Origin of the sequence: Desulfovibrio sp., from assembly GCA_016208105.1 — a bacterium.
Lineage (GTDB): Bacteria > Desulfobacterota > Desulfovibrionia > Desulfovibrionales > Desulfovibrionaceae > Fundidesulfovibrio.
Window position 1 is genome coordinate 55,084 of the sequence record JACQYS010000001.1, and the last position, 115,343, is coordinate 170,426.

At 60.3% G+C, this 115,343-nt stretch carries 95 protein-coding genes, 1 tRNA gene and 2 pseudogenes (1 of these 98 running past the window's edge); 57 read left to right on the forward strand and 41 right to left on the reverse strand.

Translation table 11 applies throughout. The features are described 5' to 3' along the window. The 19 genes from HY795_00285 to HY795_00375 all read right to left on the reverse strand — a co-directional run. Positions 1-541: the 5' portion of a phosphoribosylanthranilate isomerase gene (locus HY795_00285; GenBank protein ID MBI4803655.1), read on the reverse strand. The gene continues 107 nt to the left of window position 1, outside the view; the window shows 541 of its 648 coding nt (coding positions 1-541); the start codon lies at positions 539-541; the stop codon falls past the left edge of the window. 86 nt (positions 542-627) lie between these two features. Beyond that, positions 628-1,398 carry an indole-3-glycerol-phosphate synthase gene (locus tag HY795_00290; GenBank protein MBI4803656.1) on the reverse strand — a complete coding sequence of 257 codons (771 nt, stop codon included), beginning with the start codon at positions 1,396-1,398 and terminating at the stop codon, positions 628-630. Beyond that, positions 1,391-2,389 (reverse strand): anthranilate phosphoribosyltransferase, encoded by a 999-nt coding sequence (gene trpD, locus HY795_00295; GenBank protein MBI4803657.1) that lies wholly within the window; start codon positions 2,387-2,389, stop codon positions 1,391-1,393. The genes HY795_00290 and trpD overlap by 8 nt, the downstream gene beginning before the upstream one ends. 68 nt (positions 2,390-2,457) lie before the next feature. Next, positions 2,458-3,201, reverse strand: coding sequence for a hypothetical protein (locus HY795_00300; protein ID MBI4803658.1), 744 nt, complete (start codon positions 3,199-3,201; stop codon positions 2,458-2,460). A 12-nt stretch (positions 3,202-3,213) separates the two neighbouring features. After that, complete coding sequence (locus tag HY795_00305) at positions 3,214-3,786, reverse strand: aminodeoxychorismate/anthranilate synthase component II (GenBank protein MBI4803659.1); 573 nt, start codon at positions 3,784-3,786, stop codon at positions 3,214-3,216. Then, on the reverse strand, positions 3,767-5,179 hold the full coding sequence (locus HY795_00310; protein MBI4803660.1) for an anthranilate synthase component I family protein: 1,413 nt from the start codon (positions 5,177-5,179) through the stop codon (positions 3,767-3,769). Before HY795_00310 ends, HY795_00305 begins: the two co-directional genes overlap by 20 nt. Positions 5,180-5,397: 218 nt before the next feature. Continuing rightward, a complete protein-coding gene (locus HY795_00315; protein MBI4803661.1) occupies positions 5,398-6,147 on the reverse strand; it encodes a prephenate dehydrogenase in 750 nt (249 codons plus the stop codon). 50 nt (positions 6,148-6,197) lie between these two features. Further along, positions 6,198-7,517 (reverse strand): 3-phosphoshikimate 1-carboxyvinyltransferase, encoded by a 1,320-nt coding sequence (aroA, locus tag HY795_00320; GenBank protein MBI4803662.1) that lies wholly within the window; start codon positions 7,515-7,517, stop codon positions 6,198-6,200. Positions 7,518-7,519: 2 nt separating this feature from the next. Continuing rightward, positions 7,520-8,665, reverse strand: a complete 1,146-nt coding sequence (gene pheA / locus HY795_00325; protein ID MBI4803663.1) for a prephenate dehydratase — start codon at positions 8,663-8,665, stop codon at positions 7,520-7,522. Between the two features lie 4 nt (positions 8,666-8,669). Then, positions 8,670-9,641 (reverse strand): 3-dehydroquinate synthase II family protein, encoded by a 972-nt coding sequence (locus HY795_00330; protein MBI4803664.1) that lies wholly within the window; start codon positions 9,639-9,641, stop codon positions 8,670-8,672. A gap of 9 nt (positions 9,642-9,650) precedes the next feature. Further along, positions 9,651-10,448, reverse strand: a complete 798-nt coding sequence (locus HY795_00335; GenBank protein ID MBI4803665.1) for a class I fructose-bisphosphate aldolase family protein — start codon at positions 10,446-10,448, stop codon at positions 9,651-9,653. A 269-nt stretch (positions 10,449-10,717) separates the two neighbouring features. After that, on the reverse strand, positions 10,718-11,881 hold the full coding sequence (locus tag HY795_00340) for an MFS transporter (protein MBI4803666.1): 1,164 nt from the start codon (positions 11,879-11,881) through the stop codon (positions 10,718-10,720). A 55-nt stretch (positions 11,882-11,936) separates the two neighbouring features. Further along, positions 11,937-12,638, reverse strand: coding sequence for a CerR family C-terminal domain-containing protein (locus HY795_00345; GenBank protein MBI4803667.1), 702 nt, complete (start codon positions 12,636-12,638; stop codon positions 11,937-11,939). Between the two features lie 138 nt (positions 12,639-12,776). Then, positions 12,777-13,544 carry a M15 family metallopeptidase gene (locus HY795_00350; GenBank protein ID MBI4803668.1) on the reverse strand — a complete coding sequence of 256 codons (768 nt, stop codon included), beginning with the start codon at positions 13,542-13,544 and terminating at the stop codon, positions 12,777-12,779. A 130-nt stretch (positions 13,545-13,674) separates the two neighbouring features. After that, positions 13,675-14,073, reverse strand: a complete 399-nt coding sequence (locus tag HY795_00355; protein ID MBI4803669.1) for a response regulator — start codon at positions 14,071-14,073, stop codon at positions 13,675-13,677. Between the two features lie 134 nt (positions 14,074-14,207). Beyond that, on the reverse strand, positions 14,208-14,453 hold the full coding sequence (locus HY795_00360) for a hypothetical protein (protein MBI4803670.1): 246 nt from the start codon (positions 14,451-14,453) through the stop codon (positions 14,208-14,210). Further along, the gene (locus HY795_00365) at positions 14,453-16,444 is read right to left on the reverse strand and encodes a SpoIIE family protein phosphatase (GenBank protein ID MBI4803671.1); all 1,992 of its coding nucleotides are present in this window, start codon (positions 16,442-16,444) and stop codon (positions 14,453-14,455) included. Before HY795_00365 ends, HY795_00360 begins: the two co-directional genes overlap by 1 nt. Next, on the reverse strand, positions 16,441-18,642 hold the full coding sequence (locus HY795_00370) for an ATP-dependent helicase (protein MBI4803672.1): 2,202 nt from the start codon (positions 18,640-18,642) through the stop codon (positions 16,441-16,443). The genes HY795_00365 and HY795_00370 overlap by 4 nt, the downstream gene beginning before the upstream one ends. 8 nt (positions 18,643-18,650) lie before the next feature. After that, complete coding sequence (locus HY795_00375) at positions 18,651-19,949, reverse strand: alkaline phosphatase family protein (protein MBI4803673.1); 1,299 nt, start codon at positions 19,947-19,949, stop codon at positions 18,651-18,653. A gap of 154 nt (positions 19,950-20,103) precedes the next feature. On the opposite strand from HY795_00375, the gene HY795_00380 reads away from it, so the two are divergent. The 4 genes from HY795_00380 (at position 20,104) to HY795_00395 (ending at position 24,815) form a co-directional block, all read left to right on the forward strand. Further along, positions 20,104-20,192: transfer RNA gene (locus HY795_00380), tRNA-Leu, on the forward strand. A gap of 124 nt (positions 20,193-20,316) precedes the next feature. Further along, positions 20,317-21,312 (forward strand): site-specific integrase, encoded by a 996-nt coding sequence (locus tag HY795_00385; protein ID MBI4803674.1) that lies wholly within the window; start codon positions 20,317-20,319, stop codon positions 21,310-21,312. 267 nt (positions 21,313-21,579) lie between these two features. Next, positions 21,580-22,182, forward strand: coding sequence for a Crp/Fnr family transcriptional regulator (locus tag HY795_00390; protein MBI4803675.1), 603 nt, complete (start codon positions 21,580-21,582; stop codon positions 22,180-22,182). A gap of 347 nt (positions 22,183-22,529) precedes the next feature. Beyond that, positions 22,530-24,815, forward strand: coding sequence for a nitric-oxide reductase large subunit (locus HY795_00395; GenBank protein ID MBI4803676.1), 2,286 nt, complete (start codon positions 22,530-22,532; stop codon positions 24,813-24,815). A 70-nt stretch (positions 24,816-24,885) separates the two neighbouring features. Here the strand turns inward: HY795_00395 and HY795_00400 are convergent, their stop codons facing one another. The 6 genes and pseudogenes from HY795_00400 to HY795_00425 form a co-directional block, all read right to left on the reverse strand. Then, positions 24,886-26,079 (reverse strand): anaerobic nitric oxide reductase flavorubredoxin, encoded by a 1,194-nt coding sequence (locus tag HY795_00400; GenBank protein ID MBI4803677.1) that lies wholly within the window; start codon positions 26,077-26,079, stop codon positions 24,886-24,888. A 322-nt stretch (positions 26,080-26,401) separates the two neighbouring features. After that, positions 26,402-26,671, reverse strand: a complete 270-nt coding sequence (locus tag HY795_00405; protein MBI4803678.1) for a hypothetical protein — start codon at positions 26,669-26,671, stop codon at positions 26,402-26,404. A 361-nt stretch (positions 26,672-27,032) separates the two neighbouring features. Further along, positions 27,033-27,944, reverse strand: a pseudogene (locus tag HY795_00410) (relaxase/mobilization nuclease domain-containing protein). Further along, positions 27,935-28,317, reverse strand: a pseudogene (gene mobC / locus HY795_00415) (plasmid mobilization relaxosome protein MobC). Before mobC ends, HY795_00410 begins: the two co-directional pseudogenes overlap by 10 nt. A 195-nt stretch (positions 28,318-28,512) precedes the next feature. Continuing rightward, complete coding sequence (locus HY795_00420) at positions 28,513-29,904, reverse strand: DUF3987 domain-containing protein (protein ID MBI4803679.1); 1,392 nt, start codon at positions 29,902-29,904, stop codon at positions 28,513-28,515. Continuing rightward, positions 29,901-30,188, reverse strand: a complete 288-nt coding sequence (locus tag HY795_00425) for a transcriptional regulator (GenBank protein MBI4803680.1) — start codon at positions 30,186-30,188, stop codon at positions 29,901-29,903. The genes HY795_00420 and HY795_00425 overlap by 4 nt, the downstream gene beginning before the upstream one ends. Before the next feature lie 1,027 nt (positions 30,189-31,215). Between HY795_00425 and HY795_00430 the strand changes: the two genes are divergently transcribed. Genes HY795_00430 through HY795_00455 form a run of 6 tightly spaced genes read left to right on the forward strand, consistent with a single transcriptional unit; the run spans position 31,216 to position 38,877 of the window. After that, entirely contained in the window at positions 31,216-32,247 is a 1,032-nt protein-coding gene (locus tag HY795_00430; GenBank protein MBI4803681.1) for a substrate-binding domain-containing protein, read from the forward strand. Positions 32,248-32,258: 11 nt separating this feature from the next. Further along, a complete protein-coding gene (locus tag HY795_00435; GenBank protein MBI4803682.1) occupies positions 32,259-33,773 on the forward strand; it encodes an ATP-binding cassette domain-containing protein in 1,515 nt (504 codons plus the stop codon). 16 nt (positions 33,774-33,789) lie between these two features. Beyond that, positions 33,790-34,935 (forward strand): sugar ABC transporter permease, encoded by a 1,146-nt coding sequence (locus HY795_00440; protein MBI4803683.1) that lies wholly within the window; start codon positions 33,790-33,792, stop codon positions 34,933-34,935. A 15-nt stretch (positions 34,936-34,950) separates the two neighbouring features. Continuing rightward, the gene (locus HY795_00445) at positions 34,951-36,261 is read left to right on the forward strand and encodes a DegT/DnrJ/EryC1/StrS family aminotransferase (protein MBI4803684.1); all 1,311 of its coding nucleotides are present in this window, start codon (positions 34,951-34,953) and stop codon (positions 36,259-36,261) included. A 17-nt stretch (positions 36,262-36,278) separates the two neighbouring features. Then, complete coding sequence (locus HY795_00450) at positions 36,279-37,430, forward strand: Gfo/Idh/MocA family oxidoreductase (GenBank protein MBI4803685.1); 1,152 nt, start codon at positions 36,279-36,281, stop codon at positions 37,428-37,430. Then, entirely contained in the window at positions 37,423-38,877 is a 1,455-nt protein-coding gene (locus HY795_00455) for a sugar porter family MFS transporter (GenBank protein ID MBI4803686.1), read from the forward strand. Before HY795_00450 ends, HY795_00455 begins: the two co-directional genes overlap by 8 nt. A 77-nt stretch (positions 38,878-38,954) precedes the next feature. On the opposite strand, the gene HY795_00460 is transcribed toward HY795_00455, so the two are convergent. Beyond that, positions 38,955-40,106, reverse strand: a complete 1,152-nt coding sequence (locus HY795_00460; protein MBI4803687.1) for a hypothetical protein — start codon at positions 40,104-40,106, stop codon at positions 38,955-38,957. Between the two features lie 577 nt (positions 40,107-40,683). Between HY795_00460 and HY795_00465 the strand changes: the two genes are divergently transcribed. The 30 genes from HY795_00465 (at position 40,684) to HY795_00610 (ending at position 78,438) form a co-directional block, all read left to right on the forward strand. Beyond that, positions 40,684-41,799 carry a HAMP domain-containing histidine kinase gene (locus HY795_00465; protein ID MBI4803688.1) on the forward strand — a complete coding sequence of 372 codons (1,116 nt, stop codon included), beginning with the start codon at positions 40,684-40,686 and terminating at the stop codon, positions 41,797-41,799. A gap of 712 nt (positions 41,800-42,511) precedes the next feature. Then, entirely contained in the window at positions 42,512-44,395 is a 1,884-nt protein-coding gene (locus tag HY795_00470; GenBank protein ID MBI4803689.1) for a response regulator, read from the forward strand. Between the two features lie 286 nt (positions 44,396-44,681). Beyond that, positions 44,682-46,364, forward strand: a complete 1,683-nt coding sequence (locus HY795_00475; GenBank protein ID MBI4803690.1) for a protein kinase — start codon at positions 44,682-44,684, stop codon at positions 46,362-46,364. Next, positions 46,346-46,876 carry a hypothetical protein gene (locus tag HY795_00480; protein ID MBI4803691.1) on the forward strand — a complete coding sequence of 177 codons (531 nt, stop codon included), beginning with the start codon at positions 46,346-46,348 and terminating at the stop codon, positions 46,874-46,876. Before HY795_00475 ends, HY795_00480 begins: the two co-directional genes overlap by 19 nt. 566 nt (positions 46,877-47,442) lie before the next feature. After that, on the forward strand, positions 47,443-47,604 hold the full coding sequence (locus HY795_00485) for a Flp family type IVb pilin (GenBank protein ID MBI4803692.1): 162 nt from the start codon (positions 47,443-47,445) through the stop codon (positions 47,602-47,604). A 7-nt stretch (positions 47,605-47,611) separates the two neighbouring features. Continuing rightward, complete coding sequence (locus HY795_00490) at positions 47,612-48,064, forward strand: hypothetical protein (GenBank protein MBI4803693.1); 453 nt, start codon at positions 47,612-47,614, stop codon at positions 48,062-48,064. Then, entirely contained in the window at positions 48,061-49,392 is a 1,332-nt protein-coding gene (locus HY795_00495; protein MBI4803694.1) for a Tad domain-containing protein, read from the forward strand. The genes HY795_00490 and HY795_00495 overlap by 4 nt, the downstream gene beginning before the upstream one ends. A 65-nt stretch (positions 49,393-49,457) precedes the next feature. Further along, positions 49,458-49,793 carry a hypothetical protein gene (locus HY795_00500; GenBank protein ID MBI4803695.1) on the forward strand — a complete coding sequence of 112 codons (336 nt, stop codon included), beginning with the start codon at positions 49,458-49,460 and terminating at the stop codon, positions 49,791-49,793. Positions 49,794-49,796: 3 nt separating this feature from the next. Then, complete coding sequence (cpaB, locus tag HY795_00505) at positions 49,797-50,657, forward strand: Flp pilus assembly protein CpaB (GenBank protein ID MBI4803696.1); 861 nt, start codon at positions 49,797-49,799, stop codon at positions 50,655-50,657. A gap of 43 nt (positions 50,658-50,700) precedes the next feature. Further along, a complete protein-coding gene (locus tag HY795_00510) occupies positions 50,701-52,143 on the forward strand; it encodes a pilus assembly protein N-terminal domain-containing protein (GenBank protein ID MBI4803697.1) in 1,443 nt (480 codons plus the stop codon). Between the two features lie 7 nt (positions 52,144-52,150). Beyond that, the gene (gene tadA, locus HY795_00515; protein MBI4803698.1) at positions 52,151-54,241 is read left to right on the forward strand and encodes a Flp pilus assembly complex ATPase component TadA; all 2,091 of its coding nucleotides are present in this window, start codon (positions 52,151-52,153) and stop codon (positions 54,239-54,241) included. Beyond that, complete coding sequence (locus tag HY795_00520) at positions 54,238-55,467, forward strand: type II secretion system F family protein (protein ID MBI4803699.1); 1,230 nt, start codon at positions 54,238-54,240, stop codon at positions 55,465-55,467. Before tadA (HY795_00515) ends, HY795_00520 begins: the two co-directional genes overlap by 4 nt. A gap of 9 nt (positions 55,468-55,476) precedes the next feature. Continuing rightward, entirely contained in the window at positions 55,477-56,385 is a 909-nt protein-coding gene (locus HY795_00525) for a hypothetical protein (GenBank protein ID MBI4803700.1), read from the forward strand. A 42-nt stretch (positions 56,386-56,427) separates the two neighbouring features. Continuing rightward, the gene (locus HY795_00530; GenBank protein MBI4803701.1) at positions 56,428-56,940 is read left to right on the forward strand and encodes a hypothetical protein; all 513 of its coding nucleotides are present in this window, start codon (positions 56,428-56,430) and stop codon (positions 56,938-56,940) included. Positions 56,941-56,958: 18 nt separating this feature from the next. Next, positions 56,959-58,662, forward strand: coding sequence for a Flp pilus assembly complex ATPase component TadA (tadA, locus tag HY795_00535; GenBank protein MBI4803702.1), 1,704 nt, complete (start codon positions 56,959-56,961; stop codon positions 58,660-58,662). 12 nt (positions 58,663-58,674) lie between these two features. Beyond that, a complete protein-coding gene (locus tag HY795_00540; GenBank protein MBI4803703.1) occupies positions 58,675-59,559 on the forward strand; it encodes a type II secretion system F family protein in 885 nt (294 codons plus the stop codon). Positions 59,560-59,593: 34 nt separating this feature from the next. Further along, on the forward strand, positions 59,594-60,982 hold the full coding sequence (locus HY795_00545) for an FHA domain-containing protein (GenBank protein ID MBI4803704.1): 1,389 nt from the start codon (positions 59,594-59,596) through the stop codon (positions 60,980-60,982). Next, entirely contained in the window at positions 60,975-61,937 is a 963-nt protein-coding gene (locus HY795_00550) for an FHA domain-containing protein (GenBank protein MBI4803705.1), read from the forward strand. The genes HY795_00545 and HY795_00550 overlap by 8 nt, the downstream gene beginning before the upstream one ends. A 2-nt stretch (positions 61,938-61,939) precedes the next feature. Beyond that, positions 61,940-63,757, forward strand: coding sequence for an FHA domain-containing protein (locus HY795_00555; protein ID MBI4803706.1), 1,818 nt, complete (start codon positions 61,940-61,942; stop codon positions 63,755-63,757). Between the two features lie 17 nt (positions 63,758-63,774). Then, on the forward strand, positions 63,775-64,521 hold the full coding sequence (locus tag HY795_00560; GenBank protein MBI4803707.1) for a Stp1/IreP family PP2C-type Ser/Thr phosphatase: 747 nt from the start codon (positions 63,775-63,777) through the stop codon (positions 64,519-64,521). A 225-nt stretch (positions 64,522-64,746) separates the two neighbouring features. Beyond that, positions 64,747-66,066 (forward strand): alpha/beta hydrolase, encoded by a 1,320-nt coding sequence (locus tag HY795_00565; protein MBI4803708.1) that lies wholly within the window; start codon positions 64,747-64,749, stop codon positions 66,064-66,066. Positions 66,067-66,152: 86 nt separating this feature from the next. After that, a complete protein-coding gene (locus HY795_00570) occupies positions 66,153-67,280 on the forward strand; it encodes a hypothetical protein (protein ID MBI4803709.1) in 1,128 nt (375 codons plus the stop codon). A 68-nt stretch (positions 67,281-67,348) separates the two neighbouring features. Then, a complete protein-coding gene (locus HY795_00575; protein MBI4803710.1) occupies positions 67,349-68,926 on the forward strand; it encodes a carboxylesterase family protein in 1,578 nt (525 codons plus the stop codon). 71 nt (positions 68,927-68,997) lie between these two features. Continuing rightward, on the forward strand, positions 68,998-70,326 hold the full coding sequence (locus tag HY795_00580) for an alpha/beta hydrolase (GenBank protein ID MBI4803711.1): 1,329 nt from the start codon (positions 68,998-69,000) through the stop codon (positions 70,324-70,326). Positions 70,327-70,533: 207 nt separating this feature from the next. Further along, entirely contained in the window at positions 70,534-71,760 is a 1,227-nt protein-coding gene (locus tag HY795_00585) for an alpha/beta hydrolase (GenBank protein ID MBI4803712.1), read from the forward strand. Positions 71,761-72,020: 260 nt separating this feature from the next. After that, a complete protein-coding gene (locus HY795_00590; GenBank protein MBI4803713.1) occupies positions 72,021-73,508 on the forward strand; it encodes a benzoate-CoA ligase family protein in 1,488 nt (495 codons plus the stop codon). 23 nt (positions 73,509-73,531) lie between these two features. Then, complete coding sequence (locus tag HY795_00595; GenBank protein ID MBI4803714.1) at positions 73,532-74,830, forward strand: acyl carrier protein; 1,299 nt, start codon at positions 73,532-73,534, stop codon at positions 74,828-74,830. A 7-nt stretch (positions 74,831-74,837) separates the two neighbouring features. Continuing rightward, the gene (locus HY795_00600) at positions 74,838-77,135 is read left to right on the forward strand and encodes a molybdopterin-dependent oxidoreductase (GenBank protein MBI4803715.1); all 2,298 of its coding nucleotides are present in this window, start codon (positions 74,838-74,840) and stop codon (positions 77,133-77,135) included. After that, a complete protein-coding gene (locus tag HY795_00605; GenBank protein ID MBI4803716.1) occupies positions 77,132-77,617 on the forward strand; it encodes a (2Fe-2S)-binding protein in 486 nt (161 codons plus the stop codon). Before HY795_00600 ends, HY795_00605 begins: the two co-directional genes overlap by 4 nt. Next, positions 77,614-78,438 carry a xanthine dehydrogenase family protein subunit M gene (locus HY795_00610; GenBank protein MBI4803717.1) on the forward strand — a complete coding sequence of 275 codons (825 nt, stop codon included), beginning with the start codon at positions 77,614-77,616 and terminating at the stop codon, positions 78,436-78,438. Before HY795_00605 ends, HY795_00610 begins: the two co-directional genes overlap by 4 nt. A gap of 87 nt (positions 78,439-78,525) precedes the next feature. Here HY795_00610 and HY795_00615 read toward each other — a convergent pair whose 3' ends face one another. Genes HY795_00615 through HY795_00625 form a run of 3 tightly spaced genes read right to left on the reverse strand, consistent with a single transcriptional unit; the run spans position 78,526 to position 82,143 of the window. Next, a complete protein-coding gene (locus tag HY795_00615) occupies positions 78,526-79,740 on the reverse strand; it encodes an MFS transporter (protein MBI4803718.1) in 1,215 nt (404 codons plus the stop codon). Further along, positions 79,737-80,846 (reverse strand): histidinol-phosphate transaminase, encoded by a 1,110-nt coding sequence (gene hisC, locus HY795_00620; GenBank protein MBI4803719.1) that lies wholly within the window; start codon positions 80,844-80,846, stop codon positions 79,737-79,739. Before hisC ends, HY795_00615 begins: the two co-directional genes overlap by 4 nt. Continuing rightward, positions 80,830-82,143 (reverse strand): hypothetical protein, encoded by a 1,314-nt coding sequence (locus HY795_00625; protein MBI4803720.1) that lies wholly within the window; start codon positions 82,141-82,143, stop codon positions 80,830-80,832. Before HY795_00625 ends, hisC begins: the two co-directional genes overlap by 17 nt. Positions 82,144-82,597: 454 nt before the next feature. On the opposite strand from HY795_00625, the gene HY795_00630 reads away from it, so the two are divergent. From HY795_00630 to HY795_00640, 3 genes are all read left to right on the forward strand, one after another. After that, entirely contained in the window at positions 82,598-83,731 is a 1,134-nt protein-coding gene (locus HY795_00630; GenBank protein MBI4803721.1) for a hypothetical protein, read from the forward strand. A gap of 72 nt (positions 83,732-83,803) precedes the next feature. Then, a complete protein-coding gene (locus HY795_00635; protein MBI4803722.1) occupies positions 83,804-86,347 on the forward strand; it encodes an ATP-binding cassette domain-containing protein in 2,544 nt (847 codons plus the stop codon). After that, positions 86,344-87,702, forward strand: coding sequence for an HlyD family type I secretion periplasmic adaptor subunit (locus HY795_00640; GenBank protein ID MBI4803723.1), 1,359 nt, complete (start codon positions 86,344-86,346; stop codon positions 87,700-87,702). Before HY795_00635 ends, HY795_00640 begins: the two co-directional genes overlap by 4 nt. A 165-nt stretch (positions 87,703-87,867) precedes the next feature. Here HY795_00640 and HY795_00645 read toward each other — a convergent pair whose 3' ends face one another. Next, positions 87,868-90,123: a tetratricopeptide repeat protein gene (locus HY795_00645; protein ID MBI4803724.1), complete on the reverse strand. Its 2,256-nt coding sequence runs from the start codon at positions 90,121-90,123 to the stop codon at positions 87,868-87,870. 287 nt (positions 90,124-90,410) lie between these two features. On the opposite strand from HY795_00645, the gene HY795_00650 reads away from it, so the two are divergent. From HY795_00650 to HY795_00705, 12 genes are all read left to right on the forward strand, one after another. Next, a complete protein-coding gene (locus tag HY795_00650) occupies positions 90,411-91,553 on the forward strand; it encodes an ABC transporter permease (GenBank protein MBI4803725.1) in 1,143 nt (380 codons plus the stop codon). Positions 91,554-91,616: 63 nt separating this feature from the next. Then, complete coding sequence (locus tag HY795_00655; GenBank protein ID MBI4803726.1) at positions 91,617-92,330, forward strand: ATP-binding cassette domain-containing protein; 714 nt, start codon at positions 91,617-91,619, stop codon at positions 92,328-92,330. Between the two features lie 24 nt (positions 92,331-92,354). Then, positions 92,355-93,365, forward strand: coding sequence for an MCE family protein (locus HY795_00660; GenBank protein ID MBI4803727.1), 1,011 nt, complete (start codon positions 92,355-92,357; stop codon positions 93,363-93,365). 3 nt (positions 93,366-93,368) lie between these two features. Further along, positions 93,369-93,980, forward strand: coding sequence for a membrane integrity-associated transporter subunit PqiC (locus HY795_00665; protein MBI4803728.1), 612 nt, complete (start codon positions 93,369-93,371; stop codon positions 93,978-93,980). A gap of 78 nt (positions 93,981-94,058) precedes the next feature. After that, on the forward strand, positions 94,059-94,451 hold the full coding sequence (locus tag HY795_00670) for a hypothetical protein (GenBank protein MBI4803729.1): 393 nt from the start codon (positions 94,059-94,061) through the stop codon (positions 94,449-94,451). A gap of 124 nt (positions 94,452-94,575) precedes the next feature. After that, a complete protein-coding gene (locus HY795_00675) occupies positions 94,576-95,349 on the forward strand; it encodes a hypothetical protein (protein MBI4803730.1) in 774 nt (257 codons plus the stop codon). A 64-nt stretch (positions 95,350-95,413) separates the two neighbouring features. Next, entirely contained in the window at positions 95,414-97,021 is a 1,608-nt protein-coding gene (locus HY795_00680; protein ID MBI4803731.1) for a hypothetical protein, read from the forward strand. Between the two features lie 526 nt (positions 97,022-97,547). Further along, complete coding sequence (locus HY795_00685; protein MBI4803732.1) at positions 97,548-98,600, forward strand: ABC transporter ATP-binding protein; 1,053 nt, start codon at positions 97,548-97,550, stop codon at positions 98,598-98,600. 95 nt (positions 98,601-98,695) lie between these two features. Beyond that, positions 98,696-99,991, forward strand: coding sequence for an ABC transporter substrate-binding protein (locus HY795_00690; GenBank protein ID MBI4803733.1), 1,296 nt, complete (start codon positions 98,696-98,698; stop codon positions 99,989-99,991). A gap of 172 nt (positions 99,992-100,163) precedes the next feature. Next, positions 100,164-100,982: a sugar ABC transporter permease gene (locus HY795_00695; protein MBI4803734.1), complete on the forward strand. Its 819-nt coding sequence runs from the start codon at positions 100,164-100,166 to the stop codon at positions 100,980-100,982. Beyond that, the gene (locus HY795_00700) at positions 100,979-101,809 is read left to right on the forward strand and encodes a carbohydrate ABC transporter permease (GenBank protein MBI4803735.1); all 831 of its coding nucleotides are present in this window, start codon (positions 100,979-100,981) and stop codon (positions 101,807-101,809) included. Before HY795_00695 ends, HY795_00700 begins: the two co-directional genes overlap by 4 nt. After that, positions 101,806-102,660, forward strand: a complete 855-nt coding sequence (locus HY795_00705; GenBank protein ID MBI4803736.1) for a hypothetical protein — start codon at positions 101,806-101,808, stop codon at positions 102,658-102,660. The genes HY795_00700 and HY795_00705 overlap by 4 nt, the downstream gene beginning before the upstream one ends. Positions 102,661-102,712: 52 nt before the next feature. Here HY795_00705 and HY795_00710 read toward each other — a convergent pair whose 3' ends face one another. From HY795_00710 to HY795_00760, 11 genes are all read right to left on the reverse strand, one after another. Then, the gene (locus HY795_00710; protein MBI4803737.1) at positions 102,713-103,504 is read right to left on the reverse strand and encodes an HAD-IIB family hydrolase; all 792 of its coding nucleotides are present in this window, start codon (positions 103,502-103,504) and stop codon (positions 102,713-102,715) included. 5 nt (positions 103,505-103,509) lie between these two features. Then, on the reverse strand, positions 103,510-104,307 hold the full coding sequence (gene phnE, locus HY795_00715) for a phosphonate ABC transporter, permease protein PhnE (protein ID MBI4803738.1): 798 nt from the start codon (positions 104,305-104,307) through the stop codon (positions 103,510-103,512). Further along, entirely contained in the window at positions 104,300-105,085 is a 786-nt protein-coding gene (gene phnE, locus HY795_00720; GenBank protein MBI4803739.1) for a phosphonate ABC transporter, permease protein PhnE, read from the reverse strand. Before phnE (HY795_00720) ends, phnE (HY795_00715) begins: the two co-directional genes overlap by 8 nt. Continuing rightward, entirely contained in the window at positions 105,082-105,873 is a 792-nt protein-coding gene (gene phnC / locus HY795_00725) for a phosphonate ABC transporter ATP-binding protein (protein ID MBI4803740.1), read from the reverse strand. Before phnC ends, phnE (HY795_00720) begins: the two co-directional genes overlap by 4 nt. A gap of 3 nt (positions 105,874-105,876) precedes the next feature. Beyond that, positions 105,877-106,884, reverse strand: coding sequence for a phosphate/phosphite/phosphonate ABC transporter substrate-binding protein (gene phnD / locus HY795_00730; GenBank protein MBI4803741.1), 1,008 nt, complete (start codon positions 106,882-106,884; stop codon positions 105,877-105,879). Positions 106,885-107,299: 415 nt separating this feature from the next. After that, positions 107,300-108,019, reverse strand: a complete 720-nt coding sequence (locus tag HY795_00735) for a TerC family protein (protein MBI4803742.1) — start codon at positions 108,017-108,019, stop codon at positions 107,300-107,302. A 108-nt stretch (positions 108,020-108,127) separates the two neighbouring features. Beyond that, complete coding sequence (locus HY795_00740) at positions 108,128-109,633, reverse strand: tripartite tricarboxylate transporter permease (GenBank protein ID MBI4803743.1); 1,506 nt, start codon at positions 109,631-109,633, stop codon at positions 108,128-108,130. Positions 109,634-109,643: 10 nt separating this feature from the next. Beyond that, positions 109,644-110,108 carry a tripartite tricarboxylate transporter TctB family protein gene (locus tag HY795_00745; protein MBI4803744.1) on the reverse strand — a complete coding sequence of 155 codons (465 nt, stop codon included), beginning with the start codon at positions 110,106-110,108 and terminating at the stop codon, positions 109,644-109,646. A 59-nt stretch (positions 110,109-110,167) separates the two neighbouring features. Continuing rightward, positions 110,168-111,115, reverse strand: coding sequence for a tripartite tricarboxylate transporter substrate binding protein (locus HY795_00750; GenBank protein MBI4803745.1), 948 nt, complete (start codon positions 111,113-111,115; stop codon positions 110,168-110,170). A 221-nt stretch (positions 111,116-111,336) separates the two neighbouring features. Further along, complete coding sequence (locus HY795_00755) at positions 111,337-112,497, reverse strand: UxaA family hydrolase (GenBank protein MBI4803746.1); 1,161 nt, start codon at positions 112,495-112,497, stop codon at positions 111,337-111,339. Positions 112,498-112,501: 4 nt separating this feature from the next. Further along, entirely contained in the window at positions 112,502-112,786 is a 285-nt protein-coding gene (locus HY795_00760; protein MBI4803747.1) for a UxaA family hydrolase, read from the reverse strand. A gap of 172 nt (positions 112,787-112,958) precedes the next feature. Here HY795_00760 and larA point away from each other — a divergent pair, with 172 nt between their 5' ends. Together larA and HY795_00770 are read left to right on the forward strand one after the other, a co-directional pair. After that, positions 112,959-114,227, forward strand: a complete 1,269-nt coding sequence (larA, locus tag HY795_00765; GenBank protein MBI4803748.1) for a nickel-dependent lactate racemase — start codon at positions 112,959-112,961, stop codon at positions 114,225-114,227. Between the two features lie 69 nt (positions 114,228-114,296). Then, the gene (locus tag HY795_00770; protein MBI4803749.1) at positions 114,297-115,040 is read left to right on the forward strand and encodes a GntR family transcriptional regulator; all 744 of its coding nucleotides are present in this window, start codon (positions 114,297-114,299) and stop codon (positions 115,038-115,040) included. The last annotated feature ends 303 nt before the right edge of the window (positions 115,041-115,343 follow it).

The window sequence follows — 115,343 nt, forward strand, 5'->3', positions numbered from 1 at the left end:
CCAGCAGGGCCTGTGCCGCATTGTCCGGGGAGAGCCCTCCGGCCAAAAGCCACGGTTTGGGGGCCGAAAGGCCCGAAAGAGTGGAGAAGTCCAGGCTCTTGCCGTGCCCGCCGCCTGAGGTGCCTGAATCAAGGAGCATCAGGGCGCACACGTCCTTGAAGCTCTGCATGTCCTGCCGAAGGGCTTCCAGTGCGCCGTCAGGAGTGACAGCCCCCTCAGCTAGGTAGCGTTGCGGCCAGAAGACCTTGATCACCTTGTCTGTTCCAACGGTGCGGCAGAAGGCTTCGTCCTGCCCGGCATGGAGCTGGGCGTAATCAAGACCGGCAACATCTATGATGCGCCGTACCTCTTCGGCGTCTTGGCCGACGAACACCCCGACCCGTTTAGCCCGGCCGCGCGGGATGGCTGCGACATGCCCGGGCGTCACCTTGCGTGGGCTCTTGGCGGCGAAAATAAAGCCAAGGAAATCCACGCCCAGCTCATCCAGGGCGGCCACCTGTTCGGGCAGGGTCATCCCGCAGACTTTAACCAGAACACTCATTGCAACACCTAATAATGAGGGATTCCAAAGGGCGAGAGCCCTTTGGCCGCCGGAGGCCTCCCCCCGGCCAGCCTAAGCCATAGCCGTCACGCGTCTCTCTCCACCAGCTTCGCAAGCGCCTTACCAGGATCGCCTTCGCTCATGAGCGATGTCCCCACCAGCACTGCGTCGTACCCGGCCTGGACCATGCGCTCCACGTCCTCAGGCGTTGATATGCCGCTGGCCGCTATCCAGACCTGGCCTTCCGGCTTGTGTTTGGCCAGGCGTTCGGCCACGGCCAGATCGGTGGTGAGCTTGTCCAGGTCGCGGCTGTTCACCTGGATGATCTCCGGGTCCAGGGCCTGGGCCTTTTCCAGGTCGGCCTCGTCGAACACTTCCACCACAGCGGCCAGTTCGAAGGCATGGGCCAGGCCCAGCATCTCGCGCAGTTCCTCCTGCTCGCTCATGCGGGCGATCAGAAGAAACGCCGAGGCCGGGGTGGAGGCCGTCTCGATCACCTGCACCGGGTGCAGGATGAAATCCTTGCGAAGCATGGGCAGCCCTGCGCAGGCCATGCGCGTTAGGTAGTCGAGGCTGCCCTTGAAGTAGGTCTCCTCGGTGAGCACCGACAGTGCGGCCGCTCCGGCAGCCTTGTAGGCCTTGGCCACCTGTTCGGGGCTTAAGGCCATGTTGATCTCGCCACGCGAGGGCGAGGCCCGCTTGTATTCGGCGATGACCGCACCGGGGGAGTTCTCCCAGAGGGCGCGGATGAAGTCCGGGCGTTCGCCTTCGAAGGGGGGAGGCATCATGCCGGCGTCTTCCAGCTGGATGAGCCGGTTTATCTCCATGGCCTTGGCCTCGCGGAACTTGTTAAGCATTGATCTGACCGTTCCAGAATTTGGCGGCCACGCCGGAAGCCACGGCTTCGCGGGCCTTTTCCACGCCCTGCTTGAGGGTGAGGCCCTCTTCGAGCAGATGCAGGCAGGTGCCAAGGTTGAGCGCCAGCATGTCCTTCATGGCTTCTGGGCCGTGCCCCTCAAGCAGCTCCGCAAGCACGGCCACAGCCTCGTCCTTGCTGGCCACGGCCACCTCGGAGAGCTTGTGGCGCGGGATGCCAAGGGTTTGCGGGTCCAGGGTCTCGCGCCGCGTCCAGCCGTCGCGAATCCAGACCACCTCGGCCGGGCCGAAGGGCGAGAGCTCGTCGAAGCCGCCCGCTCCGTGCACCACGGCCGCATTGCGCACGCCGGTCAAGGCCAGGGCTTCGCCAATGAGCGGAACGAAACCGGCCGTGGGGACGCCCAGAAGCTGATGGGTGGGGCGGGCCGGGTTTAAGAGCGGCCCCATGAGGTTGAAGAGGGTGCGCGCCCCAAGTTCCTTGCGGATGGGCATGATGCGCTTGAAGGCCGGGTGGAAGTTGGGGGCGAAGAGAAACACGAAGTTGCGCTTTATAAGCTCCCCGGCCACGGCCTCGGGTTCCACGGTGAGGCCAAGGCCCAGGGACTCGATGATGTCCGCCGAGCCGCAGGTGGAGGACACGGAGCGGTTGCCGTGCTTGACCACCTTATGCCCCATCGCGGCCAGGTACAGGGCCACGGCGGTGGAGCAGTTGAACGAGCAGGTGTTGTCGCCGCCTGTGCCGCAGGTGTCGATGCGGTCGCCGGTGAGGCCGGGCACCAGGCGCGCCTCCTCCAGGGCCGCCTTGACCCCGCAGGCGATTTCCAGGCCGGTTTCGCCCTTGGTCTTGAGCCCCATGAGGAAGGCGCCCACGCAGGAGGGGGGCATCTCGCCCTTGTACATGGCCCTGAAGGACTTGAGGGCGTCGTCTTCAGACAGGTTCTTGCCTATGGCCAGACGTTCCAGGACTTCCATGGAATCTCCTTCTTCACTCCGGCCCGTGAGGCAGGCCGGACGCTTTATGCTCGTTCGTGCGTGTAATCTTATGTGTTCAACCGTTTGAAACTGGGGAAATTAAAGAGCGTCGACTTTATCACCCTGTCCGAGAGCCCCTGTGCGGCAATGATGGTCTGGGTCAGCTCCAGCTGCCAGGGCTCGGAGAGCGGGGATACATAGATGTTCTCGATCATGGATGCTGGTTCCACGGGGATGTGCAGTCCATACTCGTCCAACAATTTTGGGCTGTGTTCCCCGTCGTTGTTGATGAACACCAGCCTGAATTCGCGCTCGTGCTCGAAGGGCTTGCGCTTGAGCAGGGCGAAGTCGAAGATGTCTGCGATGACGCAGTCGTCCTTGATCACGTCCTTGTAGAGAACCTTGCCCGCGGTGATGTCGTGGGTGGCCAGCTGGCCCATGAGCCCGCTGAAGGTTGATGTGATGGCGATGGAGTGACCGCTGCCCCCGAACAGCTTCCACATGGCCTCGGACTCGTACTCGTTTATGTGCCAGCAGTTGACGAACACCTTTATCCGTTCCCGGGTGAGGTAGCGTTCGTGGTCGGCGATGAAGCGCTCCTGGGCCTCGGGGGTCTTTTCCGGCTGGGAGGCCAGATACAGCTCCGGGGGCATCAGGCACTCGTAGGGGTCGCCCAGCTTGTCCACGCGGCGAAAATACAGACGCTTCATGAGAAGAAAGTCGAGGAACTTCTCGAAGGTCAGGTATTTCCACAGCGTGGTCTCCTGTCCGAGAACGTCGCTGGGTGAGAGGTTTCTGATGCTAAGAGCCATGAGACCTTCCGCCTAGACGACCATTTCCGGGAAGTTTTTGAGAAGCTTCATCCCGTCCGGCGTAAGCACAGATTCAGGATGGAACTGCACGCCAACCCAGGGCCTATCCTTCCACCGAAGACCCATCACCTCGTTTTCGTCGGTCCAGGCCGTTATCTCAAGCTTCTCCGGGGCCTTGTGGGCCAGCACTAGGAGCGAATGGTACCGGCAGACCTCCATGGGGTTGGGCAGGCCGGAAAAGAGGCCGCTCTCCCTGTGGGTCACCAGGCTGGTCTTGCCGTGCATGATGCGGTCCGCCACCACCACGGGCGCTCCTGCGAAGTGGCCAAGTATCTGGTGCCCCAGGCACACGCCCAGAACCGGGGTCTTCTTTGGCAGCTTGCCAAGAAACTCCAGGCACAGCCCGGCGTTCTCCGGCCTGCTTGGCCCGGGCGAGATGACGCACCGCTCCACCTGGCCCGATTCGGCGAGCTTGAGCACATCCGGGTCCTCGTTGGTCATGACCACCGGGTCCATGCCAAGCTGCTGGAAGTACTGCACCAGGTTGAAGGTGAAGGAGTCGTAATTATCTATGAGCAAAAACATCGCCTTCCTCCTGTCCGGCCAGAACCTCGGCCAGCACCCGGGCCTTGTTGTGCACTTCCTGCCATTCCTTGTCCGGGTCGGAATCGAACACGATCCCGGCCCCTGTCTGCCACTGCACCATGCCGTCCTTGAACCACATGGAGCGGATGAGTATGCCGGTGTCCAGGTCGACCCGACCCTTGTCCAGGCCCAGCCAGCCGATGGCTCCGGCATAGGGGCCGCGGGCTATGGTCTCGGTTTCGGCGATGATCTCCATGGCCCGGACCTTGGGGGCGCCGGAAACGGTCCCGGCCGGGAAAACGGAGCCGATGACGTCCAGGGCGTCCAGGCCGTCTTTTAGCTTGGCTGTGACGTAGGAGGTCATGTGCAGCACGTGGGAGAACTTCTCCACCTGCATGAATTTTTCCACCTGCACGCTGCCGGGCTTGGCGATGCGGCCCAGGTCGTTTCGGCCAAGATCCACCAGCATCACGTGCTCGGCGCGTTCCTTGGGGTCGGCCAGAAGATCCTGCGCGAAATGTTCGTCCTGGAGCTCGTCCTTGCCGCGCGGGCGGGTGCCGGCGATGGGCGCCGTGGTCAGGGTGCCGTTCACGCAGCGCACCAGAAACTCCGGCGAGGACCCCACCAGGGTGATCCGTGGCAGCCGCACGAAGAACATGTAGGGGGAGGGATTCACCTGGCGCAGGCGCCGGTAGACCGCGAAGGGGTCGCCATTGAACGGGGCGTGGAAGCGGTTGGAAAGAACCACCTGGATGCATTCGCCCTGGTGGATCATTTCCTTGGCCTTGCGCACCCCGGCCAGGAAGGCCTGCTCCCCGGGATGGTGCAGCACGCCGCCCATCTCCGGAGTGTCCATGGTGCGCAGTACGGCCGAAGCGTCCAGCTTGGGGCGCATGCCTCCGCCAAGAGACAACAGGCAGCAGCGATGGCGCAGGTGGTCGAAGAGCACCACATGGCCCGGCAGAACCAGAGTGCAGTCCACGTCCTTGGGCGGGATGACCCTAGCCACCTTGGGCATGAACAGCGCGGCCGAGCCGTAGCCGAAGTAGCCGTAAAGCCCGCGTGTGATGCCGGGAAGATCTTCGAACCCGGCGGGTGGGGTCACGGTGATGGCGGCCATGAGCTCGCGCACGCCGTCCAGGAAGGGGCGGCCGCTCAACTCTTCCAGTGATTTTAGGCGATCGTCCCTGGTGGTGAGGGTGAGTTTTCCGTCCTGGCAGCTGGCTGTGAGCCTGAAATCCCATGCCAGGATCGAGTAGCGGCCCAGGCGTCCGTCCACCTCGGCGGACTCGAAGAGAATGCCCGGCCTGTCCCCCACCAGACCCAGGTACAGGCTGATGGGCGTCTGCACGTCGGCGGGCAGCCACTTGGCTTCCTGCAATAACTCGATCATGGCGTGTCCTTGTCGTAGCCGGGATGGTGTGCCGCCAAGGGAAGAAGCCTTCGGCGGGGTATGATCCCGAGTTGTTCACGTTGCCTTCGCGTGGTGCCGGGCTGCTAAGGGGAAAACCCTTGCGGCCCATGGCGCCCCACGAATCTCAATATCTTTGCGGGTGCCGGGAAGAAGCCTCCGGCGGCCAAAGGGCCAAGGCCCTTTGGAATCCCCTTTTATTATATACCGTCCTTTGGACGTCTTGCCGGGCATGTCCCGGCCGCGGCGTCTTTCCACCAGCCTTTGGCCCGCTCCACCAGGAGCTCCAGGTCGCCGCCCGCAGCCACGTTCAGATAGTTGCGGTAAGAGCGCACCGCCTCCAGGCTGTACGGATTGGCCTCGAAAATGAGCCTGAAGAGGTCCGCGTCCTCAAGGATGAGCTTCTTGGCCGCATCCAGGCGCCGCCGAAAGGACGGGGTGAGGTAGCGGTCGAATTCCTCATGGCTGGCCTGGGCCGCCAGATAGGCCACCGTGGAGATGAAGTTGAGCCCCTGCACGTAGGCCATGGCCTTGTCGTGCTCCTGGGCCGTGTCAGTGAACGTGGAGAATCCCAGACGTTTCAGGAGCTCCTCCACCTGGCGCAGGGCTTCTTCCCCCCGGCCGGGGCACACCGCCACCCTGAGCTCGTCGCCCTCCTGGGGCTTGGGGCCAAACAGCGGATGCGTGCCTACCACCGGGCCGGCGTGCAGAAGCATCATCTCTTCCAGAGGCTTCACCTTCACTGAACATATGTCCGCCACGATGCATCCCTTGGGCAGGTGGGGCGTGAGTTCGCTTATCACCTGGGCCATGGCCTGGGCCGGAACACACAGGAGCACCAGGTCCGAGCGGGGCAGGGCCCGCTCGGCGGCTTCGCTTGTAAGCGGCGCGTCCAGCTCGTGGCAGGCCAGACCCTCCCGGCGGCAGCGGCTGACGAAGAGCCGCCCCATCTTGCCGGAGGCGCCGACCACGGTGATGGTGCGAATGGCTTGGGCCGCGTTCAACGCACATGCCTCCACTGGTCCCAGAAGCCCGGGAAGCTCTTGGCCACACAGGCCGGTTTGTCCAGGCGAACGTCCACCCCGGCCAGTTCCAGAAGCGACAGGCTCATGGCCATGCGGTGGTCGCCGTAGGTACAGAAGTCCACGGCCTGACCGGACGAAATGGGCCGCGCGGTCACGGACAGGCCGTCTTCGAAGGTTTCCACAGCGGATCCGATCTTGCGCAGCTCGTCGGCGCAGGCCTGGAGTCGGTCCGACTCCTTGATTCGCAGATGGGCAACGTTTCGGATGGTGGTGGTGCCCGTCGCCTGGGCGGCCACGGCGCAGACCGTGGGCACCAGGTCCGGGCAGGAACCCATGTCGAGCTCAACTCCATGAAGGCCCGAGCCGGTGCGGGAGACGGTCACGCCTTCGGCGTCCCAGACCACGCTTGCGCCCATGCGGGCCAGGATGTCCAGGATGGCCTTGTCCCCCTGGAGCGAATCCCGGCGCAGGCCGCGCACATGCACAGGCTTCTTGCCCACCGCCCCGGCGGCCAAAAAGTAGGACGCGTTGGACCAGTCGCCCTCCACCGTATAGGTCCTGGCCCGGTAGCTGCCCGGTTCGACCCGGAACCGGAGCATGCCTGGCTTGACAGCGGTCACTTCGGTAAAGGCCTTGCGCACCCATGCGGCGTCTTCGAGGGCCTCCACCGCCACCTCCAGGCCGAAGTCGGCCATGGCCATGAGCGTGAGCGACACGTAGGGCCAGGAGACCACCTTGTCCCCTCCGATGCCCACCAACAGGGGACCGGCGGCCAAGGGCGCGCCAAGCAGGATGCCCGAGAGGTACTGGCTGGACTCGTCCAGGGGGATGGTGATCTCGCCGCCAGCGAAGCCTGTGGTGCGGATGACCACGGGCGGGTAGCCGGGCTTGCCCTCCCAGTCGAAGGCGGGACCGAGGTGCTTGATCGCGTCGGTCAGCTGGCCGATGGGGCGATCGTGCATGCGGCCTTCGCCATGAATGCGGAAAAGCCCCTTGCCCGCTGCCAGTACAGCTGTGAGCAGTCGGCAGGTGGTGCCGGATTCGCCCACGTTGCAATCGGCCGGTGTTTCGGCTCCGCCCCTGGGCTGACCGCCGATGCCGGTGATTTCCCAGCCCCGGTAGGTGTTTTTGAAGACTGCCCCGCAGGCGGCCAGGCAGCGCCGGGTGCGGATGAGGTCGTCCGATTCCAGGGCGTCTTTGACCAGGGATTCGCCGTCGGCCAGGGCAGCGCAGATGAACGCCCGGTGCGAGACGGATTTCGAGGCCGGAGCCTTGATGTCTATTGCGGATGGCATGATCACCCCCTCTCCACCACGGCGGTGCCGGACACGTCCAGGTGCGGCCCGGCCGGGTAGCTGCCCAGGATGCGCAGACTGTGCAATTCATTGCGTAATTCGCCGAGCATCTTCCCAAATTCATCACGGCCCAGGTCGCACTGCAGGTCGGCGAAAAACACGTACTTCCATTTCTCGCCGCGCAGCGGGCGCGACTCGAGCTTGGTCAGGTTGATGCCTTCCCCGGCCAGCTTGTTGAGCACGGCCGAAAGCGCTCCGGGCTTGTCCGGCAGGGTGAACAGCACAGATGTTTTGTCGCGGTTGCCGGACTTGGTCTCGGAGGGCCCGATGACCAAAAAGCGGGTCCAGTTGTCCGGCAGGTCCTCGATGCGGCTGGCCAGCACGGTAAGCCCAAGCATCTCGGAGAGCTTCACATGCCCGATGGCCGCTGCCTTGGGGTTGTAGAGCACACGGCGCGCGGCCGCGGCAGTGGAGTCCGTGGGAACGATGCGGGCCATGGGCAGGTGGGCCTTGAGCCAGGCCCCGCACTGGGCCAGGGGCTGCGGGTGGGAGTAGACCTCCTCGATGCGCGAGATGTCCGTCCCCTTGGAGAGCAGGGAATGGCTTATCTTGCAGTAGAGCTCGGCCTGGATGAACACCTCGTGGCGCATGAACAGATCCAGGCTCTGGCCCACGGTTCCCTGGAGCGAATTCTCCAAGGGAATGACGCCAAGCTCCGCGTCGCGCAGGCTCACGGCCTCGAAGACCTCGTCGATGGTCTTGCGGGGCTCGAAGTCCGCGCTCTTGCCCAGATAGGAGACGGCCGCAAAGTAGGAAAAGGTCCCCTCCGGGCCCAGGTAGGCCACCTTCTGGGTGCGCTGGAGCCTGCGCGAGCTGGACATGATCTCCCGGTAGATGGCCCGAAGGTGCTCCTCGGGCATGGGGCCGGGGTTTAAGCGCGAGAGCTTTTCCAGCACTTCCTTCTCGCGGAAGGGCTTGAACACGGGGTCGTCGCTTCCGGCCTTGAGCCTGCCCACCTCGATGGACAGCTCGGCCCTGCGGTTGAGCAGGTTCAGGAGGTCCTGGTCCACCTGGTCGATGGCCTCGCGCACGCCGTCCAGGGGAAGGTCGCGCGCCGGATCGGCGGGGTCGTTTAAGTCGCTTGTCATGCGGCTATCCTTCCTTGATCTCTTCGCTGATGCGCATGCCGAAGTGCCGCCCTGCCTCGTCCACCTTGCACAACACCTCGTCGCCCACCTTGAGGCTGACCACGCTCACGGGCTCGCCGTCGGCCCTGGTGAGGCGGATGGTTTCCGCGTTCTGAAGAAAGAGCGCCCCCTCAACATCACCCACCTTGGCAGTAATCAGAAGCATGGGCCGGATTTCCACCTTCACACGGCCGATGGTGGCCAAAGACGTGGAGCCGTCGGCGGACACCACCAGGACTTCGTTGCCCGAGGAGAGCTCCTCCAGGTAGCGGGTCTTGTCTCCGGGCATCACGGCGTAGGCGTGCACGGCCCCGGCGTTCACCCTGAAAGGGCGCGCGGCCACGTACGGGTTGGACTCGGTCTCGGCGTGCACCAGGAAGGTGAAGGCGCTGGAGTTGCCCACCAGCATGCCCTGGCCTTTTTTGAGCATGCTCATGGTGTCCACGCATACCCGGTGCCCGAGCCCTGCGGCCTGGATGGAGGTGATGACGCCCTTGTTGAGCGCCACCTTGCCCTGGGAGAGCTTCACGTCCGCCACGATCTTTTTAAGATCAGCCGCGGCCTGGGGTAAAACCACGATAACATCCACGCCGCGCTCCAGGATGCCGGCGGCCAGGCGGGCCTGGTCCAAATCCGCCACCTCGACGCCAAGCCCGGTGGACTGGGCCAGGATGTTTTCCACCGGGATGATTTCCCACCCCAGGGCCAGGGTGGTCTTCTTGCCCGCCTTCAGGGCGGACACGGCAGTCTCTTCGTCGGCCTTGGAGGAGAGCGTCACCCGGGTGACGTCCCCCGGGGTGAGCACTTCCACCCGGCCGAGGGCGCGGACGTCCTCGGCGTGCTTGGCATCGGTTATGATGGCGTCCACGCCGGACTCCAGGGCCAGGGTGACCAGCTTCTTGTCAAAGGGAATGGCTGAAAACCAGACGTGTTTCACAGTGTCCACCTAGTCCTTGAGCAGTTCCATGGCCTGTTCGACCTCCCAGTTCAGGTGCACCACGCCGTGCAGGGCCTGAACCAGGCGCGAGGGCTGGGCGTACTGGAAGATGTTGCGGCCAATCGACAGGCCGGATCCGCCTGCCTGAACCGAGTCGTGGGCCATGGTCACCAGGTCGCGTACGTCGGAGAGCTTGGGGCCGCCCGCGATGACCACGGGGACGCAGCAGGCGTCGCAGACCTTGGCGAAGGATTCAATGTCGCCGGTGTAGGGCACTTTGACCACGTCCGCGCCCAGTTCAAGGCCGACACGGGCGCAGTGGGCCACGGTGTCGGGGTCATATTCGTTTTTCACCTTGGGGCCGCGCGCGTAGACCATGGCCAGCACCGGAACGCCCCATTCAGTGGCCGTGGAGGTAATACGGCCGAAATCCTCGAGCATGTGGCGCTCGGTTTCGTCGCCCAGGTTGATGTGCAGGGACACGCCGTCCGCGCCGAGTTTCAGGGCGTCTTCCACCGTGCCCACAAGTGTCTTTGCGTTGGGGAAGGGCGAGATGGTGGTGGAGGCGGAAAGATGGATGATGAGCCCCACGTCGCGACCGCGCTTGCGGTGGGAGCAGCGCACCAGGCCCTTGTGCATGAGCACGGCGTTGGCGCCGCCCTCGGCCACCTGGTTTATGGTCTCGCGCATGTCGATGAGCCCGTCGATGGGGCCCACGGTCACGCCGTGGTCCATGGGCACGATGATGGTGCGGTTGTTGTTCCTGTTGAAAATGCGTTCGAGTCTGACGGCTTTTCCGATGAGCATGTTCCTCTCCTCCGGTTTGCGCCGGGACCGCCTTGCCAGCGGACCTTTGATAAACGAAGAGGGCCGCCGGCTATTCGCCAGCGGCCCTCGGTGTGGTTGCTGTCAACTTGTCAGGTTAACGTGCACCTCTCCCGATACCGCTGGCGCGGCTAAACCAAAAGTAAAACCAAAAGTAGAAGCCAGCGGTAAAGTTGGGAGACTGCATGGCGAGGTGATTACCCGCCTGCCTTAAAACATGTCAAGAGGGAAATTGCTAAAAGCGTAAAAGGTCATTTCACTGCCGCCGGATCAAGCCGGTCCATCTTTTTGCGTGTGAAAACCGCGCACAGCGCCAGCGCCAGCAGGCAGGCGGCAGTTCCGAAGAGGAGAAACCCCACATACCCGAGCTGGTGGACAGCCATTGCTCCCAGCATGGGCCCCAGGAAACCACCCAACTGCTGAAACATGGTGGCCAGATTGGAATTGATGCCCTTGAACCTGGGCTTGGAGATGCTGAACAGGAGGGAACTCATGGCCGGGGCCCCAACACCCATGCCCAGGCCCATGATCACAGCCGAGGCGTACACCATGGACGGGTTGGCGGCCACGGCGGTCAGAAGGCAGCTTGCGCCGGTAAGGACAAAGCAGAGCCGTATAAGGAGCATCTTTCTTATCCGGTCAAAATGATGATTCCCCAAGAGCCTGACAAGGATCATGCACACCATCTGCAATGTGAAAAACATGCCCACGTTTTCAAATCCGCGTGCCTGGAAAAAACCTTTGGCCATGAAGAACACAGCTGAAAACGTGGTTATGTAGAGGGTCATTATGCCCAGCAGCAGGGCGATGGGCGCGGTGGAAACACTCCGTACCATGTCATGGTAGCGTATGGACGTGGCCTTGGTATCCCAGGGGTCGGTCCGTTTGGCGCGCAACCCCATGAAAAGTATCAGAACCAGGGCGGGAACAAGGAACAGGGACATGGTCATGTAGCCGCGCGCCAGGAGTTCCTGGCCGTGGAAAAGGGAATCAAAGGCCGCGGGCACCACAGAATAGGGCAGAAGGATGGCCACCGAGTAGAGTCCGAAGGCCTGAGCGCTTCGTTCGGCGGGAATTATGCGGACCAAAAGAGTCATGACCGAAGCCGAGAGCAGGTAGAATCCCACTCCGTTGGCCAGGCGCAGGGCCAGCAGCTCATGCGGCGTGCGCGCGAAGAGGTAGAGGACTCCGCAGGCCAGAAAGAGGATTGATCCCGCGCAGGCGCAGGGAATCGCGGTGCGCACCGTCATCTTCGGGCTGAAGAGAAGGAAGGAGACGATGGTGGCCAAGGAGGAACTGCCTATCAAAAACCCCCGCCATTGCTGCCCGATGCCGATGAGGCCCAGGTAAACGTCAAGGCTGTAGAAAACAGTCGTGTTGCAGTAGGTGAAGAAGATGAGAAGGCATAGCGCCATGAAATCAAACGAAAGGAGGCGGTGGCCGCCGAGTTGGGGCTTCATCATAGAGGTGTTATTTGGGATCAACGGACGGTTTGGCGCTTTCGGCACCGCCGAGCAGCCCATTCAAGGAGAAATCGGCAACGGCGCGGCTTATGTCTGCCACGTCTTGGGGAGTGTAGATGTCTTTGCCAGACCACTTGAGAAAGGTGGCGCGGCTTCTGGAAAAGGCGCAGGCCAGCACGAAAACGCCGAAAGCCAGGGCTTTGTTGTCAAGGCTGGCGCGCGGTTTCGCGCTCGCGGATTCCACAACCCTGGCGAAGGCATCCAGGGCGGGCAGCAGCGCGTCGTCGAATATGCGGTCGAAAGCCTCGGTGGGGTCGATGAATTCTCTCTGGAGCAACAGGCTCATCCATCGGGAGCGGGGCGTCATGAGCAGGGACCCGATCAGCCGGGTGACCATGGAGTGGACGGCTTCTCCGGCTTGGCTCCGGGTGGCGTTTTGCGGAAGGGCCGTGGCCGGGCTGAGGGCTTCCCGGTACAGGGTTGCCAGATGCTTTGTGACGTGTTCGATGACCGCGGCGTAGAGCCCTGCCTTGCTCCCGAAGTGGAAGTTGATGGCGGCGGAATTGACGCCGCTCTGCGTTGCCAGTTCGCGGGTGGACACCGCGTCAAAACCCTTGAGTGCAAAGAGCTTGAGCCCAGCCTCCAGGAGGCTCAGGCGTGTGCGCAGCCCTTTTTCCAGGCGCTGGTCGGTTTTCGGAAGTGCGGGCAAGGGCGTCATCCTCATGTTTTTCTTGAAGGGACCGCTAACTCCCGGGAGTGTAGTTAGTCAATCGTTTGATTGAAAATATTGTACGCGCAGGCAGGAGAAGGCCTGGGAGAACAGTCGCGGCCAAGGGGGCGGTGGGGCTCAGCGCCTGGGCGCGGTCACGGGAAAATCGAAGTAGGTGTCCGGGAAGGGCTCTTTTCGCAGCGTGAAATGCCACCATTCGTACTCGTAGGGAGAAAATCCGTGTTTCTCCATGAGCTTGCGCAGGAGCATCCTGTTCTCCTGAGCCACGAGGGGTATTCTGGTAGAAAGGGAGTGGGAGAGTTCGTCCATGCAGTCGAACCCGGTGCCCATATCCAGGGAGCCGTCATTGAAGCGCACGTCGTAGGGGGCGGTGCAGGGGACAAGCTCCTGACCGGCGGAAAAGGCCACGCCGGGTTTGTAGGGCATGGGGATTATAGTCACATCCACGGTGGAAGCCCTGGAATGGCCGGATTTCTTGGCCACGTAGCCGAGTTCGAAGAAGTCCTTCTTGTCCACGTTGGGATAGAACTCTGCCTTGGTCAGCTGGTCATCGACAACCTTGCTCCAGGTCACGAAGTCCTCGACGGCCCGCTGTGGTCTGTAGCAGTCATACACCTTGAGGCCGAGCCCCGAAGCGTTCAACTCGTCCTGGACGTTTTTTAACGCCTTGGCCGCGTCGATGGAGAGGATGCATTCCGGGGCCTCGTACCCCTTCACCGGGCGTCCGAGGAAATTGTGAAAGCCGAAGTAGCGGATTTCCTGCTCAATGGTGGGAGCGATATCTCTGAGGTATGCAAAGCGGGAAGGAAGGACGGAATTATCCTTCGAGGCATGTGCCGGGACAAGCAGCAGAAAGAGCAGGGCGAAAAGGACTTTTGCGCGCATGCGTCCCTCCGTGAAACCCGAGGCTTTGAGACGTTTATTGTCAAAAAATCTATTGAAAACAGCGAGTTCCTTGCATTTCAGGAACTGCATGAAAGGCTCGCGCGTGGGCAGGAACCGACGCGGGTCGGTCTTACCCTATTAAGGCGAACTTGCGCAACTCTCCCAGAAGCTCTTCAGGGTCAACGGGTTTGGGCAGGAAGCTCATGGCGCCTCCTTGGAAAAAAGCCCGGTTGACGTTCTGGGCGTTGTTTTGGGAGGACACCATGATAACCACACTCTCCGCGTTCGGCTTGAGGCTGGCTTCACGTTCCAGGGTCCTGATTTTTTCCAGGGTCTGGTGGCCGTCCATTCCGGGCATGCGTATGTCCACAAGGACGGCATCAAAGCCGCTGCCTGAACAGAGGGCTTGGTTGAATGCGTCAACTCCCTCGGCACCGGTGGCGGTAGACAGGGTGCTGGCATGGGGGGCCAATACCTCTTCGAAAAAAAGGCGGCTGATGGGGTCGTCGTCTATTATGAGCGCTTTCATGGGTTCTCCAGGCCGGGCGCTCATACATGCTTGGGCCGGGTGTGTCAAAAAAAGACGCCACGAAACCGGCTTTTTGGGCCGCACTGGAAGGCCATTCTTGTGCGAGCCGGGAGCATCTCTTGGGCTCGCAGCCCCTAGCCGAAAGGATCTTCCGCTTCTTTTTTTGCAGAAGTCGAGAGAAAACCGCCTGTCCTTGCCAATCGCATAGAGCTCACAGGCGCGCTGGCAAGACCGCAGAAACCCAAGGCCTGCTCGCCCTCGGAATCGTCCAGCCAGCGCCACATCATGCATTGGCCACCCTGGCAGAAGCGCATCTTGCCGTCGGGAGTGGTAAGAAGAGGACAGAAACGGAACTTCGCATCTTTTTCAGTGGCGGGCATTATGAAACCTCCAGTGAAGCGCTTTTGATGACCATCAGAGTGACGTCGTCCTCAAGGGGTGATCCATTCTTGAATTCCTTAAAGGCGGCCATGAGCGCATCAAGGATATCCTTGGAGTGCGCGCTGGCGTTCTGGCGAAGAATTGCACGCACGCGGTCTTTGCCGAACATATCCCCCTGCGGGCTTCGGGCCTCCCACAAGCCGTCGGAGCCTATGAGCAGCACGTCGCCGGGAAGAAGGAACGGTCTGGACGCATCGAGAAAGACACGGTCTTCGATGACACCGAGCGGAATGCCAGGGCCACCGATATCCTCGAATCCGTCCAGTGCCTGATTGTACAGGATGGCCGGATCGTGGCCGGCCCGCACCCAGCGCATGCAGTCAGCCACAGGGTCGATCTCCAGGTAGAAGAGAGTCATGAACCGGCCCGAGCCCACGGTGTCCATTGTGAGATAGCGGTTCACCGACGTGACCACCTCTGCCGGGGACCCCGGCTGGTGCGCCCGCATGCGAAGGAAAGCCCGGGCCGTGGCCATGAGCAGAGCCGCATCCAGGCCGTGTCCGGACACGTCGCCTACGAGAACAGCTGTGCGCTCTGAATGCCCGTGGGCTCCCGGGATCACGTCGAAGAAATCGCCACCGACCTCCTCGCAGGAGATGCTCACGGCGGAGAGGTCCAGCCCAGGCAGGTCGGGCCAGTGGGCCGGCAGCAGCCTGTGATGGACCTCCTGGGCCAGGGCCATGGCCGAGGTCAGCCTGGTGTGGTCCTTGAGCTTCGGACCCATCTCGTTGAAGACGCGGCCGAGCTCTTTCAGCTCCCGGCCTCCTTCGGGGACCACGCGGACTTCGAAGTCCCCTTCGCCGAGTTTGGCCGTAGCCTTGGAGAGATCGGTGATCGGCTTGGTAAAGCTGCGCGACACCAGCCAGGCCGTGAGGGTCACCACAAGAAGGCCGGCCACCAGGATGATGAACGTGAGGTGGCGCTGACGCTGGAACCGGCCTTCGATGTACTCGGAGGCCATGGTGGCGTCCGCTGTTATGTCGGTTTTTGGAGCCGCAAGAATAAGCGCCGTGCCCTTCAGCTTGGTAGGTGCGTAGGCCCAAAGCCAATCCGTGTTGTTCACCCTGACCTGCCGGACTTCGCTTAAGCCGTTGTTCAGATCCGAAAGGATGAGCTCCCGCTCGGCCGGGTCGTCCGGGGTCAGCCAGCCCGGAGCTGCCAGCCCCAGCATGCCGCGTCCGGCACCCATTGCGTGGGAAACGCCATGTTTGGCGTCATCTTTCTCCCCCTTCTCGCACCCCGGTTCTCCGATGATGTGCAATCCCTGCTCCGAAGTGTCATTGGAATCGAACTGCACCAGGTATGTTTTCAGATTCGCGGACAGGCTCTGGGTGTGCTCGTTGCTCAAACCACCGATCTCGACAGGGGCCATCAGGGCTGTGACTCCGAGGATACGGCCTGAGGCGTCCCGGATGGGAATGGACAGAGTGAGTCCGACGCGCCGGGTGGTGGGATCGATCACGGGGGCGGTCCAGATCATTCCACCTTCTTTAACCGCCAAGCGGTACCAGACGGTCTGGCGGGCGTCGAAGCGGCGGGGCAGCCGGACATCCTCGGATGAAGCCACGACCTGCCCGTCCTCGAACACAGTGATTTGCCCAAAAAGCTTGTCCGACACATCCCTGGCAGATGAGGCGTAGGCATGGCTCAGTTCCTCACGGCCCTGCCCGGCCAGAGTCCTCTCCACCTCCGAGGCCTGGAGGCGCATAGTCTGTTCCAGGAGCAAGCCTTCCCGCCGCCACAGTTCGGCGTGGTCCTCCACCATGAGGCGCATGAAGTCCTTGGTCTTAACGATGGTCCGGTGCCAGGAGCGTTGCACCAGGTCTTGGGAAAGCTCCTGGAAGGTGAACTGGGCGCTTATGCGCAGGACCAGCACAGGAAGAACGGAGAGAACCAGCAGCAGGAGGAAGAGTTTGACCCTGACGCTCACGGTTCCATCTCCAGGTATTCGCTGAGGATAACCTTCATGCCGAACCCCGGGAAGTTCACCCGGCATTTGCCCTCGCCAAGCCTGGCCACCACTTTGCCCCGGCCGAAGATGCGGTGCTGGCAGAACCCAAGGGGGCCCTCTTCGCCGGACGACTTGGCGGAAGCAAAAGGTGATGGGGCGGGGTCATACGAACCCTTGCGCGTGCTTTCCGCCAAAGCTTCCCTGCGGGCCGCGGAAAAGGACATGGCGCTCGCGGACGGCTGGAAAGCCTCGGAAGTGGCCGCTGTCTTAGCCAAAGTTCCGGAGAAGGTTTCGCGCAGTTCCGTATAGAGGTCCTTGGGGAGTTCGCGCACGAAGAGGCTCGGCATGGCGGGCTGGGAGCCGCCTCCGGCCCGGTTGTAGATGGTGCCGGGCACGAACAGGGTCAGTTGGTCCTTGGCCCGGGTGCAGGCCACGTAGAGCAGCCGGCGTTCCTCTTCCAGATCTTCCGGCCTGGCCAGGGCGTGGCGTGAGGGGAAGCGGTCGTCCACCAGGTCCAGGAGAATAACGGCGGGCCATTCGAGGCCCTTTGCCGAATGTACGGTGGAGAGAACCACCGCGTCTTCGCGGATGCCCTTTCGTTCCTCTTCGGGATTCTCCAGGGCCAGGTCCGCCAGGAAGGCCTCCAGGTGGGCATAGGACGAGGCGATCTGGCCAAGCTGCTCGAGCCCTGCCAGACGACGGGGAAAGTCCTCGGGGTGCATGTGGGTGAGTGTGGGCGTGTAGAAGGTCACGGCCCGCTCAAGCATGGAGGCCGGACCGCCCGGGTCGGCGCGCAGGTCCTCCAGGAAGGCGAACAGGGCGTGCAGCCCCGGGTTCTTCTGGCGCTGGGCGGACAGGTAGGCCTGGTCGCCTTCGCGCACGGCCAGGGCGATCTTGAGGGCGGTCTTCTCGCCAATCTTGTCCACCAACGTCAGCACCCGCTTCCAGGCCACGGCGTCGCGCGGGTTGTGCACCACGCGCAGATAGGCCACGGCGTCTTTGACGTGGGCTGCTTCGGAAAAGCGCAGGCCTCCGAACTTCTGGAAGGCGATGCCCTCCTTGTTGAGCGCAAGCTCCAGGCCATAGGACTGGTACCCGGCCCGGAAGAGCACCGCGATTTCGCAGGACAGGTATTTGCGCCGAAGTTCCCGGATTTTCTCCACGGCCAGCCTGGCCTGGGTCTGGTCGGAATAGGCCTTGACCAGCTCCGGCTTGGGGCCTTCCAGGCGTTCGGAAAAGAGATTCTTGTCGAAACGGTCCTTGGCCTGGCGCAGGATTGCGTTGGTCAGGTCCAGGATGGGCTGGGTGGAGCGGTAGTTCTGCTCCAGACGCACGATGCGCGCGCCTTCGTAGATGCGGGGAAAGCTCAGTATGTTTTCAACATTGGCGCCCCTGAATGCGTAGATGGATTGGGCGTCGTCGCCCACGGCCATGACGTTGCCTGCTTCGCCCGCCAAGAGCTTTACAAGCCGGGCCTGAACCAGGTTGGTGTCCTGGTATTCGTCCACCATTATGTAGCGGTGGCGCTGGCGCAGCTGTTCGAGCAGATCGGGGGTCTGGATGAGCGCCCTTTCCAGGGTGAAAAGCATGTCGTCATAGTCGAGCAGGCCGTTGTTCTGCTTGTAGGTCTGGTATTCGTCCGCGATATCCTCAAGAGTGCCGGCGTGGGGCAGCAACTGGTAGGACTCGCGCGAAAGAACGTCGTGGACGGTGAGCTCCTTGTTGCGGGATTTGCTGACCAGTTCCAGCACGAAGCCCTTCTTTGGGAAACTCTTGTCGCCTTTCCCCGCCCCGAGGTCTGAGATCACGTGCCCCATGACCTCCTCGGCGTCGCCCCGGTCCATTATGGTGAGCGCTCCCGGATAGCCGGTGGCCTGCGGGTTGCGCCTGAGCGTGGCGAAGGAAAAGGCATGGAAGGTGCCGCCCTGCACGCCGCCCAGAGCCATTCCCAGGAGCCTTTCAGCTCGGTGCAGCATCTCCTGGGCCGCCTTGCGGGTGAAGGTGAGCAGCAGAATGGAAGAGGGCTCCACGCCCAGGCTCACCAGCCTGGCCAGACGGTGCACCAGGGTGCGCGTCTTACCTGATCCGGCCCCGGCGATGACCAGCACCGGGCCGTCAGTGGTCATCACCGCTTCCAGTTGGGCGGGGTTGAGCTGGCTTTTGAAGTCGATGGGCATGCCTAAACCTATGCCGTGAGGCCGAAATGGGCGAACAGTTCCCGCCCGGCAGCGCTTATACGGTCCGGTTTCGAACCGGCGGAGTCGTAGAAGATGGCGTCGCCAGGATTGTGGCAGCCGAAGCGTCCGTGAAGTCCGCACATCTCCAGGCGGTTGAACTTTCCGGTGAGCGAGATGCCGGGACGCGGTTCGCAGATAAGGTCAGGGGCCTTGCTGGTGAAGGGGCCGGAATAGATCTCTTGCGGCTCGTGTACCGCGGCCATCAGAGGCTTCCCTTCATGGGAAAGCTCCAGAAGGGCGGCCTTGAGTTCGCCCCGGAGCTTGTCGGCGATGTATTGGTGGAAAACGCCGCGCGCGAAGCGTTCCTTGACGTTTATATAGATTCGCCCCGGGTCCAGGGCGAAGGCCGCCGACTCGTGGGGGGCAATGGCTTGGCTGTCGAATTCATTCGACCCGAGATCCTTGAGCTTCAAAATGCCCTGCTTCATGAGCCAGACGTTCAGGTCCACTTCGGTCTTGCACTCGGCGAACCCGTGGTCGGCCAGCACGATGAGGCGCTTGGGGCCGGGCAAGGACTCGTAGCGGTCCAGCACCTGGCCGATCAGGCGGTCCCACTCGGCCAAGAATTCCATAAAGGCGTCATGCAGGGCATGGTGCGGGTTGGCCACGGCCGGATAGAAGAAGTGGAAGATGCGGTCGGTCTCGGTAAGGACCAGCATGAACAGGTCCCAGGCGAGGTCCGGCCAGAAGATTTCCAGTGCCTTGGCCCGGGAGCGCAATGTGGCGCGCACCTGGGAGAGCATGTAGTCCGGGTCTGCGGCGCCGCGCGTGGTGTCGGCTTCGAGCACGTAGCCCTCCCCGGACAGGATCGAGGCCAGAAACGGGGGGTGGACGGCACGTGCCAGATCGTGGGCCACGAAACCGGCCACCAGCATGCCGGGAATGGGCTTGGCCGGATAGGCGCCGGGCAGATTGATCACCTTGGATGTGAGATTCTTCTCGCCCATGCGCTCGAAGATGGTGGGGGCCTGTATGGCCGAAGAGTCTGTCAGCGAGAGAGCGTACGTGGCCGGGTCTATGCGCGAGAACCCGAACACGCCGTGCCCGCCGGGGTTCTTTCCGGTGATGAGCGAGGCCCAGTTCACTGGGGAAAGCTCGGGCAGCTCGGCCCGTATGGGAAGTGCGTTGGGGGAGAGTGCAATATGAGCCAGATTGGGCAGCTTGCCGGCCTTGCAAAGACTCTGGGCCAAACTGAAGGGCAGGCCATCCAGGCCCAGCACCACTAGGCGGTTGCGATCATTGTGCATGGCGGGTTCATAGCAGCACCGGGCCGAAGGGCCAAGAGCCTAGATCGCCAAGGCCCGATTCCGGGGGCGTGTGCGAGGGGAGTGCCCAGAACAAGACGGTTCCCAACGATTGACGCGCTTTCGAGCCAAGGCTAGAAGTGCTGTCCCCCCTCGTGCCCGAGTGGCGGAATTGGTAGACGCCAGGGACTTAAAATCCCTTGATCCGAAAGGGTCGTGCCGGTTCGAGCCCGGCCTCGGGCACCATGATTTCAATGGGTTAGATGCAAGACAGGCCGTTTTTCCGAGACGGAAAATCGGCCTGTTTGACTTTTTGCTCCAATTTTGCTCCACCTGCTTCCGAGAAGAGTGGAGCAAAACGGGAGCGAAAATGGCGACATTACGCAAGCGCGGCCCCTTCCAGTGGGAGGCCAGAATCCGCAAAAGGGGCTACCCCACCACCTGCAAGACCTTCGACACCAAGGCAGAGGCTGAAGCCTGGGCCAAGGACGTCGAGACCAACATGAACAGAAGCCTCTTCGTGTCCGCCAAGGAGGCCGAGCAATACACGTTGAGTGAGTGCCTCGACCGCTACATTGAGGAGTACGTCCCGCGTCTGAAAAACCCCAAACGGGAGATTGACCGCGCCCGATTTATCCAACGGCGGCCCCTCGCCCACCGGATTATGGCCACCATCCGGGCCAAGGACATTGCCGACTTCCGACGGGAGCGGGAAGCCGAGGGCGTGAGCGGCAACACTATCCGCCTTGATTTCGCAGTGCTCTCCAAACTCTTCAACTACGCCCGATCGGACTGGGGCATGGAAAGCCTGCAAAACCCCGTGTCTCTGGCCGCTAAGCCCAAGCCTGGCAAGGGCCGCGACCGACGCCTTGAAGACGGCGAAGAGGATCGTTTGCTGGAGGCTGCGTCTCCACGATTCAGGCCGGTCATCCAGTTCGCGCTGCAAACCGCCATGCGCCGGAAAGAGATCGCAGTGCTGGAATGGAAATACGTCAGCCTGGGAGGTCGCCATGTGGTCTTGCCGGAGACGAAAAATAACGAACCCCGTACGGTTCCGCTTGGCCCCACGGCACTTTCCATCCTGCGCGAGCAGCCGCGAAGCATCGATCAGAAATCGGTGTTTGGACTTACTGAGCAACAGATCACGACCGCAATGAGGCTCGCGTGCCGAAAAGCGAAACTCGATGATCTTCGCTTCCACGATCTGCGCCACGAGGCCACCAGCCGTTTCTTCGAGCATACTGACCTGGACGTCATGGAGATCAAAGCTATCACCGGGCATAAGACGCTTCAAATGCTGGCGCGGTATACGCACCTGAGGACGGCACGGTTGGCTGACAGGCTGGCTGGTTTAAAGCGGGGGTAGCCAAGCTCGCTCTGTGTTTTTGGCATTGCTGCTGGTTGGGGAGATGTGATGTATGGATTGGGCTCTTTGGGCTAGGCGTTTGCCCAATGGGTCTTTCAGGATGATATTGTTAACAAATAGTCTCAGGGGGTTGGGGAGAATGAGTTTTTCTTGATTTTGAGTGTAATTTGATGTTATGTTCTAAAGATGTGTCCTGGCAATGTATTAGAAATTCTCCAGAAAACACCATTGTTTTCTTCGTTGAGTTTATCAATGTTGGAGATTCTTGTGAATAATTCAGTGGTACTTGATGTTGCCAGGGGTAGGGTTGTTTTTCAAGAGGGGTCTGAGCCAAAGGGGCTTTACGTTTTATTGAACGGACAAATAAAATTATACAAAGTATCAGAAACTGGTCGAGAGCAGATTCTAGATATTGTTGATTATGGGACTCCGGTGTTTGAGGCGTCAGTATTTCACACTGGTGTGTTGCCTGTTAGCGCCATGGCTATCCAGAATAGTAGGCTGTGGTATGTGGAAAAAGAAGCCATGATGAATTTAATTATGCGAGATACGAGATTTGCGTTGAATTTGCTGGATTCATTGTCTCGGGGCATAGTGCAGATGACTGTGTCGATTGGGCAGTTGTCATTGTTTAGCGTGTTGTCTCGTGTTTCATTGTATTTATTGCACTTGGCTGAAGAAAATAAGGCGGATGTATTTGATTTGGGGATAACAAAATGCAACATTTCTGGGTTGCTGGGTATATCGCGCGAAGCGCTATCAAGGGCATTGTCAAAACTAGTAAGTCAAAATGTGATCATCATGAAGCACAGAAAAATTACCGTTGTTGATTTTGAGAGGCTTGTAACGTTTGCGGGTGGTACGAATTAGCGCGGTACATTCAGTGCGATATGGATTGATATGTTTTGTGCGTTTTATCTTGGGGCTTTGTTGTTTTTGTCGCAGGGGCTGATAAGTCGCTTAAAGAAAAACTGGAGGTGTCCTGTTAATCAAGAGCGGATATAGTTAGACGCAAGCGCCTTGATAAAGTGCTATGAATCGAAGTTCACTTGACCGAGTGACTAGGTGAATTAACTTTGATTTTTAATTGAAGACGTTCAAATCAGCCTGCCCAGCTCATATTTCCCCGATTTTTCGTCCTCACGTCGTTGACTTTACCTTCGTTTGCTCCAATATGGGGCGTATATCTACAATATTGTAGTCCTTGGAGGTCTGGCATGCAAACGACGTCACAGATTCGAGAGGCCCTATCCCCGTGGTGGAAACAGGGCGTCATTCTGACGCTGCTGATCGGGTTTACCATCCAGATCTTTATTGCAGTTAAATCCTATGACAATGCGCCTCCTATTCCGGGCAAAGTGCTCGATCCTTCGGGCCAGATAGTATTTACTGGTCAGGACATAACCGCCGGTCAGGAGGTGTTCCTCAAGTACGCCCTTATGGAGAACGGTACGGTCTGGGGGCACGGGGCCTATCTTGGGCCGGACTACTCGGCGCAATACCTGCACACTCTGGGGCTTGAGGCAAATCGGCTACAGGCAAAGAAGTTGTTTCAGCGCGATTTTGATACCCTAAGCCCCGACGAGAAGGATGTGGTATCGGCCGAGTCCACCGCGTTGCTCAAGCAGAATCGGTACGACCCCCAAAAGGATGTCCTGCTCTTTTCTGACGCAGAAGCGGCCTCATACCGCGATCAAATCGGACAGTGGGGCAAGTACTTCACGGACACTGTGGCCAATGGAGGCTTACGCAAGAAATACATCAGCGATTCTGAAGAACTGCGAATCCTGACCGCCTTCTTCGCCTGGACCGCCTGGGTGAGTGTCGCCAATCGTCCAGGTGAGGGCTATTCCTACACTAACAACTTTCCTTACGAGCCCATGCTCGGCAACAAGCCCACCAGCGCCGCCGTGCTTTGGAGCGGGCTCTCCCTAATCACGCTTCTGGCGGGAATAGCCAGCGTGCTTTTTGTCTTCGGTAAGTTCGACTATCTCGGGTGGAAGGGCACAGGCGAACACGTACATCCGCATATGCTCCCGGGGGTGGCTAGCCCCACCCAGCGGGCCACCATCAAATATTTCGTGGTGGTCGCCTTGCTTTTCCTGGTTCAGGTGATGCTGGGCGGTGCTACAGCCCACTTCCGGGCTGATCCCGGCAGCTTTTACGGGTTCGACCTGGCGGAATACTTCCCCAGTACGATCCTCCGCACTTGGCACTTGCAGTCGGCTATCTTCTGGATAGCCACGGCCTTCGTGGCTGGCGGACTATTGCTGGCTCAAGCTCTTGGTGAGGCCGAGCCCAAGGGGCAGACCATGGGTATCCACGCTCTCTTTTGGGCGCTGGTGATAGTTGTCGCGGGGAGCTTCCTTGGCGAGATACTGGGCATAAATCAGATGCTTGGCTCGCTTTGGTTCTGGCTGGGTCACCAGGGCTGGGAATACCTGGAACTAGGGCGTTTCTGGCAGGTGCTTCTGGCCATTGGTCTTATTGGGTGGGTGGTCATGCTGTTACGCTCCGTGGGGCCAGCCCTCAAGGACCCGGATCGCCGTGAGGTCACCTCGCTTTTTCTTCTGGCGGCCTTGGCCATACCCGTATTCTACCTTCCTGCCTTTTTCTTCGGCAGCACCACCAACTTCACCGTGGCCGACAACTGGCGCTTCTGGATCATCCATCTGTGGGTGGAGGGGTTCTTCGAGCTCTTCGTCACGGTAATGGTGTCCGTGATCTTCTTCCGCATGGGGCTGGTGTCGCGGCTCACGGCTACACGGGTCATTTACCTGGACGCCATTTTGTTCCTTGGCAGCGGCATCGTGGGCACTGGCCACCATTGGTACTTTACCGGACAGACCAACTTGAACATGGCTCTTTCTGCTCTATTTTCAGCCATGGAAGTGGTACCTCTGACGCTTCTGACACTGGACGCCTGGGATTTCGTGAAGCTCACTCAATCCGAGTGCGCCGTATGCGGCAAGAGAGTGAACATCCCTCATCGCTGGGCTTTTTTCTTCCTGATGGCCGTGGGATTCTGGAACTTTGTTGGTGCGGGTATTTTCGGGTTCCTCATTAACTTGCCTATCGTGAGCTATTTCGAGGTGGGCACGATCCTGACGCCAAACCATGGTCACGCGGCGCTGATGGGCGTGTTCGGCATGGAGGCAATGGCGCTCATGGTGCTGGCGTTCCGACAGGTACTTGATGACGAGCAGTGGAAAAAGCCGGAGAAGTTCGTGAAAATATCCTTCTGGGGGCTGAATGTCGGCCTTGCGTTGATGCTGGCTGGAAGTCTCTTTCCTGGCGGGGTGATGCAGCTCTACGACGTGCTGCAGAACGGCTACTGGCACGCACGCGGTCTGGACTACCTGAATCGGGACATGGTCCGACTGATTGAGTGGGCAAGGATGCCCGGCGACGTGGTGTTCATCGCCTTCGGCGCTGCGCCGATGGCCGTGGCGGCGGTATTGACGTATATGGAGATGAAGAAGACAAAGCCGGTAACAATCTAGAATTGTCCGAAAGAGTGAACCCAAGAGGGGGCCGGATGGCCCCCTCGTCATTTTGTTCGGCGGGTTGGCTTTACGCCAGTGCCTTGCCGATTGTTGTCCCGAACTCCTCGCACTGCGCCAAATCTTCTCCTGCGGGTTGCCAGAGCTTTTTCAGTCCTGGGCCTATCAAAGGGATGCCACATTCTTCCAGGCCCTTTTCGATCATCTTCACGGACTCCCCACTCCAGCCGTACGAGCCGAAGGCAGCCGCGCGCTTGTTCTTGAAGGACAACCCGCGCATCTCCTCCAGGATGGCCGCAACCGAACTCAGGATGCCGCGGTTGATGGTGGATGAACCCACCAGTACAGCTTTTGATTTAAAGACTTCTGTGATGGCGTCGTTCTTGTCGGTTTTCCCGATGTTGATACACTTCACGGTCAGTCCTGGCGAAACGGAGTGGATGCCTCGCGCTATCGCTTCGGCCATAGAGCGAGTGGCGTTCCACATGGTGTCGTAGAGGATGGTTACCTGTTCCTCCTGGTAGTCTGCTGCCCATTTCAGATAGGACTCCACAATGCGGGTGGGTTCTTGGCGCCAGATAACGCCATGGCTGGGACAGATCATGCTCAGGGGAAGGTTCAGGGCCAGGAATTCCTGGATCTTCTTTGTCACCAGCTTGCTGAATGGAGTCAGGATGTTGGCGTAGTATTTCAAAGCTTCCTGAAACAGTTCGCACTGATCCACGGTGTCATTGTAGAGTCCTTCGCTGGCGAGGTGTTGACCGAATGCGTCGTTGCTGAACAGGATGGCCTGGCCGGTAAGGTAGCACATCATGGTGTCGGGCCAATGGAGCATGGGGGCCTCAACAAATACGAGGTCCATGCCCGGTCCCACGTTAAGGGTGGCGCCGGTCTTGACCGGATGGAAGTTCCAGTCGGCGTGGTACATGCCGGTCATGGACTTGACGCCGTTGGACGTGCAGTACACGGGTACACCAGGGATGCGCCGCATCAACTCTGGCAGGGCACCGCTGTGGTCAGGCTCGGCGTGGTTGACCACAACATAGTCTATGGAATTCAAGTCAACGGTGCGGGACAAGGCATCAACGAACTCCCCGGCGTAGGGTCCCCAAACGGTGTCCACGAGTACGGTCTTTTCTCCCCGAAGCAAATATGAGTTGTATGAGGAGCCGCGATGCGTGCTGTACTCTTCACCGTGAAACTTTCTAAGTTCCCAGTCAGTCTTGCCGACCCAAGTGACGACATCATTGATGCGGACGGCCATGAACATACCTCCAGATGGTACGGGTTTCCCGGTTGGCAGGGGGGGAGCTTAGCAGGTCGGGTGTGCCGTATGCAAACGTCAATAAGGTTGGAACCTGTTCAGGTGTCTGGCGTGGTGCTGTATTCCATCGGTTCACAACACGTCAGCCAAGTGTTTATCGCGGATGTGATGTCCCGTCTCGAAGGGAATTGTCGTCCTGTAGTCGAGTGTTTGTGATCATCAAAGTTCCGGTGATGAATTTCCTGATATAAATGTTGGTCGTTTTACCGTCTATCCAGTCACCTTGAACGGGAATATTGACCAGAGCCCTCCCTCCACCTCTCTACTTTACGCTCAAGATGACGCTCAAGCGCGTCAACAAGGGCTCCAAATTCGCGTGTATAGTGCTCAAATGCTGCAAGTGCTGCGCTGATTTCTGTTGTTGAGCGCTCAAGCGGGCGACCTGCTGCTGGAGCTGGTGCAAGGTGTTCGCGTGGATTGCCAGAGCCTGCTGTTGACCGGTAAGGATCTTTTCCTGCCGTTCCTGTGTCTGACGTAATTCCTGCTCCATCGCGGCCAACGTGTCCGACAGCAGACGTTCGATTTCGGTCATGACTTACTCCAGTTTCACAGCTTGTTGTTTGCCCATGGTCCACCCTGTTTTGGGCGTCGTCTTCGGCGGCAGAACGATGAACCGCCCGTCCTGATTCTCCAGGAGCTTCAAGCCCCAGGTTCGATCGTTCAGGTGTGCGACGGTCGCCTCCAGGCCTGCCTTGTCTTCCCGCAAGTCCTGAATCTCGCTCTGCAAGGCCGTCGCCTTGCTCTGGAGCATGTTCAGCAGACCCCATCCGCCAGAGGCGACGCCCATCAGAAGGGCCAAGCCCAAGAGCAGGGCTTGCAGCCACTTCCTGCCGAAGGCCAAGCTTAGGGTCTGGCAGCCCGAGGCTATGCTCGCCTCCAATCGTCCAAGCGCGTCCTGGATAGCGGCTTCGGTTGTACTGAGCGCGTCGGTCGATGATTGCCGCAAGTTCTCGCTCAAGGCGTCGAACTGTTGCCGGGTCAGGGCTTCGAGTTCCTGTCGATCCTGCTCGGCCTTGGCCCTCAAGCGCTCCGCCAGGGATGTCAGCGAGTTGCCAGTGTTCGGCATATATTCCTCCCTTGAGCCGGAGCTTCTCGCCGCTCGCGGGGTCTTTGACGGTGATGTATTCCTTGCCAGCCCTGCTGATTTCCAGGTCCGCTTCTTTCAAGATCGTGAGGACGTCAGCCCGATTCGCGACCTGTCCCTCCTCGATCTTCATGACCAGGTAAGCGTGGACAGCGTCCTTGGCTTCGGCGCGTGGGTCCTTGCCGGGCGTTTTGCCCCAGCGGATCAGGCGAGCCTTGCTCAAGTCCGCGTGTTCTGGCGTGCGAAGGCGGGCTCGAGCTGGATCGTCCGGCCTGGCCCAGCCTTCACGATGATTGTGCAGATCGCGGAACACATCGAAGTGTTTCTGCCAACCAGGTGGGCAGGGGTTGAATGCCTTGCCGCTCGACAGCTCCACGCGCGGGATGACGAAGTGCAGCTCATGGTGACGCGCATGGCTATGCCGCACCCAGAGCACGTTCCGCTGGTCCGGCTCCAGTTCGGCGAAGGCCACGGCCTCGAAGTCGTCCATGACGCGCTTTTCCTGCTCGGGCGTCACGCGTTCGTCCGGATGCCAGGACAACACCCCCGCCGTGAACTTCCACTTGGTGTCCAGGGAATCGATCAGCGCCCGCGTCAGCTCCGGATTGCCGCGCAGCACCTCGGGCGGATGCTTGTCCCGGTCCGGGTAGTCCGAGCGCACAAGATAGTGCGTCGGCCCATCGCCCCCACCTTGGCCGTGCGGGAAGACTTTCATGTACATGGCGTCTCCGAAGAGGGTTTTACTCCAAAGGGAGAGAAGAGGCTTGCCGACCATTGCCTTCCGCGCCCGAGTAGCACTTGAGCGCCCTCTCGATGCTGAGGAGGGCGGCCAGCACCCGGAGTGCCTCTGCCCGGCTTTTGTACGTATTGACCCACCGGGCCAGCTGATTCAGGTTGGCCCCGATCCGGGCAAGCTGGCGAATGTGCTCTTTCTCCAGCGGCGTCTGGCGAAGGCGGTAGTCCATGGCGCGCTGGCGGATGAAGTCCGTCACGGTCTGCCCTTGGGCTTTCGCCTTGGCCGTGATCGTATCCTTCTCCGTGGGGGCGACGCGCAGCTTGATCCAGGCCGTGCGGCTCTCTGTTCTCTCTTTCATGGCGTCAACTGCATTCCGGCCTTTCGCCTCTGGCAGGGTTCGAAGGGCGGCACGCCCTCGCCAGCCCCGGCAGGGGGCACCGCGCCAGCGTGTGCCCACAACGGGTAGGCTGGCTCTCCGCGATACCGCCGATGAGCCCGGGCACGCTTGGACAACTCCACCCGGGCGAAACAAGCGAAAAAAGCGAAATAAGTCTCATGCGCCGCTACCGCTTTGATCGCTTTCTTCGCTTTTTTCGCTTAATTCGCGTAGCGTGATGATGATCCGTGGACGGCCTCCGTTCTTCTGTTTCGTGACGCTGATGCGCTGTTGGGCCTCCAGTTGTTGCAGAAGCGGCTGGAGACGTTCGCGGGACACATGCCTGCTCAAGACCGCGCTGAGTTCGGTCGCCGAGAGGGGACCGCCCTTCAGGGCCTCCAGGACCTTCTCCTCCAGCGGATCGATTGCTCGTTCCCCGAAGATGTACAGGGCGGATTCCTGGGCGTAGCGCCACATGGCGAGGGCTGCGCGGAGATGAGCGTCCGCCACTTGTCCCTGGCCGTCCAACAGGGCGTAGACGAGCGCCAGACGGAGCGTTTGAGCCTCGGCGCGGTTGATGATGCTCCCGGCCAGCCCCATGTGTTCCTGGGAGAGTTCCGGGTACATCATTTCCCAAAGCTCAAGGGCCTTGCCGGTCATGGTCATGGTGCCGCATTTCTGAGCCAGGCCCACCAGACGCCAGAGTTCGCGCTGCAAGGGTGCAAGCTCCTGGTCCGGCATCCGGGACGGCAAAGCCACCAACTTGGAACGCCGGGCGCATATCCAGAGGAACCGGTTGCCGAAGCCGTTCACGGCCTGCACCTCGCCCAGGCACACGGCAAGTTCCTGCATGGTGATGTGGGTGATAATGCTGATGTGCGCTCCCCGCACCACCACGGGGTTGTTCTTGGTAAGCGGCGCATAGTCGCCGGAATCCCAGAAGCAACGGATGCCCATGGACAGCGTGTTGCCCTCGCGCTTGGTGCAGGCCAGGCCGCTGGCAAACTCCTCGTCCATGATGACGAGCCGCTTGTCGCCAGCCTCCCGGATGGGCTCGGTTGGGTTCTGACGCTGTCGCCGGTCGCGTTCATCATCGCTTTCGTCGCGCACATGGTTGGCCAACCCTTCGCCTGTGGAAAGCGGGCCGCCGCTCTCCCGGGCGGGGGAAGGCACTCCCCATGTTTTCAGGTCGGCAGGCTGGCAGTGCTCCCGCCCAAACAGTTTGGTGACCGGATGGCGTGAGGTTCCCTTGCGTGCTTTGCTGGAATTCCCGCAGATCACGGCGAAGAGTCGCGGGGGGTGGATGGTCTCGCCTACATAGATGTGTGGGCCTTGGTTGGTCGTGTGGCCGTAGATTTCCGCGCCGAAGCGCACCAACGTGGTGATGCACACCGCCGCCGGATCAGCTTCGCTGTCCCGTGTCGCCAGTCGCACGAATTCGCCCAGAATGCCCGGGCAGGCGTCAAACGAAAACCGGGGCCATTCCTTGAGGTTGAGGCCGACCGATTCATCCGGGGGTGTTTCCTGACGCGAACAAGGAAGCGAGCGCACAGCGGGCCTGCCGCTCATCTCCCACCCCTGGCCCTCTGTTCCGTTTTTGTCGGCCTGCCGCGACGCCTGACAGGGGGCACAGAGTGACCTCTTTCGGCGTTCGCCTTGATGTCGGCCTGGGCGGCCTTGGCATCGATCCACGCATCAACGGCTTCCACCAGCCAAGCCAAGCGGCGTCCCAACTTCATGGGAGGAGGAACAGCGTCATACTGCTTTCGGGCGAGATGCCCATGGACCGCTGCGATGCTTTTCCCCAGGATGGTGGACAGCTCTTCGATGTTGTAAAAACGTTGGGTGACCATGGATACTCCTCATTTGTTGTGAAGCGAATGAATGAGGAGGCATAAACGCACGTCGTTTAATTTTGTCAAGTCGCGGAAATAATTTCCGATCCAACATGTGCTAGTATAATTCAGCATGGATCAACGTGGTCCAATATTATTCAGCTCGTAGCACCATGTCCCAATATAACTCCATGTGGACTCGTTGCATCGTATCGAATTGCCTGAGTGTTTCACAACACGGCAACTGGGCTCGAAAAAAGTGAGAAATAATGGTCGGCGAAGATGGCATTAAATCCGGCAGCTTTGCTTGCCAGGCTCATCTGCCCGGAGGTAAGGAGGGGTTTCGGGAAGCAGGTCTCGGGGATGCGGATGCTATCGCCCAGGGAGTTCATCCGCTTGTCAGCAACTGCGGGGTGTCCGGTTTATCGGGGTAACTCCAGTGGAAGCTTTGCAGGGGGCGCGTCTCATCCGGTAAATCGGCCCATGGCGGACGGTCAGATTGAAGCGTTTTTTTGCTCCAAATTTGCTCCACTCGGACTGAAAAACCGTGATTTTTCGTGAAAACTCATGAACACTCAACCACCTGATAATACTTGATTGTTTATGGTAAGTATTGGATAAGATTGAACGATTTCAGCAACTTAAAATCCCTTGATCCGAAAGGGCCGCTCCGGTTCGAGTTTGGCCTCGGGCACCAACTCTAGTTATCGCGGCTGATTAGAATCCACTCCTAATGACCTTGCTTCGGTGAGGACTTCAGGAGGAGCGGAAGTTCTTAATATTTTCTCTTTAATTTCAGGGCAATGCATGATGAACGCAAAGTGATGTGGGAGGGATCTCTATAGCCAAAAACCAGTGGTCTCTTGAGCTGAATACAGTCCCGGCGTTCACTGATGCGAGATCCTCTAGCGCGACAAATACCACAGGGTATGTGGAATTTGTTTTACTTTCCTGGATGTTGTGGTATCTAGAGACAACAGTCTTAAAACCCGCCGGGAAAGACTTGCTCGCGGCGAACAGGAACTTTCATTTGCCTGGGGGCTCGATGAACCCGCTCGCCTTGTTCAAGTTCGCTCTTCTCTTCCTGGCGCTCATCCTGTCCGCCTGTACTCCCGACAGACACAACGACGGCAAGCTCATCATCGGCGTTTCCATCCCCACGCAACGCGAAGAACGCTGGGTGCGCGACGTTCAGGTGCTCAAGGCCGAGGCCAAGGCCCATTCGGCAGAGCTGCTCCTCCAAATCTCCGACAATGACGCCAACCGCCAGCTCGCCCAGTGCGAGAACCTGCTGGCCCAGAACATCGACGTCCTGATCCTCGCCCCGCATGATGCCTCCGCTGCTTCGATCATTGTGGAAAAGGCCCACCGGGTGGGCGTCAAGGTCATCTCCTACGACAGGCTCATCAGTCACTCCGATGTTGACCTCTACATCTCCTTCGACAACGTCAAGGTTGGCGAAATCCAGGGCGCATACCTCACGAACCTTGTACCCAAGGGTGTGTATGCAGTGCTGGCTGGCGCTCCGACCGACAACAACGCCAAGCTCTTCCACCAGGGAGCTCTGAATGTCTTGAAGCCTTTGGTGGATAAGGGCGACGTGAAGATCGCCATGGACCAGGCGGTCAAGGACTGGCAACCCGTAGAGGCCATGAAGCTCATTGAGGACACGCTCACCGCCAACAAAAATAGAATCGACGCGGTGCTCGCGCCCAACGACGGAACCGCGGGCGGTGCGATCCAGGCACTCGCCCAACAGGGGTTGGCCGGTAAGATCCCTGTCACCGGCCAGGACGCAGAGGCCTCGGCGGCAAAGCGGATCATTGAAGGCACCCAGGCCATGACCGTCTTCAAGGACACACGCGAACTCGCCAAAGCCGCAATTCAAGCAGCAGCGGATTTCGAAGCAGGCAAAGATCCCGGAGCCACTTCGTCGGTGGATAACGGCCGGATCAAAGTCCCGTCCTTTCTCATGACGCCTATTGCGGTCGATAAGACCAACATCGACCGCGTGTTGGTGCAAAGCGGTTATCTGCCGCGCGAAGCCGTCTACGGCAAAAACGCCCAAATCCCTTAAGCGAGGCGGCCATGGACGACATGATTCTGGAGATGGAAAACATCGGCATGGTCTTTCCCGGCGTGCGCGCCCTCGACAACGTGACCTTTGGCGTGCGCCGGGGAGAAATCCATGCCCTTGTCGGCGAGAATGGCGCAGGCAAGTCCACGCTCATGAAGATCTTAAGCGGCGTTTACCCGGCCGGGAGCTATGAGGGGGAGGTCCGCATCGACGGAAATACCTGCCACTTCACGGGTATCAGGGAAGCAGAGAAGGCTGGTGTGGCCATCATTCACCAGGAACTTGCCCAGGTCAAAATGCTCTCGGTCATGGAGAACATCCTCCTGGGCAACGAGATTGCGCGGCTGGGCGTGATCGATTGGGACCAATCGCTTGCCAGGGTGGAAAGCGCGCTCAGTCGCGTGGAGCTCGACGTTCCCCCTGATCGGGAGATCAAACACCTGGGCGTGGGCGAACAGCAGCTTGTGGAGATCGCCAAGGCATTTACGAAAAACGCCCGTATCCTGATTCTGGACGAACCCACCGCAGCCCTGTCCGATACGGAGGCTCAACGTTTGTTGGCCATATTGACCGGACTTAAGGACGAAGGCGTGACCTGCATCTACATTTCGCACAGACTGGAGGAGGTATTGGCCATAGCCGACCGAACCACGGTGCTGCGAGACGGGAAAACCGTAGGTACGTATGAAAGGCAGGAACTAACCAAAGACAGCCTCATCGCCAGGATGGTCGGGCGGGAGATGACGGACCTCTACCCTCGCAGGCAACCTGCGATCGGCGAGCCGTGCCTTACGCTTGAAGACTGGGAGGTCGTGGACGAAGGCTCGGGACGAAGCCTTCACGATATGGGCTTCACCTTGCACCAGGGCGAAGTGCTGGGGCTTGCCGGTCTGGTAGGCGCGGGCCGGAGTGAGCTTGTCATGAGCCTTTTCAACTGCTGGGGGAAAAAACTCCGCGGCAAAGTTGTTTTGCTGGGGCGCAGCCTTGAGATCACTTCTCCCCAGGACGCTATCAGTGCAGGCATCTGCCTCGCCTCCGAAGACCGTAAACGCTACGGCCTTATTATTTCGAGCGACGTTCGCACCAACACCACGCTCTCAGCGCTGGACAAAGTATCCCACCATGGCCTGATCGATTTTGATGAAGAGATCGGCCAGGCCGAAAAGTACGTTCGGGAACTCACGATAAAGACGCCTTCTATCGAGCAGATCGTCGGCAACTTAAGCGGCGGCAACCAGCAAAAGGTTGTTTTGGCCAAATGTCTGATGACCGGTCCCTCGGCCGTCATTCTCGACGAGCCAACCCGGGGCGTGGACGTTGGAGCGAAATACGAAATCTACACCATCATCAACGAGCTGGCCGCGAAAGGTGTCGGCGTGCTGGTCATCTCTTCGGACCTGCCCGAGCTGCTTGGGATCTGCGACCGCATCCTGGTGATGCACGAAGGTCGCTTCACCGGCGATGTACCCATCCAGGAGGCCACACAGGAAAACATCATGGCCTGTGCCGTGGGAATGAACCTTTGAAGGGGAGCATAACGGCATGAACCACAGCGCAGCGTCATCGGTACAGGGCCTTCAGGGCAATTTGCGGAAATACACCATGTTTATCGCGCTCGCCGCGATCTGGATCATCTTCAGCCTTGCCACTGAAGGTATTTTCATCGCGCCGCGAAATCTTTCGAATCTCTTCCTCCAGACAGTGGTCACGGCCATCGTCGCTTCGGGCATGACGCTCATCATCGTCACCGGCAACATCGATCTGTCGGTCGGCTCGGTGGCGGGCTTCGCCGGTGCGATAGCCGCAGTGCTGCAGGTGAAGTACGGGATGCCAACCGCCGGCGCCTGGCTCGCGGCACTTGCCGCAGGCTTGCTGATCGGCGCCTGGCACGGCTTCTGGGTGGCATGCAAGGGGGTGCCATCGTTTATCGTGACGCTTGCGTCGATGATGGTCTTTCGCGGGGCGATCCTGGGCATAACAGGCGGGGCTACGGTGAGCCCCCTCTCCGAGAGCTTCAAGGCGGTGGGAGTAAATTATTTTCCTCCTGCCGCCAGCGCCATACTCGCTGGCGTGCTCATTGTGCTCTTCCTGGTAATGTCTTTGCGTCTTCGCGCTTTTAAGGCGAAAAAAGGCCTCTCGGTCGCCCCCCCGGGAATAGCGGCACTCAAAATTCTCAGCATTGTCGCGGCCATGGTCGCCTTTTTCGGTATCCTTATCTTCAACCAGGGAATCCCCTATGCCGTGCTGCTGCTCATAGGGCTGGTCTTCGCGCTCGGATTCCTCGCCCGCGACACAGTGTTTGGAAGGCGCCTCTACGCTATCGGCGGCAATTCCGAAGCAGCCAGACTCTCGGGAATAAACATCCGTTCCAACCTCATGGCGCTGTTCATGCTCTTCGGGGCCCTGGTAGCCCTTGCGGGCCTGGTCATGACCGCGCGAATCAATGCCGCTACGGTTTCGGCAGGCGTGAACATGGAGCTCGACGCCATCGCTGCCTGCGTCATCGGCGGCACGAGCCTCATGGGCGGAGCGGGCACGATCATCGGCTCAGTCATTGGCGCACTTATCATGGCCAGCCTCGACAACGGCATGAGCCTCATGAACCTGGATATCACCTATCAATACATCATCAAGGGACTCATCCTGCTTATTGCGGTCTGGATCGACATCGCCACCCGCAAACAATAACCAAGAGGGGAACTCATGGACGACAAGAACGCTTTTGGCCCACTCGCTCTGGAAGGTGGCAAGCCCGTGCGTACGCTCCCGTTGCCCTGGGAACTGCCCGGTTCGCACTATATCGGGCAGGAAGAACTCGACATGCTGCGCCAAGTGGTCGAGTCGAGGAGTCCCTTCCGCTACTATGGTCCGGATTTGCGGCACATGGTCGACCATCTGGAAGACGCCTTTCGTTCCCGCTACGGGAGGGCCCATGCCTTGGGCGTGAACAGCGGCACTGCCGCGCTCCATATAGCCCTGGCCGCAATCGGCGTCGGTCCTGGCGACGAGGTGCTCGTGCCCGGCTACATGTGGGTGAGCTGCTTAAGCGCAGTGGTCCGGCTGGGAGCTATCCCCAGGCTGGTCGACATCGACGACACTTTCTGCATGTGCCCGGATGACCTGAAGAAAAAGATCGGGCCCCGGTCCAAAGCGATCATGTGCGTACACATGTCCGGTGCCCCCGGGCATATAGACCAGATCTCGGAAATCGCCCGGGGCGCCGGGATTGCCCTGCTGGAGGACTGCGCCCAGGCCAACGGCTCGAGTTTGAAGGGCAAGCGCGTGGGTACCTTCGGTGATATCGCGATCATGAGTTTTCAACTCAACAAGAACATGACCGCGGGCGAAGGCGGCATGATCGTGTGCGACGACGAGGGCCTCTACAACCGTGCCTTTGCGGTCCACGACCTGGGCTATGCCCGGGACGCCTCCGGCAGGCTCGATGTGAAGAACGAAGCCTGCCAGCTCTGGGGAATAGGCAGCCGCATGAGCGAGATCACCGGTGCATTCGCCCTGGCCCAGGAAAAAAAGCTCGACCGGATCACGGGGGCCATGCGCAGCGCCAAATGGAAGATCCGCCGGGCGCTCGAAGGAACGCCGGGCCTTGCCTTCCGGAGGATTCTCGATCCGGAAGGAGACTCCGGGCCGTTTCTCATCACCATGCATCCGAGCGCCGAATACTGCCAACGCTTTAGCACGGTGCTGAAGGCCGAGGGCATCAAGGGCCAACCAGGCGGGCTGGCGTTTCTCCCCATGGAGGAGTGGGGCCTGCACTGGCATTTCAACAACCAGAGCCTGGTCAGGAAAACGAGCCTCCAGGCGGGGGGATTCCCCTGGTCGCATCCGGCCAACGCATTTGCCGCAGAGTACAGTTACGGGCGCGGCACTCTCCCCCGCTGCGACGACCTGTGCGCGCGTTCGAGCCTGCTGACCGTGGCCTCCTGTTTGAGCGAACAGGACATCGACGACATCATCACGGCCTTCAAAAAAGTCGCGGCCCATCTCGCGGCGTAAGCCAAGGTGAACCACCCATGAGAACAATCACCTGCGGCATTATTGGTCTTGGATTCATCGGGCCCGCTCACATCGATGCGCTGGTACGCACCGAAGGAGTGCGAATCGCGGCCCTGGCAGACGTCAACGAGGACAACGCCCGTGCGGTCGCCGATCGGTTCTCTATCCCCAAGGTCCATTCCGACTACCGGGAGCTGTTGAAGGATGAATCGATCGAGGTCGTGCATAACTGTACGCCCAACCATCTTCACTTTCCGATCAACATGGCGATCATCGCCGCAAACAAACACGTGGTCGGCGAAAAGCCTTTGGCGATTTCCGGGGACGAAGCCCGGCAACTGGTCGTAGCGGCTGAGCGAGCCGGCATAGTAAACGCCGTATGCTACGTGTACCGGTATTTTCCCATGGTGCAGCAGGCAGCGGCTCTGGTGCGTAAAAACGACATGGGGCGCATATTTGCCGTGCACGGGACCTACCTTCAGGACTGGCTGCTCTACGAAACCGACTGGAACTGGCGGCTTGATCCCTCGGCCGCGGGCCAGAGCCGCGCGGTCGCGGACATCGGCACGCATTGCATGGACCTGGCCCGGTTCGTGATGGGCAAACGAATCACCCGGGTTATGGCCGATCTGTTCACTGTTCATTCTCAACGCAAGAAGCCTCTCGCCCAGCACGATACCTTCTCAGGCACGCTCTCCGCCGAACCCGCCTGTACCGACGTGGATATTAAAACCGAGGACCAAGCCCACATTTTGACCGAATTTGAAGACGGAGCGCGGGGAATATTTTGCATTTCCCAAGTGGCGGCGGGCAGGAAAAACCACCTCTCACTCGAGGTTTGGGGGTCAAAGAAGAGCCTGTGGTGGGACCAGGAACGGCCGAACGAGCTGTACCTGGGGTGTCGCAACGAGGCCAACCAGCTGCTCATGAAGGACCCGCAGCTCCTCGAACCCGAGGCTCGCGAATACGCTCACTACCCCGGGGGGCACACTGAAGGCTACCCCACGTGCATGCGGAACCTCTTCCGCAACATCTACCGACGGGTGCGCGAGCCGGACCGGCCTGTTGATTTCGCGACATTCAGGGACGGCTGCGAGATCGATCTTTTGGTGGAAGCGATCCTTAGGAGCTGCTCATCGAAGCAGTGGGAAACGGTACACCTTGTCTGAAAACGAAGGCCATCCCATAGGCTCGATCCATAAGATCGACAGTGTCCCGGCGGTCACGCGCGCAACGTTCGTGATCGCCTGGACCGCCCTGTGGGGCAGTCTGCTAGTGGGCTACAACACGGGCATCATGGCCGGGGCGCTCGAGTTCATCGCCGGGGAGTTCCCAATCTCAACGCTCGAAAAAAGCGTGGTGGTCACGGCCATTCTGGTCGGCGGTTTCCTCGGCGGACTCTTGTGTGGCCTTGTGGCCGAGCGTTTCGGTCAGCGGCCGGTGCTTCTGGCCACGGCACTCGTGTACACCACGAGCGCCGTGGCCTGCGCATTCGCTGACAGCATAGCGACGCTCATTGTCTGGCGGTTCGTCATGGGGTTCGCGGTGGGCGCCTCGACCATGGTCCTGCCTGAATACGTTGCTGAAACATCCCCGGCGCGATGGAGAGGGGTATTGGTCTCGATTACACCGCTGGCCATCACCTCGGGGTTTCTCTTGGCGTATCTCGCGGATTATTCCCTGGCCGCGCAGGGGGATTGGCGCGGAATGCTCGGATCGGGGGTGATCCCCGGCACGCTTATGCTCTTAGGCCTCACGCTTGCTCCGGAGAGTCCGGACTGGCTCCTGTGCAAGGGCCGTATTGAAAAAGCCCGGGCCGCCTATCTGGCCGTACACGGCGTTCCATGGCCCCGGGAGGCCATGGAGTCGGCAAGCTGCGGGAACGAGCAAAGCGTGACCTGGTCCGATGTGGCGGTCAAACCGGTGAGAAGCGTGCTCATTGTGGGTGCCGGGCTCTTCTTGTTGCAGAACTTAAGCGGCATCGACGCGATTCTTTATTATGCGCCTGAAATCTTCAGGGCTGCCGGATTCGCCTCGGTCGAGGGCAGGCTTCTCTCCACCGTGGGCCTGGGCGCAGTCAACGTCCTGGCCACGGTGGCCTCGGCCTTGTGTATTGACCGATGGGGAAGGAGGCCGCTGCTGCTCTGGGGCTTGGCGGTAATGACCGTGGGCATGGGCCTTTTTGCCGCAAGCCACGTCTCATCTCATGATTCAGTGTTACTGCAACGGGTGCAGGTGGCGGCTTTGTCGGCCTTTATCGGGGCGTTCGCCTTCGGAATGGGAGCGGTGCCATACATATTGGCTTCGGAGATATTTCCCCTAAGGGTCCGGAGCCGGTCCATCGGGCTGTGTTCGGCGGCGGCCTGGGGCATCAATATCGTGGTGATCTTGGGATTCTTGCCGCTGGTCGAGCTTTCAAGTCCGGAGGCCGTGTTCGGGTTTTTCACCGTGGTCAATCTGTTTGCGTTTTTCTTTTGCCTTTATTTAGTCCCGGAAACCAAGGGGCGCTCGCTCGAGTCCATCGAGAAGAATTTGATCGCGGGTGTGCGAACCCGCGACCTGGGACAGGTCATTGAATATGAAGGTGGGTCTGGGAAAGACCGCTCTACGCCCTGACGAACTGAGGTGGCAGAAGCGGTCCTTGCCAGTGACGAAGGGGGCGGGTTAGCCTTCTGCGAGTACCCCCTAGAATCCTACCGGTTGACCGGTAAAGTCAGGATAGGGACCGCAGCCGTCACATTTCCTGATTGCAGTGAAAGCAGCACGGAGATGAAACCAAATGTGCGTTTCGAATTGAAATCATTATCTTTTATATAATACCACGTGTTGCGGTGTCTGACCGTTTGCAAGGCTCCTGTGGGTGGCACATTGGAGTTCTCCACCACGATGAAGTGTTCCGGATCGTTATATGCCTCGTCTATTCCGAAGGACCGGACGATTCCTTTGTCCAGGTCCGATTTCGGCACCTTGACCCCCCTGTCGAGATAGACCAGCACGCCAATGAAGTTTCTGAACGACACCGGGAGGATAACCCCGTCGTTCTTTTGAATGCTCGTCTTAGGCAGTCCCAGGGATTCGCTGAGAAAAACCTGGGCGAAGATGGCTCCGTCCTGCAGCCTGCTCCGTTCCAGCTTGGCGCCAAGAAGCTTTTCAAGCGTGTCCGCCTCCTCCGCGCTGGCAAACCTGAACTGCATGGTCAAACTGATGGGATTTTCCTTGTTGGGCTCCTGGTAGAGGAGGGCGAAATCACCGCGAAGCGAGATCTTGTTCACCAGCTCGACGAATTGCAGGAAGTCCCTCCTTTGAGCCAGAGCGGTCGCATCGGTCATCTGGTAGTGATCTGGATTATGGAGGCTTCCGATGCGACGGACCATGAGGTTCAGGAGCATGGGCATTTCCCAACCGGCCCGGTGCAGGAACCAGAATCGGCTGGGACTGATGTCGGCCAGCAGCTGTGAGACGAATTTCTCACCAAGCAGAGGGGAGTAGGTGATCGTGGGGTTCTCGGCGATGCTTCCTCTTACGGACGGAATCAGCTTGGTCATGGGGTACTGAACGTATGGTTCAGCCCCCTGGCTGAATTCTCCCCCCCCTCCTAGCGAGGCGGAGTAGCTAAAAGAGGACGAGATGGAACTCACCTGCATGAAGTAGGGGGATTCCGAATATTTGATACGCACGAGGTTGAGCAGCAATTCCTCGCTGTCGCTATTCTGGATGCTTTTGTTGTAATCGATTCTATTGCCCTTGAGCTGGGCCGGTCCCAAGGAACAGGCTGTCGCAATCAGGCAGGATGATATGGTCAGCAGGATGCTTCTCACAGAAGTGCGGACTGAAGTTGTCTGCATGGTGTGTTCCTCGGTAGTGATTGCTGTTCCTTGTGTGTCTACAGAATCCCAGTGGTTATGATGTAATGTCCCAGTTTGGATGCTTGTTTTGCGTGGTACAAATCGATTCATTGTATCGGCATTATTAACACTTTAGACGAACTTTCCCGAACGAATTTGCGGATGCCCGAGGGGCAGATTCCCTGCAGTGGCGCTTCATGTGTTACCCAGAGAATTGGTTGGGAGAAGAGTCCCGTCTGGGTGTTTTCTGAAGAATAATCGTATTCAAGGGGGGAATTATGTCAAAAATTGCCATGGAGCATGTTATTCCGTGTGAAAAGATTTCTCTTGAACAGGCTGTTACTATTAATAAAAGCACAAACTGCCCTGCTGGTCCACTGAAAAGATTGATGTCGTTCGAGTAACGAGTAGGATGTTTAAGGCTTCATTAAAACAGGTAACACGATTTACACTGATCCTCCAGTGAGCCTTCTCGCGAGTGTACATGTTACGAATCAGGAGCGTGCCCATGAACGACCCTCTCCTTATTTCCCGGTTGGAATTCTTTCGTAACGAAGTCGGCCTGGACAGTTCGAAGTTGGAGGCCCTGCGCCCTTATGCCGCGAAGCTGGCAGAGCGCGCACCCAAAGCGGGTAAATATTTGGAAGCTCTCTTCCGAAGAATTGCTCCGCGCACCCACATGGAACTCTCCTTGGACTTTTTTAAGGGCACGGTAAAATCCTTCTGGAAACGGTGGTACCAATCCCTGTGGAGCAGAGACTGGGATACGCTCTTCCTGGACGAATTGTGGCAGCAGGGTTTTGATTCAGCCGTTATGGGAATCGACCTTCAATACATGATGCTGGGTGAAATCAAGTGCCGTCAATTCTTCTTGCGAACCATATGGGACTGTGTCCCCCCGGAGCAACGCCCTCTTGTGGCCTCGTCTGTGAATACCCTTCTGGATCTGTGCATGTTGATACGGGCAAAAGGTCATGCCGCATACACAGCTCGTGTCGCCGCACCTGTGCAGCAGGGGCTCTTTCACCAGACTCGCAATCCCCTTACCGTAATCGGTTCTGCTGCCAAGCACCTCATCCGCAAAGGTGATGCTGATGCACAAGAGATGGGCCAGATCATACTGGAAGAAGCTTTGCGTCTTGAGCGCATGACACGCGACATCTCCAGGCTCAATGCCGTGGAGTTGGCCGAGCCTGAATTCAAACCCTTAGCAATACGGTTGTTTCTGGAGCAAACCATCGAAAGCCTCAGGTCTTGCCCTGCTTGGTTAGAGGGGGGCGAAGTCAGTTACTCCCTGGACCCGGCATATCCAGAAGTCGAAACCGACTCCTTTCTGGCAGGGGAACTGTTCAGGGAGGTGTTGATCAATGCTCTCGAGGCTTTGCCTCAGGGAGGCCCCAGCATTGTAATCGGAAGCAATGTGGATCCGAAAAATCCCTCGCACTTGAATGTGACCATCTTTGGAGGGGGTGAACTGCCAGAAGATCAAAAGACTGAAGAACTCTTCCTGCCTTTCAACTCTTCAAAGCCACATGGAACCGGTTTCGGATTGCCAATCGCCAAGGCGGCGGCCAGAAAGTGTCTTGGGCGGATATCCCTGTCCCAGGCGGATCGGGGAGTGTTCTGCACGGTCAAGCTGCCTCTCAAAGGGCGAGTAGATGGTTCGGGTCTATTGACCCAGAAGGATTTTTAATGCCGGGCCGTGTGGGTAACTTGAAGTACGAAATTGTCTGATTATCGAGGTCATCTAATGTTTGGCGGGGGCCTTTTGCCTGCTTGTAACCTCTTGTGGAAGGCTGAGTTAAGTATTCTCTTTGGTTTTCCATACAAGCTTGCCGATGTTTTAATGCGGATGGCGTATTGTGCCTGCTTCCGCGAAGAGGCGAGTTGGCAAACATAGCGCGGGGTGTTTTTCCTGGAGTTCAGCTCCGGCCCTTTTTTATTTGCAACCACGGGAATTCACTGCTCCGCGACGCGCACAGAGGGAGTGGAGACCAAATACACGCGTTTAGGACGGCGTTTTTTTCTCAAATTGTGCTCCGCCGCGTGTGCGCACCAGAAATGCCGTACGCGCTTGAGTTCTTTGTGCCCTGGACCCCACCAGGGAAAGGCGTAGGGTGATTAAAAAGCATTGTAGCTTCAGTTAAAGGGGTCGAGTCGGACCTCCCCGTGCTTCGAGCAGCATTTGAAGAACGTTGTCGAGGTATTCCGGTCCTTGACCAGAATGCTTCCGATTACTAACATTCTTCAGCGAAACTGTCTTTCCAGCTGACACCATCGGGATCTGTTGGAGAGGGTTGGCGGCGAAGCGCTTTTCAGGGAGCCAGGTCGCCCTGGAAACAGCAGGTGGACGAGAGCCAGCCGCGCGACGCGGAGTTTGTACCGGGTCAGGCAAGGAGTATTCATTGATCCGTTCATTCCCTTATTCATCCCTGTGGTTCAGGGTCGCCCTGCCGGTGGTGGCCGTGGCACTCGCGGCTTTGCTCAGGGGATGGGTCATGGAGGACCTCGGCGCCCGGTTCCCGTTCGTTACGTTCTTTTACGCCATGATGGTGTCGGCATTCATCGGAGGAGGGTTCTCGGGGCTTTTGGCCACAGTGCTTTCGGTGGTTGCCGTGGCCGTTATGCTTCCCTCTGATGAACTGCTCGCTTCCAGCCCCGTAGCATGGTTCAGGATGGCAATCTTCGTTTTGACGGGAGCAGCTTTCTCCTGGCTTTCCGAGGTGTTGCAGAAGGCTCATCGCGAAGCTGCCGAGGCCAAGGCGCTGCGTAAGGACATAGCCGAGCGCAAGCGCATCGAAGAAAGCCTGCGTCTGGCCAACGAGCAGGTCCAGGCCGCGAGCAAAGCCAAAAGCACCTTTCTGGCCAACATAAGCCACGAGATACGAACCCCCCTTTCCGCCATCCTGGGGCTGACCGAACTGTGCCGGCGCGGACGCGACCCGGAAAAGATCGCGGCCAACCTGGGGATGATTGAGGATTCAGCCAAGCTGCTGCTGGCCATAGTGGGCGACGTGCTGGATCTCTCCAGGATCGAAGCCGGCAAACTGGTGTTGGAGACCCGGGCCTTCGAGCTGCCCCAAGTGATCGAAAAAACCCTCGATGCCCATCGCCTGACCATGAAACGCAAGGACATCGGCCAGAAGCTCGAGGTCTCGAGCGACACGCCGCGCCTGCTCCTGGGTGATCCGGTCAGGCTGGGGCAGGTGCTCGGGAACTTGGTGGGCAATGCGGTCAAGTTTACGGACACCGGAACCATCTTCGTGTCCGTGTCGGTTTCAGGTTGGCCGGAGTCCGGTCAGGTGGAACTCCATTTCCAGGTGGCGGACACGGGCATCGGCATTGAACCCCAGATGCTGGACGCCATATTCGACAGCTTTCGCCAGGCCGATTCTTCATTCTCCAAAATGCATCAGGGTGCCGGACTCGGGCTGGCCATCTGCCGGGAGCTGACGGGGCTCATGGGGGGGCGCGTCTGGGCGGAGAGCGAACCGGGTATGGGCAGCACGTTTCATTTCACCGTTCGTTTCGGCCTGTGCGAAAAGGACGAATGCGCTGGTGTTGCCGCCGAGGTTGCCGGGGCTGAGCGCGCCGGCCCCGCTCATGTTCTGGTTGTCGAGGACAATCCTTTCAATCTCCATGTGTTTGAAGGCTTTCTGGCGGACATGGGCCACCAGGTGACAACGTCGACCAACGGTCGCCAGGCCCTCGATTTGTTGCGTTCCAAACACTTCGACTTGGTGCTTATGGATGTGCAGATGCCTGAGATGGACGGAGTGGAGGCTGTACAAAGGCTTCGCCGGGGCGAGTGTGGGGAGGCAGCCAGAACTCTGCCAGTGATAGCGCTGACGGCTTACGCCATGGCAGGTGACCGGGAGCGTTTTATTCAGGCGGGGATGACAGATTATCTGTCCAAGCCAGTGAGCCTGGAGCGACTGCGGGAAGCGGTTGCCCGTTACGCCGCGGTGCCGGAAACACAAAAAGGCACTCTCGATTCTTTGCTCCCGGAAGCCGTGGCCTATCTTACAGACAGGCTGTCTCAGGCCAGGGCCCTGCTTGATGCAGGAGACTATTCCGGAGCGGCCATAGCCGGACACGACATCAAAGGAGCGGCCATGGGCTTGGCTCTGGCCCCTTTACTTGCTCCGGCAGCGGCGTTCGAGGGTTCCTGCCGGGCTGGCGATGCGGCCTTGGCCGCGAAGCATGCGGGTGAGATCGAAACTGCTCTCAATGTCGTCCAGGCGGGGGTGGCTTCATCCGGCTCGCCCCTGGATGTGGTGCCTGGCTGATAACCGGGAGAGCCACACGATCTGTATTTGCAAACGCTGGTCTCCGGGTGATCCACCTTCCCCCCGTACTCTTTTTGCCAATTCGCATGCCGTGAGTCTTTCTTCCCGGGCCGATCTTTCACGTCCCCGCCGATTGTCAGGAAAATGTCAGGAGTCTCCTGTATCTTTACAAGGATTGGGTGGCATGCCCAGGCGTGGTTCCGCCTTGGCGCCGTGCCATCCGGTTGCTGTTGCTTTCCATAAGGTTTTTGATAATTAGAAAGTACTTACGGCTTTTGGAGGGAGTGTGACTGAAGCCATCCAGCACTACGACATCATCGACAAGATCGGTGAAGGCGGTATGGGGATGGTTTACAAGGCCGTGCACCGCACCCTCGAACGTCCCGTCGCCATCAAGCGTCTCGCCGCTCATCTGGCCAAGAACCAGAACATGCTTGAGCGCTTCCTCAAGGAAGCCAAACTTCAGGCCAAGTTAAGCCACGCCAATGTCGTCAACATCTTCGACTTCCTGGAATGGGAGGGCGAAGTCTATCTGGTAATGGAATACGTCTGCGGCCAGTCGGTAAAGGACATGCTCCAGGCCAATGGACGGCTTTCCATCCAAGAAGCTCTCCACATCGCCGCGGGAGTCCTGTCAGGGCTGGCCTTCATGCACAAAAACGGCATTGTGCACCGCGACATTAAGCCGAGCAACATCATCGTCTCCGAATCCGGGCAGGTGAAGGTTACCGACTTCGGCATCGCCCGGCTGGTCGAGGACGATTCCGGCCTGACCCGCTTCGGCGCTGGCGTAGGCACACTTCAGTACATGGCCCCGGAGCTGCTCAAGTCCGGCGAGGTCAGCTTCAGCGTGGACATCTACAGCATGGGCGTCACGCTCTACGAGATGCTTTCCGGAACGGCCCCGTTCACTGGCGTTACCGATCTGGAGATAATGCTTGGCCATATAGAAAAGACTCCGCCGCCTTTGGATCTCCCCGAGGACGAGGCCGGCTTGGCATGCCGGGAAATGGTGCTCAAGGCACTTGCCAAGACACCTGGCGAACGCTTTGCCAGCGCGGAGGCTTTTCTGGCCGAGATCAAGCGGATCAGCAGGTTCTTCGCACCTGACCAGGCCGATGCGTATCCCATGGATTCCGGTCGGACACAGGTGCCCACCGAAAACACCGTGAAGGTCTCCACCCCGGGGGCGGAGAGTCCCGTCAATTTGGATACAGGGAAGGCCGCCACCATGATGGGAGAGGCTCCCCTGCCGCAGATCCCGTCCGGAGCCCCCCCGGTGAGAAGAAAGGCGATGTTGGCAGCAATGGCCGCTGTGCTCGTGCTGGGCGTGGGGGGATACTTCCTGCTGGCCAGGCAGGAGGCCCCAAAGGGCTTGCCTGCCCAGAGTGCTCCAGCACCGGCTCCTCTGCTTGCCCCGGCTCCAACACCCGCGCCTGTGCCACAGGCTGGGACGCCCGTTTCTCCCCCCGACGCGCCTGCCACTGCGCCAGGCACTTCGGCTGCACCAACTGAGCTCGCTTCCGGGCCCGTATCCGCCGCACAACCCCAGGAACCGGTCAAGACTGAAACAGCGCCTTCCGCACCAGTCTCCCCGGAGTCCGCAGCCAAGCCCGAACCGGCCCCCCCGTCCTCAAAGGCGCAGGAACAACCCCCTGTCGCCAGCCAACCGGCCGGAGAGCCCAGTATTCTTTATACCCAGGCCAAGGGTGTCCGGCTGAGGGAGACCCCGGACAATTCGGGAAACATCCTGGCTACCCTTGACGTGAACACAAAGCTGGACGTGATCGAAATCCAGAAAGACTGGGTGAAGGTGACTGCTCCCCAGGGCCTGACGGGTTACGTCTCAACAGGCCAGCTGGCTTCCCAACAGGCACAGCCCCCTGCGTCGGCCGCGCCGCGCACGCCCGGCAAGACACCGAAAAAATCAGTACCAGGAGGCGACACGGGATGGCGTATTATCAAATAGCGATTCTGGCCCTGCTGCTCTGCCTTACCCCCGCGTGCGTCAAGAAGGCCCCGGAACTGGCACCAGAGCCGCCCGCAAAGCCTGCTCCGGGCCCCAAGCTTCTGCTCGAGTATGAAGCATTGTCCAGGGAGCTCCAGTGCGACAATCTGAAGCTGCCCATGCTCGCACTTGAGGCAAATACATTAAATCCGGAACGGGTCGCTCCAGGTGGTGAAGTGCACCATCGGTTCATCTACGCCTTCTGTCCTGCGTCGGGCGGCGGATCAGAGAAGGGTGTTCTGACCCGCAAGCTGAGCCTTAAGGGCAAAACTGTTTTTCTCGACCAGGATAAAGATTTCATCCTGACGCCTGGCCGTTCGGCAGTGGACGCCTTTTTCCTGGTTCCGGAAACCGCGCCGCCAGGCACGTACGTTTTGGAGTTGGACTTCAAAGAACCAGCCAAGGGCCAGCGCGGATCCAAACCCCCGTCCTTTAACGTCAAGGAAACTCTGTTCATCGGCACTGAGGAGTGAACGTTCTCGTGGACTCGGGTTTCCCAGGTGTGAGGGGTGTTCCTGCCTCGAAAGCCTTTCAGCCGGCGGTCGTTTTTTTTCGGTAACAACGATTTTTATGTTTCGTGTGTCTGGTTGTAAGGAAAATGTCAGAGGTGGTTTGCTAAGATAAGACTCACCGCGTGTGTTCGATGGTGCCGGGGGGTGTTATGCATTCAATAGCGAGGAGTTCTTCCTCCAACTCTCCGAATAGATTTCATTTATTCAGCTTCGGGCTGGCGCCCTGGAGCGCTCCACTGACCCAGATCGTACGGGCAGAGTCCGGAGCTGTGACTGTTGAATACGCTTTGTGCATGCTCCTTGCGGCCGCCATATTCATGGGGGTGGAGACCGAGATATTTCGACCAATGGCTAGGGAGATATTGAAAGATTTCATGGGGTTCATTGCCCCCGCATATCCCTGAGACGTCCAACCCACGGAGTTCGCGGACATGTTAAAGATCGGAAACGCAATCTCTCATCTGCACTGTCGGGCCAGCAATCTCCAGCACGATGTGAAAAAACGTCTGCGCGAGTTGAACCTGCGCATGAAAGGCGAAGACGGAGCCACAACCGTCGAATACGCCTTGCTCATCGCTGTCATCGTGATCGGCATCATTGCCGCGGCCACCTACATGTTCGACCCCCTCAAGGAATTTTTCCAGGAGGTCGTGAAAAAAGTGAAGGATACCGCAGGGCTTAAGAAGTAGCCACAGTATGGCGTGGTTTCAAGCCATGTCCTTTCCGCGCGGCTTCGTCCGCCGGGCAGGGGCGTGTCCGCCGGGAGATGGGGAGCGCGGGGTGGTGACCGTGGAGTTCGCCTTCGCCCTGATGTTCATCTTCCTGGTGTTCACAGCCTACATCAATCTCTCGGAGATCTTCCTGGCCCACGAGCGGCTACGCTACGCCACGAATGTGGCCTCCCGGGCTCACTCGGTGGGTGGGTCCGCGAGCAATGCGGCCTCCAAGATCGACAAGGGCTACGAGCTGAAGACCCAGGGAAAGGCCGGTGGGGACAAGGGCGGCGAGGGAAGCGTCTCCATGTCCAAGAAGATCGATCTGCCCGAGGCGATAGGCAAGCTGTGGGGGGAAAAGAACGGCTTCACCATTTACCATAAGGTGAAGACGTACATGGAGCCCAAGCATTCCGGGGACAACAAGGTGAAATGATGAACAGCGCGGGCATAAAAAGACCGGCCAAAGGCCAGGAGGGGTCCATCACGGTGATGGTGGCCCTTATGCTGCCCACGCTGGCTCTTATGATCATGCTCGTCTTGGACATCGGCCAGCTCATCTTCGAGAGGGTTCGGCTCCAGAACGTGGCCGACGCCTGCGCCTATTCGGCGGCCACGGTCCAGGCCGCTGGTTTGAACGAGATCGCGGACCTGAACTATTCGGCCGAGACAGAATACTTCAAGCTCCTGGGCATCTACATCAAGTCATTCATGTCGCCCTTCAAGCAGGAGCAGGACGGCAAGAACGCCGCCAAGTTCTACGAGGATGTCTTCAAGTATATCAAACAGTACCAGGACAATGCCAACAAGGAATACGCCCGCAAGGCCATTGAGGTGGCCAAGAGCGTCAAGAAGGCCAACCTGGACGACATCGGCGTCAAGAACGTCACCATAAAATCAATCAATCCAAAGACCAGCGAGAGCCAGCCGGGCAAGCTCATGGAGTACGAGCGCAAGAGGGGTTACTACGTCTTCCTGTACTGGACTGACGCGGAGTGCCCCGTTTGTCCCGTGCCGGCCAAAATATGGGTAGACGCCAAGGCCATGCCGGCCGAATACGAAGGCGCCCATGACGGCACGATCCCCATAGTGATAGACCGCTTTCTTCCCCTGCCCTCAGTCGGGAGCTTTGAGTACAAGATAAAAAAGAAGGACAACCCGCTCACCTATTCGGCCTTCGAACTCAAGCACCCCCCCCACGACCTGATCTTGGCTCCTTCAGTCTTCGGGCGCACCGAGACCCTGCACGCCGTGGCTGCGGCAATGCCCACCGGCGGTTCAGTGGGGTCCATGCCCGCGGCCGACGCCGCGATCGCCCTGGCCGGGTGGATGAGCTCCTGGTTGATGCCTTCGGGCCTCTCCATGACAGGCACGTTCTCCAAGGCCGTCAGTTTCGCCGAAGATGTTGCCGGGTTGCAGAAGAAGCTGGATGAGCTGGAGATGCTGAAGAAAAAATTCCCTTTCAATAGCGGTATCAATTCGGAGGAAGCCAAGATCAAGCAGTTGCTGAACAGGATGCTCGCCCCAACGGGGATGGACGCCAATACCTTTCTGAAAACGTTTGGCGTGCTCACGGATCTGGTCAACACGATCGGGAGCGGTGACACAAGTTCCATCCTCAAGATTTTCGGCATCGACACGGGTTCCGTGGGGGGCTGGGTTCCCCTGGGTGGCTGGCCCCACTACACACCCGTGATGGTGCGCCTGGGCGACCTGAAAAACCCCAAACCCAAACTCGACAACCTCTCCAAGGTGCTCCATTGAGGCTTTTAAAGCGCGACGGGGCCGCCAGAACGTCCCGGCACAGTAACAAAGAGAGCGGCGCGGCCATGATCGAAGCGGCCTTCATGCTCTTTTTCCTCTCGTTTTTTCTTATGTTCCTCGTCTACGGCTACACGCTCTATGAAAGCATGAGCAGCACCCTGGAGGACCTGCGCTACCAGTGGCGGGACAAGTCCGAACAGGTGGCTGATGGCAAGTTCCAGGCCGTGAAGAAGGAGAAGAACGCAATCATGCAGGTCTCCGGGGTCATCGGGGACAAGCTCACCGAAAACCCCGTGCAGGTTCCCCTGTTCCTGAAAGGCTACGCTGGGACATACACCGGTACCGGAAAGAATAAATTCGCCAAACACGGCACGTCAGACCGAACCATAAAAACAGAGTAGGTCATGAGCAGAGCAAGACTTATCCTCATCTCCCTGGGAGTGGCGCTTTTTGCGCTGATGCTGGTTTATTCCTACGTGTACAAGAAGGAGAAGGAGATCCTCTCCCTGGGAACCCCGGTCAAGGTGTTGGCTGCCGCCAAGGACATCCCGGAGGGAACGGTCCTGGACGAGACCATGCTCGAGACCGTGGAAGTACCCAAACAGTTCCTGCAGCCCGGTGCGGTGCGCGAACTGGCAGAAGCCGCGGACCGGGTGTCCGACGTGCCCCTGCTCAAGGGGACCCAGGTGCTCGAATCCATGCTTCGTTCCTCCAGGGAGGAGGGAGTGGCCCGGCGGGTTCCGCCGGAAAAGCGGGCCTTCAGCATCGCGGTGAACGAGGTCTCGGCTGTGGCCGGGCTCATCTCCCCGGGCGACCAGGTTGACGTGCTGCTCACGGCCAACACCGGCTCGATGCAACAGGGACGGGCCGTTGCCGAAGGGACCATCACCCGTGTGCTCCTGCAGAATGTTCTGGTTTTGGCGGTGAACCAGGTGTCCAGCACCAGGGGCATCCAGCGCGCCGCTTCGCGCCAGAAGGGCGAAGGCAACCTGGTGGGGCAGGCCCCAAGTTCCAGTCAGACCACCCAGGGCATCCGCACCCTTACCCTGGCCCTTTCACCGGAAGACACCCAGAAGGCCGCCCTGGCCCAGGAGATCGGCTCTCTCTCCGTGGCGCTACGCAGCAGCTGGCAAAAGGGCGAATCCGCAACGCAGCCTTCCAACATGACGGCCCAGAACGTGCTCGGTACCGAAAAGACCGTGGTGCCCAGAGCACGCCCGGCCTGGACCGAGTTCCGGGGAACCGAGGAATACCAGCTCCGTTAGGCGCTTCACGCGTTCAAACCCAGACCAGAAGGGAAATCCGGTTATGAAACAGGCTTACGTATCAACACTTCGTGCATGGATCGCCGCCCTCATGCTCCTGTTCTGTCTGCCCGGCTCGGTCCTGGCGCAGGACGCGGCCAGTTTGGAGATCGTCAACGGGCAGAGCACGGTGCTCAAACTCGATTTCACCGTGGACAAGGTCGCCGTGGGCGACCCCGAGGTGCTGGGAGTTGCCCGCTCGGGTGATCGCGAGATGCTCGTGAACGCCAAGAAACCGGGCGTAAGCAACATCCTGGTTCTGGGAACCTCTGGCGAGAAGCGCGAATATTCGGTGCGGGTATACTCGGGAGCCACGGCCGAGAGCATAGCCGCTCTCAAGGACCTGCTCGCGGGGTACGAGGGCCTGCGCGTACGCCAGCTGGGCCCGAAGATCGTGGTAGAAGGGGACGTTTTCACCTCCGACCACTTCGACCGGGTGAACAAGCTCCTGGCCAGCATGCCCGAGGTGATCAACCAGGTAAGCATGAGCCCGGTGATGAAGCGGATCATAAGCGAGCAGATCGGCAAGGAAATCGACAGGCCGGGCGTGAAGGTCAAGGCCGTCAAGGATTCCTTCATGCTTGATGGACTCGTGGTTTCGACCGAGGAGTCAGAACGGGCGCAGAAGATCGCGTCGCTCTATTCCAAGAACGTTGTCAACGCCCTACGCGTCTCGGGCGACGCCCCCCAGATATACAGTCAGCCGCGCATGATCGAAGTGACCATGAACATCATGGAAGTATCCAAATCCGCTCTGCGCGATCTGGGTATTCACTGGAACCCCCTTGGCTCCAAGTCCGAGGCCACCGGGACCCAGTCCAGCGACAAGGGCTGGTTCTCGTCGCTTTCGGGCACCATCACGGACCTTTTCCCCAAGATGCGCCGCATACAGGACGAGGGCAAGGGCCGCTCGCTCATGAACCAGGCCGTCATCACCAAGCAGGGCGGCCAGGCCAAGTTCTTCGCGGGCACCGAGATTCCCATCTCCATCGCCCAAAGCCTGGGGACAATGTCCGTGGAGTACAAGAAGGTGGGCATGACCCTCCAGGTCTCCCCCATCATCGACCAAGCCAAGAACATCGACACCTCCATTCAGGTTGAGTCCAGCGCCGTTACCGGAACCGGCTCCGGCGGGGCGCCCATCGTGAGCACCAACAACCTGGCCACCGCCCTGAACGTGGCCAGCGGGGCCAGCATCGCCCTGGGCGGTCTTATCGGGCAGCGCGAACTGGAGCTGATGTCCCAGTCTCCTCCGGACAAGGGATTGAGCCTTCTCCAGCTCAACGCCCGCAAGGAGGCCAGCACGGACACCACCGAGGTCATCGTCTTCGTGACCTCGCGCATCCTGGACTCCCCAAGCCAGGCCGCCGAGAACATCGACGCCAAGGTGAACCAGTCCTTCAAGAAACGCGACCTGGAAGCGCTTCGGGACAAGGCCAAGAAGTAACCAGGCCATGGCAGGCAGGCTCATCTCGCTTTATTCCTCCAAGGGGGGAGTCGGCAGGACTTTCCTGGCCGTGAACCTGGCCGTGGGCCTGCGCCTGGAAACCCGGGAGAAGACGCTCCTGGTGGACATGGGCCTGCCCCTGTCCCTGGATGCCGCCAAGATCATGGACTTAAAGGGCGTGGGCACTCTGGATTCAGCCCTGGCCGCAGCGGACAAGATCACACCGGCCATGCTCAAGAGCTTTGCCACCCCGCATCCGGGCGGCATTGACGTGCTGGGCCTTTCCGGTGGCGGTCAAACCGCCGTGGCCCCGTCGCAGTCCGCCCTGGAAGCCCTGTTCGAAAAGCTCCTGGCGGTCTACGGCTGGGTCGTGGCCGATCTTGGCCCGGGATACGGGCCGGTCCAGGAGAAGATGCTCGATCTCTCCAGCATGATTCTCATGCCCGCCATCCCGGACCCCCTGGCCCTTGAACACACCCAGGCGGACTTGGCGTTCCTCATGCGCAGAAACTATCCCAGCCATGTGGCGCGCCTGGTCCTAAACCGCGCCGGGGAGGACCCCCGCATCACCCGTCAAGTCGTGGAAGCCATGACAGGGCGCGATGTCCTGGCCGTCATCCCCCACGACAAGGATGTCTGGGCCAACATGTCCGGCGGGCGCACCTACCCGAAGGACCATCCCCTCCACGAAACCGCCAAGGCTTTCGACTCCCTGGCTCACGCCATAGTGAAGGCCCTGGCTCAGGACGCACCGGCAGGCACTCCCGGAGAGGGGCAGGAGGCCCCCCCCGAAGAGAGGGATCTGGACCAGGTCAAGCAGACCGTGCACCAGAAGCTTCTGGAAACCTTCGATCTCAAGTACAGCGACATGCGCGCCGAGAGCGACCCGGCCAAGCTCGCGGAGCTGCGCGAGGATGTCACCCGCCAGATCATCCTTATCCTGGACCAGGAAGTGCAGATACGCTCCCGTCAGGCTCGCGACGTCATCGTGCGCGAGGTGCTCCAGGACGTGCTGGGCCTTGGTCCCCTGGAGGACATGCTGGCCGACCCGGGCATCTCCGAGATCATGGTCAACCGCTTCGACACCATCTTTGTGGAGCGCAAGGGGAAGATAGAGCCTTCAATTCGTCGCTTCCTCTCGGAGAGCCACCTCATGCGCATCATCGAGCGCATAGTGGCCCCGCTCGGCAGAAAAATCGACACGAGCACGCCCATGGTGGACGCACGCCTATCGGACGGCTCCCGGGTAAACGCCATCGTCCCCCCTCTGGCCATAAAGGGAGCGGTGCTCACTATCCGTAAATTCCCGGAACGCAAGCTCACCAGCAAGGATCTGATCGATCTGGGCTCGCTGGGGACCCAGATGGAGGAATTCCTGCGCGCCGCGGTGCTCTCGCGGCTCAACGTGCTCATCTCCGGCGGCACGGGCTCGGGCAAGACCACTCTCCTCAATATTTTATCCGAATTCATTCCAAGCGAAGAGCGCATCATCACGGTGGAGGATTCGGCCGAACTCAAGCTCGTCCAGCCCCACGTGATAACCCTGGAAGGAAGGCCCCCAAACATCGAGGGCAAGGGCGAGGTGACCATCCGGGACCTGGTGCGCAACTGCCTGCGCATGCGTCCGGACCGCATTGTGGTTGGCGAGTGCCGTGGTTCCGAGGCGCTGGACATGCTCCAGGCAATGAACACCGGCCACGACGGATCGCTGACCACCATCCACGCCAACAACGCCCGCGAGGCCTTAAGCCGCCTGGAAACCCTGGTGCTCTTCGCCGGATTCGACCTGCCGACACGGGTCGTCAGGGAACAGATCACCGGAGCCCTGGACCTGATCGTCCAGATCAAGCGTTTCAAGGACGGCAAGAGACGCATCGTGCAGATTTCCGAGGTCACCGGCATGGAGGCGGACATCATCACCCTGGGCGATGTCTTCTCCTTCCGCCAGGAGCCGGCTCCGGAGGGAGAGGTGCGGGGCGTGTTCGTGGCCACGGGCTATGTGCCACGCTGTCTGGCACGCTTCGAGGAGCGCGGCGTGAGCGTTCCCCGGGAAATATTCTGGGCCGCAGAGAGCGGGGCGGCGGGAGGCGTACGATGACGTTCTTTCTGGGAGCGACGCTCCTTATCCTTTTCTGGGGCTTAGGCTACCTCTGGCTGGTGACACTATTGCCTCCAGACCGGCAGGGCTGGCCGCTCAGCCTGGAGAGATACGCCGCCAGGGTGTCCCTGTCTCTGGACGACATGTTTCTGCCGGTGGGGCTGGCCAAAGCCAGGACAGCCATCCTTGCCCTGGCAGGAGCGGGCGCGCTGGTGGGATTCATCCTGCCAAGCGCTGCGGACAACTTCGAACGCCTGTCCATCGACCAGGCCGTGGAGTTCAACCGGGCCGGAAACTACAAGGCGGCCCTTTCCTCACTCTCACGCTATAAAGAGAGCACCTCGGCCCTTGCCCACAATGAATTGGGCGTGGCCTACTATGGCACAGGCAACATGGACCAGGCCGAGCAGGAGTTCCAGAAAGCCCTGGAACTCAAACCTCAATACGCCAAAGCCCAATCCAACCTGGCTATCATGCGCGGCCTGCTAGGAGACCCGCAGCGTCAGGCTTTCGAGGAAGCCCGGGCCAGGCAGGCCGAGCAGTTGCCGATGGACCTGGAGGAGCTCTACCCCCAGAGCGAAAGCCTGGCAGGAGAGCTGACCCTGCGTCTGTTCTGTGCCGGGATTTTCGCTTTGGCCTTTCTTCAGATCCCCAAAGGGGTCCTGGCGCTCATCAAGCGAAGGCGCGTCAAGCGCTTCGAGGCCCAACTGGCCGACGGTCTGGTCATGGCCTCCAACGGGTTGCGCGCCGGGTTCAGCCTGCTCCAGGCGCTGGATTTGACGGCCTCCAAGAGCCAGGCCCCGCTGTCCCAGGAGTTCGGGCTGGTGCTCAAGGAACACCGCCTCGGCGCGGACTTGAACGAAGCCCTGCGCCATCTGGCCCAACGCATGCCCACCGCGGACACGCAGATCTTCGTCAACTCCGTGAGCATCCTTCGCGAGACCGGCGGCAACCTCACCGAGATATTCGACACCCTGGCCGAGACCATCCAGGAACGCAAACAGATACAAACCAAGATCAAGACCATGACCGCCGAGGGCGAAACGCAGGCCTACTTCCTGGCCGCTCTGCCTGTGGTGCTGGGCTTCATCCTCTACCAGTTGAACCAGGAATCCATGACCCTCTTCTTCACCACGTTCGGTGGCTGGCTCATGCTTATGCTCATGGGCCTCATGGAAGTGGTGGGTATAGCCATGATGTTTAAGATCGTACGAGTCAAAGTTTAGGGGGTTGCCATGCGTCGATGCTCGTTTTTCGCCGTCATACCGGTACTCCTGGCTACCTGCTTGTGGGGCTGGCCCGTAAGCGCCGCGGACGACGGGGTACGCTTGGGGCCCCCGGCCCAGGGCAAGGCCAAGGAATCCATCGATCTGCACAAGGCTCTCGGCGTGGACATGCGCAATACTCCCGAGGGCCAGCTGCTGATGCAAAAATCCGGCAGCAACATCGAGACCCAGAAGTCCCGTTCAGTGAAGGCTCCTGGGGGCCAGGACGCCGGACCGTTACGCCAGGCACCCTCCCAACAGTCCGTGAATTCGGTCCAGGGGCCGCAAGCCAAGGGTATGGAGAAGCAGAGCGGTCCTGGGGCTCGGTCAATCGAAAGCCGCACCATCCAGGAACGGAAAACTCCCGAGGCTCGCGACATCACCGCAGAACAGGCCCCGGAGGCCAGGAACCTGGAAAAAATGGACGCTCCAGATGCCAGGGAGATAGAGAAGAAAGAAGCGCCCAAGGCTAAGGAGATAGAAAAGAAAGAGGCGCCCAAGGCCAAGGAAATACAGAAGAAGGATGCGCCTGAGGCCAAGGAGATAGAAAAGGTGGACGCTCCTGAGGCCAAGGAGCTGGAGAAACAAAACGCCGCCAATGCCATGGGGATAGAGAAGAAGGACGCTCCGGCTGCCAAGGAGACGCAAAGGAAAGATGCTCCTTCCGCCAAGGAAATAGAGAAGAAGGACGCTCCCTCAGCCAAGGAGCTGGAGAAAAAGGATGCTCCTTCCGCCAAGGAAATGGAAAAGAAGGACGCCCCTGAGGCCAAGGAGATGGAAGAGAAGGAAGCTCCGGAAGCCAAGGAGATGGAAAAGAAGGACGCCCCTGAGGTTAAGACCATGGAGATGAAGAAGGCGCCGACCGCCAAACCGTTCTAGTGCAAACCGTATTCAACGATTGATCTGTTCAAGGAGCTTCGCATGAAACGACACCATGTGGCCGCGTTTCTGATGGCCCTGGCCGCTTTTGGGCTCTGCGCCTGCGCCGGGGTCAAACCCAAGTCGCCCCCGCCTCCGGACGTGGTCAAGCTGGACGCCCAGAGCTTCTCCCGGGAGATCCGTTCCGGCTCGGGCCTGGCCCTGGTGCTCTTCTACAACGACCGCTTCCCGCAGTCGCGCGAGATGCAGGGCCGGCTGGACAGCCTGGCCGCCAAATACAAGGGCAAGGCCATGTTCGGCTCCTTCTTCTGGGAGCTCGACTCCGACGGAAGCGCCTACAAACTGGAGATGCTCCCCACCCTCGTGATGTACCGGGACGGCAAGGAAGTGGACCGCATGCGGGGAATTCCCTCTGAGCGGGCCTTTCAGGAAAGCCTGGGTGACGATTTGGAGCTTTGGCTCTTGAAAACAGGCCTGAGTCTCTCGAGAAATCAATACTATGGGGACTTCACATACCGCTTCAACAACACCAGCCGTCTGGGTGCGAGCAACTAAGAAGTGGGGAATCCCGGCATGAACGAGGCTGCCACAGCGCTCAATGAGAGGCTCCGCCGGGCTTTCGCCCAGCGGGGCCTTGCCGGGGCCTTGCTCGACGCCCCCGACGGGACGCTTTTGTCGGACCACCTTCTGGCCCAGGGCAAGGCCTCGGGACAGGCCGTGAACGAGGTCCTGCAGGAGGTTGCCGGGGTCAAGGCCATGGACCCCTCCCTGGCTCCCTTTGACCCGGAGTTTCTGCGCCAGGCGGGCAAGCTTCTTTCGCGTCAGGAGGCTTTGGCCGAATCCGCGTTCCCCATCCGGCTGGAGCAGGGCAAGGCCCATGTGGTCATGGCCGTGCCGGGCGACGAAGCCTCCAGGTCCCGGCTTGAGCATCTGCTCGGCTCTAGCCTGGTAGTCTATGTTTGCCATGGCCAGGGCATCCGCAAGGCCATCGAAACGTCGTTTCCTGAGATTCAGGAAGATCGCCCCTCGTTCGACCCCGCGGTCCAGGCCGAGCGGGCTGCCAAGGCCATAAGCCGCTTGACGTCGGAGACGGGCAGAGAGCGCGACCCTGCTGAAGACGCGGAAGTGGTGGCGCTTTTGCGCGCTGTGCTCACGGAGATGGCGTACGACGGGGCTTCGGACATTCATTTCGAGCCCAGCGTCCGCGTCTTTCGGGTCAGATGCCGCAAGGACGGCATCATGCGCGTGGGGCATGAGTTCCCTCCTGTGCTGGGCAGGGCCCTGGTCCGCCGGGTCAAGATGCTCTCAGGCATGGACCCGGCCCAGACCCTGCTGCCCCAGGACGGTTCCATCGAGTGCAATCTGGTCAAGGAAAGGCCCCTGGACATCCGCGTCTCCGCCCTGCCTTCCCTCTACGGAGAGAAATTGGTGCTGCGCCTGCTGGATACGGGCAAAAAAGGCCTTACCCTGGAGGACTTGAGCCTTGAAGCCCGGGACATGGAGGTTCTTTCCCGGGCCATCGCAGCTCCCAACGGACTCCTGCTTGTTACCGGCCCCACTGGAAGCGGCAAGACCACCACGCTCTACGCCGTGCTTGGCCAGCTCAACACCCCTCGGGTGAACATCCTCACCGCCGAGGACCCGGTGGAATACCGTCTCGACGGAATCACCCAGGTCCCGTGTCCGGGCGGGGACGGCATGACCTTCGCCCAGGCATTGCGCGCCTTCCTTCGCCAGGACCCGGACATCGTCATGGTGGGCGAGATCCGAGACATCGAAACCGCGGACACGGCGGTCAAGGCGGCCATGACCGGCCATCTGGTGCTCTCCACCCTGCACACCAACGACGCGGCCGGAGCCGTCAGCCGTCTGGTGAACATGGGCGTGCCCGCGCACCTCGTGGCCGGAACGCGCATCACAGTGGCGGCGCAGCGCCTCGTGCGCCGGATCTGCGAAAAATGCCGCAAGGAAGTACCGCCGCCATCCCAAGACCTTTTCCGGGACGTGGCCCTTCTCCCCCCAGGGACAACCTTTTATTCGGGCGCTGGGTGCGAAGCCTGCCGCGGAACAGGATATTCCGGCCGGATAGGGGTTTACGAAATCTTCACTGTGAGCGAAGAAATGGAGCGCATCATCCTGTCCGGGGCAGTAAGCGCGGACATCCGCCGCGCTGCCGAGGCGGACGGTATGACCACGCTGCGCCGGGCCGCGCTTATGCGTCTTGCCCAGGGGCTTACAACCGTGGAGGAAGTGCTCCGCGTAACCGTGGACTCATAAAGGACGGTTCCGATGGACATCTGGTGGATCAAGGCGGCTGGGTATCTGCTCTTTTTTGCGGGAGTGTCCGCCAGCGTCTATTTTCTGCTCCCCAGACCATCCGGGGTCAAAGAAACGACCCGGACCGAGGTCGAAGCAGAGGATCTCACTGGCGAAAGCGCCGGCCTGGCGGGGCTGTTAAAGCCTGTCTACGCTCCGTTGGTCCGCTTTGCCGCCCTCGTGCTCCCCGCGGGGTACGGCCAGAGCTTGAAGAGCTCCCTGGTCACGGCAGGCATCGATCGCAAGGTCTCGCCAGAGGAGTTTTTGGCCTTCCAGGGGGTCATGCTCTGCATCTTCTGCCTTATGGGGTGGCTGTTCAAACCGCAGTTCTCCATGGTCCTGGGGTTTGGGGCACTGGGGCTTTTCTATCCCTACTGGTGGCTGGTGGACAAGAAGCAGGCCCGCCAGAAGGCCATCACCACGGCCATGCCGGACTCCGTGGACATGCTGGCCCTTTCCACGGCTTCGGGCCTGGACTTCCTGGCCGGAATGAAACGCATCTGCGATCTGACAGCTAAGCGCGACCCCTTCGTCTCGGAGCTGGTTGTCGCCTACCAGAACATCAAACTCGGAATGTCCACCGAAGAGGCCCTGAAAACCATGGCTCTGCGGGTGAACACCCCGGAGATGCACGCTTTTGTCTCCATCCTCATCCAGGCGCAGAAGATGGGGTCGAGCATTTCCGACGTGCTCAAACTCCAGGCCATACGCATGCGTCAGGACCGCTTCATGCGAGCCGAACGCGCCGGGGCCGTGGCCACCCAGAAGCTCCTGCTGCCGCTGGTACTGTGTCTGTTCCCCATCATTTTCGGCGTGATTTTCGGACCCTACGTTTTGAAATACATTTACAGCCGGTGAGGCCGGTCCATTCCTAATGCCGGAGGCAGCCAGGATGCTGATACTCACAATTAGCAAGGGCCCCGAAACGGTGTGCTCCCTGGATCTCGGGCCGGGCAAACACCTTGTGGGCCGCAAGGAGGGCTGCGCCGTTGTCCTGGCCGACCCGGACGTTTCTTCCGTGCACGCTCAGATAGAGGTGGGTGAACGCGAAGTCGTGGTCAAGGACATGGAAAGCCTGAACGGGGTCTTCAGCCGGGGCAACAAAATCGGCAAGGTCTCGTTCTCCCAGGACGTCGACTTTGAAATCGCGGGATATTCCTTCAAGGGCCGGTTCAAGGCTGAAAAGAAGCGCTTGGGCCTGCCCGCGGTATCCAAGCCCAGCCTTACTGTGCTGGTTTCGGCAATGCTTCTTTTGGCAACGCTGTGCACGCTGTGCGTCTTCTGGATAGCCGGGGCGAGTTCCGTGCACAATTTTACCCAGCGCGAGTCTCTTCGAAGGGGGACACTGCTGGCCCGCTCCCTTGCGGAGCAGAATGTGAGCCCATTAAGGGCTAAGCTTGCCGACCAGGTCCGGGTGACGCCCGTGTCCGCGGAGGAGGGAGTTCGCTACGCCTTCGTGGCCGATCAGTACGGCAAGGTTCTTGCCCCGGCCCAGGCCATCGGCAAGGTCCTGTCCCACTCCAAGATCGCTGAGGCCCTGCGCGAGGGCCATACAACCATGTATGACAGCCCCGAGGGCGATACCATCCTGGTAAGCCCCATCAAGGATGCCGAAGGAGTGCTTGGGGTCGCGGTGTTAAGCTACGCGCCAGGGACCGGGTTGGTTGGTCCGTCCCTCGTATGGTCCGCTCTTTTGGGCATTGTTGCCGCCGTGAGCCTGGCCCTTGCGGGCGCCTGGATTGTGCTCAGGGCTTTCTTCGGCCAGATCAGGTCCCTGGCTGAACAGATCGGCCTGGCATTGAAATCCGGCAAACACGGCCTGAATCTCACCGATATGGACCCCGGTCTGGCCGATCTGGGCCAGGCTGTGGAGCGGTTGCTCCTCCTGCCACGCGCCCAGGGAGAACCAGAAAGAGACCACTTTGCAGCAACCACGGCTCCACCCCCCGCACCGTCCGCCCAGGACCGGAACGAGCCGGCCCCGGCAGACGCCGACCTGGAAGCGCAACCAGGCCCATGCTTCCTCATGGACTTGGCCGACTACCGCATTCTTGCCTGGAACCAGGCCTTTGGCCCCCTGGCCGCATCAGGGGTCAAGGCTCCCGTGCACTTGTTGCGTGGGCTGAACGACCCAGACCACCTCACGGCCGTGCTTGGGCTGTTGGAAAATCCCGAGGATCGTGGCGAAAGCCCATTGGCAGGGACTTACTCCTCGGTGTCCAAGATTCCCGCAGGCCAGGGGCAGGCCGTGTTCCTCTTCAAGGACACGCACCATGGATGACCGCACCCGCTACAGCGCTCCGGCCGCGAGTTACCTTCTGGTCAAGGAAGGACCGGGCCAGGGGCGCATGTTCCTTCTCCTGGACGGCGAAACCACCATCGGTCGCGCTCCGGAAAACACTATCGTTCTTGATCCGGGAGACGTGAAGGCCTCGCGGCGCCATGCCCTGATCCGCGTGGAGGCGGGGCTTGTCAGCGTGGAGGATCTTGGGAGCAAGAACGGTACGCTCTTGGACGGCAAAGCGGTTACCAAGGCCCCTCTCGCTCCGGGGGCCGAGTTGTGCGTGGGCGAGACGGTGTTCGTGCTCTCCCACGCCGGACAGGAAGAGCACGGTGCTGAGGATGGGGAGCCTTCAAAAGGCGTGTCCAAGCCCGGCCGTCGCAAGGTACTCTACGTCGCGGTTGCGGTTTTAGCCGTGGGGGCTTTGTTCCTGGCCATAATGGGCGGTGGGAAAGAGGGCGGCGAGGCCAAGAAACAAGGAGCGACTGGTCAGGCCCAGCAGACCCAGACGAGCCAGGCTCAACCGGGCGAGGTCCTACCTCCCCAGGCTCCGGCCGCGATTCAGGGAAAGACAATCCAGAGCCAGACCGCCGATGGGCAGGCCCCGCAGACCCAGCCTGGTATTCAAAGCCAGACGGAACAATCCATGGAATCCATGCGCCTGGGCCAGTTCTATTACAACTCAGGCAAACTCAAGAAGGCCGTGGAGCAGTGGCGCGAAGCTGTCAGGCAGGATCCCGGCAACGCCCAGGCCTCCAAGCTCCTTGTGCGCGCCGAAGGCGAACTGGACCAGCTTGTGGACAAGCACTACCGCCAAGCCCTGCTTGCCCTCAGGTACCAGCGCACCGAAGAGGCAAAAGCTGAATTGCGTCAGGTGGTGGAGAATTCACCCAACCCGGATGACGAGCGCACCCGGGACAGCCTGAAGAAATTAGACGAACTTGGAGGCAGATAGGAATGCTCATTCTGACTGTTTCCCGAGCGGGAGAACACTTCACCGAACTCAAAGCCTCCGGTGATGCACCTGTTACCCTCGGCAGTTCAAACGCCAATACCCTTCCTCTTCCGGACGACGCCCTGGCCCGCGAGCACTGCGTCCTCTCAATGGCCGGAGCGCAGTGGGTGCTTACGGACCTGGCCGGTGGCGGCGTTTTCGTGAACAGCTCCCCCGTCACCCAGCGCACCATGGAGGACGGGGACATCATCGGTCTTGGCCCCTTCAAGCTGGTGGTCAGTATCAAGCCAGACGAGACCCAGGCCAGGCCTCTGTCCCAGGACCCGGTCCAGTCATCCGGGCAGGCTGCCGTGCCTGCTCAAAAGGGCGAGTCGATTCCTGCGGCGCAGCCTGATTCCGACACCGGGCCAGCCCAGGACAAAACGGTATTCAGGCCTCGCCCCACGTTTGAAGGCCAGGGAGCAAACGCACTCGAGGTGTTCGAGGGCCCCAGGCAGGGTCTGATCCACCGCTTCGGTGACACGTTGCACATCGGCCGCGCTTCCGATTGCGATCTGGTCCTTGATGATCCGTCAATCTCCAGGCAGCACGGCCTTGTCTCACGCTCCAAAAAGGGATGGGAAGCTAAAAGCCTGCATGATCGCAACCCCTTGACTCTGAATGGTCAGGCCATAAGGACAGCGCCCGTCAAGACCGGCGACATTCTTGGCGTGGGACCGGCCCGCCTGCGTCTGGTCCTGTCGGCTGAAGCCGCCGCTCCCAAGCGCCGTTTTGAAATCCCTCCCGTCCTGCAGAACCGCAAGGTTCTTTTGGGCATAGGAGCCGGCGTATTCCTTGTGCTCGTGCTGGGTCTGTTCCTGTCCGGCCCGGAGAAGAAACCCGGCGACAGCGTCCTTCAGGAGGCTCGCCAGAAAGAGCGGGCCATGGATGAGGCCGAGATTTCGCGCAAGGTGTCCACACTCATGGTGCAGGGACAGAAGCTTGTGGATCAAGGAGAGTGGGATCAGGCCGTGGCCCGTTTTCAGGCAGTGCTGGACATCCAGCCTGGCAATGCCGAGGCCACGCGTTCAGTGGCTGATCTGCGTGGCAAGATCGCCGAGCGCGAGGCCAAGGCCCGCGAGCGGGAGCGTCAGACGGCCGAGCTGCACAAGAAAGTGGTGGGCATGATTGTTGAGGGCGACAGGCTGCTGTCTCAGGGTAAATTCGACGAGGCTGCCGCGGCCGTCGGCAAGGCCTTGAAAGTAAGCCCGGACGACAAGGAGGCCCAGGATCTTCTGGCCAAGATAACCCAGGCATCGGAAGCCTCCCGCCGGGCGGCCGAGGAAAAATCGCGCAAGCAGGCGGAGTCCAGGGCTCGTCTACGGGATGTGTATGCCAAGGCGGACGAGTATGCCAGAATCGGGCAGCTCTATCAGGCCATGAAGCTCTACCGCGAGGCCTCGGCTGAAGACACGGACCAGGCCAGAGCCGCTGACGCCAAGGCCAAGGCCGCCCGGCTGCAGGACACCCTGGTGAAGCAGGTGATGCCTGACTACAACCAGGGGCTCAAATACTACTCCCAGAAGAAATACCACGAAGCCCTCAAATGCTGGCTCAATGTCCTTGCGGTCTATCCCGAGGCCAAGGAGACTAACGCCAAGGTGGCCGAACTCAGGCCGACCATGGAGGCCGAAGCCAAGCGTCTTTATGAAGAAGGCCTGGTGTATGAGGGGCTTGGCAACCGCCAGGAAGCCATGAAACGCTGGGAAGCCGTTCTGGAGATCATGCCGTTCGAGGACAATCCCTATCGCCTGAAAGCACTGGCCAAGCGCGGAAACTGAGCCACGGAGGTCGACTGATGAGGATCGACGCCGCTGGGCTCACTGACAAGGGGAGCGTGCGGGAAAACAACGAGGACGCCTTTCTGGCGGATTCCCAAGCCGGGCTGTTCCTGGTGGCCGACGGCATGGGGGGGCTTGATGCCGGAGAGATCGCCAGCCGCATTGCCGTGGAGACCGTGGCCGCGCGTCTCATGGCAGCCAAGGAAGCCCATTGCCAGGACACGTCGCAGGCTCTGGAACGTTTAGTGGCCCAGGCCTTTGAAGAGGCGAACGAGCGCATCCACCGTTTCGCCCGGCAAGGGGCCGGGCCGGCGGGAACTGGGACCACCCTTGTGGGACTTGTGCGTTGCGGCGACCAGTTCGTTCTGGCCAACGTGGGCGACAGCCGTGCCTACCTGATAAAGGATCAGGACATCCGGCAACTCTCGGAAGACCATTCGCTGGTCATGGCCAGGGTGCGCCAGGGCCTCATAACACCCGAGGAAGCCGCGCGCAGTCCGGAGAAGAATGTCATCTACCGGGCGCTTGGCATGGAATCGAATCTTCAGGTGGACACGTGTGTCGTCCAGGCCTCGGCTGGCGACGTTTTCCTGCTCTGTTCGGACGGCTTGAGCGACGTCCTGGCTGATCACGAGCTTCTTGCCCCAATATCTCAGTCCAACGGGGCTCCCTTGAGCGATATCTGCACCCGGTTCATCGACTTGGCCTTGGAGCGTAAAGCCCGGGACAACGTCACCGTGGTCCTGGTGCGGTGTCTCCCGTAAGCGGGTGACAAATATTTTTCTGCCTTATTGCCTGCCTTTCCCTCTTTCCGCTTTTTTACAGTTCACGTTGTAAGGAAAATGTCAGGATTGCCGGGTATGACGCTGTCATCGTGAAGTGTCAGATGTTTTCCGGATTCGGTCACGCGGTTTCCGGCGAGTCGGCATGGAAAACGTTCTCGTCCCGTGCTTTTCGGCGAACAACTTTCAACCGTGAAGGATCGCACTATGTATAACCGCACCTTGCTGATGGTTTGCACTCTGCTGTCGGCCTGTCTCTTCATGTCGTGCGCGGCCAATGGACCTCGGGCCGGTACCGCAGGAGCAAAGGATGCCAAGGTCTCCGGAGCGGCGGAAAAAGAATTCGACATGCACGCCCCCTACGTGCGCTACCATTTCGCCGACCCGGACATGGACTTCACCTTCGGCTCCGTGGTCCTTGGTTCCACGATCAATCATGGTTGTGAGACTGGGGAGGCCTTCTACACAGCGGCCAACATCAAAGACGGCGACGCCGCCAGCTGGCAGGAACAGTGGATAAAGATGGCGGAGAGGGTAGAGGCCAGAGGGGAAAAATCATTGGCCGCCGGGCACAAGGTAAGCGCGCGCGAGCAGTTGCTCAGAGCCTCCAACTACTATCGCTTCGGGCTGATGGCCATGATGCCTGACGATCCACGTCTGATGGCGATTGGCGCCAAGAGCCGGGCGGCCATGAAGAAGGCCGGCGCGCTTTTTGACCCTCCTCTCGAGTATTTCGAAGTCCCATTTGAGGGCACGGTGCTCCCGGGCTATTTCCGCAAGGCCAAGAACGATTCCGTCCCGCGCAAGACCCTTTTGATGCTTGGCGGTGGAGAAACATTCGCCGAGGACCTCGTCTTTTACATCATGCCGCAGGCCATAGAGCGCGGGTACAACTTCGTTACGCTCGACATGCCCGGCCAGGGACTTCTTCCCGCGCAGGGGAAAACCTTCCGGCCTGAGATGTACCATGCGGTGAAAAAGGGAGTGGATTACGCCCTCTCCCGCAAGGAAGTGGACCCCGCCCGTCTGGCCGCCTTCGGGATCTCCGGCGGCGGCGGCTTCGCTCCCCAGGCCGCACAGCACGACCCGCGCATCAAGGCCGTGGTCATGAACGCCTGTGTGATCGATGCCCACCCGCTTTTCGCAAGCATGACCCCGGTGGTTACCGCCACACCGGATGTCGTCAAGACGTTCACGTCCTTCCACGGTAACACGGTGAAGATAATAGCCTGGCGCTGGGGCGTGAGCATGGACAATGTGCCGGGCCTTGTTGAGGCCAACAGGGGCTTCAGTTTCGACCCCGCAAAAGTGACCGTACCTGCGCTGTCCCTGGTGGGCGAAGGGGAATACCAGGGCGAGGAAACTCGCAGGCAGCAGAAACTCTGCATAGACGGGCTGCCCAATCCCATTAAGGGACTGGTGGTAACTCCTCTCAACGAGGGAGCATCCAACCACTGCGTCATGGAAAACCGTAGTCTGGTGGGCCAGGTTGTGTTTGACTGGCTCGACGAAGTGTTCAAGAAATAATCGACCAACGGCATCTTTGGCGGCGCGCATCTGGTTCATTCAGGGCGCGCCGCCGGGTGCCTCGGGGCAGGCCGGGAGGGTGTGAGATGAAAAAAGGTTGTTGCGGCAAAATCATCGTGTTTCTGGTGTTGGCCGCGTTGGCCTTGCTTTCGGGCTGCTCCTCCATCGGGCCAAGCCGAATGGTCCAGGACCGCACCGATTACGTCGCCTCCCTCACCGAATCCTGGAAGCGCCAGATACTGCTCAATATCGTCAAGGTCCGCTATGTGGAGCCAATGTTCTTCATGGACGTGGGCGACATTGTGGCCGGCTACACCGTCGAGACCGGGGGCACTGCCGGCTTTTCGCGCTCCATGTACGACTCGCCGACCCCGATAACAGACAACAACAACCCAGTGTTCGGCAACTTCGGCAGACTGGAATTCGGAGTGAGCGGGCGGTTCACCGACCGGCCCACCGTCACCTACAAGCCCATGACCGGAACCCCGTTCCTCAAGGGTATCATGTACGCATTGCCCTTGCGTAATATCTTGGGTGGGCTTGATACGGGGATATCGGCGCAATTTCTTTTCAATCTTGGCGTTCGCTCAATGAACGGCCTGCGCAATGCGTCGCTAACAGCCAAAGGCAGCGCATCGGCGCAGGATGAATTCAGGAAAGCGGTGGAGTTGTTGGCTCAGTTGCAGCTGGCCGGAGCCTTGCGGATAAGGAGCGAGCCCTCCCAGAGCGGCAAAGAGGGGAAGTTGCTGATGTCGCTTGGAGGCAAGCGTTCTACCCCGGAGGTGGTCGCTCAAGCAGGGGAGTTGCGGGTGCTTCTCGACTTGGACCCGGCGTTGCAGGAGTATGAGGTGATAAACGCCCCGGAAGCCCAGAACCGCGGACAGATCGCGCTGCAGACGTATTCCTTGATGCAGATCATGGCCGCTGTGGCAGCCCGGGTGGACATACCCGAGGCGGACATCGCCTCGAAGCGGGCCCTTCCCAAACCGCTTGAGGCGGCGGGTGAAGGCGTGATGGGCGCGGTTTCTGTGCGCAGCGGGGCGGTAAAGCCAGGGGACGCCTTCGCGGCGATCAATTTTCATGGCCACTGGTTCTGGGTGGATGATCGCGACCTTGCCACCAAACGGGTATTCTCCTTTCTCATGCTGGCCTTCACCTTGATGGATGAAAAGGCAGGTTCTCCGCCGCTGCAATTGACCATACCGGTGCAATAACGCGGCCAGAGCGAGGGACGTTTTAGTCTTTGGGCAGAGAAGCGGATGCTTCTTTGAAGGAGAGACGCATGAAAACGCACATATTGGTTGCGAACTTCTTTTTCTTGTTGCTCTCTTTACCTGGAGTGGTGTTGGCCGGAGAGTCCAGAACCGGCGTCGTCTTGCTGGACAGTGGCCCTGTGCGCGGCAAAGTGGAAGGTGGAATACGCGAATTTCTCGGTATTCCCTACGCCGCGCCGCCCGTGGGCGAACTGCGCTGGAAACCTCCGCAGGCTGTCGCAGCCTGGACAACGGTACGAAACGCCACGGCATTCGGTCCGGCCTGCCCGCAATCTGGTCCGCTGGAACCCGGCTGCGCCGAGGACTGCCTCTCCCTGAACGTCTGGACGCCCGCCCGCAAGGCCGGGGACAAACTCCCGGTGATGGTTTGGATACACGGAGGCGGGTTCAATTTCGGCGCCACCTCGCAGTCGGAATACCACGGGAGAAACCTCGCCGGAAAAGGCGTTGTGGTCGTGACAGTCAACTACCGCCTGGGGCCACTGGGGTTTTTCGTCCATCCGCAGCTCGCGGCCGAATCCGGAAAGGCCGTGGCCGGAAACTACGGCCTGCTCGATCAGATTGAGGCACTTCAGTGGGTGCGGCGCAACATTGCCGCATTCGGCGGCGATCCAGACCAGGTGACCATCTTCGGCCAGTCCGCCGGTTCGCGCTCGGTATCCCTGCTTACCCTGAGTCCTCTGGCCAAGGGGCTCTTCTGCCGGGCCATCGCCCAGAGCGGCGGACCGATTATCGGTTCTGAGTATCTGAACCCTTTCTTTGACGGGAACATGCCCAACGTTTCGCGCATGGGCGAAACGTTGGGCGACCGCCTGGGCTGCCCCCAAGGCGTCGACGCCTTGTCCTGCATGCGAGCCAAGCCGGCTAGCGAGGTGATCAAAGCGGCGGACTGTAGCACCGGCCTTTTCGACGAAGGTCTCTTTTTCGCCCCGGTATTCGACGGATGGGTTGTCCCCAGCGATGTTCGCACGGCCTTCTCGCCGGGCGCACCGCACGACGTGCCCATGATTGTGGGAAGCACGGGCGACGAGGGAACCGTCTACCTGCGCGGCGAGAAGGACCTTTCTCTCGCAAAATATCAAGCCTTCCTGAATGCCAGGTTTGGGCAGGACACGGCCGAGGCCTTGGCCATGTTCCCGGCCAAGGACGACCGGGACGTATACCAGGCCATCAATAGGTTCATAACCGTGGCCGTGAACGCCCAGCCCGCGCGGCTTATGGCCCGGACCCTGGCGGAGGGTAACTCCAAGGCCTTCCTTTACCGTTTCACCCGGCGTCCGAACACGGCCAAAGCCCGCGAACTGGCGGCCTTCCATGGGGTGGACCTGGCCTACGTGTTCGGAAATATGGCTGATTCTGAAGGGTATACGGCCGCAGACAGGGAACTCTCCCGCCAGGTGATGGCCTATTGGGTGAACTTCGCGAAAACAGGCGACCCAAACGGCCCGGGGCTCCCCGCCTGGCCAGCCTATGACGCACGGTCCGACAGCAACCTTAATTTTGCGGACACCGTTCAGGCCGAGCAGCATCTTTACCAGAGGGAATGCGATTTCATCGACAAGGTGTCGCGCTTTCGCCCGAACTGAGTGAGCGTCGTGCCCGGTCCGTACCCTTCCGCTTTCTCCGAAACAGGGATCAACGAGAAGGAGCCTGTCCGATGAAACTTGCCCGCATCAATCCCCTGGTCATCCTGGCGGTGTTTCTCTTCGCGGCGCTCCTGGAATGGGGCGCTGTTTCTCCGGCGCGGGCCAGCGGCGATACGGCCTCTCAATCCATTGGCGTCGCCGAACGGGCCATGGACAAATTCCTGTTCAATGACCGGGCCTTTGTGTTCCAGACCCTGTGGCATGCGGGTGTGATCGTTTCCGGCGGGGCGGATCTGGGCGAGTTGCTGAGCGTAACCAGCAGAATACAAGATGGCGACACGGAAAGCTGGTACCGGGCCTGGAACGACATGGCCCAAACACTGCGAGTCAAGGCCGATGCGTACGCCGCTGCCGGTCACGCCCAGAGCGCCATGCAAACCTATCTCCGGGCCACCAACGCCTTCCGGGCCGCAGGGGTTTTCCTCTACGGCACCGAACGGGGGGGAGCGTCCTGGCAGGACGGCCGCGACACATTCCTCAAGGCCGCGGCACTCTCCCAGGGACGCATCCGGCCCGTACGCATCCCATACGAGGGAACCACCCTGCCGGGATACCTGCTCACCCCGGACAACAGCGGCAAAAAACGGCCCCTGTTTCTGCTCCAGACCGGCCTGGACGGCTCGGCCGAGGATCTCTATCTCATGGTCGGCGCCCAGGTGGTGAAGCGCGGATACAGTTGTCTGATCTTCGAAGGACCGGGCCAGGGGGAGATGATCATCAAACAGGGCCTGCCCTTCAGGCCCGACTGGGAGAAGGTGGTCACCCCGGTGGTGGACTTCGCGGTGGCCCTTCCCGAGGTGGACGGCGAACGCATGGCCATCATCGGCTACTCCATGGCCGTGCCCAGGGCCCTGGCCTTTGAGAAGCGCATCAAGTGGGGCATCGCCAACGGAGGAGTGTGGAGTGTTTATGACGGGATCGTGAACCAGCTGCCCGAAGCGGTGCGAAAGATTGCCGCAGACCCGCGCCAGGCCGACGCCGTGGACGCGCTTATCTATCAGGAAATGGACAAGAGCCTGGCGATGCGCCACGCCATCAACCAGCGGCTGTGGGTCTTCAAGGCCGCTTCGCCAAGTGAGCTGTTCCGCAAACTAAGACCCTACACCGTGGCCGACACCGCAGGCAGGATCAAGGCTGAAATGCTGGTGGTCAACTCCAATGCCGACACGGTGAACGACTCCCAGGTTCAGTCCAAACAGTTCTACAAAGCGCTCAAAACCAAGAAAACCTTCCTGGAGTTCGACGCCAGCCAGGGCGCCCAGTTCCATTGCCAGATCGGGGCCTTTCTGGTGTCCAGCGAGGACATCCTCAATTGGCTGGATGAGAGGGCCAAACCGTGACCATTCAGGCGGCCCAGGGGGGGAGAAGCCTCTGTGCTTGAACCGCAACATCAGCGTCCAGCATGTTGGCCAAAACCATCTCACGCGGGAGCTCTCTGCATGTCTGTGCGCGCTGTGATGACGGGCTACGCCCTTCTGTCGGCTTGCCTGCTGCTTTCGTGCGCTTCCCAGGCGCCTCAGACCGGTGTTGCCGAAGCTCAGGGCCCCATGCACGCGCAAACGGCGGATCGGGCGGTGGATCCGCACGCGGCGCATTCGCGTTTCCGCTTCTCGGACCAGACAATGGACTTCGTGTTCGGTTCTCTGGTCCTTGGTTCAGCCGTGAACCACGGCTGCGAAATTGGCGAAGCATTCGCCACAGCGAACAACGTGAAGGATGGCGACGCGGCGAGCTGGCAGGAACAATGGCTGAAGACCGCAGCCCTCATCGAGGCGAGAGGTGAAACAGCATTGTCTGCGGGACATGCCGTCAGCGCCAGGGATCAGTTCCTGCGGGCCAGCTACGCCTACCGACTCGGCATGGTGTCCATGCTCCCGGACGACCCCCGCTTGAGGGAAACGGCCAAGCGCAGCCGCGACCTGATGAACCGGGCCGGAAAGCTCATGCAGCCTGAGCTCATGTACTTCGAGATCCCCTTTGAGGGCACCGTGCTCCCCGGATACTTCCGCAAGGCGTCTGCCGCGAATAGGCGTACCAAGACGCTCATCATGATCGGTGGCGCGGAAACCTTCGCCGAGGACCAGTATTTCTACATAGCCCAGCAGGCTTTCGAGCGCGGCTACAACTTCATGACAGTGGACCTGCCCGGCCAGGGACTTCTTCCCCTTGAGGGGCGCTTTTTCAGGCGGGACATGGAGGTGCCCATAAAGGCCGTGGTGGACTACGCCTTAAGCCGCAAGGACGTGCACCCCAAGCGCCTCGCCGTCTATGGCATAAGCAGCGGGGGCGGGTTTGTCCCTCAGGCGGCCGAACATGACGCGCGCATCTCCGCGATTGTCATGAACAACTGCGTGGTCGATGCCGGGGCCGGTGTGGCCAAAATGGCCGTGGCAACGGCCACACCGGAGGTCGCCAAGGGCTGGTCCTCCTTCAAACGCCAGAACAACCAGCTTATCGCCTGGCGGTTCGGGGTGGACATGAACAACCTGCCCGGCCTTGTCGAGGCCAACACCGGATTTCGTTTCGATCCCGCCAGGGTTGCCATGCCCGCGCTTATCGTGGTGGGCAGCGGCGAATACAAGAGTCCGGAGATCGAGCGGCAGACGAAGCTGTGCCTCGATTGCCTGGGGAGCAGCAGGAAAGATCTGGTGATCACCCCGGCCGAGGAGGGCGCTTCCAACCACTGCGTCATGGAAAACAGAAGCCTCATGAGCCAGGTGGTCTTCGACTGGCTCGATGACACGTTCAGGGATGCTGTGCGACCAAGACCGTGAACTCCACGCCGGGGAAGCGCTGGCCGTTCGCAATCATCCGGCCATGCCCGCGCGGGCGGCGCTCTCTTGCCATCAGCATCCAGGAAAGCTAGGTATCTTCCACTTTTTACAACCCTCACGCACGCTTCGGGGTGGACGGCGGGCGGTTCGCACGGTCTGCTCCTCATTGCGGGTCGAATGAATTGTGACGGGTATGCCGCAACGTCTCTGGGTACGTCCGCTCGCATACGCCTGAGCCAACACATAAGGGAACCTAACGAATGGATGATACCGGCAATGCCGCCTGCGCCTTGCTCAATGGGCCGGGAGTGGCCAGCCCAGGCAAGCCCGCCTACGTGTTTGGCGAGTCGGTCCTTACGTATGGCCATCTGCGCGAGCGGTCCCTTCGGTTCGCATCGTATCTTGACTCGCTGGGCATACTGCCCGGGGAGAGAGTCATCCTTGTCCTGCCGGATACGCCGGCCTTTGTCGTGGCGTTTCTCGGGTCTTTGCTCGCCGGAGTCTGCCCTGTTCCGGTGAACTCCTTTTTGAAAACGTCGGATTATTCATTTGTGCTGGAAGATTCCGGGGCGAGATCCATTTTCACACTCGAGGGGCATGCGGCGGCATTGGCGGCTACACCGGACTGCCCGGCGGTACTTTGTGAAGACCAGGGCCCTCCAAACCTGGACAGGTTCTCCAGCAACTTCTCGCCGCGCCCAGCGAATAGAAATCATCCAGGGTTCATGCTCTTCAGCTCCGGCTCCACCGGGCGGCCCAAGGGAGTGCCACACAGCCACAAGGACCTGCTTATCCCTTCCGCCACATGGGGAGCGGTGCTCGGATTGACGCATGCGGACGTAATTCTTTCTTCGAGCAAGCTTTTCTTCGCCTACGGGCTTTTGGCCAGCCTGGCACTTCCCCTGGCGGTCGGGGCGACCACGGTGCTCTTTCCTGGTAAACCTGGTCCGTACGACGTATTTGATCTGATGCGAAAACACAGGCCAACGGCATTTTTCGGCGTTCCAACCCTCTACAACGTGATGATCAGGGCCTTTGAATCAGACATGAAAGACTCGATCCCGGGCCTGTGCTTCAGCGCGGGGGAAGCCCTGCCAGCCGTGCTGCACGAAGAGTGGGCCCGGATTACGGGTGTGGAGATACTTGACGGGATCGGCTCCACGGAAGCTTTCAACGTCTTTATTTCCAACCGCAGGGGATGCTTGAGGCCCGGATCGACCGGACAGGTCGTTCCTGGGTACGAGACTAGGCTGGTGGACGACGCCGGGAAGGACGTTGCCGGTTCCAGCAAGGGCCATTTGCTTATTCGGGGCGAAAGCCTGCTCCAAAGCTATTGGAATCGTCCGGACAAGACCCGTGAAACCATACTGGATGACGGCTGGGTTCGCACGGGAGACGTGTTCACAGAACAGGACGGCTGGTTCACCCACCAGGGCCGAAGCGACGACATGCTCAAATCAGGCGGTCAGTGGGTCTCCCCGGTTCAGGTGGAAGAAGCCCTCCTGCGCCATCCCACTGTGGCGGAGTGCGCTGTGGCAGCTAGAAAAATGAACGGCCTGGATGTTATATGCGCGTTCGTGGTGCCAGCCCCGGGCACGAAGCCAGACAAGAGTGTGGAACTTAAGTGGCGACGCTATCTGAAAGAGACCCTGCCCGAGCACATGTGCCCGGCGTGTTTCGAATGCGTGGCCGAACTGCCCAAAACTGCCACCGGCAAGGTGCAACGATTCGTACTGCGTGAATCTTGAAAAGAACCACACAGGAGTCTTTCATGACTGTTTCTGCGGGCATCCTGCGCGAATTGCTGGTTGAGGCCGGAGTGGAACCGTCCACTGCTGAAGCGGTACAACCGGCCCTGCCCCTGTTGCGTCAGGGGGTGGATTCTTTGGACTATCCAGCCTTTTGCCTGGCTGTTGAAAAGCGGTTTGGTCTGACCATTGATGATCGCGCCTCGTTGTCGCTTCGGACCTTGGATGACTTTATCGCCTACATCAATGAACGCGTGGATGGAGAGTCGGGGCAAGCGGAATCCATCGCGCGCATCAAGCGGAACTGGCGCGAGATTGAGCCTGGACAGGAGTATACTGTGGAGTTGCTCCGGCCCGGGGACGGACCGGGTGTGGCGCAGCTTTTCTACTCCGTGTACGGGGACCGCTATCCCGTTGCCGACTACTATGATCCGGAAACCATCGAGCGTTTCAACGCCGAAGGGAAGCTTCTTACTGTTGTGGCCCGGCTTTCTTCGGGAACCGTTGCGGGCGCTGGCGCCTACTACCAGAGTTCCCCGCCAAACAAGGCTTTGTTCGAGTTCGGCCAGTTTATCGTGGCCCCCGAATACCGCAATTCGCTCATGGTGGCCAAAATCTCCAAGGAGATGGACCGGTACTCCCGGACCATGACCCAGGCGCAAGGCTTCTTCGGTGAAGCAGTGTGCACCCATATGGTCACCCAGAAATTTGTCAAAAGACAGGGGTATGCTGAATGCGGCCTGGAAGTGGCCCTCATGCCTGCGGGAGCCTACGAGAAGGAAGGAGCCGGAGCGCAGCGGGTAAGCTGCCTGCTTGGCGCACGAGTGGATCGCGACCAGCGTAAACCCCTGCATCTGCCCGAATGCTACCGCGAAGAGATGGAGTTCATTCTTGGCGGATTCACCCTGGACCGGGAGATACGCTTCAGTGGCATGGACGCTCCCCTGGCAGCCCAGAGCTCTCTCGATTTGCGCACGTTCGATTTCGCCCAAGTGGAACGGATGCAGGTTCTGGCAGTGGGAGCCGATTTCCCTGAACGTGTCGAACGACTCGATGAAGCCGCCAAACGCCGCGGCTTGGCCGTGGTCCAGGTGTTCGTCAACACGGGAGAGCCGGGAGTGGCCTTCGCGGTGGAGGCTTTGCGCGCGCGCGGTTTCTTCCTGGGCGGCTTTGTCCCTCTGTGGTTTGGCCCCGACGGCCTCCTGATGCAAAAGCTCTATGTGGAACCGGAGTTCGACGCCATCAATCTGTATGCGGACAGATCGAAACAGATTTTGGCCTTTATCCGGGCTGACTGGGACCGCTCCCGGTCCCTGGCGTGATCAAGCAATGAGCGCTTTTTCCTCCAACTCTTCCGGCCAACGGTTTCACCACCGGGACACCTTGTCCAAGGCAGTGGGAGCCGAGCGCTACAGCACGGACTTCACCCCGCCCGGATGCCTCTGGGCCGGGGTAAAGCGCGCGGGCGTTCCCCATGCCAGAATCATTGCCGTGCACTCCGAGGAAGCCCGCGCCGTCCAGGGGGTGACGTCGGTTCTTACCCGGGCGGACGTGCCTGGCACCAACCGGCAGGGCATCGTCCACAAGGACCAGCCTGTTTTGGCAGGCAGCGTGGTCCGCCACGCCGGCGACCCGGTGGCCCTGGTGGTGGCGGAAAGCCGGGAAGCCCTGGCCGAAGCCCTGGCATGCATCCGCCTTGAGTGTGAACCGCTGCCTGGCATTTTCGATCCGGAACTGGCCCTCAAGCCGGATGCTCCTCTTGTGCATCCCGATTGGGAGACCGGCAACCTGCTGGCCCGGGGCTTGGTGGACAAGGGCGATGCCCAGCAGGCCATGCAGGCGTGTGAAGTTGTGGTCGAGGGGGAATTCGAGACCCCCATGCAGGAGCACGTTTCCCTGGAACCGCCCAACGGTGCGGCCAGGATGACCGCCAAAGGCGTCCTGGAAATGATCGTTTCCACGCAGGCCCCTTTCCGCGACCGCTTCGAGATCGCCCATGCCCTGGGGCTTAACCCCATGAGCATCCGCATCCGCGCGCCCTACCTGGGCGGTGCCTTCGGAGGCAAGGACGGGGCCACGGTTCAGTGCCTGCTGGCCCTGGCTGCACTGAAAAGCGGTGGCCGATGGGTGAGGATGGACTGGGGCCGTGAAGAGACCTTCCTGGCCGGGTACAAGCGTCACGCGGCCCGCATGCGCATCCGGCTGGGCGCCACCCGGGATGGCGTGCTGCAGGCGCTTGAGAGCACAATGTATTTCGATTCCGGCCCCTACGCCCACCTGGGTGTTGAGATCATGGCCCTTGGCCTTGAGCACTCCGGGGGGGCCTATCGTATCCCGCACACCCGCATGGAGGGTTTCTGCGTCTACACCAACAACCCGGTGGGCGGCGCCTTCCGTGGGTTCGGCGTGGTGCAGGCCATATTCGCCATAGAGCGGATCATGGACGTTCTGGCCGCAAGGCTTCACATGGACCCCGGCGAGCTGCGCCTGAAAAACGCCCTGAGACCCGGCGAGCAAAACTGCGCGGGCGTGGCCATGCAATCCCCTTCGGGCGCGTGCGAGTGTCTGGAGACGGTCATGGCTCACCCGGCCTGGGCGGACCGCATGGCATGGAAGGCAAAGGCTCCGCCGTTCAAGCGCCGGGGAGTGGGGATCGCGGCATCGTGCAACGCCATGGGCTACGGGCGTGGTCTGCCGGATGCGGCAGCGGCCAAGCTTGAACTCACGCGAGAGGGGAACTTCAAGATATTCAACTCCGTGGCCGACATGGGCCAGGGCAACGCACCGGCGTTCGTCCAGCTGGCGGCCACGGCATTGAAGCAGGAGGCGTCCCGCTTCGAGCTGGTCCAGCCGGACACAAGGCTGTGCCTGCCTGCCGGATCGTCCTCGGCCAGCCGCACCACGTATACCTTCGGCAACGCCCTGCTGCGGGCCTGCGAGGCCATGCGCGAAAAACTCATCGCGCGCGCGGCCCTGTTCCTGCTGGTGGATGAACCTAACCGGCTTTGCCTCAAACCAGGGGAAGTGGCCGATGAGGCCACGGGGCGTTCGGTACCCCTGTCCATGCTTGGGGCCATGCTCCAGCGCGACGACCGCATCTGCGTGGACCAGTTCGTGATGCCAGTGGTGGAAAATCCGCCGGATACGGGAAAGGAATTCAAGCTGGGTTTCCCGCATGTTTTCTTCTCTCATGGCGCCTGCTTATGCGCGGTTGAGGTGGACGAGCTGACCGGACAGGTGGAGCTTAAGGAGTGCGTCACCGCTGTGGAATGCGGGCGGGTGCTGAACCCTCGGGGAGTCGAACAGCAGGTGCAGGGAGCTGCCGCCCAGGGGGCTGGACTAGCCCTTATGGAAAAGTTTTCCACTCAGGGCGGGCGGATCCTTTCGGGGGATTTGTCCACCTATCTCATCCCCACAGCGCTTGATCTTCCCGACCTCGAATGTGCGACTGTAGACGGTGACGAACCCTCAGGTCCGCTCGGGCTCAAGGGGATGGGGGAGGTCGGCATCCACGGGCCGGCGCCTGCCGTGGCCCAGGCCCTGGGAGACGCCGTGGGCCTTACGGTGCGTAGCGTGCCCGTCGAACCCGAAGACGTGTTGCGGGCCCTTAGAGGCGAAAAGTCATGAGCAAGACCATCACTCTGACGTTCACCTTGAACGGCAGGCAGGTGCGTTTGGAAACCAGGCCCGGCACACGGGTTCTGGACCTCTTGCGAGGCGAGATGGGCCTGACCGCTGCCAAAGAGGGCTGCGGTTCCGGAGAGTGCGGTGCGTGCGCGATTCTGGTGGACGGCACGGCCAAGCTTTCCTGCCTCATGCTGGCGGCCCAGTTGGAAGGCCGCGAGATCGTCACTGCGGAAGGCCTCGGCACTGTGGAGCACCCGCATCCCATCCAGGCGTCGCTGGCTGAAAACGGGGCCGTTCAGTGCGGATACTGCACTCCGGGCATGACCATCGCCGCAGCCGAGCTGCTTGCCCACACGCCATGTCCTGATCGGGGGGAAGTGCGTGAGGCCATATCCGGAAACCTGTGCCGTTGCACAGGGTACGTCAAGATCGTGGATGCGGTGATGGCGGTCTCCAGGACCACGGGAGAGAAGAACTCGTGAACAGCGACGTTGTTTGCCCGGCAAGCCTCCCTGAGCTGTGGCCATATCTGGAAGACGGGGCGGCGGTGATGGCCGGGGGCACGGATCTCTTGGCGCGCAGGCGCGGAGAAGCTCCCGCCCTGGTGGCGTGCCTGGAAAGGATCGAGAGCCTGTACGGAGTGGGTGAAGAGGACGGACTCATCCGTTTGGGAGCGTGCGAAACCCACGCCAGCTTGCTGCGCCATCCTCTGGTGCGCGGGCGTCTGCCCGTGCTGGCTGGCGCGCTTGCGGTGCTCGGGTCGCCGCTTATCCGCAACATGGGAACGCTTGGCGGCAACATCGTCACGGCTTCGCCAGCCGGGGACACCCTGGCTCCGCTCTATGCCCTGGATGCCCGGGTGGAGCTCTCCTCCAGGCGAGGCCCACGCCGCGTTCTCCTGGCCGACTTCATCGCCGGGCCGGGGGTTGTCAGGCTTGAGCCGGGGGAGATCGTTTCGGCGGTTCTCGTTTCGCCTCCGGATACTTCGGCTCTCCAGCACTTCGAGAAGGTGGGGCGACGCAAGGCGCTGGCCATTTCGGTTGTCAGCCTGGCCGCGGTCATCCTCACGGATTCGGATGGAGTGGTGCAGCAGGCCCGTCTTGCCTATGGCAGCGTCGGACCCACGGTGGTGCGCTGCCAGCAGGCGGAGCAGGCGCTCACAGGGCAGCGGCTTGAGCGTGAGGCACTGTTTGCCGCAGCGCAGGCCGTTCGAAAAGAAATCTCGCCAATGGACGATCTGCGGGCTTCGGCCTCTTATCGCCGGGATGTGGCCGGAAATCTGCTCTTGCGTCTGGCGCAATAACCCCGCCCGAAACGGGATTACAAAGGGACATCGTCCCTTTGGCCGCCGGAGGCTTCTTAAACAACAGCTCCTGCTATTGAGCCATCATCACCCATCAACCAGACTTCTACTCTTCCACTCCTTTACCGCCAGCGGCGCCATCAGCAACGCCGCCGTGCAGGCGCACCCTGCGCCGAAACCAAAGAGCGACGGAAATCCTCCTGGCCCGGCCAACAGCATCCCCCCCACGATGGGGCCGACCGTGTACCCGGCATCCATCATGAAGAGCATCAGGTTCATGTTCAAACCGCGCAGAGCAGGAGGGGATTCGAGGAACATGGCCGCATTCAGGAGGGGCATGGCTATACCCAGGCAAAAACCGTAGCCACCGGCCAGCAAGAAGAAAGGGGCACCGCCCTTTGTGCATGCGAACAGGGCTATGCAGACGGCCAGCCCAAGAAGTCCGAGCATGGCGATGATCCGTCTGGGCAGCCTGTCGATGAATGGTCCGGCCGCTACCCGGGCCGCGATGGATGCTACATTGAATACGGTGAAAAATAGTCCAGGATCGCCAATCCCCAGAACAAGAGCGTATGGCTTTATGAAAAAAAATACTTGCGTGGAACTGGAGATAACCAGCAGATTAGCCATAAGAAGAAGCAGTACGGGGGCCTGTCCCAGGTTCTCTCGAAGTTCCCGCATGGAGGGCCTGCGCCCTTCAGCTTCTGGGAAAGCGTTTTTGCCAAGGCGTGCTCCCAGCGGGACGAGCATGGCCAGCGACGGCAGGGTCAACAGGGCGGTCCAGGCGTAGACATGGGTTTCTCCGCCGACTAGTGGCAGCAACCATTCTGTCAGGGGGGGCATGAGAGCGTAAGGTACGAGGGCGGAAAGGGAAAACAGGCCGAAGGCGCGGCCGGCAGAGCGCGGGGGCACCACTTTGGAGAAGAGCGTCATTACCGAGCTCACCAAACAGACGAAGGCCAGCCCGTGGAAGATTCGCACAACAAGAAGCTCCGGAACGGTTCTGGCGAACAGGTAGCACGGCAAGGCCAGACCGATGGCCACGAGAGATATACGCGTCAAAGACAGGGCTTGGCGGGCAGTGAGCCAGACGCTCAGGAAGGGTCTGGTCACAAAGGCCGCCAGCGGTTCGGCAGCGATTACGGTCCCCTGCCAGACCGGGTCTAATCCGATTTTCCCCAGGTGGGTGGCCAGACCGTAAAATACAGCGATGTTGCAGAACCCGAACGTCGCGGCAATGGTGAGCACCACGAAATCATACGTGAACAGACGCTCGGGCTGCCCCGGTGTATCAGTGTTCATCGCTTGTCCAGGGAGTTTCGCAGAGCCTTGGCGAAGGCTTCCATGGCTGGTTCCAGGGCGAGGGTGACCCTGATCCAGTTTGGAAAGCGGAATCCGGTCATGGTCCGGACCATCACTCCCTGTTTGATGAGCAGCCGGTAGAGCAGGGTGTCCGGAATGGGCACCCGGGCCATGATGAAGTTGCCCTCCCCGGAAACACACTCAAGCCCCAGCGCGTCAAACGTGGATTTCAGAAACCCCCTGGCCTGGCTTACCATGCGCCGCGTTGCCGCCACATGCGATCCGTCGTCCTCCAGGGCCGCCTTGGCGGCCAGCTGCGCGAGAGCATTGACGGAATAAACCAGGTGCGTACGCTTGACGATGTCCACAGCTTCCTGACCGCCGCAGAGATATCCCACCCTGAGTGCGGCCAGGCCGTACATCTTTGAGAACGTCCTGAAGACCAGCACGTTGGGGTGGCGCTCCATCACTTCCATGCCGTCCGGAAACTCAGGAGATTCCACGAACTCCCGGTATGCTTCGTCGAGCACAACCACGGCACGGCCGTTGATCCCGCGCAGAAAGCGTTCCAGGGTGGCCTTGTTCCACCAGGACCCCGTGGGATTGTTGGGATTGCACACAAACACGACCTTGGTCCTGTCCGTCACTGCGTTAAGCATTGCCTCAGGGTCCAGGGCGTAGTTCCGAAGCGGGACGAGGCGGGGCTCTATGCCGGAAAAGGCCGCGACCCACTCGTAGACTGCGAAGGTCTTGTCCGCGGTGACGATGTTGTCGCCCGGCTGGCAGAAAGCCTTGATGACCGAGGTGATCACCTCGCAGGACCCGTTGCCCACCAGGAAGCGTTCCGCATTCTTGCCGAAGGTTTCGCTCAATGTCTGGCGAAGAAAGAAGCAGTCGCCGTTGGGGTAGATGGCGCCCCGCTCGGGAGGAAAGGCAGCCAGCACTTCCTTGGCGGCAGGGGGAGGGCCCAGTGCGTTCTCGTTGTTGTTTAGGCGGTAGAGGCTTTGTACGCCGTACTGGCGCATGAGAACATCGTCCGGACGGCTCGGGACGTAGCTCTCGAAGTTCAGGACGTGGGGGGGGACGAGGTCAGCAAGCTGGCGCATACTGGAACACCGCCACGTCGGAACGGCTGGCGAATGGGAGGACCAGCCTGGGTTTGAATCCGGCCTCCATTATGGGAACGGCCAGGGCTGCCTCCCAGGCGTGTGAGAGATCCATGTAGAGAAGGATGTTCTTGAAGCCTTTTTCCGTCAGGGCGCGGACATGGCCGGCGAGGTTGGCGGCCATGTCCTCCCCGTCGAGGAGGGGCCGCAGCACGGCCAGGCCCTTGCCCGTGTCCATCATGGTGGAGAAGAGCGAACTCTTGCTCTCGAAGGAGCCGGAGGAATGGGCCGGGAGTATGTCGCGGCACATGGCCAGGCGGTCGTACACGCCGCGCAGGAACTCCTCGAGCGTTGGATCGGCCCACACTGTCTCGCCCAGGTCTTCGCGCAGATGGCGGTAGAGCACTGGCTGTTCGCTCTGCCCGTCCGGCCCGTACCGGGTGACCATGCCCAGGGTTTCGAAATAACCGTCCGGCGCATCCGGGGTGGCTCTTTCGCTGAAGACGATCTCCACGCTTTCGCGGGCCACCGTGGCCAAGAAAGCGTCCGAGAGCAGCCGGGCCACATGGGGAGAGTCGGCAGGCGGCACAAAGACGAAGGGGCCGGAAAAGGAAAGCCCCTTTTCCCCGGACTTGGTCCAGCAGAGAAGACCGGCGGGATGGGATGCTGCGTCCAAGGCCAGAACACAGCTGAATTGGCCAGCTTTGGCCATGTCCGCAAATTTCCCTGGTGTTTGGAAACTTGCCGGGCAATGCCAGGCTGGATAACGGGCGGCTGCCAGCGCCGCGGCGTGCATGAGTTGATTCGGGTCGTGCTCGGCCCTTACCTGGTAAGGAGGCTTGAAGACGACTGTCGAAGGCGCGGCTTTGGTGGCCGGGTAGGCCTTGTCCACTTCCGCGTGCAGCATGAAGGTGGCGTCGCCATCGCGGGTGAGGCGGAAACGGTCCGCCACGCGACCGGCAAGTATGAGGCCCAGGTCGTGTGATGCCTCGCCGTTGGCGTCCAGTGTGGTGATGCAGCTGGCGTTGAGCGCCCCCAGGCATAAGCCGGAGGCCTGAAACCGGAAGGAGACGCACACCTGATAGGCCTTTCCCGTCAGAACGGTCTTTATCTGGCTGTTTTCATGAGCCACCTGTGCGAGATAGGTGAAAAGCTCCTCAACGGCCAACTGGAAGCGCATGTTTTCGCGCTTGTCCAAACCGCGCGACAGGGCGAGCGTCTCGGCGGCGGTGGTCAAAACGCGCGCAAACCCGCTGTCTGGCGGAGTTTCCAAAGAAAGGATGGTGTCCATAGGCATCCTTGTGTCTTGATTTGAACAACCGGATACATGGCAACATGGCATGGATCGTGCGGTATGAGGCACGTATAGCCTGTCATACTTTTGCAAGCAAACCGGTATTTTCCGTATGCCGTTTGAGCGGGAAGCCGGCCTGGCCTGGGAGCTGGCAACGGCTCCGCAGAGTGTCCTTGACACTGTTTTCATAGCGTACTAGCGATTAAAAAACGGTATAATCTCTTCGGGAGAGCGATATCCCGGACGCACCGGTATCGGAGCCAGGAAGGGGGGGACGCATATGAGCCTATCCACTCTTGACACCTCTACGGCGGGGACGGGCTTTTCCTTGGGCGCAACTCCAGACTCCGCCGCGCTGCTTTCGGGCGCCGCAACATCTGTCACAACACCCACCGTAACCCCTCCGCCTGCACCCGGTGACCCCAACTGGGTCACCTATTGGCAGCAAAAGGATCCCGTGGCGTGGTCACTGGTATGGGACGCGCAGGTTCCCAAAGACAATAAAGACAACACTGCCGTCAACAAGACGTTCACCGACAATCTGAAAACCGGACAGCCGGTATACTTCTCGTTTGACATACAGCAGTCCCAGGCGCTGGACGAGAAAGGGAGGCAGGTTAAGTCATATATGGTCGCCATGACCGAAGAGCAGAAGACAAACACCCGAAAGGCCCTTCAGGAGTTGAGCAACGTCACCGGGGTCAAGTTCGTGGAGAAAAGCGGCGTCAAGGGAGGACTCATTCTGGGTCAGGCTGATCTGTCTGAGGGCTCTGAAAAAGACAGCACCATGGGCCAGCACTACGGAGCCAAGGTGACCGTTGTGGATGCCAAGGGAAACAAGACCACGCAATACCAGCAGACCATCACGGTGAACAAATGGTCATATGCAAAAGAGAGCCTGGCGCCCGGTACAAGTGGATTCGAGACCTTGCTCCACGAGTTGGGGCACGCTGCGGGCCTGGACGACGCCAAGGAAGAGCTGGGGAAAAAATTCTCCAAGTATGATGACACCCAATACACTCTCATGTCCTATCGCGATGAAGAGGGGATAAACAGGAAGGTCTACGGCGAACTGGACAAACGGGCCTTTGCGGCTCTCTACCCCGTGGACAAGCGGCCCGCCACGCCACCACAAGTTGTCTCCGCCGAGAAACAAACCCTGCTCGCGGCTGCCGGGAACGCCTTGTTAGACGACGAATTCCTCGAGGATGACATCCTCACGGGCGCGGACGAAGACGAATGGGATTATGAGGACAACCTGGCCGGGCCCCCCACCTCGGAGCCAGGTTCCAACCAAGACAATACTACTGTTGTTGCAGGGGGGGGCTCCTCTGAGCCTGGCTCCAGCCAGGAGCATGAAACCATCGTCGAGGTTGAAGCAGATCCGGACGGATACAAAGAGAACCGCTTGAGTTCCGCAGAGTTCAATCTGGGCATCTCAGGTGGTACTTCGAACTGGCCGGGCCAGGTCGACCCTGCGCTGCTTCTTGTTCCTTCTCCTGCGATGAGCGGTATAGCAACTTGGGTTGGAGCGCTTCCGGAAATGCTTTCGGGTGCGGACGCATTGAAACGCGTGTTGGCCCAGGGCTGAGCCCAGGCCAGGAAACTTCCATCAGGCGCCTGCCGCGGTTGACCTTCTTTTCGTAGCGGTGCAGGAATAGTCATGAGCACCGCCTTGAGCTGCCTGAAGGCAGTGGCCGACGCCTACGCCATCCATTTCGACATCCGTACCGCCCAGGAGCGCTACGGCCTGCATGAAAGCGAACCCGACCCGGACACACTTTCCACAATAGCCCGCAGCAGCGGCTTTGACGCCGAAACGGCTCAGCTCGATTGGGACGCTCTCTCCCGTTTCGACCGGTTTCCCGCTCTGGCCCGTCTGGAGAAGGGCAATACGGTCGTCTTCGTGGGGTTTGCCCGAGGCCCCGAAGGCGAGCGGATTCTGGTGGCGGACCCCCTGTCCCAGTCGCCCGGGCCTTTCGAACTGGCAAAAGAGGGGCTTGAGAGCATTTGGAAGGGTCAAACGATCATCTTGACCCCCAAGAGAGGGTCTTCGGCCCTGCGCTGTCTGGCTTTGGCGGCCAGAGGCCGGGGTCTCGATCTTTCGCCCGACGGGCTTGCCCATCAGTACGCTCTTGAAAATGCTGAACCATCCCCGGACAAGCTGCTTACCATTGCCCGGGAACAGGGATTGCGGGCCGAATACAGGCGCCTGAGTTTCGAAGACGTTTTCCAGTTGGGCGAGGCGTTTCCGGTTTTGGCAAGGCTTGGGGACGGCCGGACAGTCATTCTGGCTGGAGTGTTGGGCGATGCGGATACCGGAAGCGTGGAGGTGCTGGACCTTTTGAGTTTCCCCCTGCGCCGGGAGCCCTGGGACCGGCAGCGGTTCCAGGACGAATGGGACGGCCAGGTCATGCTCCTCAAACGCCATTACGGAGTGACCGACGAGAACCAGCCTTTTGGCCTGCGCTGGTTCATCCCCGAGGCGCTTCGCCAGGGCCGGACGCTTTTCGACGTGGCCGTGGCGGCGATCATGCTCTCTCTTTTGGCCCTGGCGTTGCCCATCTACTTTCAGATAGTCATCGACAAGGTCCTCATACACCACAGCCTTTCCACGCTCCAGGTGTTGAGCCTGGGGATGCTCCTGGTGCTTGGCTTCGATGCGGCCTTCACCTTCTTGCGCGGATATCTGTTGCTCCACGCCACGTCCAAGATCGACATCCGCATCGCCACCCGGACGTTTTCCAAGCTGGTCAGCCTGCCCATGCTCTTTTTCGTGAGCAGCCACGCCGGCGTGCTCATCCAGCACATGCAGCAGGCGGACAAGATCCGTGAATTCCTGACCGGCAAGCTCTTCTTCACCATATTAGACAGCGTGGCCCTGGTGGTGTTTATCCCCGCGCTTTTTTTCTACAGCCCGCTGCTGGCCTCCCTGGTGGTGGGCTTCTCTCTTGTCCTGGCCGGGTTTCTGGCCGTGCTCATCCCCTATTTCAAGCGCAGGCTGTTAAAGCTCTACAAGGCCGAGGGAGAGCGCCAATCGTTTCTGGTGGAGACCATCCGGGGAATGGAGACGGTCAAATCCCTTTCGCTTGAGCCTGTCCAGCGCAAGAAGTGGGAGGAGAAGGCGGCCCGGGCCGTGTCCATGCGCTTCGACGTGGGAAGGATCTCCACTTCGGCCACTTCCGGTGTGGGCTTTCTGGAGAAGCTCATGAGCCTGTCTATCCCGTGGGTCGGGGTTTACCTGGTTTTCGAGCACCAGATGAGCGTCGGGGCCTTGATCGCCTTCCAGATGCTGGCCGGCCGGGTGAGCGCCCCCCTGGTGCAGATAGTGTCGCTCTTGCATGAATACCAGGAGAAGGCACTGTCGGTCAGGATGCTGGCCACCATCATGAACGAGCCCTCGGAGCGCTCTCCGGCCAAGGGGGGACTGCGTCCGGCCATCCGGGGAGATATCAGGTTCGATCAGGTCAGCTTCAGCTACGGTTCATCAGGCCCTCCAGCCTTGAGCCAGGTGAGCTTAAGTTTTCCCGCAGGGTCCGTCACCGGAATCGTGGGGAGAAGCGGCTCGGGCAAATCCACCCTTGCGAGGCTTATCCAGGGGCTTTACCCGGTGGAAAACGGCATCGTGACCATGGACGGCCACGACCTGCGCGAATTCGATCTGGTTCATCTGCGCCGCCATATCGGAGTGGTGCTCCAGGAGAACTTTCTCTTCCACGGAACCGTGCGTGACAATATCGGGATTTCCAAAACCACGGCCACCATGAACGAGATCGCCTGGGCAGCCGGGTTGGCCGGGGCCGATGAATTTATTAGCCGCCTGCCCCAGGGCTACGACACCATGCTCGAGGAAAACGGCGCCAACCTCTCGGGGGGCCAGAAACAGCGGCTGGCCATCGCCCGGGTGCTGCTCACGCAGCCGCGCATCCTCATTTTCGATGAAGCCACCAGCGCCCTGGATGCCGAGAGCGAGGAAATCATCCAGAACAATCTGGAGAAAATCACCCGCGACCGCACAACCATCATGATCAGCCACCGCTTGTCCATGCTGGCCGGGGCTGACCGCATCATCGTCATGGATCAGGGGCGGATTGTGGACGTGGGCCCGCACGATCAGCTGGTCGAACGGTGCACCGTGTACGGCGATCTCTGGAGAAGCCAGAACCGGCATGTGCTCAACCCCGGAGGAGGGCGGCCCCTGCCATGACAGAACCGAGTCGTCCCCCCGCGAAGCGGGGTGAGTCCTCACCAAAGGCCCACGGATTCGCGTCCTTTCAATCCGACGCCCTGGAGATCGAGTCCAGGCCGATACCGGTGCGGGCCAGATTCGTGCTCTACCTGTCGGCGTTCTTCTTCCTTGCCGCCCTGGCCTGGGCCTGCATCGCACGCATGGATATGGTCGTTTCAGCAACCGGAAAGTTGGTTTCCGGGGAGAAGAACATGGTTGTCCAGCCCATGGAGAGCGTCGTGGTCAAGGAGGTACTCGTGTCCGTGGGGCAGCGGGTGGTTCGGGACCAGCCTCTTGCGATCCTGGACCCCACTTTCGCCGAGGCCGGATTTGAAGAACAGGCCAAGCGGCGGCGGAGCCTGGCGGCCCAGGTGTGGCGCCTGGGGTGCGAGACCTCCGGGACGTGTCCCCCGCCGGACGGCCTGGCTCCAGAAGAAGTCAGCGCCCAACGCGAGATCATGCTCAAGCGCCAGGCGGAAAACGCATCCCGGGTGAACGCGTTGAACCGGTCCATAGCGGAGCTGGAAGCCAGGATCCAGACGAACAGGACGGCCGAGGAGCAGGCCCGCAAACAAGTGGCCATCTCCCAGGACCTGGAGGCCATGTACCAGGACGTGTTCAAGCAAGGGGCGAGTTCAAAGCTTGAATACATGAAGGCGCAAAGCGCGAAAATCGAGGCCGAGAGCCAGCGCAAGAAATTCGCCAATGAAGCCCTGGAACTCAAGCAAAGCCTGGAACGGGCCAAGGCCGAGCTGCAAACCTTCAACAGCTCCTGGGTGGGCGGGGCCATGAAGGAACTGGTGGATGCCAGACGCGAGCTTGACCAGGTGGAGGAGCGCGAGCGCAAGGCGTCGCGTCTGAAGGATCTCATAGTCCTCAAGGCTCCCCAGGCCGGCATCGTGCTCGAATTGGGCAAGTATGCGGCCGGGGCCGTGGTGGCTCAGGGCGAGACCGTGGCCATCCTGGTCCCCCTGGATGGGGCTCTGGAGGCCGAAGCGGAAGTACGCGCCAGCGACATAGGGTACATCCGTGAGGGAGACAAAACCCGCATAAAGGTAGAGGCCTTTCCCTTCCAGCGCCATGGGGTCCTGGACGGCACGGTGCGTACGGTCAGTGCCGACGCCTTTGAAAAGGATTCTCCCGAAGGACGCCAGCTTATGTACCGGACCAGGATAGCCCTGCAGGGGGCCAACCTGCGGGCGGTCCCGGCGGACATGCGGCTTATTCCGGGCATGACCCTCACGGCCGAGATAAAGGTCGGCTCGAGGCGGGTCATTACGTATTTGCTCTACCCGGTGATCCGTTCCCTGGACGAAACCATGCGCGAACCCTGAGTCGCGTCAGCCTTTCTTTTGCGGGCATGATGTCCCGCCGCCTCACGCCATAACACGATTAAGCGAACTCCCAGCCCCAAAGCCTTGCGTCAGCTTGGGCACGTCTGTCTCGTTGGCGGCGGAGGTTCTCAAATCAACAACCGCGGCCGCCTTCAGCGGGACAATCTACCTTGAAGGGATTTTCATCTGGACCTTGCCGAGCAGATCTGCCGCGTCCTTATACCCCGGGTAACGCTCCACCACTTGGCGCAAAACCTGCGCCGCGCCGCTTAGGTCTCCGGAGCGGTCCAGGAAGAAGGCGTAGGTATAGGCGTATTTGGGCATGTCCGGACGCAGTTCGGCGGCCTTGCGGGAATAGGGGAGGGCTTCGCCTAGACGGTCACTGGCCATTAGCACGCCCAGGTTGTATGCCGCCTGGGCCATTTGGGGATCGGCCGCGAAAGCCTTCTTGAGAAAAAGCTCGGCCCCTTGGGTGTCGTTTCGCTCAGCCCTCAAAAGCCCCATGTTGAAGTTGGCCGCCGCGTTGTCAGGGGCCGTTGTCAGCGCCTTGGCGAGCGAGTCTTCGGCCTTTTTCGCATCGCCCAGGCGGGCGAAGGCCATGGACTGGTTCACCATGGCCAGCACCGCCCGGGGCTCACGCGCCAGGGCCGTGTCGTAGGAAGCCACAGCCTGTGCAAACTCCTTGCGGCCAAGGTGATAGTTGCCCATGTTGTAGTGGGAGGACCATTGGTCCTGGCGTGTGGAGAGCGAGGCGAGATACTCCGTGTTGGCGCTGTCAACGCTCAGCTTTTCTTTCTCGCTTAACTTGACGTCAGGATACCCGGCCAGGGATGCGGCGGCGCGTACGCGCACCAGCCTGTATTCGTCGCCGGTTGCCGCCACCAGGGCCTGCAAGGCCTCAGGCGTGGGCACGTGCTGCAGGGCGGTGGCAGCCGCGGAACGCACCAGCGGCGACGGGTCCTTCATGGCCTTGTAGAGGGTTGAAGGAACGCGTGCGTCCCCGGAAGAGGGCACCAGCCTGACAAGCGAGGCGGCGAACACTTCATCGCGGTCTTTTCTGGCAATGTACTCGAGCATGGCCGTCAACTGCTTCCAGTCCCGCTTACGCGCCCCGTCGATGAGCGCCGCCCGTTCCATAAGCGGCGCCTGGTAGTCCCGTGGCCGCCATTCGCGTACCTGTTTGTCCGCCCAGGCGGCGTCCTTGTCCGTGTGGCAGAGGGTGCAGGCGTTGGGGGAATTGTAAGCCAGGGTCGCCTGGGGGGTAGGCGGCAGCATGGAGTGGTCGGTGCGGTTCATCCTGGCGAAAGAGGTGGTCGGCATATGGCAGGAAATGCATTTGCTGGCCGGGCTGCCTTCCTTGTGGCGGGTGTGGTCCGAGGCGTTTTTTACGCGGTCCTCGTGGCAGGGCAGGCAGGCGTTGTTGGCCTTGTCCGGGTCTTTGAAGCGGTAGCGGCCGCTGGAGGTGTGGCAGGTGACGCAGTTGATCTGCCCGGCCTTGGCGCACGGGCTCATGAGCCAGGACGTGTAGGTGTAGTTCTCCCCCAGGTCGCGGCCGTCGGGGTAGAAGTCCGGGTCCTCCAGGGCGACCAGGTCGTAGTGGTCGAAGAATCGCTCCCCAGGCTTGTACTCGGCCGTGAGCGGGGACATCTTGGCGTGGCAGCCTGAACAGGTGGCGTTGTGCTGCTCCGGGGTGAATTGCTTCACGCTTATTATTTTCATGTCTTTGGGCGGCTGGCCCTTGGGCGCCGCCAACATGACCCGGTTGTGCTCGGCCGATGGCCCGTGGCAGGTTTCGCAGTTTATGCCCGCCTCTTTCCAGGTGGTCCTGTAGGTGTCTGTCTTGGGGTCGTAATTCGTCGAAAGCTGACTGACGTGGCAGCTGTAGCAGGAGGTATTGAACGTATAGGCTTGGTCCTGCCAGCTTATCGCCTGTTCGCCGTTTGCCCCGGGAAAGTGGCGCACGCCGCTGGCGGCGGTGTCGAACCAGGCTTTCTTGTTCACGTCATAGGCTAACGGCAGGGTTTGGAACCGGCCTTTGGGGAAAGGCGTCAGGAAGTAGTAGACGTTCTTGCCGCCCAGGACGTGTTCGATTGTGTAGAGCTTCGTCCCCTTTGGCCCTGTTTCCGAGACCACCCCCTTGGCAAGGTCGGCCTGGTACTTCAACTGGCCGATCCGTATGCTGTCCTGCTGGGGGGTAAGCTGGGTCTTGGCGAACGCGGCGGTGTAGGGTTGCATGGCCAGGCCGTGGCGGGAGGTGGACCACAGCGAGTAGAACTTCTCGTGGCACTGCTTGCAGCTTTGGGAGCCGGCATATCCTTGCTGCGAAGCGGCCGTTCTGGAAACGGTTTTCGCGAAGCCGTCCTCGAAAGGTGATAAGACCGCTGCCGTCAACACGAGTGTGAACAGAAATCTCGCGAACATGCTTCCCTCTCCTGGCTGGTGAACGAATTGCCTTGCGCGGTGTCATAAGCTCACTGCCCCCGCGCTGACAATGAGAGGGAATTGACTTCACATCCAAATACCTTCAATCCTTGCCAGCTACTTTTGTTTGCCGGTCGTCATTTTCGGCATGTAGTTCCCCAAATGAATGGTCAGTGGAAAAGAGACGGGTTGAGCAATTCGGTGCGAAGCCCTAGTGGTAGAGGGTCTTGCCCAAGAATTGTCCGCAAACATTTTGATCCGGATATCCAAGGATGGCTGGCTCCAGTATGATTTCTCAGGCCGACCCGAAAGCCACCTGCCAGGTTTCCCTGACAAAGGGTACGCTGCTCGTTGCGTTCGCGGGGGCCTGGGGCATGTGCTCGGCGGTGCCGGATGCCAAAGAGGCGCTCCGGACTCTGGCGGGCCCTCCTCGGCCAACGAGCCTTTGCTTCGACTCGTCCGGGCTCACGCATTGGGACAGCAGGTTTTTGGTCTTCTGCAGGTCGCTTCTGGCCGTGGCCCGCGAGACCGGCGTTGCCGTGGACCTTGCCGGCCTGCCCGAAGGAGCCAAGGGACTGCTTGATCTTGCGGAAAAGGTTCCGGAGCGCAAAGGCGCTGCGGCAGGCAAGAGAAGCGAACCTCTGCTTGCGCACGTGGGCAATTGGTGCATCGAAGCCTGGCGGGGCCTGCCGGACATTGTGGAGTTCATCGGGGATGTCACCCTCGCCTGCCTGAAACTGGTTCGTGGCAAGGCGGTGTTCCAGGCGTCCGGATTCGTCGGGCTCATGCATCAGGTGGGCGTGGAAGCCCTGCCCATTGTTTCTCTTATTAGCCTCCTGGTCGGGCTCATTCTGGCCTTTGTGGCCTCCATCCAGCTGCTCCAGTTCGGGGCGCAAATATACGTCTCCACCATAGTGGGCATTTCCATGATCCGGGTCATGGGCGCGATCATGACCGGCATCATCATGGCCGGGCGCACCGGGGCCGCCTTTGCGGCGGAGATCGGCACCATGCAGGTCAACGAGGAGATCGACGCCCTGCGAACCTTCGGGTTCTCGCCCACTGAGTTTTTGGTTTTGCCGCGCATGCTGGCCCTGGTGCTCATGATGCCGCTTTTGTGCATTTACGCCGACCTCATGGGCTGCCTGGGCGGACTCATCGTGGGCGTGGGCATGCTTGGCATAAACCCGCTTCAATACCTGACGCAGACGTTCAATTCGATACCTCTGGTCAATGTGTTCATCGGGCTGGTGCACAGCCTAGTGTTCGGGGTGCTTATCGCCCTGGCCGGGTGTTACCGGGGCATGCGCTGCGGGCGAAGTGCCATGGCCGTGGGCCAGGCCACCACCTCGGCCGTGGTGACCGGCATCCTGAGCATCGTCATCGCCACGGCCATCATCACCTGGCTGTGCAACATCCTGGGCGTGTGAGGAACTGTGACGGATTTGCTTGTCGATTCCCCTAAACCGCGCATAACCGTAAACGGCTTGACCATGGCCTATGGCGATTTCGTGCTCATGCGCGATCTCACCTTCACCATCGACCAGGGGGACATCTTCATCATCATGGGTGGCAGCGGCTGCGGCAAAAGTACCTTGCTGCGGGTGCTGGTCGGGCTCAAACAGCCCGCCGCTGGCAAGGTGTTCTACAAAGACAAGAGCCTGTGGGACAGTGACGAGAAAACCCGGCTCGATCTCATTCGCGGCACAGGGCTTCTGTTCCAGAGCGGGGCGCTTTTTAGTTCCATGACCCTGGCGGAGAACATCTCCCTGCCGCTGAAGGAGTACACATGTCTGTCTCATAACGAGATACGCGACATGGCCAGGTTCAAGCTCGCCCTGGTGGGACTGGCCGGATTCGAAGACTACTATCCGTCCCAGATAAGTGGCGGCATGTGCAAGCGGGCCGGACTGGCCAGGGCCATGGCCCTGGACCCGGACATACTGTTCTTCGACGAACCCTCGGCCGGTCTGGACCCGGTGAGCGCGCGCCTGCTGGACGATCTGATTCTGGAACTGCGCGACAGCCTCAAGGCCACCTTCGTGGTGGTTACCCACGAGCTGGCCAGCATTTTCGCCATCGGCAACAATTCCGTCTTTCTGGATGTGGACAGGCGAACCATGACCGCCACCGGCGATCCCAAACACCTGTTGGAGAATTCCGACGATCCGGCCCTGCGGCATTTTTTGACCCGGGGCCAGGAGTAGGCAAGAATAAGAGGAGCTTTGGCCGTGAGCACTGCATCGAACAAAACCATGATCGGCCTTTTCGTGCTGGGCGCAGCGGCATTGATGGTGGCCGCGTTGGCCGCTTTCGGCTCCGGCATGTTTTTCACGAAACAATACCAGTGCATCATGTTCTTCGACGGGGCGGTCACGGGCCTGGACCTGGGCTCGCCGGTGCTCTTTAGGGGAGTTCCCATAGGCGCGGTCAAGGACATACGCATCGAAGCCAACCCGGAGAAATTGAAGTTCTCCATCCCGGTGGTGGTTGAGATAACCGGCGGCAAGCTGAAACTTGGCGGCATCGCAAAAAACAACAAAGAGCAAACGCTCCTGAGCGCAACCAATAAAAGCCCGGAAGAACTCATAAAAACCCTGTCCGATCATGGGCTTCGCGCGCAACTCGTGACCCAGAGCTTCGTCACCGGACAGTTGGCCATCGCCCTTGATCTGCGGCCTGACACGCCCGTAAAGCTCCATGGGGGCGAAAATCTACCTGAAATACCCACGATTCCTTCGGAATTCGAGGAGTTCACCCAGACGTTGAAGACCCTGCCCTTAAAGGAGCTGGTCTCTCGCCTTATCGGGGCGGTGGGCGGCATCGAGAACCTGGTGAACTCGCCGCAATCCGCCCAGATTCCGGGTAAGATCGACTCGGCCCTGACCAACGCCAACCAGCTCATGGCCGACATGAGAACCAGGATGGACACCCTGGCGAAGAGTCTCGACCAGGCTGTGCAGAACTATAGTGATCTGGCCGGGAACCTCGACCAGCGCACCGAGAAGCTCTCGGGGAATGCCCGCAAATCCTTGGAAATGCTTGATGCCACTTTGGCGGAAGGCAGGTCTGCCCTGGCCAAGTTCCAGAAGGTCGTCAATCCGGAGTCGGCTTCGGTCACGGAGTTGAACAGGGCCATGGCGGAGATCGCCCAGGCGGCCAAGTCGATCAGGGCCCTGGCAGACTATCTTGAACGCCACCCCGAAGCGCTTATTCAGGGCAAGGGAAGCAACAGGAGATAACCAATGTTCCAGACAAAACCGTTCGCTAAGCTTTTGACCGTGTGCATGGCGTTGGCGCTGCCCATGCTGTCCGCTTGCGGCAAGAGCGCCCCGGTTCGCTTCTATTCCCTGGCCTCGGATTCCCTGGCCGAGCAGGCAACCAAGGACCCGAAAACCCCATGCATCGCCCTTGGCGTTGGGCCTGTTGATTTCCCGGCCTATCTGGACCGTACGCAGATAGTGACCCGCGGAGATGCGAACAGAATGAATCTGTCGGAGTTCGACCAATGGATCGAACCCGTTCAGGCAAACTTCACCTCCGCGCTCATGGACGCCCTTGTAAGCCATGTGTGCGCCAAACCCCTGGTGGGCTTCCCCTGGCCAGGCGGTGTTCGCCCCGACCGCCAGATAGCCGTCCAGGTCCGGGAATTCGACGGCAAGCTCGGGCGCGAGGCGGTTCTGCGCGCCGACTGGTCCGTGATCGACAAGGATGGGAAGGTGCTTGTCTGGAAGAGCACAATGCTTCGGGAAGCATGCTCCGGGATGGATTACGGCCCGCTGGTGGCGGCCCAAAGCCGCCTTGTGGGACGGCTCGCACAGGAAATAGCCCAGGCCATCTCGGGGTTGCCGCAATAGGCCGATGCTTGGTATGGTGCTTTCGCAAGTTCCTTATATGCAATGGAAAAAGTGCGTACTAACCTGACGGGGTACAAAATGAACAAGTTTTCCAGGCTATGCAGCGTGGCGCTGCTTTTTGCGGTCTGCATCTTCGTGACTGAAGTTCTGGCCGCAGACGCGCAGGGCAAATGGATCCGCTACGGCAAGAATACGGTGAACGCCAACCAGCATGCCATGGTGAGCCTGCTCAATCCTATCGCCGATGCTGACGAGGCCAAGGTCGCGGCGATGATCAAGGAGGCGAACGGTCCGATTTCCCTGACCATCGCCGTGCAGTTCTCCCAGCCGGCTCTCTCCTTTTATACGGTGAACACCAGGGTGAGCGATCCCAAGGTCGCGGTCGAGGCCTCGAAAAAGGCCAACGAGATGTACAAGGCTATTCAGAAGTTCCTGAAATCCAACGAGACGTACCTGGATTTGGGGGATTAGGATACGATAGCAGGACCCAAAGTTCGACAGATTGTGTAAGCCCTTGAATTAAATTCATTCAGGGGCTTTTTTATTTTCCATGCGCTTAAGCAAAGGCTTGCAGGTTTGCTTGGGGCAGGCAGATATGCAGTGGGTACGGAGCAATCGATTCGTGAAGCACGTGTTCGTTTTCCTCTTTGTCCTGGGTGCTCTTTGTGAAGCCAGCGGCGTTGGAGCTCAGGACATCAGGCCGGTCTTCGATGGGCGGTTGCAGCTCAAGCCCTCCGTACTTTCGGCTTCGGAGTCGGTTCTCTTCAAGAGCGAGGTTCTGCCCGCGGCCAGGAAATACTGGCAGGGTCAGGACGAGTTTGCGAGTTGCATGGTGGAGGACCCCCGCGCCCTGGATGTTGCCAAGGGTTCCTTCACCCGGGCGGGTTCCAGCCAGCGGGCGCTCTTGTACAGGTATTGCGAGACCGGCCACGCCATGGCGTTAAACGGCATAGCCGTCATCGAGAACGAACGGGTGGTGGCTCATGTTCTCTATGCTGGGGGGTGGGACAACGCCATCGGGACCATGCCGGACTTGAACGGCGATGGTTTGTCGGAGTTGGTTCTGGCCTCAGGCGGGACCAACATGGGCCAAACATGGAAGTCCATGGCTATCATCGGGATGAATGGGGGCGGGGTGACCCCGTTTGGGCGCACGCAAACCTATCTCGACACCTGCGGAACCGGCCAGAAAGACGGCAAAGCCCAGGCCTGGAGGCTTTCAGTCAAGGCTGGTGCTCCTCCGGTGTTTTTCCGGGAGAGCTTCGTGAATACCGGAGCATGCCAGGGTGCGGGCGACTGGAAAAAGGCGCAATCCGCCGTGAAAGTTGCCCTTGAGCCGGACGAGACCGAATACAACCTGATCAAGTAACCAGGCCATCGGGATGGCGTCTTTTGCTTGCCCGGCAACGGCAGCAGATAAAGGAGTTGGCGAGATGGCGTTTATTTCTCTTGCAGTTCTGCGCGTCAACCGACTGTTGCTGGCCATTCTCGAACTGGCCTTGCTGACGTTGGTCATCTGTTCGCCAGCTCTTGGGCAGGCAACTGCGGCCAAACTGGCCACGGGCGAAGGCCACGGTGCCTGGCTCAAGCCGGACGGCACAGTGTGGACCTGGGGCTCGAATCGCTACGGCCAGCTGGGGAGAAACGGCGATGATTCCAACTCGCCCATGCGGGTCCCTGGGCTCTCCGGGGTCAGGGACGTGGCCTGCGGGGCCAATTCCACGTTTGCGGTCCTTGGCGACGGCAGGGTGATGGCCTTTGGCCAGAACGAGTATGGGCAACTGGGCAACGGGGAGGTGAAAGGAAGTTTTGACCCTCTCCTGGTTCCGGGCTTGAACAACGTGCTGGCCGTGGCCTCCGCTCATCGATCAACCCTGGCCCTGACCTCGGATGGCACGGTCTGGGAATGGGGCGACGATTCCAAGGGGTCGCTTCCCAAACAGGTGGAGGGCCTGGAAGGGGTAGTTGCCGTGGCACGGGCGGAGGCCCACAGCGTGGCGTTGAAAAAGGACGGCACCGTGTGGGTATGGGGCATGTACCACGGGGCCGGGGACCTGGGGAACGGCTGTTACGGATGCGCCGGTGACCCCATACGGGTGCCTGATCTTTCCGAGGTTGCGGCAATAGCCGCGGGCTATCAGTTGACAGTGGCGCTCAAAAAGGACGGCACCGTCTGGACCATAGGCTACGGCGAGGCCGGGCAACTGGGCGACGGAACCAGACGGAGCGTGAGCAGGCCGGGCAAGGTGAGCGGGCTCGCCGGTGTGAAGGCCATCGCTGCCGGATACATGCATGTCCTGGCCTTGAAGGGAGACGGAACGGTCTGGGCCTGGGGCGACAACCATTACGGGGAACTGGGAAACCAAAGCTTTAACTTCTCTGCGAAAGACATAAAGCCCGAGAATCATCCCAAACCCGTTCGTTGCGGGACGCTGTCCAGCGTCGTGGCCATAGCGGCGGGGGGCAAGCATAGCTTTGCCCTTACGGACAAAGGGAAACTGTTCGGCTTTGGCGACAACGGGGCGGGCGTGCTGGGTACGGACCCTGAAAGCATGAGCCAGGCGGACGCGCCCATGGAGATCGGCAAGTCAGTGCCCGAGCCATGCCAGGTGTTATTTTCCTGCCAGACCGCCTCTGGCAAGTATATCCAAATCTGCGGCGAGCAGGACAAAAGCGATGTGGAAAAATGGAGCGGGATCACCTACCGGTTCGGCCCTGTCAACGGTGCGCCTGAACTTGTCTACCCCAAGGAACCGGACAAGGGGCGGGCATCTCTCTACTTCTCCCATGCGGAAGCTGGCGGCGACTACCAGGTGAATGTGCGTTTTGTGAATGGCAATTACACCTACCGCGTCTTTTCGAGCTCCATGAGCGGGGCCGGAGTCCTGGTGGAGGATGGCTCGGGCAAGAGGATAGCCACGGTGAAGTGCATCGAGCGGCCCGAGCTCTATGCGTATTACCTGTGGAAATCGCTCCCATGCGATCAGAAAAACATCCACGGGACGGCCGCGTGCCAGGAAAAGCCCTACCAGGGAAGATAGTTGGCAAGTGTGTTCATCCCGGGTGCTCTTGTGCACGAACCGTGGGATGCCTTGGCAAAAGATCCAGCAATACTCACTTCTTCGAGACAGAGCCAGGCTGCGGCGGGATACTGTGCGGCCTCTGGTAAGGGGATAAGGATTGACGAAGGTTCGACACTTTTGTATTAAACAATTGTTATTTTTGAATTACACTTGATGCGCCTTGGGTGGTCAATCAACGTCAAACCGACGCAGAAGAAAAGCAAGGGCGTGTTCTATGTCCAGCCAGCCAAGTATACTCGTCGTTGCCTTTGTCCCTCCTGTCTGTTCGCGTGGATCTTCTTGTTGCAGGTTTGTCGGATGAGCCTCTCGGGAAAATGAAGCCCAGAGGGAGCTCTTCCTTCTTAAGCGTGAGAGTGTTCTATCGGAGCGTGTGAGCGCCTGGAAATGGAAAGCTTCCGGGTGGGATATTGAACAGTATGCATGTTGGCCGCGATTATGTAACACTACGGTAGTATCGTCGTGAATGAGATTTGAGGAGGTCGCCTTGTCGGATATTCGACTCGAAGGTGTCACGCGTCATTGGGGACCGGTCGTGGCTGTTGACGATGTGAGCTTCCACGTTCCGGAAGGCAGCCTGATGGTGCTGCTTGGACCCTCTGGCTGCGGCAAGTCCACGACCCTGCGCCTGATTGCCGGGCTGGAGACGGTCACCTCAGGAAGGATATCCATTTCGGACCGGGACGTGACCGATCTGCCGCCCTCAGAGCGCCACTTGGCCATGGTTTTTCAGTCCTACGCCTTGTTCCCCCACTTGAACGTGCGCGAGAACATCCTCTTTGGCCTGAAGGTGCGCAAAGTAAATAAAGACGAACAGGCACGCAGGCTCAGCCGTGCCGCGGACATCCTCGGCCTGGGGGAGTTGTTGGACCGCAAGCCCTCGGCCCTGTCCGGCGGACAGCAGCAGCGCGTAGCCCTTGGGAGAGCCCTGGTGGCTGAAGCCTCGGTGTGCCTGATGGACGAACCGCTTTCCAACCTGGACGCCAAGCTGCGCCAGGAAATGCGCCGGGAGATACGGTCTTTGCAACTCTCGCTCGGAATCACCATGGTCTACGTCACCCACGACCAGACCGAAGCCATGAGCATGGCCGACCGCATCATCCTCATGCAGGGAGGCCGCATCGTACAGAACGGAACCCCGGCTGAACTCTACTCGCGCCCGGCCAACCTCTTCGCGGCCGGCTTTATCGGAACGCCTCCAATGAACTTGGTGCGCCTGGCCCCGGGAGCGCAAAGCGCCACGGTGATGGGCTGCCCAGAAGCCAAGGCGCCCGGGGCCCCCTCTGGCGAGTGCATGCTGGGCGTTCGCCCTGAACACTTGCGCATTGGGCCGGAGGGTAACTGGCCTGCGGTTGTCGAGTCCGTGGAGTACCTGGGAGTAAGCTCCGTGGTGGCCTGCCGGGTTGGTGAGGAACTTGTGTCCGTTTCCGTGGACGGCCTTTGCGAATTCAGTCCCGGGGCGAACGTGCGCCTTGGTTTTCCGCCATCAAAAGCGCATTTTTTTGACCGCGCCACCGGCTTAAGCGTAAGCGCAGCGTGATTTTCGCTTCCAGAGCGAAGCTGGACGAGTGATACTGTTTCGGCTGGAGTGTCAGCCAAAGAGCGTACCCAACCTTCAACCCCTGAGGTGCCGGCATGATCCAAAGCACGTTCCATCTAAAACGCCTGGTTCTGGCCCTTGCCTTCGTATGTCTCTTTACCGGCGTGGCCTTGGCCGAGAAGGTGTCGCTCACGTTCTATTTCCCCGTGGCTGTCGGCGGGCCCATCACCAAGACAGTTGAAGGCATGACCGAAGCCTTCATGAAAGAGCATCCGGACATCAAGATCACTCCGGTGTATGCTGGCATTTACCGCGAAACCCTGACCAAGGCTCTCACCGCGCTCAAGGGCGGCGAGCCCCCGCACGTGGCGGTGCTCCTCTCCACGGATATGTACACCCTGATCGACGAAGGGGCCGTGGTTCCCTACGATGAGATCGTTCCCGCCCCGGAAATGGGATTCGTGAAGGACTACTTCCCCGGGTTCATGAAGAACAGCCAGACCGGCGGCAAGACCTGGGGCATTCCGTTCCAGCGCTCCACCATCGTGATGTACTGGAACAAGGAGGCCTTCAAGGAGGCCGGGCTCGACCCCAACACCCCGCCCAAGACATGGACCGAGATGGTCGATTTCGCCAAGAAGCTCACCAAGAAGGACGCTTCCGGCGCGGTGTCCCAGTGGGGCGTGGCCATCCCCACCACCGGCTACGCCTACTGGCTGTTCCAGGCCCTGGCCATCGAGAACGGCATCGAACTCATGAATCCTGAAGGGACCGAGGTCTATTTCAACAAGCCCGCCAGCGTGGAAGCCCTCCAGTTCCTGGTGGACCTGTCCCAGAAGCACCAGGTGTCCCCCAAGGGAACCATCGACTGGGCCACAACGCCCAAGGACTTTTTCGAGCGCAAGACTGCCATGATGTGGACCACCACCGGCAATCTGACCAACGTGCGCACCAACGCCAAGTTCGATTTCGGCGTGGCCATGCTCCCGGCCAACAAGCGCCCGGGTTCGCCCACCGGCGGCGGCAACTTCTACATCTTCAAGAAGACCACCCCGGCGGAACGCAAGGCGGCCGTGGAATTCGTCAAATGGATGACCACCGCCGAGCGGGCCGCCCAGTGGTGCATCGACACCGGGTATGTGGCCGTGCGCCCGGATGCCTGGGAGACCACGCGGATGAAGGAATACGTGCAGGGCTTCCCCCCGGCGGCCGTTGCCCGCGACCAGCTCCAGTACGCCGTGGCCGAGCTGTCCACCCATGAGAACCAGCGCGTGACCAAGGCCCTGGACGACGCCATCCAGGCTGCGGTCAACGGCTCCAAGTCCCCGGCCGACGCCCTGAACGAGGCCCAGGCCGAGGCTGAACGCATTCTGAGGCGCTACAAGCGATAGACAGACAAACACAGGCCGGTCCAGGGGCGGTTTGACCGCCTCTGGACCGGTGTTTACAGACAGATGACCATCGGGACGAGCCTCTCGCCCGCAGGATGGAGGAAGAGTGGTTATAAAACCGGCCGTGTCCAACCAGATCCATGCCTGGCTGCTGCTTTTGCCAGCAGTGGCCATGATCATGGCCTTCACCCACTATCCGGCCATCAACACCTTCATCTCCAGTTTCTTCCTGGCCGGGAAGGGAGGGGCCGCCTCGGAATTCGTTGGCCTGGAAAACTACCGTTTTCTCCTGGAGGACAAGATATTCTGGAAGGTGCTCAAGAATAACCTGATCTTCGCATCCTGCACCATCCCACTTTCGATATCCCTGGCCATGGTGATGGCTTTTCTGGTCAATGCCGGTCTGCCTGGTCAGGCGTGGCTGAGGCTCAGCTACTTCGTGCCCACGGTGCTGCCCATGATCGCCGTGGCCAACATCTGGCTCTTTTTCTACACCCCGGAATACGGGCTCTTGGAGCAGGTTCGACGGTTCCTAGGGTTTTCTGGGGTCAACTGGCTGGGCAGCGAGAAAACGGCCCTCTACTGCGTCATCGCCGTGGCCGTTTGGAAAGACGCGGGCTTTTTCATGATTTTCTATCTGGCTGCCCTGCAGCAGATACCGCCTTCCCTGGGCGAGGCGGCCATGCTGGAGGGAGCGTCGCGGTTTTACTACTACCGCCGGGTGGTCATCCCGCTGCTCATGCCGACCACCTTGTTCGTGCTGGTCAATGCCACCATCAACGCCTTTCGAATGGTGGACCACCTCTTCGTGCTGACCCAGGGGGGACCCAACAACGCCAGCTCACTGCTCCTCTATTACATCTACGAGGTGAGTTTCAAATTCTGGGATACGGGCTACGGGGCAACTCTTACCCTGGTGCTCCTGCTCTTTCTGGGGCTGGCCTCCGTTCTCCAGTTCGGGGTTCTGGAAAAGAGGGTCCACTACAGATGAACGCCGTCAATCCGTATGACCGCGGCCAGGCCCGCATCCTGGACGTCACCGCTGCATGGACCCTGGCGCTTTTGTGGTCGCTGCCCCTGCTGTACGCCATCTGGACCGCCTTCCACTCTCCCGAGTATTCCACCAACTTCAAGCTTTTCGCACCGCTCTCTCTGGAGAACTTCGTCAAGGCCTGGGCCGCGGCTCCCTTTGCCAAGTATTTCGTCAACACCGTGCTTCTGGTGACCATGATCCTGGTGGTGCAGCTGGTGCTGTGCACTTTGGCGGCCTACGCATTCGCCAAGTACGACTTCCGTTTGAAAGGCGTCATGTTCGCCCTGGTGCTCATGCAGCTCATGATCATGCCGGACGTGCTCATCGTGGAAAACTACCAGACCATGGGAAAGATAGGCATTCTGGACTCCACCCTGTCCATCGGCCTTCCCTACATGGCCTCGGCCTTCGGCATCTTCCTGTTGCGCCAGACGTTCAAGTCCGTGCCCAAGGAACTAGACGATGCCGCGGCCGTTGAGGGGGCCGGAGTGCTCCAGATTCTCTGGCATGTGTACGTTCCCTTGGGCCGTTCGGTTTATCTGGCCTACGCCCTGGTCTCCATCAGCTACCACTGGAACAACTTCCTCTGGCCGCTCATCGTCACCAACACCGTGAACTCCAGGCCCTTGACCGTGGGGCTTCAGGTATTCTCCTCCACGGAACAGGGAGTGGACTGGGCCATCATCACCGCGGCCACGCTCATGACCTCCGGCCCCTTGCTGCTGGGGTTTCTCCTCTTCCAGCGCCAGTTCGTGCAGTCCTTCATGCGGGCGGGAATCAAGTGAGAGGGGAGCCTTTTGTCCTGGAACCCCTGGAGAAGCTGGCCAGGTTCCAGGGCGCCCCGGCTCTTGAGCGCATCCGGGCGGAATTCATCCCCCAAGTTGACGAGCCCAACTGGCGCAGTCTGGTCGAGGAGTTCCTGGTACTCGAGTCTCCGCTCACCCCGTACGCTCACCCTAAGTTTTCACCTCTGCCCTTCGAGGTTTGTCCGGGATCGGGAGCCCACCACGCCCACGTGGGGGGGCTGGCCCTGCACGTGCTGCAGGACCTGGAGAATGCCCGCGCTCTGATTGCGACCCATCAATCCCGAGGGCTGCCCGGCAGGCCGGGGCTTTTGTACGCGGCGATTCTTCTGCACGACGCCATGAAGCGCTTCGTCTATCGCTTCAACGATCACTATCAGTTGGAGAAGTCCGAGGACCCCTTCATAGGCAAGCAGGAGGATCATCATTCCTGGGTTCTTCGGGAGCTTGCGGCGCGAAGCGTGGACCGGGAGCTTCTCCTGGCTGTCGCGGCCATGCACGGCCTTGACGATGTGAGCCTTGCGTCCGGGGTGCGCCCCCTGGCCGTGGTCAACCATTACCTCGGGATTTCCGGATCAGGCATGGTGATGGCAGCGGAAGACGTGCGCCCCGAACACGTCCTTGGCTTTCTGGCCGATTCTGACTGGCCAATGAGCGGCCGGGCCCAGGCCCGTTGTCGCGCTCTATCCGATCTCATGGCCTCTGAGTTGGAGCTTAATCCTCACTACGTCTTTGTCTATCTGGGGTCGCGGTTCGGATTCGAACGCCTGGATGCCCTGCTTACCGAGCACGGACCAGCAGAAACCGCCATGCGTCTTCGCGAACAGGCGTGAAAACGGCCCGTAGTGACGAATGCCGTTTGAGCGGGTGGTTGCGAGGAAAAAATCAGCGGTCGAGAAGCGTACGTGCGAGTTCGGCGAATCCGTCGCCGCCCCGGGCGCGGGTGATCCACGCCGGCGGGCATTCGAGGTCCGAGGCGAAATCCTGCACGTTGGCCACACCCACGGAATTGGGGAAGTAGCCGAACATGGGCGAGTCGTTGGGCGAATCCCCGGCAAAGACCACGGTCTCGCGTACGGCGTCCAGGTCCAGGTTCAGTATCTCGCTGAAGAAGGCGCGGGTCATGGTCAGCTTGTCGTAGTCGCCGAACCAGCCGTTGACGTGGATGGAGCTGATCTTGGCCCTGGCTCCGGCCTGCTCGAATATCTTTTGGATGCGCAGGATGTCCGCGTGGGGCAGCTGCGGCACGTCCTCGCAGAAGTCGATGGCCAGGTCGGCCTCCCGGTACGCCTGGTCCGCTGAGACAGCCGCGCCTGGCACGGCCGCGAGTATCTTCTCTTCCAGTTCTTGAAGGAGTGCGGTGTCGTATCGCCTCTGCCGCTCGTCCTTGAAGTAGCGGCGAATCATACGCCGGGAAGTGACGTCGTAGCGGAAATAGAACGCCCCGTTCTCTCCCACAACACCGTCCACCGGCCACATGCGGGCTATGAGGTCGCACCATCCGGCCGGGCGTCCCGTGATGGGAACCACGGTCATGCCGCTTGCGTGCAGGGTCTCCAAGGCCTGATAGGACACGGCAGGCAGCCTGCCTTCGCTGGTCAGGGTGTCGTCGATGTCGGTCAGCACGAACCGCACGGCGCGCCGGACGTCTGGGGGCATCTGTTCAAGTGGACGCATGGGCTTCAAATGAGCTTCTGGCGGATATGGGTTACGAACACTTCGGCCAGCACCACCACGGCGAAGATGCACAGCAGCACCAGGGACACCTGGGTCCAGCGGAACAGGTTGAGCGCGTTTTCAAGAGACACTCCGATGCCGCCCGCTCCCACCAGCCCGATGACCGCGGATTCGCGCACGTTGATGTCCCAGCGGAACAGGGCCAGACCCCAGAAAGCCGGTGCCACCTGCGGCCAGTAGCCCTTGATGAGAATGCTGGTCCAGGGGGCTCCTGCAGCTTTCAACGCCTCGATGGGGCCGGGCTTTATCTCTTCTAACGCCTCGCCCAGGAGCTTGCCGCAGAACCCGATGGAGCGAAAAGCGATGGCTGCCGTTCCGGCCAGCGCGCCGGGCCCGAACACGGCCACGAACAGGATGGCCCACACCAGGGTGTTCACCGTGCGCGAGGAGACCAGTACGAACCGGGCGATCCAGTTGAGAAAGCCCACCGGCACGATGTTGGGGGCCGCCATGACCCCGAGCGGCACGGCCATGAGCAGCGAGAGGATTGTTCCCAGGGTGGAGATGTTCAAGGTCTCGATGAGGGCTTCGTGTATGCCCTGCTTGTGGTAGGCCCCGAAGTCCACCGGCCACATGCGACGCAGCAGGTCTGTCACCTGTTTGGGGGCGTCGTACAGAAAGTCCGGAATGACTTCCACCGTGTCCATGGAAACCGCGAGAAGGGCCACGGCTCCCAGATAAACAGCAAAACGCGCCAGGCGCTGCGCCCTGGTGAATCGGGTCCAGGTTCTGTGCTCAGTCATTGAAAACGGCCTTTATCTTGATGGCCAAGGATTCACCCAGCATGATCAGGGCGATTATGGAAATAAGGATGGTGCACAAGAAATCGTAGTCGAAGCGCTGGAACGCGGCGAAGAGGGTGCCGCCGATGCCCCCGGCGCCGACCACGCCGATCATGGTGGAATTTCGAAGGTTCGAGTCGAACTGGTAGGTGGAGAAGCCGATGAACCGGTTGAACACCTGGGGCAGTACAGCGAAGGTCAGCACGCTGGCGAAGGGCGCTCCGGCCGCGGTCATGGCCTCCACGGGCTTTAATGAAATTTCCTCGATGGCCTCGGCGAAAAGCTTGCCCACGAAGCCTATGGAGGCGAACACCAGGGTCAGGATGCCAGCCAGGGGGCCGAAGCCCACGGCCTTGACGAAGAGGATGGCGAAGATGACCGGATGGAAGGATCGGCTTATGGCGATGATGGCTCGCGCGGGCCAAGAGAGCCAGGCGGGCATGAGATTGCGGGCGGAAAGCAGGCCGAGCGGCAGCGACAGCGCGATGCCGAAGGCCGAGGAGATGACCGCGATCTCCACCGTCTCCACGAGGTTCTGCGTTAAAAGCTCAAGACGTTTGGTGCTTGGCGGGAACATCTCGGACACGAACTTCGCCCCCGCGCCGAGTCCGGCCGTGAATCTGGCCCAGGTGATGTTCAGGTCGGACAGGGCGTAGACGCAGTACGCCACCAGCAGCAGCCACCCCATGCGCCCCCACCAGTGGGGTTTGAAGGGCTCTCGAACCATCGCGGCGTTCATGCCAGCCAGTCCTCGCCGCCATAGATTGCCTTCAGGTGAGCCACGCTCAGGTCCTTGGGGGGGCCGTCGAAAACGATCACGCCCTGGGAAATGCCGATGATGCGGTCGCAGAAACGCTTGGCCAGTTCCACGTCGTGGATGTTTATTATGAGCGGCGTGGAACGCTCCTTTGAGAACTGGGTCAACAGCTCCATGATCTCCACGGAGGTCTTGGGGTCGAGCGAGCTTGTGGGCTCGTCTGCCATGATGATGTCCGGGTCCTGCATGACGGCGCGGGCTATTCCCACCCGTTGGCGCTGGCCGCCGGACAGGCTGTCGGCGCGCTGGTTGTAGAATTCACCCAGGCCTACCCGGTCCATGAGCGCGAAGGCCCGGTCGATGTCTTCCTGAGGGTATTTGCGGAGCCAGGCCCGCCAGGGGGGGACGTACCCGAGCCTGCCGCACAGCACGTTCTCGATGACCGTCAGGCGCTCCACCAGGTTGTATTCCTGGAACACCATGCCGATCAGGCGCCGGGCATGGCGCAGGTCCTTCCCGGCAAGTCCGGCTATATCCTGGCCTCCGGCCAGAATCCTGCCCCCGCTCGGCTCGATGAGGCGGTTGATGCAGCGCAGCAGGGTGCTCTTGCCCGACCCGGACGGGCCGATGATGCCAAGCGACACCGCTCCCTCGACGCTAAACGAAATGCCCTTGAGCACGGGAAGACCGCGCTTGTAGGACTTTTCCAGGTTTTCCACAGAGAGGGAACGGGGGGTGGCCCCGTTCCCGTTGTGATGCATTGTACCCATCGTTTAAGGCTTTTTCTGCTTGGCTGCGGCTTCTTTTTCCTCTTCCTTGCGGAAGCCTTCCTCGGTGTAGGCAATGCCCAGGGCGTCGTTGATGTCCCGGATGATCTGCCAGTCCTTCTGGTAGGTGACCGGATAGAACCGGTCGGCTCCGTCGAAGGCCTTTTTCATGGCGTCGTTGAAGCGGTAGGAGTTGAAGGCGTCCTGAATCTTCTTGGCCAGATCCGGGCAGAGCTGGCTCCAGTAGCCGAAGGAAGATGTGGGGAACATGGCGCTGCGGTAGATCACCCGCAGGGAGTCCTTTTCCACCCGCCCGGCCTTGACCATGCGGTCGTACACGTCCGAGGCGACCGCGGCGGCGTCGTAGTCGCCGTGGGCCACGCCCAGCACCGACTGGTCGTGCTTGCCGGAATAGACCACGGTGTAGTCCTTGTCCGGTGTGAGGCCAAGTTTGGGGAACAGGGCCCGGGGGGCCAGGTTGCCCGAGTTGGAGGAAACGGAGGTGTGGGCCAGTTTCTTGCCCTTCAAGTCCTCAAGCTTCTGGTACGGGCTGTCCTTTTTGACCACCACGATGAGGTTGTACCCCTGGAATTTGTCCTCGTAGCCCTTCACGGCGATGGGCACGTACCCGGACAGATTCACCGCGAAACAGGTGGGCCCGGTGGAGAAGCCAGCGATGTGCAGCCTGCCGGAGCGCATGGCCTCGACCTCGGCAGCGTTGGACTGGACGCTGTAGTACACCACTTTCTTGCCGGTGGCCTTGGAGAGATATTCCTGGAAATCGGTGAAGAGGTCCTTGTAGACAGCAGGGTCTTCCACCGGGGTGTAGGTGAAGACCAGTGTGCCGGGGTTCTGGCATTTGCCCGCTGCCGGCGCGTCGGCCACCAGGTTCTTGTCGTCGTCGCAGTAGGAGGCGTCGAGCGCGCCGCGGTTTTTGCATTCGCTCGCGGCGAAGGCCGTGGCGGCGCACAAGGCCAGGGCCAGCAGGGTAAGGGTGACAAGGCGTTTGAACATGAACGACCCTCCTCGTGGTAAGTGAGTTGTCCAAAAGTGCCGACAGCCGGCCCGCTACCAGGGGCGGCTCGCGTTACGCTGTCTTTCCGGAACCTGTCCGGGGTCAGGCTTGCCCTTCCGGTCGTGTGCCTGCGCCAGGAACATTCCGGTGTTGTTTATGCCAATTATCTTTAGGCGGCAATTGTGTTTGCGACCCGGGGCAGGGCTTATTGCGTGTGAACCTCATCCGAAGCGGCACATTTCAGCGTGTTGGGACCAGGCTGGCGCAGCCTTCCAAAAAATATGGTCCGACTACTCATGGCTAACTCCGCGCAAGTTCCCTTTGAGTCTGGGCCTCCCAAAGGTGTTCTCTTTATTGGACCAGACGCAAAAAACCCGGCCGAGGCCGGGCTTTTTTCACATGGGAAGTTCTTCTCTATCTGCGGTCGGTGTCATCCTCTATTCGGGCGGGTCGCAAAGCCATGACTCTGAGCCAGGCTTTGCCCACCAGAACAACACCCACCGCTGCCATGGCCTCCGCCGCGTAGACCCAGGCATGGCTGGGTTGAATCGATTCCACCACAAACGGATCGGTGAGGATCATTTCCGCTGCGACTTTTCCCAAAACAGCCGCGCCCAAGTAGATGACAACCGGATAACGGTCCATGAACTTGGAAACCATGTTCGATGCGAACATCACGATGGGAATGCTGAGCCCCAGGCCGAAAAGAAGCAGGAAATAGTCTCCTTTGGAAGCCCCGGCCACGGCCAGGACATTGTCCAGGGACATGGCCAAGTCGGCCACCATGATCGTGCCGACGGCTTGTGTGAGAGTGGAGCATTCCTTGCTGGAAGTCTCATCCGGATTTCCCTCGATGAAAAGTTTTATACCGATCCAAGCTATGAGAATGCCTCCGATCAGTTTGACGTAATGAATCCCCATGAGCTGGGCCGCGAAAAAAGTCAGCACCACCCGAAGAAGAACGGCCATTCCGGCTCCGAAAGCAATGCCGATTTTCCTCTTCCGGGGGGGAAGGTTACGGACCGCCATGGCGATAAGCACGGCATTGTCTCCGGACAAGACAATGTCCACGAAAATGATGCTCATGAATGCGGAGAAGAAGTCAAAATCGAGGGTTGGCAGGGTGATGGGCATACTGGCCTTCAAAAGATTATTTAGAGTGACAAGTGATTCCTATAGCCGGAATCCCGCAATGGTCAAATCGTCACTGCGACGATGTTTATGTGTATGGATTGCGACGGGTTAGTCGTCGGCGTCGGCCAATGCCTCCGGTGCCCCGCTCTTGAACTGGATCCACAATCCCCGTGCGATTGAGGCGAACGCCAGGAGCATGAAGCCCAGGGCGATGGGGCGGGTGAAGAAGATGGCGAGTGATCCCCTGGAAAGCATCAGGGACTGCGACAGGGACGTCTCCAGCATTGCGGCCAGAACCGTGGCCAGGACCAGAGACGCCACCGGGAACTTGAGCTTTCGCATCAGATAGCCCACCACGCCGAACAGCAGAGCAACCCAGACATCGAACATCATGAAGCGGATGCTGTAGGCGCCGATCACCGAGAAGAGGACGATCAGCGGTCCGAGCACCGGAAAGGGGATGTAGGCGATGCGTGCCCAGAGGGGAATCAGGGGCAGATTGAGAATAAGACAGATGACGTTGCCTATGTACATGCTGGCAATGACCGCCCAGACGAATTCCCCGTTGTTCTGAAAGAGCATGGGGCCAGGCTGCAGGCCGTACATCATGAATCCGCCGAGCAGCACGGCCAGGGCGGGGCCGGTGGGCAGGCCAAAGGCGAACAGGGGAACGAAACCCGCGCTGGAAGTTGCGTTGTTGGCGCCTTCGGGGGCGGCCACACCCTGGATGGAGCCTTTGCCGAAGATCTCCGGCGTCTTGGAGAGGCGTTTTTCCACGTCGTAGGCCACGAAGGTGGTCACGGCCGGGGCGCAGCCAGGCAATAGTCCCATAAAGAAACCAATGATCGTGGAGCGGAGCATTGTCCAGCGGCACAGCCATATGTCGGCCCATTTGGGCATCCAGTCGAGTTTGGTGGATTTATACACCAGGCTGACCTTCTGCTCCACGTTGGTGAACACTTCGCCCAGAGCGAACAGACCGATGATGACGCTTATGAAGTTCACCCCGGCCAGCAGGTCGTCCGAGCCGAAGGTCAGGCGGGCCGCCCCGGTAAGGGGGTTCTGGCCGATGAGGCTTATGAGCAGGCCGAACGTCGCGCCGATGATGCCCTTGAAAAGCGCTTTGCCCGAGAGGCTTATGATGAGCGACAACCCCATGAACATCAGGGCGAAGTACTCCGGAGGGCCGAAGGCCAGGGCGAAACCGGCCAGGATGGGGGCGAACAATGTCAGCCCCACTATGCCAAGCGTCCCGGCAACCCAGGAGGATATGGCGGATATTGCCAGGGCCGGACCGGCACGGCCCTGCTTGGCCATTTCATAGCCGTCCAGGGCCGTGGGCACCGAGGAGGCCTCCCCAGGGATGTTCACCACGATGGCCGTGGTGGAGCCGCCGTACATGGCGCCGTAGTATATGGCGGCCATCATGATGATGGCCGGGGTGGGAGCTAGAAACGTGGTCAGGGGCAAAAGGATTGCTATGGCGGAGGACGGGCCGATGCCGGGGAGCACCCCCACCAGCGTGCCCAGCGTGCTTCCCACCAGGGCCCACAGGATGTTCATCGGCGATATGGCCGATCCGAACCCCTGCATCAAGAGATCCCAAGAGAACATGCCAGGCCTCCTATTTACCGAACACGCCGGACGGGAAGTTCATTTCCAGCCCTATGCTGAAGACATAGTGGACGATTATGGCCGTGATCGCGGCGACAATAAGGGCCTGGACGATACGCTTGTTGAGTTGCCAGACAGTGGCCGTGACGTAGCACCCCGTGGCCAGAGGCATGCCGATCACGCCGATGAGCATCAGGTAGAGCACAGTGACCGCAACGAAAACCAGCAGGAACAGAAAGCTCGAGCGGTCCGGCCACTCCACCTTGATGTCCACCGCCGGGGTGGAGCGCCATGACTTAAGCGAGAGCAAGAGCCCCGCGACCACGGTGATGCCACTGAGAGTCATTGGCAGCAGCCACGGCGGGAGGCGTTCCCCCAGCAAATCCGTGATGCTTAAGGAACTTAAGAGAAAGGCGAGGCCGATTCCGGCAATCACAAAGCCACTGACGATATCCATTACGCGTAGTGATCTCACGCGACACCTCCATTGTCTTCGGTCGGAATCGGCCCGAATCTCAGCGTCACCGGCACGGGCTACTTCTTCAGGTCCTTGGCCAGGTCAGTGTACATGGACGTGAGTTTGGCGATGTAGGCCTTGCTCTCCTCATGCCCCATGGCCATGGGCACGAAGCCTTCGGCTTTCATGGCCTTCTGGATGTCGGGGTCCTTGGCGATGTCGAGGAAAGCCTTTTCCAGTACGGCCACCACGTCGGCCGGAGTCCCCATGGGCACGGCCACACCCCGGTCGATGGAGTCAACCATGTCGAATCCCTGCTCCTTGAAAGTGGGGGCGTCCGGGAACAGAGGGAAGCGGGCTTCCGAGGAGAAGGCGAGAACACGTAACTTGTCGGCGAAGCGAACCAGATCGTCGGAGTTGGCCACCACCGCATCGGTGTGGCCACCCAAGAACGAAGTCATCTGGGGAGCCGAACCGGTGAAGGGGACATAGGTCAGCTTTATCCCGGCCAGTTTCTGCAGCCTGAGAGTGGCGAAATGATGGCCTGAGAACACCGCGGAACCGCCGACAGTAATCTTTTCGGGGTCCTTCTTCGCTGCTTCGACGAAGTCCTTGAGGGTCTTGTGGGGGCTTTCCTTGAGCACGGCCAGGGCCAGGGGGGTGCTTTGGAACATCACCACCGGGTTTATCTGGCTGGTCTTGTAGCCCACCTCGTTCTGCAAGGGCTGGAGAATGATGTGCGGGGTGTTTATGCCCACGAAGGTGTAGCCGTCGGGCTTGGAACGAACCAGTTCCTTCCAGCCCAGGGCGCCGCCACCTCCGACCTTGTAGTCGACGATGACCTGCTGGCCCAGGAGTTTGGCCAGATGGCTTTGTTGGCGGCGGGCTTCGCGGTCGGACTGACCGCCCGGATCAAAGGTCACAACATAGGTGAGCTGTTTGGTGGGGAAAGCCTCGGCGGCGTATGACAAGACTGGCGAACTCAGAACCAGAGCCGACAATAGCAGCAGTGAAATGCGTATCATCACGACCTCCCTGAATGTAAAAATCAGCGGTCTAGAGACGCTTGCACCCGACTGGCCCGACTAAACGGCCGGACCGAAAAATAGCTGGCAAGGCGTCTAAGCCGTACAGCTGAACACCTCGTCCTACCCTCCTTGCCTTGGCGGTTTCCGGCCTTGTTTCAAACCGCCTGAGTTCTAGAAGCCCCGCGCCGCTTTGGCGCGGGGCAAATAATCCGCGCTGGCTAGGCGCTTTCGTAAAGCCTGGTGATGACAAATTCGCGGTGGCCAAGAGCCTCGGTGGCAGTCAGGCGGCCGTTGACCGTGCGCATCATCATGTCCAGCAGGGCGTCGCCGGCCTGGTCCATGTTCATCTCGCGGCGCAGGATGCCCGAGACGTCCACGTCGATATGCTCGCTCATGGTGCGCACGGTGCGAGGATTGGCTCCCAGCTTGATCACCGGAATGATCGGGTTGCCGATGATGTTGCCTTGGCCCGTGGGGAAGAAGTGCACCACCATGCCTGCGGCCGCGCACAGGGTGACCATTTCGGCCGCTGCCGAAGAGGAATCCATGAACCAGAGCCCAGGGCCCGTGGGGCTTTCAGCTTTGTCCAGCACGCCATCGATGACGCACTTCTTGCCGATCTTCTGGATGTTGCCCAGGGCTTTTTCCTCGATGGTGGTTAGCCCACCCTCAATGTTGCCCTTGGTGGGCTGGGAGTCGCACAGGTCGTTCACCTTGTGGGCTTCCACCAGCGCGGCGTAGCGGTCGAACATGGCCATGAACTGGGCCTTGATCTCCGGGGTGCGGCAACGCGCGGCCACCAGATGTTCGCCGCCGGTGATCTCGGTGGTTTCGCCGAACATCAGGGTGGCGCCCTTGTCGTAGAGCTTGTCGAAGGCGTTGCCCACGGTGGGGTTGGAGGCGATGCCCGAGGTGGTGTCGGATTCTCCGCACTTGGTGGAAACCCAAAGTTCCTTCACGTCACATTCGGTGCGCTGGATCTCGCTGGCCCACTGCACGAATTCCTTGGCTTTGCGGGAGGCGGCGCAGATGGTGTTCAAGTCGCCGTTCTGCTCGATGGCGAACCCGGCCACAGGCTTGCCGGTCTTGGCGATGCCGTCCACGATCCTGGCCGTCCACACGGGTTCGATGCCGATGACCACCACCGCAGCAACGTTGGGATTGGAACCAGCGCCGATCAACGTGCGGAAATAGAGTTCGAGGTCCTCGCCGAACTGCAGGCGGCCGTATGGGTGGGGAATGGCCATGGTCCCCTTGATGTTGTTTGCCACGGCTTCGCAGGCGGCGTTGGACAAATCGTCCAGGGGCAGGATGATTACGTGGTTGCGAACGCCAACCCGGCCGTTTTCGCGGCGATAACCCAGAAATTTGGTTTTCATCTCCCTACCACCTCTTGGTCTTGACGTTGTGAACGTGCAGATGTTCGCCGGCTTTGATGGGGGCTACGGCCTTGCCGATGTCGATGCCGTACTTGATTACGGTGTCGCCCGAATTCATGTCTTTCAGAGCGACCTTGTGCCCGATGGGAATGTCGCTCAGAACTTTCACCACGAGCGTTTTGTCGCCTTCCATCACCCAACCGGAGAGCTCTTGCCCGGCTTTGACACCTTCGACCACAACGACCCCGACCATGTCGCCAGGTTCGTGAACTAGGAACTGGATAGCCATAACTCCCTCCTTGCAAACGTGTTGATTGAGGTGTAGTATGTCTTATATAAGACAGTCAAGAGGTTTGAAAATATTATAAGACAAGGAAGTGGGATTCAGGGCTATTAAATCTAAAAATGCTTGTAATGTTTGATTTAAAATTTATAAAACTTCAATGCCTGTGGAGGTCCTTGTGGAAATGACCTTGAAGTACGGATCTGGCCATGTACGTTTTCTCTTGCCCGACACTGCGGGCGTGGATGTCCTCAATGCCCGTTCCGTCCCGGTCGTTTCAGATTTAGGCAAGGCCCTGCGAACGGCACTGGACGCACCGATCGCCCATCCCCCTCTGGAGTCCATGCCTGCTCCCAAAAGCGTGGCCATCGCTGTGCCGGACGAAACGCGTCCCACTCCGCTCAAGCGTATCCTTCCATTACTGTTGGACAGGATTTTTGCTGCGTATCCGGCGCTTGCTCCTTCGGCAGTGACCATAGTGGTTGGAGGGGGCCTTCACCCCGAGCCCGACGCCGCCCAGCTTGGGCGCATCCTTCCCGAAGATCTGCGAGGCTGCGCTGTGGCCACTCACGATGCAGAACGTTCGCCCGTCACGAGTTTTGGCGTCACGAGCCGGGGAACACCGGTCCTGATCAATTCGGTGTTCAGCGGCGCGCAATTAAAAATAGTGGTGGGGCAGATTGATCCGCATCAGTTCGTCGGGTTCACGGGGGGAGCCAAGGGGGCGGTCATTGGGCTGGGGGCAAAGGCGTTGATCCAGCACAATCATGGATTGATGGACCTCCCCGGCGCCCAGGTCGGCGAGGCGCAAACCAATCCGGTCCGCTTGGATTTGAACGAGGCCGGGGAACTGGCTGGAATCGACTTGGCGGTGAACGTGGTCCTGAACCCTGCCAAGGAAGTGGTGGGGCTTGTTGCAGGGCGCCCGGCCGAGACCATGTTCCAGGGGGCCAAGATTGCCGCCCAGGTATACGGCCTGGCCTTTGATGAACCCTACGACATCGTGGTGGCCTCCTGCGGGGGAACACCCAAGGACATCTGCCTCTATCAGGCCCAGAAGGGGCTCAACATGGCCTCTCTGTGCGCGCGTGAGGGGGGGAAGATTCTCCTGCTGGCCGAATGCGCCCAGGGTGTCGGTGACGACGTCTATCTCGACTATGTACGGCGTTTTTCAACGCCGTGTGAACAGCTCAAGGAGTTCAAAGAGGCCGGCTTCCGCATGGGAGCGCACAAATCCTTTCTCTTCAGCCGGACATTGACCCGCAACGAGGTGGTGATCAAATCCGAGCTGGACGCCGAGACCCTCGCCCAGTGCCACCTGGTGAAGGGGGAACTCCAGGAAACCTTGGATCGTTGGCTGGCTTCCCTTGGGCCCGCTGCCCGCATTGCCGTTTTGCCCAGCGCCAACACCACATATTTTTATAGAGCAGACAGCGGCCGCTCGTGAGCAAACGGGCGTTCGAGTTGCCGTGTCCACGCCGGAAGGCGGGAAGCATATCCTGACAAGGCGGAAAATATGCCGAACAGACCATCCTTTCGCCCCTTGTATCAACAGGCCAAAGAGACTCTTTTAAGCCGCATAGCTGCCGGTGATTGGCCGCCGGGCACGTTCCTGCCCAGTGAAACGGCCCTGGCCAAGGAATACGGGGTCAGCCAGGGCACCATCCGCAAGGCCTTGAACGAACTCACCAGCGAAGGGCGAGTTCAGCGGTTCCAAGGCAAAGGGACTGCCATCCCAACCTTTGACAGCGATCTCCACTTTTACCGTTTCTTCCTGTGGACAAACCTGGATGGCAAACCGAATTTCCCGTCATCCCAGGTGGTCTTGGTACGCAAGGAGAAGGTGAAGCAGAAGGTTGCCACGCACCTGCAACTGAAAACCGGCGACGACGTGGTGAGGATCGAACGCGTGCGCGTGCTGGACGGGCAGGCTGCGATCAACGAACGCATCTATTTGCCAAGCGCCCTTTACCCCGACATCGAAAAGCGTGGCATGGGCACGCTACCGAACACCCTGTACGATTACTTCCAGAAGCGGTACGGCGTCACCATCGCCCGGGCCATGGAGTTTCTCACCGCCGTTACCGCAAATGCCACGGATGCCAAGCGCCTCGGCGTGCCGGAGAAGGCTCCGTTGCTGGCGGTGAGGCGCCTGGCCCTTGACCTCCACGGCAGGCCTGTGGAGTTGCGTTTCAGCAGGTGCGTCACCACGCGGCACGGGTACGTCAACGAACTCAAGCTGCATTCCTCCCGGGGATAGTTTGCTGGGACGATACGTCGAGTCTGGCGTGCCATTTTCGCAAGGTCGATTGCAGGATTTGAGTGAGTGAAGGAGGCATGATACTATACCGTGTTGGTATGATATTTGTAATCCGTCAAAAACCCGAAAATGCCGCTGAAATTGAAGGTCTCCAGACGCCAATTATTGACCCTTCGGCCAGTTCAGTTCAGCTCAAAACTTCTGTAAACCTAGCAATACAGCCATTTTCAGTGGAGAGCCCGCTGTCAGGCCGAACGTCCGGATGACGCGAGCCCTTGTTGTGGTGTCTTCGCCTTGATCGCT

Bases quoted from the DNA above. Each gene is read 5' to 3' on its own strand.
- HY795_00290 (MBI4803656.1), bottom strand. From the start codon at position 1,398: ATGCTTAACAAGTTCCGCGAGGCCAAGGCCATGGAGATAAACCGGCTC.
- trpD (MBI4803657.1), bottom strand. From the start codon at position 2,389: ATGGAAGTCCTGGAACGTCTGGCCATAGGCAAGAACCTGTCTGAAGAC.
- HY795_00300 (MBI4803658.1), bottom strand. From the start codon at position 3,201: ATGGCTCTTAGCATCAGAAACCTCTCACCCAGCGACGTTCTCGGACAG.
- HY795_00305 (MBI4803659.1), bottom strand. From the start codon at position 3,786: ATGTTTTTGCTCATAGATAATTACGACTCCTTCACCTTCAACCTGGTG.
- HY795_00310 (MBI4803660.1), bottom strand. From the start codon at position 5,179: ATGATCGAGTTATTGCAGGAAGCCAAGTGGCTGCCCGCCGACGTGCAG.
- HY795_00315 (MBI4803661.1), bottom strand. From the start codon at position 6,147: ATGGGGCGGCTCTTCGTCAGCCGCTGCCGCCGGGAGGGTCTGGCCTGC.
- aroA (MBI4803662.1), bottom strand. From the start codon at position 7,517: ATGCCATCCGCAATAGACATCAAGGCTCCGGCCTCGAAATCCGTCTCG.
- pheA (MBI4803663.1), bottom strand. From the start codon at position 8,665: ATGACAAGCGACTTAAACGACCCCGCCGATCCGGCGCGCGACCTTCCC.
- HY795_00335 (MBI4803665.1), bottom strand. From the start codon at position 10,448: ATGCTCATCGGAAAAGCCGTCAGACTCGAACGCATTTTCAACAGGAAC.
- HY795_00340 (MBI4803666.1), bottom strand. From the start codon at position 11,881: ATGGCGCTATGCCTTCTCATCTTCTTCACCTACTGCAACACGACTGTT.
- HY795_00350 (MBI4803668.1), bottom strand. From the start codon at position 13,544: ATGCGCGCAAAAGTCCTTTTCGCCCTGCTCTTTCTGCTGCTTGTCCCG.
- HY795_00355 (MBI4803669.1), bottom strand. From the start codon at position 14,073: ATGAAAGCGCTCATAATAGACGACGACCCCATCAGCCGCCTTTTTTTC.
- HY795_00360 (MBI4803670.1), bottom strand. From the start codon at position 14,453: ATGCCCGCCACTGAAAAAGATGCGAAGTTCCGTTTCTGTCCTCTTCTT.
- HY795_00370 (MBI4803672.1), bottom strand. From the start codon at position 18,642: ATGCCCATCGACTTCAAAAGCCAGCTCAACCCCGCCCAACTGGAAGCG.
- HY795_00375 (MBI4803673.1), bottom strand. From the start codon at position 19,949: ATGCACAATGATCGCAACCGCCTAGTGGTGCTGGGCCTGGATGGCCTG.
- HY795_00385 (MBI4803674.1), top strand. From the start codon at position 20,317: ATGGCGACATTACGCAAGCGCGGCCCCTTCCAGTGGGAGGCCAGAATC.
- HY795_00395 (MBI4803676.1), top strand. From the start codon at position 22,530: ATGCAAACGACGTCACAGATTCGAGAGGCCCTATCCCCGTGGTGGAAA.
- HY795_00400 (MBI4803677.1), bottom strand. From the start codon at position 26,079: ATGGCCGTCCGCATCAATGATGTCGTCACTTGGGTCGGCAAGACTGAC.
- HY795_00405 (MBI4803678.1), bottom strand. From the start codon at position 26,671: ATGACCGAAATCGAACGTCTGCTGTCGGACACGTTGGCCGCGATGGAG.
- HY795_00420 (MBI4803679.1), bottom strand. From the start codon at position 29,904: ATGAGCGGCAGGCCCGCTGTGCGCTCGCTTCCTTGTTCGCGTCAGGAA.
- HY795_00425 (MBI4803680.1), bottom strand. From the start codon at position 30,188: ATGGTCACCCAACGTTTTTACAACATCGAAGAGCTGTCCACCATCCTG.
- HY795_00430 (MBI4803681.1), top strand. From the start codon at position 31,216: ATGAACCCGCTCGCCTTGTTCAAGTTCGCTCTTCTCTTCCTGGCGCTC.
- HY795_00435 (MBI4803682.1), top strand. From the start codon at position 32,259: ATGGACGACATGATTCTGGAGATGGAAAACATCGGCATGGTCTTTCCC.
- HY795_00440 (MBI4803683.1), top strand. From the start codon at position 33,790: ATGAACCACAGCGCAGCGTCATCGGTACAGGGCCTTCAGGGCAATTTG.
- HY795_00445 (MBI4803684.1), top strand. From the start codon at position 34,951: ATGGACGACAAGAACGCTTTTGGCCCACTCGCTCTGGAAGGTGGCAAG.
- HY795_00450 (MBI4803685.1), top strand. From the start codon at position 36,279: ATGAGAACAATCACCTGCGGCATTATTGGTCTTGGATTCATCGGGCCC.
- HY795_00460 (MBI4803687.1), bottom strand. From the start codon at position 40,106: ATGCAGACAACTTCAGTCCGCACTTCTGTGAGAAGCATCCTGCTGACC.
- HY795_00480 (MBI4803691.1), top strand. From the start codon at position 46,346: ATGGCGTATTATCAAATAGCGATTCTGGCCCTGCTGCTCTGCCTTACC.
- HY795_00485 (MBI4803692.1), top strand. From the start codon at position 47,443: ATGAAAGGCGAAGACGGAGCCACAACCGTCGAATACGCCTTGCTCATC.
- HY795_00490 (MBI4803693.1), top strand. From the start codon at position 47,612: ATGGCGTGGTTTCAAGCCATGTCCTTTCCGCGCGGCTTCGTCCGCCGG.
- HY795_00495 (MBI4803694.1), top strand. From the start codon at position 48,061: ATGATGAACAGCGCGGGCATAAAAAGACCGGCCAAAGGCCAGGAGGGG.
- HY795_00500 (MBI4803695.1), top strand. From the start codon at position 49,458: ATGATCGAAGCGGCCTTCATGCTCTTTTTCCTCTCGTTTTTTCTTATG.
- cpaB (MBI4803696.1), top strand. From the start codon at position 49,797: ATGAGCAGAGCAAGACTTATCCTCATCTCCCTGGGAGTGGCGCTTTTT.
- HY795_00510 (MBI4803697.1), top strand. From the start codon at position 50,701: ATGAAACAGGCTTACGTATCAACACTTCGTGCATGGATCGCCGCCCTC.
- tadA (MBI4803698.1), top strand. From the start codon at position 52,151: ATGGCAGGCAGGCTCATCTCGCTTTATTCCTCCAAGGGGGGAGTCGGC.
- HY795_00520 (MBI4803699.1), top strand. From the start codon at position 54,238: ATGACGTTCTTTCTGGGAGCGACGCTCCTTATCCTTTTCTGGGGCTTA.
- HY795_00525 (MBI4803700.1), top strand. From the start codon at position 55,477: ATGCGTCGATGCTCGTTTTTCGCCGTCATACCGGTACTCCTGGCTACC.
- HY795_00530 (MBI4803701.1), top strand. From the start codon at position 56,428: ATGAAACGACACCATGTGGCCGCGTTTCTGATGGCCCTGGCCGCTTTT.
- tadA (MBI4803702.1), top strand. From the start codon at position 56,959: ATGAACGAGGCTGCCACAGCGCTCAATGAGAGGCTCCGCCGGGCTTTC.
- HY795_00540 (MBI4803703.1), top strand. From the start codon at position 58,675: ATGGACATCTGGTGGATCAAGGCGGCTGGGTATCTGCTCTTTTTTGCG.
- HY795_00545 (MBI4803704.1), top strand. From the start codon at position 59,594: ATGCTGATACTCACAATTAGCAAGGGCCCCGAAACGGTGTGCTCCCTG.
- HY795_00550 (MBI4803705.1), top strand. From the start codon at position 60,975: ATGGATGACCGCACCCGCTACAGCGCTCCGGCCGCGAGTTACCTTCTG.
- HY795_00555 (MBI4803706.1), top strand. From the start codon at position 61,940: ATGCTCATTCTGACTGTTTCCCGAGCGGGAGAACACTTCACCGAACTC.
- HY795_00560 (MBI4803707.1), top strand. From the start codon at position 63,775: ATGAGGATCGACGCCGCTGGGCTCACTGACAAGGGGAGCGTGCGGGAA.
- HY795_00565 (MBI4803708.1), top strand. From the start codon at position 64,747: ATGTATAACCGCACCTTGCTGATGGTTTGCACTCTGCTGTCGGCCTGT.
- HY795_00570 (MBI4803709.1), top strand. From the start codon at position 66,153: ATGAAAAAAGGTTGTTGCGGCAAAATCATCGTGTTTCTGGTGTTGGCC.
- HY795_00575 (MBI4803710.1), top strand. From the start codon at position 67,349: ATGAAAACGCACATATTGGTTGCGAACTTCTTTTTCTTGTTGCTCTCT.
- HY795_00580 (MBI4803711.1), top strand. From the start codon at position 68,998: ATGAAACTTGCCCGCATCAATCCCCTGGTCATCCTGGCGGTGTTTCTC.
- HY795_00585 (MBI4803712.1), top strand. From the start codon at position 70,534: ATGCACGCGCAAACGGCGGATCGGGCGGTGGATCCGCACGCGGCGCAT.
- HY795_00590 (MBI4803713.1), top strand. From the start codon at position 72,021: ATGGATGATACCGGCAATGCCGCCTGCGCCTTGCTCAATGGGCCGGGA.
- HY795_00595 (MBI4803714.1), top strand. From the start codon at position 73,532: ATGACTGTTTCTGCGGGCATCCTGCGCGAATTGCTGGTTGAGGCCGGA.
- HY795_00600 (MBI4803715.1), top strand. From the start codon at position 74,838: ATGAGCGCTTTTTCCTCCAACTCTTCCGGCCAACGGTTTCACCACCGG.
- HY795_00605 (MBI4803716.1), top strand. From the start codon at position 77,132: ATGAGCAAGACCATCACTCTGACGTTCACCTTGAACGGCAGGCAGGTG.
- HY795_00615 (MBI4803718.1), bottom strand. From the start codon at position 79,740: ATGAACACTGATACACCGGGGCAGCCCGAGCGTCTGTTCACGTATGAT.
- hisC (MBI4803719.1), bottom strand. From the start codon at position 80,846: ATGCGCCAGCTTGCTGACCTCGTCCCCCCCCACGTCCTGAACTTCGAG.
- HY795_00625 (MBI4803720.1), bottom strand. From the start codon at position 82,143: ATGCCTATGGACACCATCCTTTCTTTGGAAACTCCGCCAGACAGCGGG.
- HY795_00635 (MBI4803722.1), top strand. From the start codon at position 83,804: ATGAGCACCGCCTTGAGCTGCCTGAAGGCAGTGGCCGACGCCTACGCC.
- HY795_00640 (MBI4803723.1), top strand. From the start codon at position 86,344: ATGACAGAACCGAGTCGTCCCCCCGCGAAGCGGGGTGAGTCCTCACCA.
- HY795_00645 (MBI4803724.1), bottom strand. From the start codon at position 90,123: ATGTTCGCGAGATTTCTGTTCACACTCGTGTTGACGGCAGCGGTCTTA.
- HY795_00650 (MBI4803725.1), top strand. From the start codon at position 90,411: ATGATTTCTCAGGCCGACCCGAAAGCCACCTGCCAGGTTTCCCTGACA.
- HY795_00655 (MBI4803726.1), top strand. From the start codon at position 91,617: ATGGCCTATGGCGATTTCGTGCTCATGCGCGATCTCACCTTCACCATC.
- HY795_00665 (MBI4803728.1), top strand. From the start codon at position 93,369: ATGTTCCAGACAAAACCGTTCGCTAAGCTTTTGACCGTGTGCATGGCG.
- HY795_00670 (MBI4803729.1), top strand. From the start codon at position 94,059: ATGAACAAGTTTTCCAGGCTATGCAGCGTGGCGCTGCTTTTTGCGGTC.
- HY795_00675 (MBI4803730.1), top strand. From the start codon at position 94,576: ATGCAGTGGGTACGGAGCAATCGATTCGTGAAGCACGTGTTCGTTTTC.
- HY795_00680 (MBI4803731.1), top strand. From the start codon at position 95,414: ATGGCGTTTATTTCTCTTGCAGTTCTGCGCGTCAACCGACTGTTGCTG.
- HY795_00690 (MBI4803733.1), top strand. From the start codon at position 98,696: ATGATCCAAAGCACGTTCCATCTAAAACGCCTGGTTCTGGCCCTTGCC.
- HY795_00695 (MBI4803734.1), top strand. From the start codon at position 100,164: ATGATCATGGCCTTCACCCACTATCCGGCCATCAACACCTTCATCTCC.
- HY795_00700 (MBI4803735.1), top strand. From the start codon at position 100,979: ATGAACGCCGTCAATCCGTATGACCGCGGCCAGGCCCGCATCCTGGAC.
- HY795_00710 (MBI4803737.1), bottom strand. From the start codon at position 103,504: ATGCGTCCACTTGAACAGATGCCCCCAGACGTCCGGCGCGCCGTGCGG.
- phnE (MBI4803738.1), bottom strand. From the start codon at position 104,307: ATGACTGAGCACAGAACCTGGACCCGATTCACCAGGGCGCAGCGCCTG.
- phnE (MBI4803739.1), bottom strand. From the start codon at position 105,085: ATGAACGCCGCGATGGTTCGAGAGCCCTTCAAACCCCACTGGTGGGGG.
- phnC (MBI4803740.1), bottom strand. From the start codon at position 105,873: ATGGGTACAATGCATCACAACGGGAACGGGGCCACCCCCCGTTCCCTC.
- phnD (MBI4803741.1), bottom strand. From the start codon at position 106,884: ATGTTCAAACGCCTTGTCACCCTTACCCTGCTGGCCCTGGCCTTGTGC.
- HY795_00735 (MBI4803742.1), bottom strand. From the start codon at position 108,019: ATGCCCATCACCCTGCCAACCCTCGATTTTGACTTCTTCTCCGCATTC.
- HY795_00740 (MBI4803743.1), bottom strand. From the start codon at position 109,633: ATGTTCTCTTGGGATCTCTTGATGCAGGGGTTCGGATCGGCCATATCG.
- HY795_00750 (MBI4803745.1), bottom strand. From the start codon at position 111,115: ATGATACGCATTTCACTGCTGCTATTGTCGGCTCTGGTTCTGAGTTCG.
- HY795_00755 (MBI4803746.1), bottom strand. From the start codon at position 112,497: ATGAAAACCAAATTTCTGGGTTATCGCCGCGAAAACGGCCGGGTTGGC.
- HY795_00760 (MBI4803747.1), bottom strand. From the start codon at position 112,786: ATGGCTATCCAGTTCCTAGTTCACGAACCTGGCGACATGGTCGGGGTC.
- HY795_00770 (MBI4803749.1), top strand. From the start codon at position 114,297: ATGCCGAACAGACCATCCTTTCGCCCCTTGTATCAACAGGCCAAAGAG.